The organism is Viridibacillus soli, from assembly GCF_016612995.1.
GTDB classification, from domain to species: Bacteria; Bacillota; Bacilli; order Bacillales_A; family Planococcaceae; genus Viridibacillus; species Viridibacillus soli.
Map to the genome: position 1 here is coordinate 288,358 of NZ_JAEOAH010000003.1, position 107,004 is coordinate 395,361.

Below are 107,004 nucleotides of genomic sequence, written 5' to 3' on the forward strand. Positions count from 1 at the left end.
ATTAATATTGAGTTTCTTTATCAAATTAGTTTCTGAAGAGATATAAGATTGTGACATACTTCCATACATTATCTGTCCTTTTCTATCAATTACTTGATAATCAATACCTTCTAACGGTATTAATGCATTCAATGTTTCCTTATTTGCTTTATCAATTATGTCGCCCTTTTCTTGAATCTTTTTAACTAATTTTGGAATTTTACCTTCATAGTAATTTGCAGGGTGGATTTTATTATTCAAAGAAAGTAGTAAAATGACAATGAATACCCAAGTAATTATTGTAGCGATAATACTTAGTATGAAAACCAAGTAAAAAGACGATATTATTTGCCCGCGTAATGTCTGGGTACTTAGCCGCTTTAACTTCCCCATTTATATCCTACTCCCCAAATCGTTTCAATATAGGTTGTCTGAGGGTCTTTTTCCAGCAATTTTGCCCTGATATTTTTGATGTGTTCAGTCACTGTTGAAGTATCACCTACTGCTTCCAAACCCCAAACATAATCGTAGATTTGATCTTTAGACAAAACTTGCTCGCGATGTAAGACAAAATATTTAAGTATCTCAAATTCTCGATATGTAAATCTAATTTTTTCATGTTGACAATAAACTTCATGTGCTAAAGTGTCAATGATGAGATTTTTTTGATAAATGCACTGTTTTCTTTCCGAACGTGCTCTTTTCTCACGTCTGAGATGAACAAAGATCCTTGTTTTTAATTCCTTTAAACTGAAAGGCTTTTCTATATAATCATCTCCACCCACCATCAATCCCTGAATCCTGTCTTGCTCAGTATTTTTGGCACTAACAAAGATAATTGGGCAAGAAATACTAGTCCTGATATGTTCGCATAGTTCAAAGCCATTCATACCTGGCATCATTACATCAAGTACAATCAAATCAGGTTTTTTATTTAACAAATTCAGTGCTTCACCACTATTGTAGGCACTATATACAATATACCCCTCATCTTCGAGTGAATTCTTTATAAACGTTATGATATCTTTTTCATCATCCACAATTAGAATTTTCCCATTCATGGCTACTACCCCATCCAGTCAAGTTTTTCTAAACTATTACATTTAATATAAAGCCTACCAAAATAATAACAAACACTAGTAACATTAAGCTATTGTTTGCTGCCCTAAAAATCGGAAAATCTCATCTGTCATTGTTAAGTAAAAATGAAAGGTACTCAGAAATATAAATGCTACTAACTAATACCCCGTAAATGGAAATATAATACAAACTAGCATTTGGCCTAAGGAGACTAATTAGAATACTCATTATATTTAGCGCAAGTAGAATAGCAAATGCTAACATATAAAATTTGATAACGTAAAAGAATGTATCTATGAATTGTAACGAATACGTATGAAAGATCGTTACTTCAGGAACCTCATATGCCGTTCGCCGTCGCATTCAAAAGGAATCGCATGCTTATGATCGTAAAAAATGCACACGAATACCCTATGTATTTTATACAAGAGAAAGCGCACTTAACAAGGTAAAGACTTGGTATTTAGAACGATATACGAGTATGTCCCCCGCTCAAAAGAGCTCATAAATTGAAAGAAGCGTTATATTTAATCAACAATCTCCCAAGAAATTACTTGGGTTGGAAACTTGCACACGAAGCGTTCATGGAGCAAGTGTTGCACTTAATTTGGCTGAGCAACATACAAAACAACCAATTTATAACATTTACCCAAATATTATATTTTTTTAAAAATTTTTGTATAAATAAAAGAGAATTATTGGAAAAAATGTAGAATAAGTAAGTTATCAAAGAAAAGGAGTGATTTAATGAAAAAATTATCAACTTTATTTGGAATTGGCGCTTTAAGTGTGGTGTTATTTACCGGGGTTCCTAATCATTCATTTGCGACATCAAGTACTCCAGATTCAGTAACTGACGCAACATACAGTAAATTTGTAAGTGTTAATAAATATTATGATGGTAAAGTTACTCCAAGACAAACTATTACCTACAACAGTCATGGTTATAGTGGCACTCTTACTTTAGACGATTATGCATATGATGGAACTATGACTTTAGCGAGTTATAGTGGATATGTTAATTGTTCCGGTCTTTGTCCTATAGAATAATAATTTACTAGAAAAATGACTAAATGTAGGATATATAAGTCACTACTTATATATCCTACAACCTAATAAACTAATATTTCCTTAATTTGAAAGAAGAACTCTTCTACGAAGAGTTCTTCTTTTTATTATTCCATCAAGTGATTCCAATATATTTGTCTTTTTTAACAATCAAAATATGAAGCTTTTATCAAATACTTTCGGCTTTTTCTTTGTGGTGCCTTGCCATTTTACTCATCATTTTTTATTAGAAGTCAAGAATTAAAGTGAAAAATTTGATATATTAACATTATAAGGATTTTTATTTCATTTATAAGATAATCAGTGCATAAAAAAATGCTGCTTATTTGTTATTCAACTATCAGACAAAATAGTGCAATATGAGAGCAGTAAAAAGCTACTACTATTTATTATGTAACTACCAATTGTGATAACATTGGCGACGAGAACCACTGGTGGAAATGGTTTCCCAACGAAAAAAAGTTTATAGTTTCATCTCAATCTAATTTGTTTCCTACTGGATGGGAACCAGTTCATCTTTTTAAAGTTCCATTAGATGCCTATCTTGATTCGAAAAAAAATAAAGCCTTTTTACATCATTCAAATAAATACAACCGACTTATTTGCTATTGATACCAAACATTTTAAATGGAGTGCTGATGGTAAATGGGTTAGTTTTTTTGCAACTCCCACTGCATCTTGGTCCAATGATAGCAATACACTATGTGTACTTTCATCAGCAGCAGACCACTTTCAAGTTATAGGTAAGATGCTCTGGTATGAAAAATGGAAAAAATGGGCTCCTACAAAAAATCAACTAGCTTTCATATCTGGTGAAGGAAGATTTTTCGTTGAAAATACTATTACAACCGTTATAGATATTACTACCTTTTACGAGAGAAAGGAATACACACCTAAAGGATATGTTGACCTTGACTTGGAATGGCTCTCTCCAGATGAAGTAGTTGTTGCTCGTGCAAAAGAAAACAAGGAGTGGAAAGAGGGTCCAATTCCAACTATGTTTACAAGTCTATATGCAATTAATATAAAATCTGGAGAACAGAAGCAGTTTACTTTTCCAAAGAAAAATGAACTAGATAGTGCATCTCTAGTTGTTGGGTCAAATATCACTTGGTATAGCAGTATAGAACAGGAACATCAAGGAGATGTATGGGCTAAAGATAGCATAAATGGTTTGGAATATAGTTGGTTAAAAAATGTAGCCTCTACACCGACTTTTTTCAATAAAAAGTAATTGAAATATCCACAACTCCTATATTTTCTTATTCAGCTATCAAGGTATTAGTTGAATAAAAAATGTAAGATAGACTTATTAAAAGTCTATCTTTGATTCTGAATAACATCTTATTTAAATTTTTCAAAATGACTTGCAACCGGTAGATTACATTGCAATAAATGGGGTTTGATGAATATACTGTTTGTTTTCAATCTGACTAATGATAAAACTTGCTATATCTTTATTAGTAATCTTCGTACCAGGCATATCGTAAAGGCTTTCCTTAATATTCCCCATTTCCGAACCCTCAACTACAAATGGTAAGCGGATTAGTGTCCATTCAATTCCTCTATTTTCTTGAAGAATGGTCAACTCTTCCTTCTTATCCTTCAACATCTTAGAAAAGAAAATTTCAAATAGCTTTGCACCAATCTTATTAAAAACTGTTTTTCTATCTCCTTTAATATTGAGCGATCCTCCTGTAACACCTATATATCGACTAATTTCAAATTCTTTCATTACTTCAAATATATTTTTCGTTAGGCTGCTATAGATTGGTTCATCTTTAGGAGGTTGGCCAAAGGTATTTATGACAATATGACACCCATTCAGAAGGAGTTTTATGTTATCTATATTTTCAACTGTACCTTCTATAATCTCAATTCTTTCATCTTTATCCGTAATCTTTTCTAGATTTCGAACAAGCATACGAACTTGATAACCATTTTGTAACGCTTTAGAAGCGATGTAACGTCCAACTTTTCCCGTGCCTCCAATTATAGCGATTTTATAAGCATGATCCATAAATATCCCCCCCAAGTATAGTCGTTTACTTTAGCTAGTAAATCATTAACATATTTAACTTTGTTACAGCTCTATCATATCTTCGGAATCCACTTTTCACTTCATAATAAATATATACACAGTTTTTTATAGAGAGATTGATAAGAAGGGACCTCCCTGTCAATAGGAGTTCCCTTTCTAATTCTACAGTATGATTCTTTTATAAAAATTTCCGATTATTTTATGTACTTCTTGCTAAGCTAACGCCTGGTTAGTTCTATAATTAAAATGGTAATTCATTGATTTTAATAGGTGTTAACACTTTATTTTCCCAATCTGATCTAATAGTTGCATAACACAATGAATCTGAAACACTGCCATCATCATTTTCCCAGGCATTTCGTAAATAGCCTTCTTTGACAAAACCGCATTTGCTTAGTGTTTTTCTCATTGCTAAATTATCACTTCTAGTATATGCCTCAATTCTAATTTTTTTATCAGGGAGAGTAAATATGTAATCTTTGAGCCAGTTAAGGGCTCCTGTTCCAAGTCCCTTCCCTCTAAAATTATTACCTAATCGAATATCAAATAATGGAATAGTATCAGTAATATCATGAATAATAATCAAACCAACTTTTTCTCCATCATTCTCTATCCAAATAGTTTGCTTATCATCTTTATACCAGCCTTCATGATAGTTTTTAGTAATTTGTTCTGAAGTAGGTTTAGGGTTTCCGTGAAATTCCCAATAATTTTTTGTCATAAATGATATTAGTTCATCAAGTTCATTCTTTAATGGTTTAAAATTTAAATCATTCATATTTCCTTCCCCCAATCTTCCTTATGGACACCTTTTAACAATACCATATAAATACAATTATTCAATATTAAGAGTTTTAGGTAGTGTAAATTGAGCTTATTTTTTCTATACCAACTTCAGTAATCATCTCAAGTACATGGGCCAATCATAAATGTTATAACTAATGTACCTTCGTTAAGAATAATAATTATTCGATACATATTATAATTCAGCAAAAAAATTAAGTAGTATATTCGTATATAGTTGCTCAATCTTCATATACATTTTTAACTTTGTTAAAACTCTACCATATCTTCGGAAAACTGTTCTTCCGACATTACTTGTAAACCGTTTCGTTTAAGTAAAGCTGTTGTAACACCGTTTCCGACAATCTTTTCACCTTTAAATTGCCCATTATAAATCATTGCACTACCACATGAAGGGCTATACTCTTTAAGAACAATGATTGTCGCCTCAAGCTCCTGTACCGTTTTAAGCGTAGCAAAAGCACCTTTGATGTATAAATCCGTAACATCTCTACCTGATTTTTCAATTACTCTAGCATTCCCGTCCAGTACATCCTCCCCCTTACCGCCTATTATTTCAGCTGGTTCTCTCGGGGTTGAAAAACCACCTAACAGTTCAGGACATACCGTAACAGCTTTATTTACTTCGATTAGTTTATGAATTTTCCGATCTAAACTATGTGTACCGTTATATCTTACTTGTAAACCTGCCAAACATGAGCTCACTATTATCAATGCTATCACCTCTACCTTAAAGTATTTTGATATTAAGCTAGCTTGATACAATTTCCACAATGATTTGTGTTTTGAATATTTTATGGACCTTACTCCAACAAATTTTACATTCCTATGCATTATATAGAGCAAAAGGAGTTGGCCTAAGTACATTTTGATGATTCATATCTATTTTCCTATGATCTTTTGCTAATGTTTATCCATAACAATACTTAATTGGCATACAAAAAATCCAAGAAGAACCTGCAACAAATTAGTGTTACGATCTAACAGAAGAACTCCTACAAATCAGTAAGCCAACAATATTTAGTGAAGCTCAATCCCTCTTCAACTCTTAATTGGTACGCCTGTGCTTTATGAGCAAAAAGAATAGACCTATAAATAGGAATCCATATAGAAAAATCCAACCGAATTGCCAATAAAATAATCCAGGTATGAATTTTATGCTATCTTTCGAACTCAACATTTCTAAAGAAAGATGGACAGGAGGTAATAACCAAATAAGCCCTTTTACTTGTAGAATTGTGCTTTTGAAGGAGGCAATCGCTACAGAAATAATAAGTATACTTAGCACTCCCCACCACGTATTCCCCTTGTTTTTGACTAGTTCTCTTGTAAAGATAGCGGACAATGCAATGGCTACAATGGATAAACTAAAATGAGACAGGAGGCCCATAATTATATGTAATAAACGAGTTTCTACTCCGAACGCACCAATAACAATGGGATACGCTACATATATGCAACTTAGACAAAAGCCAATGAGAGCACAAATAATAAATAGTGCAAGATAATACTCCCTTAAGCTTTTGCAATGCAATAACGTTATTTGCTTTTGACCCTCATCTTCTGCATGAAAAATCGTTATCGTAAACCACCCCATGATAAAAAAGAGAACCAAGGATGTAAATGAGTAACTGTCTAAAGTTGGATTAGGAATATAAGTATAGTTCACTATAAGAGCCATGATATAGACTGAAAAAGGTGGAATATATCTGTACGACCTTACATAATTGATTAATTGATAGTTTAATAAACCTGTCATTTTCTTTTCATCTCTCTTTCAACTAGAAGTGGTTATAAAAGCCTTCTTCAACCCGATGTATAGGAATTAATTGCTTAATTGAGGCACCCCTTTTAAGGAGTTCCAGCAAGATTTTGTCTGTATCTTCCTGGTTAACGGTTGCCTCTATCTCGTTAACTCCAGAATTCAAATGCCTTTCTTGTTGAATTTCAATAAAGGGAAGCAATTCTTCTAACGATGTTTCTGTAGCAATTGCAAAAATAAATCTATTTCCCTTGTTTACACTCCCTTGTAATGAACTAGTTTGAATAACTTGATGATCCTTAATTAATAGGACCCTATCTACTATGTTTTCTAACAATTTAGTCTCATGGCAAGTCAAAACAACACTTAGCCCTCTTTCTTTCAAAATTAATAGAATACCTTCTAAATCACTTTGGGATATGGGGTCAAGTCCAGATAAAGGCTCATCCAATATTAAAAGATCTGTCTCCTCAAGCATCGCCTGCATAATCGCAACCTTCTGTTTCATTCCTTTTGAAAAGTGTTCAATTCTTGTTTTACGAGCATCTTGCAAATTAAAGGTTTCTATTAAATTATCTATACGCTGTTGTATTTGACCCTTTGCCATTCCCCGAATATTGCCCATATGAGTTAGATACTCTTCCGGCGTGAACAGAATATGAGAAGGCGTAACTTCAGGTACATAACCGATTTTCAGCGGCTGTATATATTTGTGGACCACACCACTGTCTGGCTTGACTAAACCTCCAATGATTTTTAATAGCGTACTTTTCCCAGAACCATTCTTTCCAACAAGTGCTACAACCTGATTAGCATATATTGAGAAAGACGTATTTTCTAAAACTATTTTCTCTCTATACTGTTTGGTGATATCCTGCAATTCCATTATAATTTTCATCTTTACACACCTTTACTTATTATTAATTAAATGTAATGGGTACCTTCTTGTTAATAAAAAGAATTCTTCATTAAAGAATATAAAAACTCCTATGATCAGCAGCTGTTTAATCTCTATAAAGGTTCAAGAACAAGGAAGTTATTGTATAAGGTACAGATATTAACTTTAAAGGTGCTGGAGATATAAAAATCATTAAACTTCCAAGCATCTTTTCCCCGACATTCAATAAATATCATATATACAATACCATTATATATATATTTTACCATATGTTGAACAACTGTTGATTCCGAGTCAAGAGCACTAGAAGGGTTCTTTGTGCATACAGATTTGGGCACGTAATATACAAGTGTTACCTTTCATAAGCGATTTAATGAGTATGGGATGATTGGTCATTTAGTGGAAAAGATTGTTCCTATGACTATGCCTTTATCGCATCGTTTCAAGCTAAATAAAAAAAGAAGAAGTGTATCGAAACCGTTACTTTAACTTTAAAGGCAAAATTTGCACTATTTCAATACATTGAGAGTTAGTACAATCACAAACGAATCCACGGAACGATCAACTATTTAACTCCAGATGAAATTTGAAGGATTAAATCGAGAAACAGTTTAACTTAACTTTTTTAATGTGAGAAAAATGAAATCAAAAGAACTGAAAAACCCTATCTACTATATAGACAAAGAACTCAATTCTTCTGACAAAAGCATCATGATAATCCGCCTCTATGATTCAAAGTATTTTCAAAATGAATTTAACCAAAACTACCATTGTGATTTATTTTCGTTCGTAAACTTATCGATAATAGGAGAAAGACACACAATATGAAATAGAATCATTAAAAAAACAGAAATACTAAGTAGTACATACGACAATCCTATACGCTCAGCTAAATTCCATGGAAAATATACTGCTGGAAGTACAAAATAAAATGAATTCGAAGTTGAAGTTGAGCTTACTTTTCCCGTTTTTATATACACTTGTTTAGCACATTCGGGACAATTAAATTTATAAGGATCAAAAGACTTTTTAATAACAAATTTACGATTATAGCGACAATTGCAATGAGGACATTTTGCATAATTTTTTGCTTTTTCATGCCACAGTAAAAGACTACAAAGAAATGTCGTTTGTGAAATAACAATGACCACTTTAATCACTTCATACGATGTCTCATAGGTTACAAATAACAGTACGTTCCCCAATATTATCGTACTAATAGCCCAGCTCATTAGTTGGAATAATAAAAAGGTACGTTTACGCTTTTCCTTACGAATTTGCATAGCAGCTTTTCGATTAATATAAAGTGTATAAGACGTGACGATTACCGTTGCAAATATAAAAATGAATACATGTGCTATGATTCCTCCGATGAACTTGAAGTTACTTACTACAATTATCGGTGACACCATCCATATAATAATAGTTAACAGTGATAAGACAACTGCCACAATATGAAACATTTTATAATGTACATGTGTCTTGATGAAAGTTCGTAATATTTGTACTTTCTCATTACTATCCCAACGCTTTGTTTTCATAATAGCAAGTGCACTAAATAGAAGTGTTAAGCTTTGGAAAATAATCATCATTATCAAACAAATTAGCAGCTGCAATGAATCTACTTCAATCTTCTCACCTTTATTCATAACAGCTCCTGGTGAAATATTACCTTGTGGTATTCCTCCTTGAATATTCATCATTAGGAACAATAAAGATAACGCAATAAATGATGTAAGGACCACTGGGTAACCCCAATTTCTTTTCGACTTTTGTACTTTACGAGGTGCATTCTTTATTTCCCTTAAAATTTCTAGCTTTCGATTTGAACTTAGCTTAACTTCGCGATTTAATTCCCTTTGCCATTCCTCTTTAAATTGATTCATGTGACAACACCTCCCAATCATATGCCGTTAATTGCTTTTGCAATTCCTTACGAGCCCTTTGTAGCCTAGACTTAATGGTGGAATGTGAGATTTCTAGCAGCTGGGCTATATCAGATGTCGTATAATCCTCGTAATAATAAAGTAAAATAACCTCCCGATATATTACTGGCAGTTTTAATACTACATTCGTTAACTCCATTCGTTCTTGCTTTTCTATGTATATCTTCTCAACTGTATGCGATTTACCTATTAGTTGCACTTTTTCAAGAAGAATGAAGCGCTTATTTTTCCAGCTGCGTAAGTAATCATGACAACGATTAATCGTCATCTTCACTAAATATGTTTTTAATGAAGCATCTTCTCTATATTGGTGCTGCGTTTGGTAAAATTTCAAGAAAACATCTTGGATTATTTCTTCTGCAAGCTGCTCGTCTTTCACATAAACGTATGAAACGCGAAGTAAGTAATCGCTGTATGTATGTATAATGTGTTCAATCTCATGCTGCACGCGACTGACCTCCTTTTTCTTTTCAAACTATAGACGTAAAAAAATGGATGTTGGACGCAAAATTATGAAGATATTTCTTATTTCATTTGAAGTGCCATTAAAATTGTTAATTTTTCTGCTAAAATACGTATAATCCCGTTTTTATTTCAAAACGGGGTTAAAATGGATTTACTTAAATTTAGGCTCTGTTATAAAGAACTATATGTATCTCTTTTATTTCATGAAATATAAAAACACCTCCAAAAAAGTAACATGATTACTTTAGAGGTGTAACACAGTAATTCACAAGTAGAATCACATCTATTATTCAAGAATTTCAGCAATAAAATCACAGTATAATTAACATAAGATGAATTGTATAGATTTTCTCTGTTTAATAAAAATTAAAATTTTTAAAACAAATCCAACTAACAGGTAAATAACACCATTTATGACGTTGATTAATCTCATATATGCGGTGGAATGCTCCTTCTACTCCAGTATCTCCTTGACTATGATTATACTTCACAAATATTGCTTCAAATATGGCAAGAATAGGACCGGGGATGCCAATAATTGTCTTGATCATATAAGATGTAGCTAATTAATTACAGTAAACCTATTCCCTATTTTCAGTACCTTTGTTTCTATACAAATTGAAATTCACTGAAAAACTTCTTTTTAGTATCCAACCATTCATCTGTAATAATACTAAAATAAACATCATCTCTTTTATTTCCAAATTGATCTATATAATTGCTTCGAAAAATCCCTTCTTGTTTTGCACCCAACTTTAAAATAGCTTTCTGAGATCTATAATTATCAATATCTGCACTAAATTGAACTCGATTAAATTGCATTTGTTCGAATACATAATTTAACAATTCATATTTACAAGCTTTGTTGAGTCCTGTTCCTTGAAACTTTGTACCATACCAAGTCCAGCCAATTTCCAAACGCTTATTATGAAAATTTATATTTCCAAATCTTGTACTGCCTATAACACTTTCGCTTTCTTTATCGATCATAATAAATGGATATGCCTTTCCTTCTATCTTTTCTTGTAAAGTTGAGTTTATATATTCATCTAATTCATCTTCTGTTCGGATAGATAAACCCATATATCTCCATATAGCCTCATCAAAAACAATTTTCTTTAGAGATTCTTTATATTCTAAAGAAAAAGGAACAAGTAGCACTCTCTCATTTTCTAACTTAATATCATTTTGAAAAAAATGATTCATCATTTTAACACATCCTATTAGTTATTTAATAGCTTAGTATCTCTTCTTTGATAATGAACTATTTCGCAGTTTTTCTAGTATATAATTTACATTATATACTAATATATGATTTTTCAATAATAAATGCCTATTCATATAAACGACCTGCTCTATGCCTACATTTAGAATATAAAAATTATTTTTCGTTCTAAATGAACCTTTTCACTCGCTCATTTGTATAGTTAGTAAAGAACAAAGATGGAGGTTATTTGAAATGGGTGTTGGATGGATTGTTTCACTAATTGTTGCAGGTATATTACTCGTGCTGATTTTAGCGCTTGTTATTCCAATGGACCGTAAATACGTGGTGCGGGAAAATAGGAAAATTAATTATAAGAAATCAAAAATATTTTTAAAATGGAATGTCTTTGATACAGTAACGCTCAGCCTTGCAATCTATACGATTATTTGTGTACAAACACTTAATATTTTAATCTCTAGCGGTCAAACAGTTGAGAATGTTTATGTGCAGTTTTTCACAAACCAAGCACAAGTATGGACAACTGTATCGATTATTTACTTAGTATCTCGGGTGTCTATAACATTAAAAGCGATTAAGGAGCGGTGGGGAGATGAACTTGATTGAACAAATAGATGAGTATATGATTGCTTATCAAAATGGCAACGACGAAGCTTTAGAAACAATCTACTCGCTTTTAAGGCAACCCTTGTATTCATTCATCTTTCGCTATACGCGCGATGAGCAGCTAAGTATTGACATCGTTCAAGATACATTTGTCAAACTACAACGTTACAGGCATCATTACGATCCAAAGAAAGGTAAATTAAAAGCTTATCTGTTTCAAATTGCATACAGAATTATGATAGTAAAATTAAATAGGCGTAAAAAATTACAATCCTTTTTGCCCTTCCTAACCCCTATCACAAAAGAAGAATTCCATCACGCAGATCGTATGACGATTCAGCATGCGATTGTTAAGCTCCCGGAAAAACAACGTGGCGTTATTTTGCTTTTTTACTATCATGACATGTCGCACGAAGATATTGCTGAAATTCTTGAAATACCTAAAGGAACCGTTAAATCGCGACTGCATAACGCGATCCAAAATTTAAAACTAGAATTGGAGGACGACTTTCATGAAGCCCAATCCTTTGAAAGAGGAACATCATCTCCGTACGAAATTAGATGAATACGAAGTAGATGTTCCGAATTTTCCCAAGAAATTAAAATACAGTAAATGGGAACGACTGATCCACGTGCTCGCCTCCCCTACAAAAGACCCTTTTGAACCGCTATTATCAGCGACTAATGGATTCATGTTTATGAAAATTGCACCTATAGCTGGGACTGTTGTGCTAACACTACTACAAATTTTCCTGCTCACATAGGCATTTTCAATAAAAACATTTATGAGTTTCCACCGAAAGATGATTACACTATTGAGATTATGGAGGGTGATTTTTATGCAACTAGAATTAAAGAATGTTAAAAAGCAGTATCATGGAAATGAAATATTGAAAGGAATTACAGTAAGCTTTAATTCAGGTAAATGCTATTTGCTACTTGGGAAAAATGGAGTTGGTAAATCCACACTAGCTAAATGTATTGCTGGTGATGAATACATTGATGCAGGAGAAATGAAAGTAGATACAGATGTACAAAATATGCATACGCTTGTATCTATACAATACCAGTATTTTGAAAGTTATAAATATCTAAAAATTCGTGAAATTATTGCGCTATTTCAGAAAATAACGCAACAAGCACAATTTTCTAAAGAGCTCTTTGAGTTGTTAGGTCTCAATGAATGCGGACACATTTTATTAAAAAATGCTTCTGGAGGACAAAAAAAATCTCTAGCGTTATTTTTGGCTGTTCTATTAAATCGGCCAATTTTAGTATTAGATGAGCCATTTGCTGATTTAGATTTGTTAAAAAAACAACGATTAATGCACTTTCTAGAGACATACACTCGTGAAAATGAAAAAATCTTAATTATTATCAGTCACGAAGTAGCAGAATTCCAACGATTATTCGACTATACATTGATATTGCATGAGGGGAAAATCGCTGAGATTGGTAGTACCATTGCTTTGCAAGAAAAATATAATCACGCAGCCTTACCTGGAATCGAAGGTGTTTACTATGCAGTAACTGGACAAATATTAGGAGGTAAAATTTCATGATTATGCAAATTTCACGTTTTTATATGCTTGAAAATGTGCGGAATATGGGTGTGTTCTTTGGTAATATCATAACCCCTTTCATTTTTGTTGCTTTTTCTTTCTTTATTAACAACGCACTTGCTGATAATGGAGATGTTGCAACTTTAATTATTAAAGGTCAGTTTATACCTCTTTCCATCTTATTACTTATCTTTTCATTCGCGTTCTCTAGCGCTACGATTTATTTAGCTGATTTAAAAGCAGATCGCACATTTTATTGGATTAAAAGAACGGGTATTACTTATCCAAAATATTATCTAGGTATCGCGCTCGGTGTATTTTCTATGATGAATATCATCTTGTTTTTTGTACTATTGGCTTATAAAACAATCGTCACTATGTCTTTTGAGGATATCTTTTTCATTATGATCATTAGTAATTTTGTTTTAATTGGCCTGTATCCACTGAGTTTTATACTAGCAGGGCTTTTAAAGAATGGAAAAGTAGCGAATAGCATGCTTGTTCCCCTGATGTTAGTACTTATGTTTTCTGTGACAATGACGAATTTATTTGTCTCAGTATCAGGGAAGAATCCGCAAGATTATTACCTGTATTTAATTTGGAATCCCATGCTTTATTTGAATGATATTATACAGTACCAAATGGGTTTAACAATTGGGACTTGGCTTCCACAGTATCAATATTTAATCCTTCTCAGCATTTTTAGTGTTATTTTATTATTAATAGCAAGAAGGTTCTTCAAAATAAATGAAGGTTGAACACTTAGCTATATTCAAAAAAAGCTTAGTCTACTAATGCTTTGAAACGACATGAATCACACTATTTAAATATGGTACAGTCGCCACCTCATCCATGGGGCAATGATGAAATTCTCCCAAATTAGCCCCATCTTTTTGTTTTCGTCAAATCAACTTCATTCCAAAGTAAATCCGAAAAGGAGATGTTTGTTTTGAAGAATACCAAATTACCGGGATAGCTTTACTCTTAAATGCAAGGGGAAAAGATACCCGAGAAGTTTCAAAAATAGGTACCCTAATACATAATAAATTTAAAGGAAAACGAAGATGGTACACTTGCTATTAATGTTGAAGAAACTATAGGCACTTTGGAACTAGACGAGAAAGGTCGGCTTTACATCCTGAAATTGAAAATGTCCAATTAACTACGACCTTCTTCTATCAAGTAAATTCACCTAAAATTAGATACTCGAAAACAATAACATTGTATATTGTTAAATTTGGAGAATATCTTATATAGTCGAAGATGAGATTGTTAATGATGACTTGAAAGAATGGTTTACTAATGAATTGAACCATCTTTTAATAGAAGACCTACAGAAACTACGTGGTCTTTGGGAACTAATGAAAAAGTAGACACATTAAAAAAGCACAAAATTCGTGGTCCCCCTGAAAAATTATTATATTCTTTATATTGGGAGGCTGCAGTAATTCCAAGTATATACACATAACCAGAACGAGCTGGATATTCTTTTGTGCCATTTGCATTATAACAAGTTATATCTTGGTTATTATGTGTAGCAGCACTAGTTTTTGTAGGTAAGTTGGTAAAAGTAGCAATTACTAATACTGTTATAAAAGCAAATTTCGTAATAAATTTAATCATCTAATTCCTCCCTTAAAGTCCAATTAAATGTTGGAACAATCGAAATGAAAATATCATTTTTGCTTGCGAAAACATCTGACACTATAAATTTAGATGGCATATCTATCTTTTTAAACCTATACTTATCACCTTTTAAATCAAAGTTAAAATTAATTAAAGTGCCTTCACTCATTATGAATGTGTTATGTGGTTTATTAGCATTAACAAAAATTGTTTCTATTGGAATATTTAAATCGAATCGATGCCATTTTTGAACTTTATCTAAATACCAAACAGAATTTTGAGTATAAACAACAAGGATATTATCTGCGCATTCAAATCCAATTATGTTTTCTATCTCCTGGGGCAAATTAATAAGTGCAAGGTGATTCAAGTCTTTTTTGTATATTTGTCCGTTGAGTAATGCAAATATATCTCCATTTTGATTCACTTTTATTTGGTTAATTCCTTCTTTGCCCTTAAATTCTTCCCACGATAACCCATTGTTTTCTGAATAATATATATCACCTTTATCAGTTAATACTGCCATTACTTTTTTTGAGTAAACAAATTTTATTAAATTTTCACCTTTAAATATTATTTTTCTTACATTTTTTGTTATATCAAAACTTTTTATAGCAGTGTCTGTTGAGTAATATATTTTATTGTCTTTCGAAAAATTATTAGATAACCAAACATTCGATATAAACTTCTCCTTGATACTCAAAGCTTCCCATTTCTTAGATTGTTCTTTATATACTTTAATGTAAGCTGTAGAAAATTTGGAACCAGGATTTTGATAACCCCATATTAGGGTGGTTTGTCCTGCTGATTTAGATCCAATTACTGCATTATTTTCATCAGTTATTAAAGAAATGTTTGTTTTATTTATTCGATAAAAACCACCTCCATTAGGTACTTTTTTTTCAACTGCCAGAAGATTACCATCTATTGCGTTAAAATGCACTTTACTTATATATCCATCTTGTTTGTCGGTTCCAAAAACAGATAAAACAGGTTTGTTCTTTTCATTTTTTGAAACAACAAAATGATATCCTATTGCAAAACCTTCTCCAGGTAATAAACCTAATTTTTCTTTTGCAACTTCAACGGCGTCAAAACTATCAAAATTTAAATTTTCAATATCTATAAGTAAGTCTTTTGGAAGTTTTATTGCTTCATCAAAGTCCGATTTTTTAACTTTTCCATTTTCTATAGTAATGTAATATGCATGACCGTTTTTCGAATTAACCAAAGTAATATTCCACTTGTGCCTTTTACCATCTTTACCTTCTTCTCTTCTTGAATTTTGATCATCCACACTAGTAGCGTCAAATAAATTAAAAACTGAGTTTTTCATCTCTTTTTTTTTAACATGACTTAATCCAATTGATATTGCTTCATTTAATGTCAATTCATAATTAATTTCTAGTGAATCATTTACTTTTTTTGAGGAAAATACTTTATCGTATAATGGTTCTTTATATAAAAAGACAACTACTATAATTAGTAGAAAAACTAATAAAAATAATATTTTTTTCAATTTATCATCCCTTTTAAATCAATATAGTTTTATATAATTATAAAGATTCTACATATTTTACAAAATTCCTCTTTTTAATATGATTTTCCCTTTTTTATTTATAAACAGGGAAAGCATATGAGAAATTGAAACCAATACTTTTAATCGCAGTAACGGAAATTCCAATAGGAGAAGATTGGTTATATGAATGCAAATATGATGGTTTTCGCGGCGAACAAATTAGTTGAGAATAATAAAACAGTTAAGCAACCAAGTCTTAACTTTTCTACATCTGACATATTCGATAAATCACGTGATTCTGCACCATCACATAAGGAAAGCCCAATCGACCTGTTCTATAAAGTAATAAAAAGCTATGACCTATCAAAACCTAATTTGAAGGTAATACATAAAGATAAAGTAGAAAAATAATAACAGTACAAAATACACGAATTTTAAAGGATGATAAATAAAATGCCAACCTACGCAGAAATAGAAGAACATCGAAAAGCTGATTATACAAATGAAGACTTTATATTTGGTAGCGAATTTTTCTTATTGTTTGCTTCTTTCTGTTGTTTTGGAATAAGGATTGAATAAAACACAGCTACAAATGCTTATTCTAGTAGAAAATTATAGCCTCTATTTTGAACAAAGATTGTTCAAAATGGGGCTATTTTCAAACCTGTATAGGGCTTTTTGTAATAAAGATTGATTATTTCGGAAATCAAATATTTAACTAAAGCGCACCGTTAGTTCAACAACTTTTTCAAATCAATTCTTGGATTGTTGCTATTGCTTAATTTTATCTAATATGTAAAAACAGCCACCTCCGGATAGGAAGTAGCTGTACTTTTTATTGAACTAACGACCCGTTTGTTTAAGTGTATTTATTAACAAGCTTTATCTGATTTAGTTAAAAAACAAGCCTTAGAGAATTTAATCAATCTTTTTTATAAACAACTTTATTTCAAACCGACAACTGGTTAAATGTTTGGATAAAAGAAGATTATGCGCCAAGTGACTAACAGAGGATGGTTTACAGCGTTGTTTCTTTTTAAGGGTATGTTTTAAATATACCTATGCGTATTTGATAGCAAGTTTCCACACTTTATCTTTTAATAGGGTATCCCCTTTTATTGGGCAAATATAATTAAACAATTTTCTGAATTATAGTTAATAGTACGAATATTAAGCATTTTAAGCACTTATGGAATTTTTCTTATGAGTGCTTAAGCTACCTGCAGATTAGACAATTTAGTTGTTTTATGGACTCATGGAGACGTGTGAAGATATGGCGTTTTATTTTATCCACGAGGACTTTTCTCACGCCGCATCCCCTTACTTTGAAAACTTCGGTATACTACTCTAAACTCTCTTAATTTATAAATAAATACCTCAAATACTAAAAATCAAAAAAAGTGAGAATATATATCCATCCTAAACGATGTATTAAATGTAAGGGCCTTTACAATCTAGAAGGAGCGTACATATGAAAATTACGAGTAAGAATTTTATTAACCGTTTTAAAAAAGGAAAAGAAGATGCTTTTGAATATGTAATTGATGAATATATCGGAATTGTAAAAGCTGTTATATACAATTCACTTAAATCTTATAATGACCCCCAGCTTGTAGAGGAATGTATCAATGATGCTTTTTTAGGAGCCTGGGAAAATGCTATACAATTTAAAGGTGATTCGGAAGATTTCCGAAAATGGATCTGTACAATTGCTAAATTTAAAGCTGTAGATAAGCAAAGAAAGCTATCAAAATCACAGATTGTTACAGATATCGAGGATACACAGATGCAAACAGTGCAATCTGCAGAAGACGGGATTATTAAAAGAGAATCGACACAAGAGTTATTACAAATATTGAGCCAGTTAGAAGAAATAGACCGGGATATTTTCACGATGAAATACTTTTTGGATATGAAGAATGAGGATATAGCCAATCACCTTGGTTTGTCAAAAGCCGCAATCGATAACCGGCTGTATCGTGGTAAGAAAAAATTGCGACAACTTCAACTGAAAGGAAGTCTTTTATGAAAAAATTATATAAACAATTCAATGATTTGAAGATTGATGAAGATATTCAAGCAATGCCGGTGAGTGAATTAGAAAAGGCACGCGTCAAAAAAAACGTGATGAAACGCAAAAACAAAAAACATCTTTCAAGAAATATAGCAGTTGCAGCTGTTATTTTCGCTGCATCAACAATCTCACTTAGTGCAGCATATCCTTCATTTGCTTTTCAATTACCTTTAATAGGAAATGTTTTTTCGTACTTTACTGAGCAGAACAAAGCGTTTGAAAAATATAATGCTTACTCAACTGATATCGGTAAAACAAAAGAAAGTAATGGCATTAGCGTAACTATAACAAAGGCTGTATATGATAGAGAAAGCATCGCAATTGCTTATTTGATAGAAAGTGAGAAAAATTTAGGAGGATTTCCCACATTTTCTGGGCAGCCTACTGTAGCAGAATACAAAAATCTTCATCACTCCTCCTCGGTTGGGGTTAAAAAAATAAGCAAAAATCAATATGCAGGCTTATACGTTATCAATCTAAAGGATAGTATGCCTATTGATAAAATTAATGTTAATTGGGATGTAGATGCCATTCAAAACTTGCATAATAACGAAATTTCAACTTTAGGAATACCAAATCTTAAAGTTCCGGGAGATTGGTCATTTGACTTCTCATTACATGCACTTGAAACAGATTCAATTCTATTTTCTGATATAAGCACTCAAAAAAAAGGGGTTGAAGTTAAATTAAACAAGATCACTACAACACCCATTTCTAGCGTTCTCTATTTATCACATTATGCAGATCAAGCAATCAGAAAGAATTCGGAGCATGTGGGTCTAACCTACTTAATAACTGATAACTTAGGTAATAAATACAAAGAAATACCCGCTGGAATTACCGATTTTGACGCGTATTCAAGGGATTCGCGTATAGCAACTGAAGCTTTTGATAAAGAAGCAACATCCATTACAATTACTCCAGAAGTAAGGTTAAGTATTTCACCTGATAAAATAAAAACTTTTAAAATGAAACCGATTAAAGTTCAATTGCCTTAATTGAAAAAAGCTCCTTGCTACGACACAATACTTTACCTCAGCTGAATACTTTCTTAGCTTAGCTGCAACTTTTTCAATTGGTTTGAACTTAAACTTTAAAACGGCTTCTATCAACAATAATAGAAGCCGTTTGCTATATCACGAATCTTTTTGGATATTTATAAATTATATAAAGTCTGTGAACATAGTGAAAATGAAACTCTTTTGAATAAAATTTATCATACTAGTTCATGAAACTCGTGTTTTTTATGAATATGCTTAACAGTGTATATAAAAAATTCAATTCATTAGAATGTTCTTCGAAAGGACATAAAAAAACTTAAGTTTGTTTGGATTCTCTTTTTGGGAGATTTAGCTTTTCATAGAGTTTCTTTTTTAATTGATACTAAATTTAACACCAGTTGTACAGCCATAGCATCGTCTAAATAACCAATCGGAAATGTGTAATCCGGAATAACATCTACTGGCAATATGAAATATATGAGTGCACTTCCAATTAAGGTAAGTTCAGCTGGAGTACCCTTCTTTAGAAGGAATTTCTCATACATTTCCTTCAAATTATTAATAAATGGACCTATACTACCTACTTTCTGAACCTTCTCCACAAAGCTATTAAGTATCGTCTCTTTTCCAGCCTCTGTTTGTGTAAATTGTTCATAATTAGCTAATTGCTTTTCAACACTTGTGATAGAAAAATTTTTATCATATAAATTAGCAGATTCGAGGAAGGTTTGAATGCTGTCAACTGAAGTATGAATATCTGAATCTAGCTTATCCTGCTTCTGTTCAATATCATAGCCAGCCGCAGCAAATAACTCTGAAAAAGGAACTCCAAGGTGCTTAGAAAATTTTTTTATATGATCAAGCTTTGCTTTCCGTTTACCGTTGATAATCCGTGAGATTGTAGCTGTATCAATATCAGTGAGCTCACTAAGTTTGCGCATTGATAATGACCGTTCCTTTAATAAGTCTTTTAACACCAAACCAAAATTACTATTTTTTCTTCCTTCAGACATATTCTATTTTCCTTTCTATATAATTCATGTTCAAAAAGAAGCATAAAAAAAGTCGTGAAGACGAGGTTTTCGAATGCAGAAGCAATTTTTAACAGACTTTTTGAATATTCTCAATAAGTAATCAATGCGATTTGTTACAATTGTATCATATAAAAATGAACCAACTACATCGCAAAGTTTCTCAAGATAACGGGATGATCGAACCTGAATTTATTTTATAACTACTTTGACCGTGCTCGTACTAAAAGTTTCAAAGTGTAGCAGGATTGTTTAATTCAACATTATGAAAAAATGATACAGCACCTACTTCGTATGGTAAAAACATTTCCATTGACATTATGACAAAATATGAAATGTTGACGAAATCCCCTCATCCATCTTCAAGTTTGGATTTTGGCGTTGACCATTCTTTCACTTGATTTTTATTAAACAACCGAGAAAAAACTCTTCTCATTTCCTCTAATCATACTGCACTTCTATTTCTCCTTCAATATAGAAACTTAATTCATGTAAAAGAGCGTATGTGAGTTTGTTTATCACTATGTAGTTCTGTCACCAAGACAAAGTTTTTTGAAACTTCACATCCCTCTTTGACCCCCTTTTTAATCACACTCTCACCCTAAAAAAGCTGTAATAATGCTCTCTAAAATAATTACTCCACTAAACCGTTAATATGGCTTTTTTATGTTCAATACTAACGTATGTTATTACATTTTTTATTGATTCTAGCGGAGGGTGCTCGACTTCTGTGGGAAATACAAGCGAACCGAGACCCTGCACAGAGCGTAGCTAAGGAAGCGGCTCGGTGCTTGCCCGCGGAAAGCGAGCACCCCGTAGAGGAAACCAACCTACCACTTTAATTATAATGGTTTAAATTGGTTAATCAACACGCCTGCTCTACTTAATATCTTTTCAAAGTGGCCTAAAGTAAACGAACAAATCCAAACATCCGTTTCGTTCAATATATCAAATTTGACGAAATGTCAAAACAATAACCAGACTGATTCCTTCCCCATTAACAATACGCGATGGGAACAGTGAATAACCTTCACCTTTCGAACAAACCTAAACATCCGCTTCATTCAATATATGTCGATTTTGACGAAATGTCAACATAATAACCAGACTGGTTCCTCCCCCATTAACAATACGCGATAGGAATAGTGAATAACCTTCATCTTGCACATAACACCCTGCGCTCAAGTCGGTCTCTTTTTCTTTTTTACAAATATAGGACATTTCATTTCCAATCAAAGTTGGTGATGTGTAGCCGATGTCTTTCCAAAGATATATCTCACAAAACTTCACTTTTAAACATATATTTTTTTGTACGTAAATTTACACTGAATACTAATCCAAGGGCAATCATATTGGTTATAAGCGCACTTCCCCCATAACTTAACAGCGGCAAGGCAATTCCAGTAACCGGCATTAACCCGATTGTCATAGAAATATTTTGAAAAACTTGGAATGCTATTAACCCAATCACCCCAGCACAAATATAGTAGCCTAACCTATTATTAGCACTTAATCCAATGATCGTTATTCGATAAAGCAAGATAAAATACAAGGTTATTAATATAGATGCACCTATAAAACCAAATTCTTCACCAATGACTGAAAAGATAAAATCAGTGTGTGCTTCGGGAATATTTCCACTTTGCACTTGCCTTCCCTGATTGAATCCACTCCCATACATTTGACCTGATCCAATCCCCAGAACGGCTTGTTTTAGTTGATAACCATAGCTTAAGGCATACTCATCAGGGCTAAGCCAACCATATATTCTCTCCAATTGATGAGGTTTAATGATTTTAATAAAAATGTCATAAAAATTATTGTGTAAATAGACAAGAAAGCCGATTAATGCTATAAAACTGGAAACTAGGATTCCAACTACTTTGAAAGCTATTCCAGAAACAAGTATTAAACTAAGTGCTATTGCTGCAATGACAAGTGCGGAACCTAAATCAGGCTGTACCAAAATTAAATAGAAAGGAACGATTGTTATCAAAAGTACCTTTATGGTAATTGAAATACTATATTTAAATGAAAGCGCTTGATTTGCAAAACGTTTTAATACAACTGATAAATATATTATTAGAAATACTTTCATAAACTCAGATGGCTGCAAATCAAAAAAACCTAAATTTATCCATCTTGTAGCTCCGTTTTTAAACGTTCCGAAAAAGTGTACAAGTATTAACAACCCAATTCCTATAGAATAAAGAGGCAGTGTCCATCTTTCAAGCAACTCAAAATCAAATAATGCCACTCCCACCAAAACAGCTGTGCCAATGATGTACCAAATTACTTGTCTTTTCACAAAATAATAAGGGTCATGCGTCTCATATTGCCCTGATCCACTGTAAACAGCAATCAAGCTGAATATGAATAAACAGAATAAAGTAATCAACAATACATAATCCACCTGAATTTCACTTCTCTTCAACTAATACCTACCTCCCCCGTCTCTATCTTCTATTAAATTCAGCGTACTCAGTTCATTAACTTTTCTCCATTTCTCTAATCTTATGAGATTTTACTTTTTTAATAGAAACATAGGTTGAACCGCATGTTTAAGTGAACGATGATCCCAGATTGTAAGGAACTGAAACGTAAAAAACTCCTTATTTAAGAAACGTCTCTGGACATTTTTGAGCAGTAACGTATTTCCATCATAGAAGCCTCACCTAACAAGAATCATATTCAATAACCTCCACATCATATATATTTGAGTATAGTGGTGTCAATGTGAATTACTGTAAATACTCAATTGCATGCCTACAGAATACTGGTATGTTAACATTCCACTGGACAACTTTTATGAGGACAGCTACTTAAATTCAACTGGCGTTAAATAGACCAGTCTTCCATGAATTCAAATGTTGTTAGACCAATGAACGTAATAATTAAAATTGACTACATGTATACAATTGTATACATGGGAAGGGGATTTATAATGAGAGATGAAAAATTCAAGGATTTTAAGAAAGAGGGACATCATCGTGGTGAGCGCTACTACAGAGGAAAAGAAGGTTCACACCAACGTGGACCAAAAACCTTTCGCCGAGGTAGAGCAATTGCTTTTTTAGAGAGGATGAATCTTAAGCGTTCAACTATTAAGCAACAGTTAGATAAGCCAGAGTTTCAATCTATTCATCCAATTTTAGTCGGTGAATTAAAAGCTATTGATATGGTAATCAACGAATTTATTCAATTATTTGAAATACAAGAGAATGAGGCAATGGATGTACCCAACGATAATGGAGAAACAGAAAATTTAGTTTTGGAAAGTAATACGCCTTTAGATAATAGTGAGGAAGGAATTGAATCTAATGAAGCAAATTAACAATTATATCGATTCAGTGTTTCAAAATAAAAATGAGCTTTTGGAGGAAGTCAATTCGTCTATTGAAGAAAATGGAATGCCCTCTATATCGGTATCTCCTTCCTCTGGAAAACTTCTAACCATGCTTATATCAATTTCAGAGGCTAAAAATGTTCTTGAAATAGGTGCACTTGGAGGCTATAGCGGAATTTGCCTTGCTAGTGGATTCGGTAGAGAAGGAAAATTAACTTCCCTTGAATTAGAAGAGAGATACGCAAAGTTAGCATACCGAAATCTATCTAAAGCCGGCTTTGGCGATCAAGTATCCTATATTACCGGGGCAGCTTTACAAAACCTTGAAAAACTAGTTGAGGATAATAAGCGATTTGATTTTTTCTTTATTGATGCTGATAAAGAAAATTATGAAAATTACCTGGAATATTGCATTAGACTTGCGGATCCGGGTGCTTTAATAGTTACTGATAATGTCCTTGCTGGGGGTAGTGTAGCAGACCAGGAAGCTAAACCTAAACGTTATACTGAAATAATGAAAAAATTCAATGAAACTGTGGCCAATCATCCTCAGTTAGAATCACTTATTATTCCAATCGGTGATGGGATGACTATTTCAAAAGTAAAGAAATAAGAGTTCATCGAGTGACATTAATCCTGAATAGGCCTTTCTACTTATTATAGAGACACATAAACAATAGAAATCCAGCTGGTAATTTTGACATTTCGCAAATAAGATTGTGAATTATGTACTTAAAGTAGCAGTGTTTCTTCTTTAAAATAACTCATATGAAATGATCGGATTTTTTCATAAAAATCTTATAGTAAAGCAAATCATAAAATAGTAATTTAATAATAAACCGTTGATAGCCTAAAGGCTTTCAACGGTTTTATTGTAATTAATTATTTGATCAAACCAAAATTAATTTCCCTACCTTTTCTAATAAACTTAGAATTCCAAATAGAATAAGGGTATTAATTGCGAATGTGGATAAAGTGAAAAATAAGTTGTTAATTCCATAATTGAAAATTTTAAAAACACTTATACCTGTCTCACCCTTGTAAATGATCTATTTAAAAGGAACCCCTAGTATTAAGGCTATCCCGAAACTAAGCCAAATTCCCCTTTTCCGTCCCATGTAGATGGTCCTCTCCTTTGTTGAACAGTCTTTTCCACTAATATACGTAACGATTATCTTAACAGTTCAAAATCCTGTGTTTTCACAAATTGAGTAACAAACTAAAATCAAACTAATCTACTATCCTTCCATTCTGTGTGTTCAATATTAAGTAGCTAGCAGATTCACCATGAGCCCCAAGAGACTTCCTGTAATTAATACTTTAATTGAGCATGCGGTGAAAATCATAAGACCCTGAAACAATAGTCCAATAATACTTATAACTAAACCAGCAATAGCAATCCATGAAGACTTACCTTTATCAGCAGCATTTTCTTTTTTTACTTTTCTATATGAGACAATTCCAAAGATCGCTAGTATAAACCCAAAATAAGGTATTATTATTGAAACAATTCCGTACAGCAAGTGCTTTAAAGAATAGATTAAATGTTTAAATCCCTAAATTTTCAACAAAACCAAAAGTGTGGTTGAAGTATAGAAAACCGCTGTGAACAAGTAAATGATTTCCACAATACGTAAATTATTCAGATTATATTCCTATTGCATCTCAATATTTTTTTTATTGCTTCTAAAAACTTTTTGAAAAGATATGTATAAAAAACAACCTAAAAAATAACTAATATTGTAAAGTAGAATGTCAGAAACATCGAAGATACCAACTTTTAGTACATATTGTAATACTTCCATAAGGATTGCAAATGCTTCAAAAAATAGAAACTTATCTAAAAAGCCTTTGATAATATTAGCGTGCGTTAATAGGAAGTACATAGGTAAGAATATACATATATTAGCAACAAGCACTTGTATGGACATTGAATTAACAGCAATGTCAGATATAAATCCGAATGGGTTCAGCTCAATTGTACTGTTAACATGAAATTCTAAGTCGATACGAACAAGCCCTACAAAAAGAACAAACAAATACATACCAAGTATTAAATAGCGATCAAATTTCACATCAATCCTAAAGGCAATTTTGATTAATACGTGAAAAGTGAAAATAACAATAAGTAATGCTAAAGCATTCTTTTGCATACCATCTAAATTCGAGAAAAATCTAGGGAGTTTGTAATATAAAAAGTTTATATAAAGTAATGTACCAACTATTAAACTAAACAAAAATATTATCACATTATAAAGTTTCATCTCTTTCGACAAATTATTCATAGTTTTTATTCACACCCCCTCGTCTAAAAACATCATTATAACATCATTTCTATAGTACGCTACACTAAATCACGTACTTTCGTTATACTTTTTATTGGTTATCTATTGCTTACATAGATTAATAGCAATCATTACTTTTGACAAAACAACACTTATTATTTAAAATGAATGACAGTCAGTCATGAAATGAGGAATGTAACATGTCTAAAGAAGAAAAGATTATTCTTGCTGCGATCGATGTTTTTCGTGACAAAGGTGTGGAAAAAACAAAAGTATCTGATATTGTAAAATCTGCTGGAATTGCGCAAGGTACATTTTATTTATATTTTCCATCTAAATTATCAGTGATGCCAGCAATTGCAGCGGTCATGGTTGAGAAAATCATGTTGGAAGTGAAAAACCGTTTCCAAGATTCTGCGTCGCTTGAATACCAAATAGAACAAATAGTAGATGCTGTTTTCTATTTAACAAAGGAATATCGCGATGTCTTTGCACTTATTTATGCTGGGATTGCTCAAACAGAACATTTGAAAGAATGGGAAACGATCTATGCACCTTTTTATGAATGGATGAACAACTTCTTAAAACAGGCTCAAAATGTCGGAAACATTCGCGATTCACTCAACACAGAAAGATCCACAAAGTTGATTATTGGCCTTATTGAATCTGCAGCTGAACAAATTTATTTATATGATGATTTTGATGAAGAAAATGCAGCACTTCAAAAACAAGAATTACTTGACTTTTTACATCATGCATTAGGGCTTCGTAAATAGATATGAAGCTTTTGCGCTCTGAAAATGACTGATAGTCAGTCATTGTGTACTGGCAAAGAATAAGTAAGCTAATATTAGGAAGAATAGGTTACGAAAGGAACGGTATATATGAGTAAAGATTGGATGTATGTTGCTCTAACATGTTTGTTTGAATTAATTTGGGTTTTCGGCTTTAATACTGCTAGTACTTGGTGGCATTGGGCGATTATTTTAGTCATTATTGCGATAGATTTCCACTTCTTATCTAAAGCTTGCGAAAACTTACCAACAGGTACTGTCTATGCTATTTTCGCAGGAATTGGTACAGTTGGAACGACATTAATGGATGTATTTATTTTTGGCGGAGAGTTTAGCTTAGCAAAAGGAATATTCATGGTGATTCTCGTTGCTGGCGTTATTGGATTAAAACTAGCTGATAATCAACATAAGGAAGAAACAGATTTGAAAGGAGTGCAATAACAATGGGTTGGATATTTGTATTTTTTGCCGCTATGTCGGAAATTGTTGGTGTTATTGGCTTAAAGTTATACAGCCAAAACAAAACAATCCGAAATATGCTCTTATACGTTGGAGGTTTTGGCTTATCATTTGCCCTCCTCTACACTTCATTTAACTATTTACAATTAAGTATTGCTTATGCTGTATGGATCGGTATTGGTACGGTCGGTGCTGTATTGATCAATATGATCCTTTTTGGGGAATCCAAAAGCGTAGCACGTGTAATTAGTATTATTGCGATTGTTATTGGAGTAGCCGGATTGAAGGCTATTTCTTAAGTTTTTAAAATAGCCCTCATATAAAGACCACGTCATTTCCTCAGTAATGAACTGATGACGGGGTTCATTTATGAAGGATACTGGCTCTTTAATTAAAGCCTCAATCAAAGTTATTTTATACACTAATTTAGGGTAGTATCCATTGCTTCTAGCATACTACGCCAAGCCTGCTCAGTTTGTGATGCAAAGTCTGACCAATCAGGGTGTAATTCATGTGTTAAAGTAAGTTCACAGCCTGTCCTAGTTGATATTATATCAATAATTACACGTGCTTCGTCTGAGGATTCTTTCGGGATACCCCAAGTAAATACAAGACGATTTGGTCGGTCAATTACTAAATACTCTCCTCGGTGGTCAATTTCCTTCCCTTCTCTTAAATCAACAAATGAGAAAGAACCTCCTACCCGTGCATCGATTTCAACACGTACGATATCCCCCTTCGGAAACATCCATTTCATCACTTTATCAGGGTCAATACAAGCGTCAAAAACTTTATCTGATGTTATGTTAAAGTTATAAACTACAACTGCATTCGTATTCGATTGTGTATTCAAAAAATCATCTCCTATTAAGGTAATTAAAAGACATGGCCAGGTATTTACATTATCTTTTCTTACTTTAAGAACAACTATAGTTCAATTTTTTAGATTCTAAACCTCCTTAATCACAGTTAAAAATTTAATTGCTTATAAAGAATCGCTTTTTAAAGAATTTATTGTAAAATAACAATAAAGGGATTTACATACGAATAATGCCATCTGGAATATTATTATTCAATTGGTCTTTTGGAGCACTATAACAGTAAATCCTATTAAGGAGGTTAAGCAATGTACAAATATTCCTATGAAATTCCTATCCAAATGTCGATGCAGGATAGATTACCACTTACTGACGAACATGGAAACGTTCATTGTTACGTAAAAAAACGAAAACCAAGAATATCAACTCGCATTGCAAATAACTTATTTAGTTTTACTCTCAATTATTGCTATGAAGTAGTGGATCAAAATGACAAAAACATGTATAGTATAAATGCTTTAAAATACCATCTAAAATTAGACTATATGTTAACAACTCCCCTTCAGAAAATAGTTTTGAAAAGAATGCGTGAGCAATTAATAGAAAGTAAGTATACATGGCAAGATAATTCAGATACATACTTGTTTTTTCAACACTATACTGCGGAAGCACGATTAATTAAAAACGATGAGGAAATTGCTACGGTGAAGCTTGCAGACCCTAGAAATTCAGATGGGTCAGATACTGTAATCATCACTCTTTTAAAAGAGGATGATGTAAATTTAGCAGCATTAGCAGCAGTACTCTATCACAGTTTATATCACTATAATCGATATGATAGTTCCCTTTTAGGTAAATCTACTTCCCTTTTAAATTTCTGATAGAAGAGTAATACATACGATAAACTGTTTTCAAACATTCATATTTATAAAAAAACCGTTCAAAATACATGAACGGTTTTTTTGTTCTTTCTAATACTATAAATCATTTATTGGAGTGTTCACTTTTTTTATCTCTAGACTATAAAGATGAATAGACTGAATTTTCTGTCGTTTTTTATGCAACACTAGTGATATTATACAAAATAAATTTCTTTTTATAACCACTTTTCCCTTTTAAATGGTTATAATTAAAATTCATCATTGGCGACAAATACCTCTATAATTAGACACCCTTCTCGCTCAGGTAATTTTCGACATATTTTTCTAGCACTTGCAATTTCATCTTTTATATTTATGTTATTCTATTATAGCGTTTAATATATATTAATATAATTTTCTAGTACTGAGACGTACAAATGCTAGTATTCTATACGATGTGAATAGTATGAGAAAAGGATCTATACGTTTTTTAACAGAGGTTTGGAAATAAAGAATGGTTTGTACTATTACGAAGTAACTATCATTAATAGGTCTGATTTCGAAGTTCCTTACAAAATTTCCGATAAAAAAAGGCCGTCTTTTATTTCAAGAAGATAATAAATGAAATAATGACAGCCTTTATTAAAAATCAAGAATTAAGGTAATGCATTTGATGTATCAACACACTTTTTAGAATGTGTACCGTTTTAATCAAAGACTTAAGGCTGGATTAAGTAATTCATATTAGTTCAGCTTTTATTTATGATAAAAAGGCACTAGCGTTGCCATTAAAATAACTTTAGTTTTAAAAATAATCAAAATCTTCAATAATCTTGTTTTGTGCATAAAAAAAGTCCTTTATAATGGATAAAGTCAGGTGGTAACCCGTCCAAATCCACTAATAAAGGAACTACATATGAACAAGATTACACGAAAAACATCATTTGGACAATGGTTTTTACCCATAAATCTTCAACTTTTTGAAGAAAACGTGAAAACGATGAAATTAGATGCTTATACGAAAAAACTTACGACGGATTCATTCTTAAAATTACTGCTTTTTACGCAGCTACAGGAAACAGAAAGTCTGCACGCGCTGAGTGATTGTCTTTTCGACGAACATCTTCAAAAAAGCACGAACTTAGAATCCATCAGTATTCCCCAGCTGTCACGCAGATTGAACGGCATGAATCCAGACATCTTCCAACAGCTTTTCCTTGATTTAGTCGTTCAAATTTACCAAAAAACGAATGTCTCGAAAAGCGTCATACCTTTAAAAATCATTGATTCGAGTACATTACCTCTTAATTTAACGAATCACAAAGGGGCTGAATTTCGTAAAACAAAAGCGGGCGTTAAGCTTCACTTACGCCTGGTGTTCATGGAAAAAGGAACGTTTTATCCCGAAAAAACGGTACTCACCATAGCGAAACAACATGATCGCAATCTACTCGAAGTCATGGTAGATGACCGAGAATGCATGTACGTTTTCGACCGTGGCTACCTGGATTATGAACGTTTCGATCGCATGACAGATGAGGGTTTCTTTTTCCTTACGAGATTGAAAAAGAATACGGTTATCCGGGAAATTTATGATTTTAAAATTCCTGCAGATTCTGCTGTTTTGTCGGATCAGATGGTGTTGATTGGCACCGTGCAAAATCGAGAAGAGAACTATTTTCGCTTACTCAAAGTGAAGGATTCAAAGGGGCATATCCTTTGTTTAATTACGAATCGCTTCGACTTAGAGCCTTATGAAATCTCAGACATGTACAAATCACGCTGGGCAATTGAGCTGTTTTTCAAATGGATCAAGCAGCATCTCAACATTAAAAAGTTCTATGGTCAAAGTGCGAATGCGATTTACAACCAAGTGTTCATTGCCCTCATTGTATTTAGCTTGAATGTTTTAGCTCAAATTGAAACCAAGTGTAAACGAAAAATCCTGCATCGCAGGGTACGTGGATTTAAACATCCGTTAAGGTGCGTTCATTCGCAGCTTTCTTATGTCGTACCCTAACAAGCCTCTGATGGTTTGTCTTTTTTTGTTCCTCAACATCCTCACTTTTTAACATCTCTAACATCAAATTTGCGATTTTAAGCGATTGCTCACGTTTTTTCCCCACTTTTCTACAAAACTAACCCAATATGGTGTATCAATAAATTGCGCAGTATCGATGCGCCATTTACCTTTTCCACCGAGGTGTTGATGAGTGTCAAACGTGCCTTCTTTGCAGAACATGCATACTGTTCTGGGGTGTATATTAAGCGTTTTGGAGACCTCTAGTACAGTAAGATACTCCGGACCTTTAAATTGTTTATGCACGTAATCCATTTAATCACCTCTAGTTATTGTATACGAAAAAAGATGACTCCTGTTAGAAACAGAAATCATCTTTTTAAAATACCTAGCTTACGATTTATTTAATATTAGTACACTAAATCGTAAGCTTGTTCAAACGAACTGTCAAATGAACGTAGGTTATCGTTAATACCGATATCTGCGTAATCTGTATGACTAGCAGCTACTTTCGTTAGTGCCATTGTAACTTTACTAGCAAGCGTTGAACCAAGTATTACTCGAACAATTTTATTGTTAAATACTTCATCTAACACTTCTGGTACTGCGTGTAAATAGATTTCCCATGCCATAGCTTTAGCAGAAACAGGGAATGAAGTGCAGAAGTGATTTAAATAAATCGTACGAGCTTTTACAGCAATGTCGTGACACTCTTTAAGTGAGCCTGCACATTTAGTAGCTGTATTGCCGTGAATTAAAGAAACTGCAATCGCCCTATCGTACTTACTGTTAATTCGAGCACCTGTAATGTTACCTACATTAATTTTTGAATCGATTAAATACTCGTTTTTTTCGTAATCAAATGAACCGCTGTCTTCTGGAAATAATCCCATGAAAATCTCTCCTTTGTCAATTCAACTTAGAGAAAACAATTGCAAGATTGCTCTAGAAACAATTTATTTTGCTACTCATGAATATAAAAGGACAATAATGGGTTATTTTAACAACCTATTATTAAAGTTTTTTTAATTTGACGTCTTTGTTTTTCGGCTGTATATAGGCAATATTTCGTAAAATATATAAGTTACGGCGTTTAAAAAGAGCAAAATAATGACCTGCACCGTCGCTGTGATGCAAACAAATAAAACATCTGCAAACAGTACAATTTCTCTCGGAGGTAGTTCCTGATGCTCTAAGACTATTAATATAAGAAAAGAAGAAACGATAAAAGAAATAAAGAAAGCTAAGTAGGCAAATAGAGCATGTTTGTAAAATGCAAGTCTGTATCTGCTGAACCAAAGGCAAATATTAACGAGTATAAAAATCAAAGGAAAAATTAAAAATTGGAAGACTTTCATGTTTATTAGTTCTTCTAATTGTGTCCAGTAAAGAATTTGAGCTATGCAGACAATAACGATATTTGTAAAAGCCACTATAATAGATGAATGTTTCTTTGTTGAATGCATTGTTTTCCCCCCTTTGTTTTGAGTTGACTTGATTTTACCATTATTGTTTGTTTAACACTTATTTTTTTGAAAAGGGGTTGTTAAAATGACCTCTTATCGCTCTTTATATAGTACCCTCCTTAATGGATTCACGTAAAACAAGAACATACATTTCCATTTTTGGTGAAAGGGTGAATAAAAAAAAGAATAACCCTGTATTAAAATCTTTTTTAGAATTATATGAAATGAAAAAAATTTATATTTTTCCGAAATTAGATTATTGTCGTATTTTTCAAAATCTATATATTTTGCATCCCAAAGATACGATAAAAAAAGTTGGCAGTTTTTAAGCATCTCAGGGTTGGGACAGGATTTAGGTAAATTATACGGTGTTGCGATGAGCCAAGAAAATATTAAAAGTGAACAAGGCGAGTACTATCAAGACTTATTATTCATTAACTATATTGAAGGACTTATGGATGCTGGGTGGAATGGGGATATTACATTGCCTAGATACGGATTTTACGCCTCTTTCGCTTTACGAAGTGTATGGGAAGTACCGAAATTATTCATGTTAGCCGCAAACCCCCAAATGGATTTAGGCACCAAGCAGATCAGTGCATTTGAAAATCTTAAACGCATTGTATGTCTCCAAATGGATTTAGGTAAAGAGGCGGATAGTTTAATGCGAGAAGCTAATCTTTAGGAGTAAGCATATTTTACACAATTCACTAGACATCTAGGTTCAAGGTATTTGTTTGCGAACAGTTTCACAATAAATATTTACCCGATTTTCCATTTCTATCTAACCAATAATTTATTAATATTCATTGTCGATAAACTTATTTATTCATGGGCTAAGGATTCAAAGATAGAGGCGAAACTAATCAATGCCCGTTCAAAGAACGTAGATGAAAAACTATTTTCGTGATTCTTTTCAACGTAAAGGTAATTTTGAAGATATTTCGTTGCTATTCCATTAAATTTACGTACGCATCCTTTTAAACGACTACGATGTATTTTCCGATTCGTACTGCTTCTTTGGATGAAAAGTGAAGACAGGTTTAACCATCTATCGTTGTTAGAAAAAAGAAATTGTATAAAGTTACTTCTACCTTTGAGATGCTCGAAGATGTTATTTATTAATTGAATTTGCTATTTTAGACAATGCCTCTTTTGTAAATTTATCAAGATGTATCTTATCCACCATTAAAGTATACTGGAGGCCATATTTTTCAAAAACCAGTAAATCGAAATTTTCAGTGATTACATAAACTGCTTCACTTCCGTCATTTAATTTCATTCTTTGGACATTTTGATCAGCCGTAAATTCTTGTTTATATTTTAAGGAGGTAACTAAAATTTTATAATGTACTTCTCCTGAGTTCTCATTTAGATAGGTAATTTCCAGTTGAGGATTTCCCAAGGTAGTAAACCTACCAAAATTATGGGTGAAAGCAATGGAAGGAATTCGTGTGGGCAATGATATATCAAGCTTAAAAAAGTCTTCAGCTTCTTTAAGGGCTTCATACGTTTGTTTATAACCACCTTCAAGATAAATTTTTTCTAGTTCTTCACCGTTTGCTTCCTTATGTTCCATTCCAAAGCAAAAAAGAAGTAGTAATACTAAGCAAAGTTTTTTCACTTAATCATCCTCCTAATACATTTAAAAAACCCAATAATATTATTCCCTAAAAGAAAATGTTTACAGCCTTTATTTACAATAAAATATTTCCAGTTATTAACACACCTCACTGCTTTAACTACAAAAAAAATAAAGCGGGCTGCATAAATACACAAATTTGAGTTTCAAAGAGCAGGACTAATTAGTACTCACCTTAAAGTTTACATTTAGGTATATATACCAAATTAACTTGAAGGTGTTTTTTTGTTTAAAAGATTTCGATTTCTCGTATCAAAATTACATGAACGAAAGTGTAATTATCATGAGTTTACATTGTAAGAGAAAAACTGTATCAACTATATGTAACCGTATTCACTAATCCCGCTTCAACATAAAAAATGCCTCACAAGTCTAGAAACGACCTCTGAGGCATTCTCTTGCTCTATTTATTTTGTCTTATTATATTCCTTCACTGTTCCATCTGCGAATTTCACTTGAAGTTCAAACGAAATATAATTTTCGTCTATACCAAAAACAGAAATCACTTGATCGATTACTTCATCATTTGCTGTTGTTGCATCAAATTTGAGTTTCTTAAATAATGGCTCTAACTTAGTTAAAGCCTCGTCACCTTTAAGCTTCACATTATTTCGATCATCGTCCAGTTCTGCCTCCACACCTGTTTTTTCATTTTCATAGTCAACTTCATACGATTCTGTCGCTGAATAATCAACGCCTAAAGAAAACTCCGCAAAATTATAAGGCAAATTTTCCTTCGTTTGATTTGTACTTTCTTGTACATTGTTATTCGTGTTCGTATCCGTTTTCTCTTGTTCAACCGGCGCTTTCACTGGAACATCCGATGCCTTATTATTATTACATCCGTACAACGTACCAATTAGGAGTGGCACTCCGATAACCATTTTCAAATGTTTCATTTAAAATCACCCCTTTTGAATTTACTTATGCATTTTTATTATTCCCCATTATTAAAAGACTAAACTTTTCAAGTTATTTACCTTGAATTAATCTAAGGTTAAATGGAGATGTACATTATTAAGTCCTATATTATTTACAGTCGTTGTCTGCACAATCCTATTTTCTATTCTTATTTTAAGCACATTTTCTAATCAATTTTAAATTTTTATATAGTTATAGCTTGGTCGATTATATCTGTCATTATTGCTGCACAAGTTATTTTCTAAAGTGCTATTATTACTGGCGAACTTAATTTAGGTGGTGATGCTTTCTCCACTTATCTGTTTTAATCATTTTCGCATTCAATATAGTGAATCCAGTGATTCATTAGATGCGACGGAGCAAGTAAAATTCACTATACTTTGAAGTGCTTGCAAAATAGGAATCATATGTATTTCTAAACAAAACAAAAAGGGCTGAAGTAATGCAGTTTATTTGGAAATCTGTGTACTTTAGATTCGAATCAAAATAGGAAATTATTTTCTTTTACATACGAAAGATATGTATAGAGTAAACTATTAATTTAAAAAAGCTAGGATGACTAAGATAAGTCATTCCCAGCTTTTGATTTTTATTCAATAATGTCACAGACACGACCAATTTGACCGTCTGTGAGGCGAACTTTAATACCATGAGGATGGAAAGATGAGTTCGTCAATAAATCTTTTACGACACCTCTCGTTTTATTACCTGTTCGTTGATCTTTCTTTAAGATAATATCTACGACAATCCCTGCTTTTACATCATTTCTATTTTGTCCGTTCATTTGAAAATTCCCTTCTAAGCTGCTTCTATGATTAGTCTAGTATATCATAATATTTTTATCTCAATGATTGACAAGAAGAAATATACTATGTAGATCTTTAGAGACTACAAATGGAGCAATTTATGTTACAGTTCATTTTCCATTCAATTGATGAACTCCCGAATCTGTGTTTGTCATAATAATTGTACCTGTCCCTAATTACGGATATGCGACCATCATACGTTGAAATCCGGCACCCCAACCAAGTGAAGATATTTCAATTTCTTGGTTTGACCTATCTAGAAAAACGCCAAGTCCAGTCTATTCTTTACAACCTTGAGAAGTATGCAATTCATTACCATACTACTTGGAATTCCCATCTTACTTTTACTTTTTAGGGAGTTCATTAGTTCAATAACAAAAAAGGCTAAATCTAATAGTGTTGTTAAAAGGCCAGCAGCAGCTGGATAAGGATATATTGGATGTTTTCCCTCAACTATTTCTCCATTTTTATTCTTGTGGAATAACTGGAACAATTTCAGTCATACAAGATTGCTCTTGAGTTACTATAATTCTCCTCTAAGTCGCAATAGTTCATCTCTAAGTTACAAAAGCGCTCCCTCAAGTTATATCAATTCATCCCGCAACCAATAAGTCTTCCCGGTGAAGAGATCGATATTGAAAATCATTCTGATATTTGCGAGTGAAGTGATTACTGTCCCATAATTACTAGAACCAATCATTAACTCTAAAATAGGATATAAATTTTTCTATTTGTCTCCGTTTCTTTCAAATAAAAAAAGACTTAAAGCTATTACAAGCTTTAAGTCTTTTTTTCAACTGTATTTTATAATCCGCTTAAATAATCTCTTCAATATCCGCTAAATCTTTCGCTATATGAATAATTTCGATTGGCTTGCACAGCTCACTGGATGGTTATGTACATTGGTCCTATAACGTATGCATTCATGATACACTCGATTATTTAACACCGGTGGAATTTAAGCAACAGTTCTTATAAAAGTTGTCTTATTTAGCGCTGACACACCATAATTATTACTTCACATTTATAGTTCCTTTTTTACTTAACAGCTCCATTTTATTTGATGCATCACCAATAGTTCCTTCTTTTGATTTTTCAGTATTCGTTTTTTTCTCAAACCCATCTAAATCAACTGTTATATCAGATGAATCACTGTTAGCAGTAAGAGATAATGAAGTGGGAACTTCTTTATAAGACACAGTAATATCTCCTGACTTTGTTTCTACAAATAATGACTCGCCTTCTTTTGTATCTTTGATTGATACTTCACCATCTTCTGAAGTAATTTTCACCTTAGGGCTAATCACACTTGCAAAATAGTTATCACCAGTAGTAGAAGTTACAGTTAACTCATTTAATGAACTTTCTTTCAAGCTTAATTCTCCATCTTTTGATGTAAACTGGCCTTTTTCAGCTGACAATCCTTTAATTTTTTCAGTACCAGAGTTGTTTAAAATTACAATGTTTTTAATCGTTAAATCATTCATTTTTATCTCACCAGAGCTATTATTTAATGTAATAGTATCTAATGCATTCTTTGGTATAGAAATATAGATAGTACCCTTTTTCCCGAAACTGAATCCTCCAGTAAAGCTTCTCTTTTGATCTTGCTGATTAACTAAAATTTTCTTGCCATTATTGTTAATTGTTACAGGATCGTTCTTTTTGTCTTCTTGCTTTCCTTCAACTTCAATTGTTATTTTTTTTGATTCAGTATTTTTGAACTCAATATCCCAAGATTCATTGTTTATTTCTACTTCTTCAATACGATCTATTTCAAAGGAATTTTCTTTTTCAAAACTCTTTCCACCTGCTCCTTTGATGATAAAAGCTAATCCGCCAATTGCGATTAATGCAACAGATGCTAGTATTATTTTTTTCAATCTTCATTCCTCATTTCCTTTTAAGCTAAATCTAGTTTTTCAACTTTATGGTAAGAAAGATAGCCGATTAGAAGACCAAGTAAACATAATGTTATCGGTACTCCAATGAATTGAAACAAACTAACCTGACTCCCACCACTAGATACATTTCCGTTAATCAAGAAGCTAATTAATACTGCCGAGGTAATAGTTGTAGCCGTTGATTTTTTTCTCATACCAAAATAAAGAGGAATTAGACTTACTCCAGCAATCATAAAAGCACTAATAAAAGTTGTTGGCACTGTAGCAATCATGACATTCAAACTAACTGGCGTTTCAAAGAACCCAATAATTGGATTTAAGAAATAGACTAACATACTAATGATAAAAGTAGAAATGATTATGCTAAAAAAACAGAATGCAAAGATAATAGATAACTTAGCTTGCATTAATTTTTTTCGTTTTAGTGGATAGCTAAATAATAATTGAATCGTTTTGTTCCTGTATTCATCAATTACTAAACGAGATAAAATAACACTCGAAAAAATTATAAATACGATTCTTATAAAAATATTTGCTAAAGACATGAATTCCACATAATCTGTAAACATCAGATCATCTTCAACTTTAGAACCCCACGCCATAAGAGAAACTGCAGCGAAGATTCCCACGATACAGATTATTAATCCTTTAAAATAACTAGATAACTGATTTTTTTTCCATTCTAATTTCATTAATTTAACCATGTTAAACATCTCCATATAATGTTTTTTATTTTATTCTCAAGCAAGCAATAGTGACTAGGTTATTACCAATTCTTTGCTTGATTGTTCTACTTATTAAATAACATCCACTATTTCTAATTTAATTAATTTAAGCATGAATCCCTTCTCCGTTCATTAATTTCATGAAGTATTCTTCTAATGAGCTATGCTTTTTATTTATACTTTCAATCTCAATATCATTCAGAATAAGTGCCTTTGAAATTTCTTGCTGCGTTACAGTCATTTCATAAATGCGGATATTCTTCTCATTCATAATTTTATAATTATTTAAGCCTAGATGATGATCTAAAATGTAAGCTGCTTTTTTAATATCTTGAACCGTCACCTCAATATAATCTGTCTGTTCCCCATTGATATTTTCCATCGAAACTTCTTTTATCAATTTCCCATTTTGTATGACTCCGATTGTGTCCGCCATTTGTTCCATTTCAGCTAATATATGGCTCGAAACTAATAGAGTAATGCCATATTCTTTACAAAGCATCTTAAAAAGATCTCGTAATTCTTTTATACCAATAGGATCTAAACCATTAATAGGTTCATCTAAAATTAACAGTTCTGGTTTTGTCGTAATCGCTCTAGCAATTCCTAATCTCTGTTTCATTCCAAGAGAAAAGTCTTTTACTTTTTTATCATCGACATTGTGTAACTTCACAAGATCTAAAGCATGATCAATAGACTTCTTATCATAATAGCCCATGTACTCACAATGTAAGTAAAGATTCTCTCGAGCTGTTAGTTTGTCATAAAAAATAGGATATTCAATAATTGTTCCCATTCGTTTTAACACTTCATATGAAGTATTCGTTAACTTCTCACCAAAAATTTCTATATCACCACTTGTTGGTTTAATTAAATTTGTAATCATTTTCATAATCGTTGTTTTACCAGCCCCGTTTGGACCTAAAAACCCGTAAATTTCACCTTTTTTAACATTCATATTTACTGCGGAAACAACCTCTTTTCCTTGAAATACTTTTGTTAGTTGATTTGTTCTTAATATATATGTCATCTTGTTTTCCCCTTTCGCTGTCTATATTAATTGTATGGAACGATTTTCTCTTTTTTCTTACTCAATTCTTACAAATTCCTTAAGCTTAGAGAAAAGCACAAAAGAGACACTTAGTAAACGTAAAACCCCGCCACTCGGAATACGATATGAATCGTTGTCAATTCCCTTAAACATAGGTAGGTGGTTTACTTAACTTTGAGGGCTAGAACATGACAAAAAGCTTGTAGAATGCTTCTTCCTACAAGCTAATAGTTCATTCTTTTTAACAAAATTGTAAATACTGTTTTGTCATAAGGCTTGCTGGAAAGATGAATTTCCCCACCCAAAGCTTCCACAAGACGCTTCGTGATCGTCAACCCAAGCCCACTACCTTGATAAATACGATTTCTTGAATCTTCTAATGTGTACATACGCTCAAATACCTTATCAATATGTGACTCAGAAATCCCTTTTCCTTTATCCCAAATATCAATGTACACAGTCTTTTCATCACTTCTTAAGGTCATACCAAGTGTTTTTCCATCTTCGCCATACGTAATTGCATTTGAAATTAAATTATTTAATACTCTACTTAACACTGCTGTATTTCCATGTCCATATAGTTGTTCATTTGGTATATCAATATCAACAGAGAAACCCTTTGCAATAAGTAAATCGTAGAACGATAAAATATTATCCTGACACACTTCATTCAAATTAATTCTAGTTAACTCGATTTCTTTATCTCCCGACTCTAATTTCGCTAAGTCAAAGAACTTATGAATGAGCTCCATTACTTCAATAGTTTTCATATGTACCTTTTTCAATATAACTTGTCGTTCATCCTCGGTCATTGTAGGATCTGTGTGTAACATCTCGACATAGCCAAGAACAACCGTCAGCGGTGTTTTTAAGTCATGTGATATATTAGAGAGCATTTTGCGCATAGATATTTCTACCTTCGCTTGATCGGCTTTTGTTGTTTGCATTGCTACTAATAAATGATTGATGGCGACTAATAACTTTTGCAGTTCTTTATTATCTGTCACAACTAATAACTTTACAGCTGTTTGCTTTTCTAAAATATTCTGTAGCTTCTCATATATGTATCGTAAATCCTCATCTTTATTTTTCTGCGTACTATATTGAAAAAAGATAAAACCTATTAATATGACAATGATCATTATCAAAAAAAACACCATTTTACATCACTTCCAACTTATACCCGATTCCCCATAGCGTTTTTATATATTCAGGGCTTGATGGATCATCCTCTATCTTCTCTCGCAGCCTTCTCATATGAACATTAATAACATTCTCATCGCCAAAATATTCTTCATTCCAAATGAGATTATAAATTTGAGCTTTAGTAAACACACGTTTGCGATTCTTCGCAAATAGCTTTAATAGTTCGAACTCTTTGGAAGTGAGTTTAAGAAGCTCCCCTTTCTTCCATACAGTAAAATTGATAGTATCTATTTTCAAATCACCAATCTGAATAATTTCATCTTGTATCTTTGGAAGAACTGAATATTTTGTCGAACGACGAATACCCGCCTTTACCCGCGCAGACAGCTCAATCATTGAAAAAGGCTTACCAATATAATCATCTGCTCCTAGCCCTAACCCAACCGCCTTATCAACATCTGTATCCTTAGCAGACATCATTAAAATAGGGACAGCACTTCTTTCACGAATCAATTTCACTATTTCTAACCCATCTATCTTCGGTAACATAACATCAAGAATGAGTAAATCAAAAGAACCTTGCATAAATTTTTCCAGTCCTTCTTCTCCATCAGAAGCTGTCACTACAATAAAATCCTCTTTTATTAAATAGCTTTCTACCATTTCTTGAATCGATAGATCATCTTCCACTAGCAAAATATTAGATTGCATTTTCTTTTCGCTCCTACCTTTTACATATTCTAACACAAATAAATTATACCTTAAGATCAATGACATGTGGAAAAAAGGTGGAATTTCCATTTATAATTGCAAGTGCCAAACAGTATAGGAACCCATATACCAAATGCTCTTTTTCATGAGTGGTGTAATTGATGATATTCCATATTGTAAAGGCAACCGCGAAAATAAAAAGACACTTTTTAATATGTCTCAATAAGGTAGTCACTCCATTCCTAAGTGCTACTGTCTTATATGAAGTAAAGTTAGTTGACCGCTTTCAGGGTGTTTCTTCTATTTAATGCACCATCATTAGTTAATTGCTTATAATGCCCAGAAAAAGACAGTTAAAGCGCTAACTAATAACAAAATTCTTAGTAATGCTATACTTTTTGATGTAGCTTTCAACCAAATCCGAATAATACTAACTATTATTCCAATAGAAAAGAGCACGCCGCTAATCGTTTTTAGCAATGATATTTTAAAGAATGGTTCGATCAATAAAAATACTAAACTGAGTTGTATCAATCCAATTGAAGTGAGAAAACGCACACTCGTAAAATCACCCTTCACCTCATTTCGCTCTTCTTTTGACATTTTTTTATATGCTCGCCCCATCATAAAGGCTGGAATTACTAGAAATATAAGTAGTCGTACAATTGCATCTGTATTCATCAAATTCTCCTAATTCATAGCTTTTCATCCTAGCTTTAGGATTATCTCTAATTGAAATTTACTACCTCATTATTTGTCGAAAAGCCATTATAATTTAAAATATGTTTACGCCTTACTAATTTAACGTAATTTAACAAAAATAAATATCTATACATTATATACAATTTTGATATATTATTGTATTAAAAATTTGATATATGAGTAACTGACATCATCTAAATGATACAAGAGGAAGTTCACTAAAATAATATGCAAAAAGCTGGGATGACAAAAAAATAGTCATTCCCAGCTTTTTATTATTATTCGATAATATTACATACAAAAGCAGTTAGTCCCACTACATAGCGGCTTTAATGAAATAGTTGGTACTCTTAAATAATCTCTTCAATCTCAGCTAAATCTTTTGCTGTGAGTGTAACTTCACTTGCTTTAAAATTTTCTAATATTTGATTTGTATTTTTCCCACCAGGTATGACTGCTGTTATACCTTTTTGCGCTAATAGCCAAGCAATTGCTAAATTTCCAACAGTCGTATCTTTCTTAGCAGCGATTTCTTTTAATTTTTCAACTTTTGATAAGTTGGCTTCGAGATTCCCTTCTTTAAAAAGGTCTACACTATTTCGCCAGTCTCCTGCGTCTAATTTCAATTCTTTTGTATACTTTCCTCCAAGGATACCAAAAGCAAGAGGCCCATAAGCAACAACAGCTATTTGATGATCAATACAATATGGCAAAATTTCTGTTTCGATATTACGGTTAAGCATATTGTATTCAAGCTGTACCACATCAATATCCCCAGTGCTATTTGCTTCTTTTAACTGTTCAAGCGTCACGTTGGAAATACCAATTGCTCTGATTTTACCTTCTTGTTTCAATTTCACTAATTCCGCAACGGCGAACTCAAGTGAAGCGCCTAGTTCAGGAAAATGAATATAATAAATATCAATATAGTCTAAGCCTAAACGTCGTAAACTTGCTTCACAGGCACTACGCAAATAAGCAGGCGAATTGTTTATGCTTAATTCGCCTTGATCATTTAGCGTTCTTGCGCCTTTTGTAGCTAGTATGTACTGATCACGAGGGAAACTTTGCAGCACTTCACCAACTAATTCTTCTGAACGACCCGGCCCGTACGCATCGGCCGTATCTATAAGTGTAACCCCATTATTTAACGCTACTCTCACTAACTCTTTTCCCTCTTCTTCATTCAAGTTTTCGTATAAATTATGTCCACCTACTGCGTTCGTACCAAAGCCAATTGTAGAAATTGAAATACCCTGTTTTTCGATTGTTGTATAGTTCATCAAATATTCCTCCATTCACTTTTTGCGTGATAAGTTAATGAGTTCTTCAGCAATTAAGCGACTATAACTGATAATTTTTTTGGATAGCTGATTAAATTTTCGCCGTTAATCGCAAAAGCTGCTATTCATGATTGATTGAATATATTTAAAATGGGGATTTTTTACGTTCTAGGGTGGTCAAATTTCAAGCTTTTTGAATTTTTCTACTGTAACTTACCATCTTTTAAAAATACTGTTCTGTTTCCGTAAGTAGCAGCCTCTTTTGAGTGGGTTACTTGAATGATTGTATGGCCTTTTTCTTTATTGATTTTCCTGAATAGCTCCATAATATCATCACCCGCTTTACTATCTAAGTTTCCTATAGGCTCATCCGCAAGAATTATTTCAGGATCGTTAATCAATGCACGGGCAATTGCAACACGCTGTTGCTGTCCTCCTGAAAGTTCTCGTGGAGTATGCTTTCTTCTGTCAGAAAGACCGACAATCTCGATAACCTCATCGAGCTTTTTCCGATAGTTTTTTTGCTTCTTTCCATCAAGTAATATGGGCAGCATAATATTATCTTCAACATTCAAATTAGGAATAAGATTGTAAAACTGAAATACAAAGCCGATATCTTTCCTTCTAATTGAGCTCTCTTCTTTATCCTTCATTACTGAAATTTCTTTTCCTTTTATTTTTATATTTCCAGAACTTGGTTTATCAAGCCCTCCCATCAAATATAAAAGGGTGCTTTTTCCAGAACCTGATGGTCCCATTATAGAGACAAACTCTCCTCTTTCAATATTAAGGTTAATTTCTGCTAATACAACTACTTGTTCTGATCCCATTTTATATGATTTATTCATTTCTTCAACTTGAATGACGTAATTCATTATCATAGCCCCTTTTTTATTAGATTAATTTGTTATCAAAAGGCCCAAAAGAAAGACTGTCAAGATTAGAATGGTAAAGAGTCCATGACATCAGACAGTAATTTTCTTGAGAACGTTTAATAGCCACTATGAAACAAAATTTTTATTCATATTTGATAGCAGTAATGATATTAACCCTTAATGATTGAATAATCGGACTAATCGACGCACTTATAGTGATAACAACTGTTGCCAGTATAAACAAGATGACTTGACTAAGAGGGTACTCTACTGAAATAGGGGGAATGTAAATAGCTTTGAAAATATATGGGATTATCCAAACAAAGATATATCCTCCTATAGATCCGATTATTCCGCCAATTAAACCACATGTTAAAGATTCAATAAAAATCATTTTGACTATTTGCATCTTACTCATACCGATAGAACGAAACATTGCAATAGATTTTCTTCTTTCTATTATCCCGACAATTAAATTATTGAAAACTCCAATAATACCGATAAGCATCGAGAAAAGAGCAAATCCTTTTATAATCGTAAAAATTTGATCGTTACTTTTAACATTATTTTCTTCAAGTTGTTTTGTTGTCATGATGTCTGGGCGACTCGTTTTTAACTTTGTTTCAAGCGTCTCAACAACTTGATTAGGATCTTTATTTGTTTTTACATAAATATTAGAATAATATGGGGTTCCTATATCCTTTTTTAAATTCTTTTCGGATATTAGCGCATAGTTTCCAGTAAACTGAAGTGTAGGAAAGTCTCCTAAAACTTTATATGTTCTTTCACCCTCTGGAAATTCAAGGGAAATTTCGTCACCCTCAGCTACACCTAATCTTTCTTTCGTCTGTGTTGCGAGCAAAATATTTTTTCCAGAATCAAGCTTTTCTAAAACCTTTTTACCGTCTGTTCGGAACTCAAAATCCCAAAAATCATTAAGTTTGTTTTTATCGACACTATCGATAGCTACAATGCTACCTTTTCCGACCACATCAATATTCATAGCCCTAAACGTTCCGTATATATCCTCCACGCCATCAATATCTTCCATGCGTTTTACAAACTTTTTATCTGCTTTCGCAACAGACATCTCGATATCAAAAGAGGCCGTTTCAGTATATAAATTGGTAGTTGCACGTAACACACTGTTACTTGCAGAGATAATAAAGATAAGACTAGCAACTCCAATGGCTAATAATGAAATCGTATTTAACATATTTTTATTTTGTCTAAGATTTTTAACTGCTAACATCCCGACATTACCGAAGATCAATTTGTAAATAGGATAGAAAATTAAGACGAAAAATTCTGAACCACTAGGGATTAATAGTGTAAGAGCAATACCTGTTAATAAAATACTAATAACAACTGCTACCACCGCCAGCTGCCCCGTAACAAACTGTGGCAAGACAAAGACCGGAATAAGCAAAATTATTCCGACTACAAATCGAATCGTTCTCTTTACAGGTTTGCTAGCAATCGTATTTAAGACAATATCTTTAATCGGAATTTTTGACAATTTAATAATTGAAGGGATTGAGCTAACTAAACTTAACAGTGAAGCAAATACAAAAGATGCGATAACATCTAAATAAGATATTTGAATGTCATTATCTATATCCTTTAAATATTCAGGTGTTGTAATGACCGACATCCCGTATAAGATTCCAATACCTAATAAGGTACCAATTAGACCTCCGATTATACCGTATAAAAAGATTTCGCTTATAAGCATGAAATTAGCCTTATTCTTCGTAGCTCCTATACTTCTAAAAGTACCAATTAATGGTAACCTCTCTAATATTACAACTTTAAAACTAGAATAGATAATAAAGATACTCATAATCGATACGACAAACATTACAACTAAAAAGGCCGTTGACATGACACTAATTTGGTTGTTAATGTCATCTTGTTGTATTGGCTCACGCACAGAATATTCGCTGTAAGCTTGTGACAACTTATTAAGCATGAATTCTTTATCATCAGGGTTTTTCAGCTTTACATGAATAACATTTACAGCATCATTTGCATGATAAATAGTACCTAACTTTTCTTTAGGTATTATAGCAGAAAAATACCGTGCTTCATCAGCAAAGATGCCTATAGGGTAGGATGTATTTGATAAAACAAAATTATGTTTCACTCCGCCTACTTCTAGCTTAAACTTATCACCGATGTTCAGATTATATTTTTCTGCTGTATTCGAACTTAAAATAATTTCATTATCATCAAGACTTGCTGATTCTTTTCCTTGATCAATTTTAAAAGGATTGATTCTATTCATATCAGATGGGTCTATTCCATGTAAGTTAACCCATACACTCTTTTGATCTTGTGTCGTATATACTGCCTCTCCTTGAAGTTCACCAATGATATAACTCGTACGACCTTCATACGCTTCAGCTTTATCAGTATGAAAAAAAGGAGTTGCCGCTTTATTACCATTTGCAATGATGATATCCCCATTGCCTACAGAACTTTTTAGCTTTTCTTCGTAAATTTTTCCAAGGGTATCAGATATCGCCATTGAGGCAAAAAACAGTGATGTAGAGACTGTGATGGAAAGGACAATTAAAAAGAAGCGAAATTTCTTCTCAAACATATTTTTAAAAACGCTTTTAACAATAAACTCCATATTTCCCCCTCTTCCCACATTAAATAATCATTTATAAATTTCTCTCCGCGTTGTAAAAAACCAACCTGCCATGAATAACAAACCGATCAATGCAAAAGTTAAAATCGTACTAGGCAATATCGTCGGATTAAAGAAAAGGATAGCAACCCCTTTAAAGACAGCCTCCCTTAAGGAAGAAATAGACATACTAACCGAAATGGCTGCCGCAAGCAAGATGTATATCCCTAACGCCAATCTATCCCTGAAGCAAGAGAAGACGAGGTTGAAAAATGCTACGATGAATAAATAAGTAGAAAACTGATAGATAAACATACCTATAACACCATATCTGTCCCAGCCGAATATTTCGATAATATTAAAATAGCTTTTATATTCAATAAATACATTTTGTTCAAGTAAAAACCAGATTATATTGAATACTGAAAAGGCTGCAACCCAAAAAATATAAGCAATTATCGTCCCAAAATAATACTCTTTACGTGATGCCCCTAAATTGATTATCCGTTTAAAAAAGTATAATGGTAAAACTCCTGAGATAATTAATAAAAAAATGGTTACTATATTGCCAGATGAAACTTCAGAATTACGATTTATATTGCCAATGCCTAATAATAAATTAATAAAAAATGCTATCGCTACCAATCCGACAAGAATCATTAGATAAACCCTTAAAACTCCATAACTTCCTTTAACAACACTTAATAGCCTACTCAATGTGATTCCTCCCATCTACAAAATAAGTGAAGAACTTTTGCAATGGCATGCCGTCAATGGATAAGTCCAACCTTCTTGCATTATGCATTTCTTTATCATTAATCGTGTCGAACAAAGCGGCAATCATGATATTACCTTGCGTTTCACACTGAATAACATTCTTTCCTTCTATAAAATTTTCAACCCCTTTTCTATTACCAGTTACATAATAGGATTTATTTCTAAAGGAATCCATATCTTCATGTAGTAAAATCTTTCCTGAATCAATAATGTAAATTTTTTCAACAATTTTAGTTATTTCATTAACTAAATGAGTTGACATAAGGATCGTTCGAGGGTAATTAGAATAATCCTCCAACATAATTGAATAAAACTTTTCCCTCATGATTACGTCTAGGCCGAGTACAGGTTCATCAAAAATTGTTAGAGGAGCTCTGCTTGCCAGACCGATAATAATCCCTACATGAGATTCCATTCCTCTAGATAGTTGTCTGAATTTTTTTTCAGGATTTAACTCAAACATTTTTAACAAATCTTTGGCAAAGTCCCAATCCCAATTCTTATGAAATGCAGACGCAATCTCTAACAATTCCATCACCTTTACGTGATTAAATAATAAAATCTTCTCCTTTACATAACAAAGATCTTCAATGTCCTCACTTCGATTTATTTTTTTCCCAGCAATCTCTACTTCACCATAATCCTGAAAAATACTGCCGGTTATTATATTTAACAGAGAAGTTTTTCCTGCTCCGTTTCGTCCTATAAGACCATAAATTGTATTTTCCTCCAAAGTCATATCAATATTCTTCACAGCTTCAGTTGTTCCATAACTTTTCGCTAAGTTTGTACACTTCAAAATTGTTCCCAAATTCAATAACCCTCACTTTCGTGTTTAATCATATTAATAATATCTTCAGCGGACAATTGTATTTTTTTAGCCTCTTCCAGCAATTTCACTACATATTCTTGATAAAACATCTTTCTTCTTTTGGTTAATATCTTCTCTTTAGCACCAGGAGCAACAAACATCCCTAGGCCTCTCTTCTTGTAAAGAATGCCCTCATTGACAAGCAAGTTAATTCCTTTTACAGCAGTTGCTGGATTAATCTGAAAAGTTTTAGCTATCTGTGTTGTCGACATGACCTGTTCATCTTCACCATATGTATCGTTTAATATATGATCTTCAGTCATATCAGCAATCTGTTGAAATATTGGCTGAATATCATCAAAGCTAGCCTTCAATACTATCATCTCCCCTAAACATCCCTACTCATTTATAACCTCCTCATCGGTTAGTTAGTTATGTAATTAACTATATAATGAATAAAATTCCAAGTCAAGTTAAAATAGGGAATATTTTTCATAAAAAACTTTTACTTCCCTTTAAATATAACTTTTCAAAAAAAAATCCCGCACCACTAAAAAAGTTGAGATACGGGAATGGCTCATTATATACTTGCGTTAGTTCGGATTACTAAAAAACTGTCTTAGTGGTTTATTACTATGTGCGAAAGCACCTATAATAATAAGGCAAACACCTGGAACAACGATTACATACATCCAGTCGATATGTTCTAAAGCAAGCCCATAGATCCAAAACCCGAAAGGTATTGCAATTTGAATCGCAGTGTTCACAACTCCGAATACACTTGCTCTTACTTTTTCAGGAATCTTTACTTGTAAATAACTTAACATTGGTACATTAGTCATTGCATTAAAGACCCCTCCAACTGTTAAAATAAAACAATAAACTCCTGTTATGATAAATAACGAAATATTACTGGACAATAGGAATTTTGGGAAAATCCACAAAATCATGAACACAGCCTGTATTTGCAGTAAAATAAACAATTTATCAATAACAATTTTATTTACTTTTTCCATTGAAACAATGACAGCTCCAACAATAATCCCTAAAAACCACATGGCTTGCATAAGAGAAAGTTGCCCTCCGGAAACATTAATCCCCTTATATGCTATATACGGCAAAGCAATAGAAAGTAGCGGTACCAATAAGAAGTTGATTACAACAACAAGACTAATTAATTGAACAATAGACTTTTGCATTTTTAAATATTTAAATACATCCTTTAAACTTTCCTTATAGCTTTTTAGCTCTTTTTCTCCTTCACTTACTCTGTACTTAAGGTACACTTGAATTACTCCAGCAAAAAGGAAAGAAATTGCCTCGATAACCAGTACATATTTAAGTCCTAAGTAATTGTAGGCAATCGCACCTAAAATAGGACCTATAACATTGATTATTGCCCCTAATGCCTGATAGCTAGAATTAAGTTGGGTAACATTTTCTCTCTCGACTAAGTCAGGAATAGATGATTGAAGTGCAATTGAGAAAAATGCTTGAATGACACTTAAAATAATTGCCAATGCAATAAACATGGCAATGTTAGGAGCAAAATTTATAAACACCAAGAAAAAGGTTAACATGGTAATAGCGCTTAAGATATCGCATATGATAATGATCTTCTTTTTGTCGTGCCTATCAATAAAAATACCTGCAAAAATATTAATAAACACTCCTGGAAGAATAGTAAAACCTAAAACTACTGAAAATAAGGCAGCAGAGCCTGTTAAGTCCAGAATATAAAGACTTAATGCAAATTTAAACACAGAAGTGCCCAGTTCCGAAATTAACCGCGACATAGAAAAAATCGTAAAGTTTAATTTAAATTGATTATTCTTTCGTTTATGTGGCCTTTTATTTAAGATCATACCTTCTTTCATGGTCACCTCTCCTCGTATAGTAAGTTAATAACCCTCTTTTAAGGTAATTTCCCGTTCATTTAATACTTTTATTAACTTTATTGAAAGTTGCTCCGAATTGTGAGGGTAGCCCCTATTACCTGATAAATTTACATCTTAGGGATGAATGTTTCGTGAAGTCCCTAGATAATGGCCTTTAGAATTACTTAACTTTCCTGTAGCTTTGACTACTAATAAAGTCTATTTCCTCACCTCTTATTTGAACTCCTGATCCATAGGCTATTCCCTTTAAATTGCAGGTTCCAAGCAGCTCATGAGTCAAAGTGAGTTCTAATATGCGAAAGGAGGTATTGAACAACAAATGACTGGGCGTATCCCAAAAAGTCCTTCTCTGAAAGGAAAATGAATAAGTAAGGAGATGGATCACCCTAATTCCTTCTAAAAATCCCAATAATTTAAATTGATATTTACTGAGCTCCTCAAGTATTGCTTTTTTAAGTTGACAGGTTTAGAATTTCCAAAGCATTAAATTGGTGCTTGACTTATTCCTTCTCGTCTAACCATACTTTTAAGGGTGTTTTATCGACTTCAAAAGGTAAAAATAGCTTGAAGTAAATTTTATTTTTGCTGTATCGAGCTTCAATAATAATCTTGTTATCTGGTTTAATATAGTTATTTTTTACAATCAATTGTTCTAGAGGTTCATCCACTTCATCATTCATTCCCAAGACATTCAAAATTATTTGATTTTCAGTTAAGCAAGTTTTAATGTATTCACTTGACATGACATACTTTTCTTTCACTTTGTGATTATAAAGCAATCCGCTAAAGTTAATATTGTGCTTCTGTGCAATCTGAATTTTCTTTTTTATTGATTTGGCAATTGGAACTGTACGATTATCAAGGTCAATGATCGTAGGAATAAAATCAATAAATGCCCCTACTAAATCAAAATAAAATTGGTTTTGGTAAACTCTCCCTAGGTTGATAAAACTTATTGGTAATTTTGAAATTTCACGATTTAATAGAGTCCTACACACATCTGCACTGTAGTAAAAAATATCACTCAATAATGTATCTGGATTTGTATCTTTTACTAAATAATTCATATCAAATTCTATTATACTTACTTTTTTTCCGCTCTCAGGTTGCTGATTAATAGCTAGAGATGTAGCTTTAGTAAGTTTATTGAGTTCTACTAACTCATAAACATCACATAATTCCTGATCACTCAATTGTTGAGGCCCCTGTAATATTTGCTGTACGTAATTCCAATAATTTTTCTGTATTTTTGGCACAACACTCTGCCCTTGATTAAAAGAATGGTAAAGATTCATCAAGTCACTTTTAAGAACCTCACTACTAATAAAATCAAAAATAATATGTGCAAAGGGCATGATTAATAAATAATCATTTATACTCTTTTTTATCAGCATAATTCTGTAAAATATTGAGTTAAACTTGTTATACTCCCTAAAATAAATATTTTTAATAATCTTATCGAGGACTCTCCCCCGCATATCGGGGGAAAGTAATGAAATATCTATAATAGGAATATTGATTTCTTGAAGCGTTTCATGGACTCTCCATTTTACTTGTCCATTTTCTGAGTACAATACACTTCGCAGTAATTCTTGACGGTTGATTAATTGCAAAATTGATTTGTCCAAATGATCCTTATTCAACTCTCTCTGAAAAGGTATGAATACACCTGAATAATCCATATTTTCTAAATAAACACATTGAATTGGTGCAAGGGGGTGCTCATTTTCAATTCTTCCTGCAGTTAATTGCTTTGAAATCCCTGTTTGAAATTCCATTGCAATTCTGATTTTTTCTTCTAGAGTTGCTTCCTTACCATCAAAGCAAATCGGATTTGATGAGAAGGATTTTACGTCCCCCCTCATCACCGTGATTCTCCTTTAACTAAAGCAGCTTTTTGAATGAGCTGATGATCCACCAATTTTTTAATTGTCGGATATTGGAACAAATCATTTACTCTTAATGTAAGCCCTAATTTTTTCGCCTTTGATACCATCTCAATAGCATTTAAAGAATGACCTCCTATGTTAAAGAAGTTGTCACTTATACCAATAATATTGAGATTCAAGACGTCTTTCCAAATTTCAATCAATTCTTGTTCGATCTCATTCCGTGGCAGCTCATTATTTGTTTTCATATTCATATTAGGAGCAAGTTCCTTTAGCACTTTCCTATCAATCTTCCCATTCTTTGTTAATGGAATTTTATCTATTTGAATGAAAAAGGACGGTATCATATAATTAGCGAGCTCTGTCATTAAATGTGTCTTTAGATTTAGTTCATCAAACTTACCGTTTGATACTACAAAAGCAGATAAGCTCTTTTCTCCGTTTTCATTTTCAATATCAATTACAACTGCCTCTTTCACCGCCTCATGTCTAGTTAACTGATATTCGATTTCTTCAGTTTCTATACGAAACCCTCTTAATTTAATTTGTTGATCCGCTCTTCCAATAAATTCAATACTTCCATCAGGCATCCATCTGGCTAAGTCACCAGTTCGATACATTTTCTCCCCCGGGATAAAGGGATTCGGTATAAACTTCTCTAATGTTAAATCTTGTTTATTTAAATAACCAGCGGCAATTCCAACTCCACCTATACATAATTCACCTTGTATACCAACTGGTACTGGTTGCATAGCTGAATTTACAATATAAATATTGGTATTATTAATAGGTTTACCAATTGTGATTGTACTTTTCGGCGTCAGACAATCTGTTAAAGTTGCACAAACAGTTGTTTCTGATGGACCATATGCATTAAAGAATCGTCTTCCTATTGACCATTTATTGATGATATCTTTAGTACAGCTTTCCCCTGCAGAAACAATAACACTTAAATTTGGCAAATTGGCACTTCGGATACTTTTAAGAACGGATGGTGGTAATGTCACGACATTTATAGCATTTTCTCTTAAAATGTCTGATAAATTGTTAGTAAACTCATGATTTCTTTGAGGTAAATACAATGTCGCCCCATTTAGTAACGTTGTGAATATTTCCCATACAGATGCATCAAAGCTGCACGAAGCAAACTGAAGTACTTTGCTATTTATACTAATTCCAAGGGATTTGCTTACAGAAGACGATAAATTAACAACCCCACTATGTTTTATTAGTACACCTTTAGGTTGTCCTGTTGTACCTGATGTATAAATCACATACGCTAAATCATCTGATTGATTCATATTTTTCAAATTATGTGAGGAATTATTTTGTGATTTATTGACAATTTCATCATAGAATAGTATTTCAAATTGATATTGATAGTTTGCTTTGGTGAAAAGGCTATGCTCGAACGTGTCTTCTGCCAAAAGTAAACTTATTTGACTGTCATTAATAATTGACAGTATACGATTTTCTGGGTAATACATTGGGTCAATCGGTAAGTATGCTCCGCCGGCTTTCAATATCCCCAAAATCGAAATGATCATTTCAGTTGATTTTTTTGTCATTATACCAACTACTTTTCCAGGCCCAATCCCCTTTTCCTTTAAAAAACAAGCCAAGCGATTGGCCCTACAATTCAATTCATCATAATGTATTTGAACTAGTGACTCTCCATCTCTGTATTCAATGGCAACAGCTTTAGGACTTTCCTCAGCAATTTGCTCAAACTGTTCATGGATTGTTATATTTTTTGCCAAATTCGTTACAGGATTGAAATCAATTAGTAGCTGTTTGTTCTCGTCTTGTGACAACATTTGTATTTCTGCTATTTTTTTTGTAGGGGTATTCAAAACTTCTTTAATAATATTTAAATAATGCTGCAAGAGTCTTTCTATCGTTTCTCTTTTAAAAAGTTTTGTACAGTATTCAATATCAAACTGTAATTCCCCATTAATTTCTAAGCTGTGTATACATAAATCAAATTTTGATACCTTCTCCTCATAAGAATGAGGCTTAAATTTTAAATTTAATATTTCTATTTGATGGTTATCTTCATTTTGTAAATCAAAAGCTACATCAAAAAGAGGATTGCGACTTGTATCCCTTTCAATTTCAAGCTTCTCAATTAACTCTTCAAATGGATAGTCTTGATTTTCATATGCGTTTATAGCATTTGATTTTACTTCATTTAGTAATTGATCAAAGGACTTTTCCTTATAAGGGTAATTTCTCATTGGTAATGTATTAATAAAAAGCCCAATGTTATCCTTCATTTCTTCATGACGCCTTGTACCTGATACAGTCCCGACTATAATGTCTTCTTGCCCAGTATACTTATGAAGTAGTACATAGTATGCGGTCATTAGCACCATATGGACAGTAGAGTTGCAATTTAATGCTAGTTTCCTAATATCTGTTGTTAAATCCGAAGCCAAGTTATATTTAACAATGTCACCCTCAAAGCTTTTTATTTCAGGTCTTACAAAATCTAGCGGCAGTTGCAAAGTTGGTATTTCTCCCTTTGTCAAATCCAACCAGTAGCTCTCTTGGCTTTTATACTCGTTTGTTTCCTTAAACTTGCTTTGCCAAACGCAATAATCTTTATATTGTATAGTTAAGTCCTCCAAAGATTTCCCTTCGTATAATTGAACCAATTCACGAATAATAATACTCATAGATTCCGCATCAGCTACAACATGATGCATATCAAAAATGAAGAGATGTTTAAGTTCGGAAACTCGAATTAAAGCAACCCTAAATAGTGGAACTTTCTCAAGATCAAACGGCTGAATAAATGATGAAATTATGCCCTCAGCTTGTTCTAACGAAGCATCAAAATAGTCCATTTTAAAGGTTCCTTTTTCATGCACTTGCTGTACATACTCGCTGTCAACTAATTCGAAGGAAGTTCTAAGTACTTCATGTCTTGCAAAAATTACCGAAAAAGCATTTTCAAAACGGTCTCTATCTAAATTCCCTTCAATCCACATTGCACAAGGCATATTATAAGCTGTTGATTGAGGCGCAAACTGCGAAAGAGCAAGCATTCTTTTTTGTGAAGAGGAAACAGGATAATATCTTCTTCTAGTAACAGGTGTAATCGGCACATATTCAGTTTTATTAGACTTACGAATATAATCAGCAATGCCCTCAATCGTAGCATCTTTAAAAACTTCAGAAAGTGGTAGTTCTACGTCAAATTGTTTATTTATTTTTGATATAAGAGACATGATATTCAAAGAGTGGCCGCCAATATGAAGAAAACTTTGTTTAATTCCTACTTCTGAAACACCTAAAATTTCACACCAAATTTCAGCGAGTTTCTTCTCTATGTCATTTCGTGGAGCAGTACATATTTGATTAGTTATAGTATCTGGATGAGGTAATTCGTCATAGTTTAGCTTCCCGTTAGGTGTCAACGGCATTGTTTCGAGCTTTATAAAATGAGCTGGCATCATGTAATTATGAATTGAATCTTCTAAGAAATTTCTCAATTCAATTTCATCTATTTCTTGATTTGATATATAGTAAGCTGCTAAAATTTCATCAACAGAGCCTGAAATCGTATGAACTACGCATTCCTTAATTGGGGGATATTTCAAAATCTCATTTTCAATCTCCTCTAGTTCAACACGAATCCCCCTAATTTTTACCTGCCTGTCAATTCTTCCACAAAACTCCAAATTCCCATCAGGTAAAATCCTCCCCAAATCACCAGTCTTATAAATAAAATCGTTTGGATTATCGTTAAAAGGATTTTGGATAAACTTACTGTTATTTAGTTCTGGATTGTTATAATAACCAAGGCTCCTATAAGGTGTACGGATAATAATTTCTCCTAAAGCCCCCGAAGGGCAAACCTGCATATTGTTATCTAAAATTATCACCTTTGCCCTTTTCATTGGTACTCCTACTGGAATAGTTCTTCTGTTAACATCTTCTGGTTTAATCAAATAAAATGTCTTAATCATAGTAGTTTCGGTCGAACCATATAAATTTACTAATTGAATTTTATCATTAAAACAATCAAACCAATTTTTCAGTTCCCATGGGATGACCCGTTCCCCCGCCAGTAGTATATATTTCAAATGTGAAAAGTGTTTTTCGTTCAAATTTGTTGAGTTAATAATCCGAAAAAGACTAGGAGTACAATGAATTAAGTTAATACCATACTGATCAATCCAATTAATTATCTGCTCTGAATCTAAAATGATTTCTTTTGTTTTCGGTATACACACTTTCCCCCCAGAAAATAGGGCAACAAATACATCCCTAAGCAATGGGTCATGAGAAGGAGTCGTAAATTGACTTACATGGAATGTTTCATCAACTCCAAATGTTTCAAGTTCCCATTCTATGAAATGTAATAAGCTATTATTTTTCCCGACAATCGCTTTTGGAACTCCCGTTGAACCAGATGTAAAATAAATATAAATTGGATCATCAACCGAATAAAATACGTTAGGCTTATACAAGCTCATTGATTCATTATCTTTATAAAATTGATCAGAAATAACGACTACTTGTGTATTCTCACATAAATTATAGTTCTTAAGTCTGTGAACATTATCGGGATCCGTAATGATCATGGTTGGCTCAACAGTTTCAACCATTTTTTTAATTTTCTTGTCTGGATAGGCAGGGTCAAGAGGAACGAACACACTGCCTGCTTTAAAGATGCCAATCATTGCTGTAATAAGAGTAGTCCTTCTATCAAGCAAAATACATATATTTGATAATTTTTCGACATCATTCGAAGACATCATCATATTCGCTATACAATTTGAATTTCTATCTAGTTCTTCATATGATATTTGCTCTTCACCACATTCCAACGCAGTTTTTTCTCTATATTGTTGCAAGCATTTAAAAATTCTAGTTTGCAACGTTTTTTCTATATTTTTCACTTTTGATCACCCTGCCTTTCAAATCATTTAATATTATGATATTACTAGTTACAATCCTTTCATATTGTATTCTTCCATCAAAATACCTACAGTTATTACTAAAATTAGAAAATCGTTATCATAGGGAACGTTTAACCTAAAGTCAGGCTTAGAATAACTACTTTTTAATTGTTCAATCTTTTCAGGCTGAAACAATCCTTGCTTTTTAATACGATCATAAGAAAGCAAATCATTTATCCATTCAATATTTTGATTTAGTAGTTGTGGACTCCCCGGAGCAGTAAATGCAAATTTCGGCCGGTTTGAAATTTCTGTTGGTATTAGTCCTTCTGAAATCTTTTTTAAAATATACTTTTCTTCAAATTCCTTAAGCTTTAAGCCTGGGGGAATTTTAATTGCGAATTCGATAAAATCTTTATCTAAGAATGGGTATCTTGCCTCGACTGAATTAGCGAATGACATCCTATCTCCATGATCAGAGAGTAGATGATCACACATCCTAAGTTTAAAGTCTACGTACGACCTTTTATGTAATATATCAATGTTCGCTAGTCGCTCTTTATTAACTATAAAATGATTAAGGCAATTAATATCTTCATACATATTGTTGATTTCATCTGAATAAAGACCTTTTTTTATTTGTTGAAATGCAAAATAATCTTTTTCGTATAAAAACGTCTTATCTCCCCAAATATCCCCCCTAAAACGATCTTCAATTGAGTCATTGGAAGTCACTTGCCTCCCCTGCATTTGTTTGAGTTTATCGAATCTGTATCCAATATAACCTCCGAATAGTTCGTCTGCCCCTTCACCAGTTAACACGACTTTTAGACCAAATTCTCTCACAAGATTCGATAATTTTATTGAAGCAGTATTATAAGTTTCTTTTAGCGCACATTCAGAATGGTAAACAACTTTGCGCAGCTCTTTCTCTATATCAGAAAATTTAAATAAATGCTCATGATGCATAGAATTTACATGTTGTGCCATTAGTCTCTGATATTTAGATTCAGATATTTCTTTATCAGTAAAATCGATAGAAAAAGAGTGCCGCCGCTTTGAATCTATTTGGTTAATCTTTGCTGCAATAATGGAGGAATCTAATCCACCACTTAAATAAAAGCTAACCGGGACATCAGCCTGAAGCCTATATTTGACGGATCTAGTTAGTAAGTCATCCAATTGTTCGATATAATATGATTCGTCCTTGACATACTCTATCTCACCAATTTTAGGATAGACTAAGTCCCAATACTCATTGACTTTAATGTTGCCCGAATTGTTTATAATCATGTAATGACCGGCTTTTAAGCTATTAATATCCTTAAACATCGTTCGCGGGCTAATCAAACCTGGAAAAGTCATTACTTGATCAAGACCTACTAAATCTATTTCCCTTTTTACAGCTGGATACTCTAATATAGCTTTTATTTCTGATGCAAATATGAACATATTATCAACAACCGTATAAAAAAAAGGAGCAATACCAACATAATCTCTTGCACAAATTAGTGTTTCCTTTTTAAAATCGTAAATTGCAAAGGCAAACTGTCCGTTCAGTTTGTTGATAAAGTCAACGCCATATTCTTCATAGAGATGTACGATACACTCAACATCACAATTTGTCTTTAATTTATGTCCTCTTAATCTTAAGTCTTTGCAAAGTTCTTTATAGTTGTAAATCTCTCCATTACAAATTAATGCTATCGAGCGGTCTTCATTAAAAATTGGCTGCGTACCACCTTCTAAATCTATAACACTCAATCTAGTAAAACCAAAACCTATATTTTTTGTCACAAAACAGTCAAATTCATCTGTTCCTCTATGTCTTATCTTTTGTGCCATATTATAGATAGTATTTTTATTGATTCTACCTTTATTATTCATATCTAACATTCCAACTATTCCGCACATATGAACACCTCTAACTATTACATCAATTTTGATAGTACAACTCTATGATTATATTTTAGCTTGTCTGAAGCAGCTACCTTAATTAAAGGTTTGGCAAGTACTGAAGTCGAATCTACTAAGATAATATCCACTACTTCGCTTTCCTCTAAAGTAAGAGGACCCTCTCTACACCTTTTAATAAGTTTATTTTTGACTGCTCAGTAACAAGATTTGACTGCGCTTTAATTATTCCGTACTAAGGGTTATAAATGGAGTCATGGATAAAGTCATATTGCACGTGAACGCCAGGCATCACGACGCAAAAACCTTTAGCTTCAAAATTCTTGTTATACTTGTCTGTCCTTTACATCCCATTGTAATCATAACTCCAATCGTTTTATCTTCTGGATAATTCTCCTCGATAAAATTTACAACCTCTTCAATCATATCCACTAATGTAATTCCATTTTTGTGATTGGCTAAATCTTTTCTTTAATCACATTAAAAATTTGCGGGGCGTGTACTGTATTACATGAAATACCGACAATATCCGCCCCTACAATTTCTAATTAACTAATAATCTCAATAAAGGTAAAAGCGAGATTTTAACTAAATCGCCATAACAAAACTAGTTCTATCTCCTATTTCAGGCTGTAATAATACGAAGATATCATTCAAATAAATACTATTTTTATAAATTTTAGTATTATTAAAGATTTGTTGACTGAATCCATCCCTGAATAAGTGCCAGCTCCCTAATAACGCTTATGATTTTATCTTTATATACTCTTCTCTCTCTGCCTTTAATAAAGCCTCAAAATTTAATTACAATTCCTCGTTGAAATCTTGAAGCACTTGGTTCAGCGAATATTGTGGTAAAATTGAGATTTCTGAGATATTGATATCAGGATTGTTTATAACTTGTTGAACGATTTCATTCATATAGTCTTCTATACTATTAATGAAATCTTGGTTGCAGACGTTTGCGTTATATATTAGCTTCGCTTTCATTCCTTCTTCCTCAGGCTCAAGAACAATTGTCAAATCTAGGTTTGTCTGTTCAAGCTCCTCAATATCACTAATTGTAAAACCCCGTTCATCTTTTTGACTAATGATCCTCTGGAATTCATCTCGATATACATAGTTTTCAAAGCTAATAACGCTGTTAAATAATGCTTCTCCACCATTTACATTAGCTTGTATTTCCGCTAATGAAACATAACTATATTTATTTCCGTGAATCATATCTTCATGCACTTTTTTTAATATGTCACTAAAACGCTCTTTTTGATTGCATTGTATTCGCAGAGGTATTGTATTAATGAAAAGTCCAACAATATTTTCTATATCTTGAAGATCATATGGCCTTCCAGAAACAACTACTCCAAAGACGACATCATCAAGGTGATGATATTTTTGCAAGAGTATACCCCAAATTGTTTGAAAAACAGTACTTACTGTGACTTTTTCCTTCTTCGAAATGTCTTTCAGCGCCTTATAATCATTTCTAGAGATAACAAAATTTACTTCTCGTCTATCATTCAATATTTTACTTAAACCATTTTGATAATCTGGTAAATAACAATTAGACATGTAGTCGCTCATATATTTCTTCCAATATGCTAATGATCCTGATTTATCTTGTCTTTCCAACCAGTTAATATAATTGTGATACGGTATTGCTTCTTCTAGATGAACCTGTTCCTTTTCCATTGAAGAACGATAAAATAAATAAAGCTCCCTTATTAAGATACCTATACACCATCCATCCATTAGGATGTGATGAAAACTCCATAAAAACTTAGAAGTGTTAGCTGATGTTTTAAACAGGGTCATTCTCATCAATAAATCCTTTGAAAGGTCAAATGTATGGCTTAAGTCCTCTTGTTTAAATTTATCAATATACTGCTTTTGTTTCTCTCCATTGAGATGAGTTAGATCCTTAATACGTATCTCGATTGGACGCTTTCTCATCACAACTTGATGAGGCTGCTTTAAATTGTGATATTCGAAAACTGTTCGAAGTATATCATGCCGCTCGATCAATTTATTAAAGCTATTTTCTAACAATTTAATATCAATTAATCCAGACATCTTAAATAATACTTGCTGGAAGTATGCACTCGATGTACTGTCTCTCAACCAATTTAACAACATTGCATTTTGCATTGGTGAAAGCGTATAAACTTTACTAATTTCTCCACCATACTTCTCCATAAAGATATCCAATTCTTCTATTGATAATGTTTGTATACCGAAATCATCTGGGGTTAATTCCGGATATTTTTTTGTTATACAATGTTTAATTACTAAAACTAAGTTATTTTTATAAGCTTCGGTTAGTTTAGTTATAGTAGAATGATCGTATTCATGCTTGTTGTAATTTATATTCACTTGAAGTTTTCCATTAATAATGATGGCATCTATATCTAATGTGTATTGCCGATGCTGTTTTAAGCTTACTGGCTGTCCAAAATTAACGTTCGTAACTGCAAATAAATCATGCTCTGATTCTTCAGGAAACTGACCTAAGTAATTAAAATTTACTTCAGGATTTAATTTAAATTTAAGATTGCGCTTGTTTTCCTTTGTGGTTAAATATTTTAAAATACCGTAACCTATCCCTTTATTAGGCACTTGTCTTATGCTTTCTTTTGTATATTTAATTGCATATGAAAGCTCTCCCATTTGCGAAGTATCTAGTAATATTGGATATTGGGAGGTAAACCAGCCAACGGTCCTTAACACATTAATACCTTCTACAACTTTTTCTCGACCATGGCCTTCAATATTGATTGGGATATTTCCTTCGCCTACCCATTGTTTTAAAGTAAGCCCTAAAGCAGTTAATAATAGTTCATTTACATTAGTGTTAAATGTATGATGTGCATCTTTTAAAAGCTGTTCAGTTTCTTCTTTTGAGAGTGTGGTAGTAACGACCGCACCATCTATAATATGGTTTTCCTCTGTCTTACCATCTTTAGGAAGAGTAACCGTCTGCACAGTCTCCATATCTCGCCAATGCTTTATTTCACTTAAAAGCTGTGGTGAATTTGCATAACGATGAAGTGCATTCGACCAAATCTTATATGAATGAGTTTTATCTTGCAGAGATACTTTTGAACGATTTTTCACTTGCACATAAGCAGCTGTAAAATCCTCTAGAATTACTCTCCATGAAACTCCATCAACAACTAAATGATGAATGACAATGGCTAAATAATCACCTTGTTCAGCTTTAAACACTATGGCATTAAGTAACGGTCCATGTTCTAACGATATGCTTGAATGGAGTTCATTTACCCTTTGTATCATCTGTTCCATAAAGTCTTCTGTCGGCTTTAAGTCACACACTTTAAATCCAAATAGAGTATCAGCTTGATTTTGCTGAATCACTTCTTCACCTTTAATCGAGTAGATCATTCTTAGCGCATCATGGTGTGCAACAATGTTCTTTAATGACTCATATACATTGTCATGATCGAACCCATCCTTTTTAAACAGTAAAACTGATTGATTAAAATGATTCGATTCTGCAAACTTTTGAGTAAAAAACCAACTTTGAATAGGCGTTATTGGGATTTCACCTACCACTTCATCTTGACTGATTCTTGTTATAGTTGTTGTAACATATTTACTGACTTCTAATATCGTTTGATGTTTCAGTAAATCCTTTACGTCAAGGTTCAGGTCGTATTCTACTGCACGAGCAGCCACTTGAATGGCTTTTATCGAATCGCCCCCAAAGTGGAAGAAATTATCCATGATTCCAACCCTTTTAACATCTAATACTTCACACCATAATTCAGCAAGCTTTTCCTCTACATCATTTCGCGGTGCAATATACTCTATTTCACTATTTACATTAGGTTTAGGCAATGCTCTTTTATCAATCTTGCCATTAGGTGTAAGAGGCATATGCTTAAGTAAGACAAAATAAGCGGGAATCATATAAGTCGGTAATTGCTTTAATAAGTGTTCTCGTAGATCATGCACCATCACATCACTATTAGAAACAACATAAGCACAAAGGGAGTTATTAGATGCTTCAAGAACAACCATTGCTTGCTTTATATTTTTGTGTTTTAATAGGGCTGCTTCAATTTCTCCGAGTTCAATTCTATACCCTCTTAGCTTTACCTGATCGTCAATCCTCCCAATGTAAGTGATATTTCCGTCCTCTGTCCATTTTCCCATATCACCAGTTTTGTACATTCTCTCCCCAGGAGTAAACGAATTGTGAACAAATTTCTCACTTGTTAAATCAGGCTGGCCTATATACCCTCTTGCTAATCTTTCACCAGCTAAGTACATTTCACCAGGGACACCGATTGGCTGAGGGTTACCGTACGAGTCAAGAATATAAATCTTCGTTCCTACTACAGGCTTACCAATAAGAACATCTTTATTTGGTTGCATATCCCGGTAAATAGTGGAGATAACAGTATTTTCTGTAGGTCCATATTCATTGATGAGCTCTACACCGCCAAGTTTCTTTTTACTCTCATTAACTAAATCGACACTTGTCTTTTCTCCAACAAGGGTGACTATGTTTAAACTACTTAAATCGCTCGGTTCTGAAACTTGCAACAGTGTGGAATAGAATGTAGGAATTGAAATAAAATGTGTAACTTTTTTATCTCTAATGTAATCTACTATACGCACTGCATCTTTTGTCTCTTCTGAACTTAGCAAAATAACTTCAGACCCTGAGATGATCGGCGTAAAAAAGCTAGTCAGGAAACCATCGAAAGCATGAGAAAACATCTGGAGTACAGTATTCGCACTATCAAGCTTGTATTCATTCTTTCTCCACTGAATTGAACGAGAAATACTTTCATGTTCAACCATTACACCTTTTGGATTTCCAGTTGTACCAGATGTATAAATGACATAAGCTAAGTCTTTCGGATCATTAAAATGTTCTAAGTTTGAGCCATCAATTGATTCATCAATTTTATCTATCATCATAACTGAGCAGTCTATGCCAATTTTCGTAAGTTGATCTAATACTTGTATTGCCAAATCCCCATTTTCCACCAACAAAAGAGATATGTTACAATCTTCAATCATAAATGCAAGTCTTTCAGCGGGTTGCTCTGGGTGCAATGGAAGATAAGCTCCGCCTGATTTCAAAACACCAAGGATCCCAATTATTAGATCAAATGAGCTTTCTGCAAGGATACCAACAATTTTTTCTTTTTGGATTCCCTTGTTTTTTAGCGTTCTACCTAGCTTATTTGCCGCAACATTTAATTCATCATATGTTAAGGTGTTAGAAATAAATAAATGACAATCTGGAACATCCTTTTCATAAGAATGAATCGTAATAGCTGGTAAATTCGGAGTCTTTGCTACTTGTTCCTCAAATAATGTATGAAGAATAGTCGGTTTATTATCATCATAGGTGTCTTTGTTAAACTCGAATATTTTTTTCCTCCCAGATTTACTACACATATCTATTTCATAAATCTTTGACATTGGTTTTTCAGTAATATGCCTTAAAATATTGACATAATGTTCTGCTAAACGAATCAAAGTGCTTCTTTTAAAAAGAGTTGTAGAATAATCCAGACTAAAATGAATTTCACCATTTTTCTCTATTGTATTTAATGCTATGTCAAAACTAGAAACTCCAGTACTATATTCATAGATTTTCATCGCCAGCTTTTTCGACTGTAACACTTCATCATCGTTGTTTTGCATTGTAAATAGATGGTTAAATATTGGATTTTTACTTGGATCTCTATCAACACTAAGTTGGCTGACAAGTTCTTCCAACGGATAATCTTGGTAATCAAAAACTTGAAATATCTTATCTTTTATTTCCGTAAGATAATCCATAAAAATCTTGTTACCTGAAGGTAAACTGCGTACTGCTAAAGTATTGACAAACATCCCGATAACACTCTCGGTTTCGAGATGGTTTCTCCCAGAAACTGGCGTACCAATTACAATATCCTCTTGTCCGCTATATTTAGCGAGCAATATGTTGTAGGCTGCCAGCAAAACCATATACAATGTCGCCCCTGATTGTAAGGCTAAGTTATTTAAATGGTCGGCAAGGTCTAAATCTATACTGAAATATATTGTATCTCCTTCAAAGTCCTTGATTGGCGGTCTTGTATAATCTGAAGGGAAATTTAAAGAAGGAATTCCATCTTTAAATTCATTTAACCAATAAGCTTCTTGTTTTTTCGCTTCTTCAGTTTGGAGGAACTGAAGAAGCCAAACAGAATAATCCTTATATTGTATTTTCTGTTTAGGTAAAACACGTCCGTCATATAATTCAACAAACTCTTTTAGGAATAAACTACCCGATAAACCATCAGCTATAATATGATGGAATTCGCAAAGAAGTATATATTTTTCAGAGTCTATTTTCATAAGAACTACTCTCAATAATGGCGGTTTCGTTAAATCAAATGGCTTAAGAATATTTTTAATTGTCTGCCCTATTTCTTCTTCATCTACTTCTAAATAAGAAATAGCTAGCTCAACTCTGTCACAAACCTTTTGTACTGGGACGTCGTCTACCATCTCAAACACGGTACGGAAAGATTCATGCCTTTGAATTAAAGAATGCAGCGCATATTCTAGCTTTTCTTGGTCAAGCTTTCCCTCAATAACGAGTGCACCTGACATGTTATTTCCAGTTGTTTCACCATATGTCTTTTGTAAGATAAAAAGCCTTTTTTGCGCTGGTGCTAACGGATAATACTCTAACTTCTCAACTGGATTAATCTTATCAATATTCTCTTGCTTATTTGTATGAAGACTTTTTGCTAAGTTTCTAATTGTTCTATTCTCAAACACCAATTTCAGAGGAACTTTTACTTGAAAAATTTTATTTACTCTTGAAGCGAGTGCTGCTATTTTTAAAGAATTTCCTCCTAATTTTAAAAAGTCATCATTAACGCTAATCCTATCAATCCCTAATATTTCACGCCAAATGTGAAGTAACCGTTCTTCTGTTTCGTTTTCCGGCAAGCTACTATTGTCAAATCTATCTGATATTTGTTCTGGATTTCTATAATAATCAAATGAATTCACTTCGCTCGCTTCCCCTAAATATTTCACCTTTCCACCCGGAAGATATTTAGCCATTTTCCCTGTATGAACTAACTCAGCATTTTCTATTTTTCTATTTTTACTAATACAAATTTCGCCTATAGAGCTGATAGGAACAGGTTTACTTTCTTCATCCAAAATTAATACACATACTTCGCTGCTGTTAGACAGCTCAAAATTATTCAATAGATCAGGAGCCTCACTTTTTAAGCTCTGCTTAATTTTCTCCTGTTCTGAGCTTAACATTCTAGTAAGATCGTCTTTAGAATATATAGGAAGATTACAAACAGCTGAGTTTGCATTTTCAACAACTGCATGTAGTAAGCTTTCAAAATGCATCATCCATGCTTGTACTGTTTCATCAGTAAATTTATCGGTATTATAATCGCAATGAATATGCAATCTTGCATCTATTTCGACCACGTTTAAAAAGATGTCGTAGTTTACATAGCCAATTGGATAAGCAACATAACACGCCTTCCTCCCCGCAAAATCTGGCAGTTGAATAGAGGGATCCATGTTAAATATAATATCCAAATTCGGAATATGGTCTTGGTCTAGTTCGTCAACTAACATTGGAAGTGTAACTTTCTGGTGCTCATTCAGCATCATAATTTGTTCTCTCACTGAAGTTAAATAATCAGCAAAAGACATATTAGCAAACACTTTACTGTATAATGGAAGTAAATTTGTACACTGCCCTACTAAATTGTGATCCTCCATTGAGAGCTGACCTGCGAACGGTATTCCCACTACAATTTTTTTTTGTGATGTAAGTCGAAATATTAATGTTTTGAATGTTGTTAATAAAGTGATAAACAATGTATTGTTATGTTGTAAGCTGACGCTTTTTAGTTTGTTGCATAATTCAGTGTCTAATACAACATTTGTTCTCGCTCCACGGAAAGTCTTTAAATAATTTTCGGGAAAATCGCTCGGCAACTGCGCTATTGTCTTTAAACCAGTAAATTGCTTCGCCCAAAAAGAGAGAGCTTTCTTAATTTCAGAACCATTTCGAATACTTTGATTCCAATTTACGTATTCCCTAAATAATACAGGTTCCACTAATTCGTATGGAAGTTTACGAACCTTTGCTGTATATATCTTTGCTAGCTCATTTATTAATACTCCAATAGACCATCCGTCACAGATAATATGATGAGCAGTGAAAACTAACAACTGTTTGTTATCATTTAGACTCAATACACTTAGTCTGATTAAAGGACCGTTTACTAAATCAAATACCCTACTCTTATCTTGTTCAAACCATTCCTTTAGACTTTCTGTTTGTGAATTAAAGGGTAAATTTGAGAAATCGTATAATTCCGTTTTTACTGAAAATTCAGAAACAACTTCTTGAAAATCACCATCTGCATGAATGCGAGTTCGCAACGCTTCATAATGTGAAACGACTTTTTGAAAAGCCTTGTCTAATATATTTATATCCAATTGACCATTTATTTCAAAAAGGACAGACTCATTACATGCAGCAGAACCTTCTTCCCCCATTTGTGAGGCAATCCAAATTTGTCTTTGTTCTTCTGTTAAAGGAAGAGCAGATGCGGTATTAGCTTGATCTCCCCCATATATTTTATTAACCGATATTTGCTGTAATGCGTTAAGCAAATTTGTGTTAGATGAATTGCGTTTAGTTGTTGAAGGAGGCGGATCAGGAAGAAAACCTCCATCTTGCATTTCATGAATTGTTTCTGTTACAGCATTGACAATTTTGATTATGTCTTCATTTGAATGAGCAGTCGATAAGAAGCAGTTTCTACCTTCCCAAATATAGATTCCTTTGTTAATTAAATGATAGTAAAACAATTCTAAATCACCGTTTAATACAAAACGGAATAGTGAACCAAAATAAACCACTTTTATCGGCACACCCGAGTCTTCTAATACACTGTTAAGTTCGTTAGCAAGTAATTCTGTTTTTTTGTTCAAATGTTCTAATACATGAGAACCCTCTTGTTTTAAATAATTTAGTACAGCCTTAGTAGTTGACATAGCAAGAGGATGATGAGAAAACGTTCCAGCCACAAATGTTCGTCTATTTTCATGAGGAGGATAAGAGTCATCACCAAAGCTCCACATCCCCCCATCAATTCCGTCCATATACTTTGCTGTTCCAGCTACAATACCAATCGGCATTCCTCCACCGACTACTTTTCCATAAGTGACGAGATCAGCGTCAATTCCGAACCAAGCTTGTGCGCCTCCAGTCTGGATGCGAAAACCTGTAATTATTTCATCAAAAATAAGTGCTGTTCCAAGCTGTGTCGTCAGCTCTCTCAATTTTTTCAAATATGCTTTCGGTTTAAAATCAGGTCTTCGGCTTTGAACAGGTTCCACGATAACCGCAGCAATATCTTTTCCGAAGCTTTTAATCACCTCTAAAGATTCCTCTGTTCCATAATTAAGAACAATTACATCATCAACCATGCTCTGGGTAATACCTGGTGCTAATGGTGTAGACTTAATATTGTCATTTCCAACTCCCCCCAACGCAAGGACACCATCATAAGTTCCATGATATGATCCTGCAAAAATGACAATCTTCGAACGTCCAGTTGCAGCACGGGCAAGACGTAAAGCTACCATAACAGCTTCCGTACCGGAGTTATAAAATGCTACTCGCTCTACACCAGTCATTTCACAAATGGCATTGGCTACTTCTCCAGCCAGCTTTGACATTGGACCGATTGGCATTCCTAATGCAAGTTCTTTGTTTAATGCTTCTCTTATAAATTCTGGATTATGTCCGAATAAATTGACACCGAATCCCATTGTTAAATCAATATATTCATTTCCATCAACATCCCAAATTTTTGAACCGTTCGCTTTATCGGCAATAATTTGATAAACTAATTCCTTTAGAATCGGTCTAAATCCAGCGATATTTCGATTGTTTGCATAAACGGAACGATAAAATTGAGTCAATGACTTCGTACCTTTTGTCCGTTCAGTGTACTGTTCAATTAAATTTTCTAAATGCTTTCTCTGCCTCGGAGTTAAATAATCTGTCTGATTCAATTGTATTTGTCGATAAGGAATAAAACTTTTACCTGTAGAAGAATGTTCATTTGGAATTACTTCAACAGTTGCTGCCGCCTCGGCACTATTTTTTTTTATAGTATTATAAATATCGTTATGCATATGTTGATTCGATTCGGTCACGGACATTTCTTGAGGAGAATGTCCAAATTGAACTAGATCAAGCTGTCGTTGTAAAATTGATAATTGCTGCTCAATCATACGTTCCATGAACGTGTTTTGTTTTACATTTACACGGTTCTCATCAGGAATCTCTGCCTGATGATTTAAATCCGATATTTCCTTAGTCTCTTGTATTTGTTCCTTAGCCGTTCTTAATGGAGTATCAACGAGATTACAAAGATGCTCAACCAATGTATGAGGTGTTGAAAGGTTACTGAACAATTCATTCAAAGGTATGGCGACATGAAACGTTTCGTTAATTAGGTTTTTCATTTGAGTCAACGAGATAGAATCAAGCCCCATTGCTAAAAATTGTGTATTCACATCAATCTTGTTAACGGGAATACTAGTTATTTTAAATATCATTTCTTTCAATGTATTTAGTATTTGCTCATTGTGCTCATTCATTTGAACTATAGGCTCCCTATTAATATTACTATTGTGTATAACATTATCCTGTTTAGATGCAATCTCAGGAATGTTAATCCAACATCTATTTTGTTCAAACGGATATAAGGGGATGCTTACTCTAGATGGTTTATTGAACTGATACAGTTGATCCCAGTTTATTTGTGCTCCTTTTACATACGAATCACCTATATCATGTAAGATTCCCTCATTTTCTCCATGCCTTGTGATAAATTCAAGTAATCTTATATTTGCTGTTTCAGTTAATTTCCATAACTCAGCTTCGGTTGTTTCCCCATTTTTTGAATTTTGAAAAGAATCAGGTACTATTCGGAAGAAACCAGTATATACTCCTTTAACTGAAGTGTAATCGTTCCGATTTGTAATAGCCTGTAACTTTTCTTTTAAGTCATTAACACTATTAACGACTAAAGCAATTCTATAATTAAAATGTGTTCTCCCTATATTAGAGGTATAACAAATGTCCGGTAAATCACTATTTGTTTTTCCATCTAAGAAAGTGATATATTCACGAATAATACGTTCTAATGTCAATTCACTTTTGGCAGACAGTGTTAAAATATTCGATTTAGCATGTTGTAATTCAATTACATGTTTTTCTTTTATATACTCTTCTAACACAACATGACAGTTTGTTCCGCTAAAGCCAAATGAACTAACCCCACACGTGCGCGGTACATTATCAGTTTCCCAATTCGCTAACTGCTTGTTAACGTATAATGGGGATTGTTCAAATTTAATGTTGCGATTTGGTTTCTCAAAATGAACGATAGGTGCTATTTTTTTGTTCTTTATAGACAGAATTGCTTTGATTAGACTAGCAATTCCTGCTGCTTCATACAAATGACCGATGTTTGTTTTCACTGATCCAATTGCACAAAATTGCTTTTTTGTTGTATATTTTTCGAAAGCCTTTTGCAAACCATCAATTTCAATTGGATCTCCAAGTTTCGTCCCTGTTCCATGAGTTTCGATATAAGTAATTGTTTCTGGTTCAACCCCTGCCTCATTCCACGCTTTCGTAATGACATCTGCTTGAGCTAATGAATTTGGTGCAGTAATTCCTACTGTTGTTCCATCTTGATTAATAGCGGTTCCCTTAATAACTGCGTATATTTGATCGCCATCACGAATCGCTTTATCTAAAGGTTTTAGTAAAATAGATGCTACACCTTCTCCACAACCTGTCCCATCTGCGTCATCGTCAAATGTCCTAGCTTTGGAATTAGATGATTCCATCCCAAGGTCTGTTTTGAATGGCAATAATATCGTTTTAACCCCACCTGCGATAGCCATATCACAGTCCCCGTTAATAATTCCTTTGCATGCTAAGTGCACAGCTACTAACGAGGAAGAACAAGCCGTATCGACTGTTACTGCAGGTCCTTTTAAGTCAAGAAAGTATGAAATTCTGCTCGATAAAATTGAAGGTAAATTCCCGACTGCATGGTCTGACAATGTATCTGGTCGAACCTCAGTTACCAATCTTTCGTAATCAAAGCTTGTTTTGGAAAAACCGACATAAACTCCAACATTCTCACTAGAAATTCCGTCTCCAGCATAGCCAGCGTCTTCAAGTGTATGCCATGCTGTTTGTAAAAATAATTTTTGATTAGGATCCATTAATGCAGCTTCTTTTGGAGTTATTTTGAAAAATTCATAATCAAATTTGTCAATTTCCTCAAGATAACCACCTTCAACAAGCTTCGCTTGATCTTTGTTTATCTTGAGATGAGATACATACCTTTCCGTATCTTTTTGTCTTGCTTTAGGATACTCCCTTACGCAGTCACTTCCTTTAATAAGGTGATTCCAATAATCCTCAATGTTACGAGCCATAGGAAATTTTCCAGAAATACCGATAACCGCTATGTCGTTTTCCCTTTGCTCTTTTATGCTACTTATTTTGTCACTTAATTGATCTTTTCGCTCCGCTGTTAAAAACAACGCTAATTTGGATAGTGTCGGATATGCAAAAAGGTCCGTCACAGACATTGAAATATTAAACTTACTTTCAATTTGGTCTGTAATTTGCACGAGCTGGATTGAAGTTGCCCCAATATCAAAATAACTATCATGAACTCCAATAAAATCCGTTTTCAAAATTTCTTTGCAAATTTTTATCAACTTTTCCTCTGCTTCATTTTTTGAAACGATTCTCATTTTTTGTGGTAACATCTTTAAGCGTTCTTGAATTTGTTTAGAAATCAATGAATATTCACCGTTTCGGTAATTTTCACTCAATTTATAACGTTCGACTTTACCGCTTGTGGTTTTTGGAATTTTTCTTATGGGTATAATATCTGTCGCATTCCAACCACCTTTCATATTTATGTGCTTCCTTAATTCTTTTGCAAGAGGGATGAAATCTTCTATACCTTTCTTATACCAAATAAATATAACAATTTTATCTTCCTGTGAATTTAAGTCTGGTACACCACATACAACCACATTGCCAAGCTCAATACCATTAACTTCCTCTGCCACTCGTTCTAGATCATGAGGGAAATAATTTTGTCCGTTTATTAAAATAATATCTTTGGAACGTCCAATGATTACTAAATGATTATTTCTTAAAAATCCTATATCCCCCGTTTTCAACCATCCATCATCGGTCATTACTTTTTCCGTTGCTTCTTTGTTGTTGTAATAACCTCTAGTAACGCTCTTCCCTTTTATTTGAATATGACCGACCGTGTTCTCATTTAATTTTTTATTTTGTTCATCACATATTCTTATATAACAATCATTAATCGCAGGCCCTACATCTAAAAAAGCGACGCATCTCGAATCACTTTTATTGACCTCCTGTACGACATCACCGATATTTAAATGCTCCCTGTTGAGATGAATGGCATTAAATTGTTCATTTTCTTTATATAGTGGTGGAATAGAAATTCCTACAGAACCTTCCGCCATACCATATGTAGTGTACATAGTTGATTTTTTCAAACCATATGTAGATAGTTCATGTAAAAATTGATTACAAACATCTACCGAAATCGGTTCTGCACCATTGTAAATGACTCGAATATGAGACAAGTCCCATTGAGTTGCAATTTTATGTTTAAAAGACGATAAGAAGTATTTGTATCCAAAATTAGGTGAACCAATTACTGTTATTTTATGTTCATTTACTTTTTTCAGCCATAAAGTCGGTCGACGAACAAAGAGTGCAGTCGGTAAAAGGTATTGGCTTACATTAGAAATAATCGGCACTAAATGAAATGCAATTATACCCATATCATGAGTAAGTGGCATCCAACTTAGGAAAGAATCATTTGATCCATACTCAGATCTGTTGATAATTGCATATACATTTGTCATTAAGTTTTCATGGGTAAGTATTACTCCTTTAGGATCACCAGTTGAACCAGAAGAAAACTGAATAAATGCAATTTCATTTGGTTTTGGCTTGTAAACCTTTCCATGTCGAGAAGCTTTAGCAATTTCATCAATCATGATTACTTTTTCATTCATTTCATTTAAAACATGACCATAATTATATTTTTCTGAAAATTCCTCTATTTTTTCCAGTACCTTATCTGTTGTGATTAAATGAGGATTAGTCATAACCTCCCATACATTAAATAACTTTTGTTTATGTTCATCATTATTTCCGACTGTAATAGGAACAGGGATGATACCGCCTAATAAACAAGCCCAAAATACATAAAGAAAATGCTCGTTATCATCAATTTGAAAAACTAATTCTTCTCCGCGTTTAACTCCTTTTAATTGCAGATGGTATAAAACTTCAAGTGCCTTATTATATAAATTTTTGTATGAAAGATATTTTTCATTTTTATCACCAGAGATAAAAGTAATCCCTTTGTCATCGATCATTTTTCTAGATTCTATAGCTTCTACTAAGGTTTCGTATTTTATCATATTTGTTACCTCCCTCAATAAAGTTCATTTACCTCTCGCATACTCTCGTTTTCTTATTATTTCATTATTACTCCATAGTTATTGGGTTCATATTGAATATAAGTTTTTTTACATGCTTGGAGCCGTCCAAACTACCCAACTGATTAAATTTAGAAAATATAGATTTTAGGATTGAGATCCATATATTCCCTCGAACTACGTATCCATTAGGGGTCTTTAGGTTAACACCAAAAATAATATGTTCTTTTATATACCTTACGATGAAGTTCTATCTAATTTAGGAGGGTTTGAAAACCATGAATTCGATTTTCAAAGATCCGAAGCTTTCCAAACTCAATGCCACGATCGGCCTAGACACGAGCTACATGTATGTCTTTGGCAACATCAATTTCAATAATTAATGTTGCTATTGTGATTTGTAAGATTTTTTGATTTTGAGTATAATGCTTGTTTTTTGTTCGAACCTCAAATTTCCTTTCTAACAGGAATACTCCTATGTTTAAATGATATTAAATTATTCCTAGATCCTTTTCAATTTGTTCAAAAATAGAAGAAACTTCGTCAAAAGGTACCTTTTTTGTCTTAAGCACAGTCCGTAACAGCGCAGTTATTTCATTTATCTCTTCCAACATTGGTTCACGGTCCTCTTCTTCTATTTTATTTTGAATAAACTGCATTTTTTTGTACAGTTTAATAACTCCCTCTACATATTCTTCTTCATTCCAATTTCGATTCCTTGTACAGACTACAGTAGCAATGCACTTATTAATTACCTCTGTATTCTTTCCTGCCTCACACTTTTTTTCATAAAGTTCCATAAAATCAGTATGATCTTCTATCGCAAAAGCCTCGATTCCATTTCTTTTTTTCTGCCATAGATGTTTTAAGATCATGTTAGGCCCCATTTCTATAACAGCATCAACATTTTGTTTTTCTAAATAACTCATCGTATCGTTCCACTTAACAGGCATCAACATTTGCTCCGCTAATATTGTAGACATATCATCCCCTTCATAAGGTAATGCTGTAACATTTGAAAGAATAGACCACTTTGGTTTATTGAACTTATATTGTTGTAGTTCTTTTTTAAATTGATTGGCTGCTAGTTTCATGTATGGACTGTGAAATGGTGCACTTACATTCAAATAAGAAACTTTGGCGCCTTTTTCCACTGCTTTCTTAACTACGATATCAACTGCGTCTTCCATTCCAGAAATGACATTTTGCAATGTTAGGTTATTGCAGGCGATAACAACAGGATTGTCTACATGAGAATATTGGCTACACAATTCTTTTAGCGAAATTTGTTCTAAGCCATTGATTGCTACCATAACACCTCGATTTGATCCTGCCGTGCCGGCCATTAATTCCCCTCTCTTTCTAACCATCTTTAGAGCATCAGAAAAAGTAATGGCCCCACTGCAAGTCAATGCAGAGAACTCCCCTAGGCTATGGCCAGCAGCATACTTCGGAATAATTCCGATTTCCTGCATATAAACCTTATAGTAAGCTACACTCACAGCTAATAAAGTAGGCTGTGTATTATTTGTTTTCGAAAGCTCTTCTAGTGAACCTTCAAAACAAAGTTTCTTTAAGTCAAAACCTAATGTATCATTTGCCTCTTCAAAAACTGTTCTAACTGTATGGAATGAATCGTAATAATTCTTTCCCATCCCTAAGTATTGAGAGCCCTGTCCCGGAAATAGTAAGGCAATTTTTTTCAAGTTCCACCCTCCCAGTTAAACTTACTTACTTACTTACTTACTTACTTACTTACTTACTTACTTACTTACTTACTTACTTACTTATCTATAATTATATTGAGTAAAGAAAGACTAACTTAATTTCCCTATTTGTATGATAGCCTCACTTTGCTCTTTAACACCTTCATCTTCCTATTTCTAGATGTTACAAAGTACAATGTTTCAAATGCTAAGCCAATCCCAATAGTAATAAAGGGAAGAGTTTCTCAGGATTTAGATGCAAAGTATGTTCCTTTTATCATGACGTTACTCTTTCAATTATAGAAGAGTACTAGCTTCATCTAGCTGTCTTCTACCTTTGCAATTTGTAGTTACGGTGAAGTGATGTATTTCAACAAATACTGGAATCAACTCTGGATATAGACCAAATTCTAAAGCGAGTAAAGCTCTCTTCTTCAGTAGCAGCAATCAACTCACCATTCTGAATAATACAACATGAGGAATCATGATAGTCAAATGAAATATCTACGACATTAATGTCATTTTTTATTTACCATTTGAGAATTTTTAATACGCTGAATATCTTTTAAATCCACCGTCATCTCTCCTTTTTATTTATTCGCTTCAATTAAATCTTATTATTCTGAATAAAAATAAAATTAAAAATAAAGTATTATTGTAAAAAAAAAACCTTACAATGAAATTGCAGCTGGCTTCTGTTTAAGTCCAATAATAAAGGATAACTATTATGGACAAGAGCACACCTCCTCCATCATCTAGTAAATCGGTATTGCTATCAAAATTCAAAACACTTTGAATAAGTTGCGAAGCATAAGCAACATAACTTATCTACAAAGACTTATCACGGAATAAAAAATGAGGTTAGTATGGCTATTTCCGCTATTTCATGCTCCGATGTTATTTGTAAAATCTAGAGCATTCATTATAAAAATAAGCAAAATATGACCAAATCAACTTGAAGTTCGATAAAAAAGCCATATTTATGTTTGATCAGCATATTGAAGCAACGTTAATGGTTTTTATTTATTTTCTTTTAAAAAGACCATAAGTATCAAATAGAGCTCGTAAAGCCATATTCAGTAGTTATTATGTTAAAATATTGAGTTTTTGCAATTTACTATCTCAAAATGCCATTTAACATTAAATGGTTTTTTACCTAATCTTTTCACAGTATATTATATAATTTCCAAATATTCAACAAAAGATTGATTTTTTTTATCTATTTTTACATAATATTTACAATTAAGTGAAAGTCATTAGCGTTGAACAAATAATCAGAGAAAAGTAAAGAGTTCGAACATGGAATAATCATTAATAATATCCCGAATTATATCTTAAAGGAGTTTAGTTTTATCCATAATTTTACAATTTAGCATAACCAAGTCGCCTTCGCCCTTGTGATGGTCGATTGAGTTGTTTAAAAAGCTACCTTATAAAGGAAATGAAATTTTCCGCCCCATATTCACCTAAAGCTCAAGCATTTCAAGGATAATTCCTTAATAACTTACTTTTTTCTTCATCAGTAAATTCAAACATAAAATATGCTTACCTTCTCTAAGGTCTTGCATTTAATCAAAATCAATTATATTTATAATCTTTTGAAAGAACAATTCTCATTTTGCTTCTTAAACATGGTGTTTTCAGAATTAGAAGTTGAAAATTGCCGTTTTTAGGCAGACAACTCCCTTGATATTAATACTGTTTTTTAGCGTCAAATGAATGGGTTATTCTGTCTGTAGGTTTTGAATTCGACTAAGCACCTTCAAATATTCTTGATAGACGAAACTTGAAGATAATTTACAATATAGGAATCGTCCTAACTTTACTAATTTATTTACCTATAATTTTGGTAATCATTGAATCTTCCATTAGCTAATCAGCAGCGTCATCTTCAAAATAGCTGGCAAATATTTGATCAGAATTTTTGAAGAAGCAAATCTCATTCTTAATTAAAATAAGCCATTGAATCTTTCAAGTTTAAGTGTTGAGTCAATGTCTTTGAGAAACCAATTTTCTCATCGATCTCTCTAGAAATATATCCAAGGACAGAGAATCTCTCTCATTAGATAATTTAATTCGACGATTGAAATTAAGCATTAATTGAGGTAAAGTGGCCATTATGAGAATTCTTTCTGGTGGTTATTTCGTCGTTGCTTTAACCTCAATAGAAATGGATTCTTTTTTCATTTATTTAATGCATTAAATATTAACGGGAAAACTGATTAGATAGGTGGTATTAGCCTATTTCAGAAAACCTGTGCATAATTAAGGTTATCTTCATTTATTGTAAATCTAAACAGAAAGGATAGAGAAAATTGAATAAAATAAAACTATTTTGTATTCCATATGCAGGAGGATCTGCAGTAGTCTATTCAAAGTGGAAAAAGCTACTTAATTCTTTAATTGAGCTAAAGGAAGTTGAATTGCCTGGGAGAGGTTATAGAATAGAAGAATCTCTTTTAGATAATATGAATGAGATGGTTGAGAATATTTTCAGGGAAATTAAGGATGAAATTAAACCACCTTATGTTTTATTTGGCCATAGTATGGGTGCTCTTATTGCGTATGAACTTTTTAAAAAAATAAAGAAGGAAGGATATCCAGCTCCTGTTCATATGTTTATTTCAGGTAAAAAAGGTCCCCAGGTCGAACTTGAAAATTCAAAATGTTACAACTTGCCTGAACATGAATTTATAGAACACATTTTAAAATACAATGTGGCAAATGAAGAAATATTCAGAAATAGAGAATTAGCCTCCTTGTTTATTCCTATTTTAAAAGCAGATTTTAAAATTGTAGAAACGTATAAATTTAACAATACGGATTATCAACTAACATGCGATATTTCAGTATTTGGAGGATCTGAGGATAGTACAGTTGAATGGGAGGATTTATTACGATGGCAAGAAATCACAAGAAATAAATGTAGTTTCTATCCATTCAAAGGTGGGCATTTTTTTATAAATGAACATAAAGAGGAAGTTGTTAATCAAATTAATAAGGTGGTTAAAAATATTTCAAAAAATATAGAACGATTTGGTATGAATGTATAAATAACTGGGTAAATCCCGAGTAGAGTTAGTATACACATATTGCCTCTCGTCATACAAATAAAAGGTTTGGTGTAAGATGATAGAAATATTCGCTGTTAACATCTTTAATACATTTAATTTTTCAACATATGAACAATTATTGAAAATCTTACCGTTAAAAAAGCGGAATAAGCTAAAAAAATTCAATATATTCGAAGATTCTATGAGAGGCCTTGTTGCGGGGATATTAATACGCAATATTATTAAACAAAAAAAAATCAGGAATAATAACCAATTTGAATTTACAACTAATACTTATGGAAAAACTTTTTTATCTGATGTACAAAATTTTAAATTTAATTTAAGCCATTCTGAAGATTGGGTCGTATGTGCAATCGATGGAAATCAAATTGGTATTGACGTTGAAATGGAAAAGTTAATTGATCCACAAATTGCACACCAATTCTTCACTAAAAAGGAATGCGATTACATTTTCTCATTAGTTGATTATCAAGTGCCAAGATTTTTTGAAATATGGACTTTAAAAGAAAGCTATATCAAAGCTGTAGGACTTGGTCTATCGCTACCTCTAAATTCTTTTTCGATTATCTTGGATACTAATGAGAATACCCATATGATTGAATCAGAATCTCATGACACGTCCTTTTACTTTAAAACTAATTGATAGATCCCCGCTATAAGTTAGCAGTTTGTGCACGGCATGATAATTTTCCTACTGATATAAAACACATTAATTTAAAGGATTTGGTGAAGGAGGCTATAAATGTTGATAGCTCACTTATTGTTGAATAAATCAGTGGTATTACACATAATCACAAAAAGCAATCGTTATTCTTTATAGAATACTGAATATATATAATGATAGAACACAATTATATCAAGGTTTTATAAAATTTAAAAATGCCTTTGAATAATAAACCAAAAGTTCTTTCCAAAATTCTGACCAATGAAAAAACGTACATAATTTCAATTACGAGTACCTTGAAGATTTTAGAGACATTCATAAAAATTGCTTGATAGATGTCTCTAAAACTCTTTGAAACAAAGTACTCTACTTGTCTTTTCTATCGCTCCATCAATCAACTCACCCAGACTGAATAACAAGCCCAATCATCTTCCTCAACAACCTCAATGTCACATCCGTAAATTTCTCCACGCTATCCGCCGCAACGGATTGCGGTCCATAAATCATTCGGAATAACTGCAGCTGCTCCTCTGTAGGCATATCTGTATTCAAGAATAAATGCATGACATGAATACCCTTCTTCTCTGCTTCCATCACCGCTTCCGCTGTATCGACAATGCCGTTTTGAGCATAACCAAAGGCAGAGGGTTCCCCGTCTGAAAATACAAGTAAAAAACGATGCTTTTCATCGCGTGCTGCTAGACGTTTTATCAGCCAGCGAATCGCAAAGCCATCGCGATTATCTTCATGCGCTTCTAACGCCATGATAGCAGATCCACTATCCTTTGCCCCGTCTTCTAATTTATGCACCCATTCAAATGTGTTGGGTTGTTTTTCTTCTGACGCTTCGTAAGCATCTTCATAAAACGAAACGATTTCATGTGTGATGCCCATTTTGCGTAACACATCATGAAAAAGTAAAACAGCTTGCTTTGTTTCGTCCATTTTATCAATCATCGAGGCAGAGCCATCTACTAATAAACCAAACACGGCATCTAAAGGTTTTGCGGGCGCATTTTTCTTATAAAAAGGCTTCGGTCTTTCATCGATTAAAAAGGTCGTTAGCTTGGAGGAAAGTCGACCTTTTGTTAAATGGTCTCGTCTTGCAATTTCTTTTTGAGCCATACGTTTTCTGAATTCAGCCATTAATGCCTTCACATAGGGCTCTTGGGCAGTCCGCCAAAAGACTAATTCATCCATTGATTCCCGTTCTCGAACCGTTTCAATGCGCCTCTCTTCATAGACGACATTGCGATGTTCTTCACCAAAGTATTTCCCTGCTCGCTTTTTCTCAGGCGGCAATTTTTTTACTTCGTCAGAATCATCTTGTTGTACAGAATCCTTTTGATCTTGTGCGCCGCCAATACCAACTTCGGAAATTTCGGCACCTTCGCGTCCTTCTTCTGCTTCAGTTGACATTGCTTTGCCTTCGTTACCATGCTCTAATTCATAGCGCATATGGACGCCCTCATCAGACTGCGATTCCCTATGCCATGTACGGAACAGCTCTTCAATCGTTTCTTTTGCCTCGTCTTTGTCACCTTGTTCTTGCTCCGTAACACCTTTATGTTCATTAAACTTCGCTGCTTCTACCAAAGAATCCATGACAGCGTAGTAAGTATGCATTAAATCCTTATCTAAATGCTCCACAATCATAGTCATCATACGGTAAACTAACGTAATACTATCTTCAGTAGAACGGACATCATAAAGCGACTGCCAAGGATATAGTAATTGATCAAAAAAGGCTGGCATACTTGATGTATCTAATTGCATAGAGCCTTCATGTGCCATGACAAATAAATAATTTAAAGTAGCATCTGCTAAAAAGCCCTTCTGTAAATTCACTTGAAGTTGTTGCTTATGATAATCCACATATACTTGACGTCTTATTTGAAACGCCTCAGCCGTACCTGGACGCCCCTTCTCAACTGCATCCATTAATCGGAACTCCTCCGCCATCAACACAAGTTGCTCAAACAAATGTGCATAAGCCTCCCCTTGCAATTCCTCAAGTAATTCTAAAAATGGCTGCACTGAAAAATAACGCCAAAATCCTGCCGCTAGTAAATAAATATCTGAAAGCCGACCAGCATGCATAATCTCTTTTTCACGATGTCGCCAGAAGACGCTCATAGATAGTGCCTGCTCCTTGGGTCGTAATTCCAACACTTGTCTTTCTGTTAAAGATAAATAGGGGGCATGAGATAATGCTCGCGTTAATTGCTCATAATGAAGCATTTGACGTGCATTAATCTGTTCATTATTAAATTGAATAAAGCGATTCATTTGTGACATGCAATCAACCTCACTTCACCCACGTTTTAGCTAACTCCATTACAAGCTCACGTTCACCAACATCGTCTAACTTTTCCGCAATAGCATAGCGAATCGCACGAATTGGTTCAATATATTGTGCAAGTTCAGTCGCATCTAATAAACTTCGAATCGAAGCAGCTTCTTCACTGAGCAAACCATGCTGCACTTGTAATTTTAAATCTTCTGCTAAGTTATACATTAATTCCTTTAAGGCATGTGGTGCATCTGGGAAAGCCTGCTCCCATAAACCCCGTAGCTGTTCTCCGGCTAGATAAGGAATACTATACGAAATAAATCGGTTTTTCAACGCCTCATTCATGGGTGCTGTACCAATATAGCCTTCATTAATTGCAGATAGGACATTAAAATGCGGATGCGCTTGAATGACTTCTCCTGTAAAAGGATTTGTTAACATACGTCGATAGTCCAGCACACTATGTAAAATCGGCAATGTCTCTGCTTTTGCCATATTAATCTCATCAATATATAGTAAGTGTCCCTCTTTCATCGCCTTCACAACTGGACCTTCCACAAACTCAATGACCGTTTCACCGTCTTTTTGTACAATTGTCTTAAAGCCAAGTAAACTCTCTGCATCTAGATCAACCGAGCAATTGATACTGTGCATCGGTTGTCGGAAATAAGCAGACACCGATTCCGCAAGTTTTGTTTTCCCAGAACCCGCTGGCCCCTTCAATAGCACAGGTTTTTGCAAAGAAATGCTTAGTAACACATCTTCCCAAAGCGTTGGATCGGGCGAAATATAACCACCCTTCCCTACTAGTAAAGAATCTTCCTCGCTATATATTCGAGCAAATCGCTCAACTTTTAACTTTTCAATAAATGTATGCATGAAATAATCTCCCTTGTTGAACTTACATATTATAAAAAAACGGCTTTCGCTTTATTGAGCGGAAGCCGTTTACTTTTTGAAGCTACTTATTCGAAGTATTCTTTGTAAAAGCCACCAATATGACCTGAATTATCGATTACAAAAATGAATTCTTCCGTTTCATTTTTCACTTCATATTCTTTCCCAACTGTTAGCACATTTGATACAAGATATTTTTTTGCATCTGTTTGTTTACAAGTAACTGTTTTAATTGTTGGTGCGTCTTTCCATTTTAAATGTAACATATAAAAACAACCTCTCTTATAAGAAAATTCTTGATGAAAACGTAAATAGATTACATTCTCCTATTTTAAACGATTTTCAATGGATTGTGCGAGAAAAGAGCATAATTTTTTATGAAAATTAGTTCGAATAACTGATTTGGAGCGATTTTCAATGGATTTATGGTATGCTGATGCTATAAATAATTGGTTTTTTAACACTTGGAGGTGCCCACATGTCCTTTGGTAGCTTACCAGGGTGGTTTTTCGTCATCGTATTTGCCTTCTTTATTATTTTCTTTATCTATTCGGAATGGACTACAAGAAAATAATAACAGGAGCCATATGAAAACAATTTCCATATGGCTTTTTTCTTATTGAGCCGATTTTGATCTTTTTATATAGACTATCGAGCTTTATAAAATAACAACGAAATCACACAATACTGCTGTAACAGTTGAAAATCCTTAAACAATAAAAAAGAAGCGAGTTAGCCTAATTTAATAAGGCAACATAAAATAACTTCGAATAGGGTATGTATATAATCGAAGGTGTTTTTGCATGGGTATATTCATCAGTAATAAGTGGGTAGTCGTAAAGGAAAAATTAGCTGGGGAACTAACAACGAAGGAAATTATGCAGAAGTACGGTTTCCTGTTTCTTCGTAACCTTTAAAAACACACCTAATTTTTCCATGTTTTCAAATATAAAAGGTGTTGAGTTAATTTTGACAGAATCTTAGTCTACTTCATCAAAATCATACTTTTCGCTTAATTTATTAAGCTCATCATCAAAACTTGTAGAAGCAATTGCGTTTTCTGCATATGCTATTTCAAATATTAAGTGAAACATAAGTGTAAAAATACTCTTTTTTATTGTATGACAACTCCCCCTGTTTTTCGGTATACATCCATATACTTAACAGTAAATTAATAATATGTAAATCACTTTGCGTTATCTTATATCAATTCAATGATTTTATTATTAATCACTTTATAAGGAGAGAAATAAATACATGAGCCGAAACATAAAAATTGCGATTAGTTTTGGAATAGCGTTTGTATTAGGACTGCCGTTTAAATGGATTTTTTATAAGTCAGAGGTTGCGGGTATTAACATTTTTAAAATTTTTGATTATGGTATTAGTAACTTATTCTTTGCCTTTTCAACATTAGCAGTAAACACTCTTATTATATTTGGAATTATAAGATTAATCGAGAAAGTATGGAATTCAATTTCTGTTAAACCAAATTAATCATTAATATAAAACCGCTGTAAGCTGCTCTGCTTATCTGGGCTACCCCCAATTTAATAAGACAACATAGAACACCTTCGAATAGGGTATTTAAATAATCGAGGGTGTTTTTGCATGGGTAAAATACGATATTCATCAGAAGTGAAGTGGGCAGTCGTAAAGGAAAAATTAGCTGGGAAACTAACAACAAAGGAAATTATGCAGAAGTATGGTATTAAAAATAATTCACAAGTTGAGTCTTGGATGCATTGGTATAGGAACAATGAAATCTCAAGGTGGTCCAGAAATTATTCCCGCAAACATTCTCTACGTAACACCCGAACAATTCGTCGCCAAGTAGCCTAACATAGGTGTTTTATGTGTGTCTCAAATAGCTAGATCAGTTCGAGAACTCGCTTCTTTTGAAGGACTTACGCTTCAGAAATTGTATTTGACATAACAATTGAAATAAGCGTATTAATAATGATTAATGATGCAATAGAATTAATTGTAACAACCATGGTATTTCCTCCTGTTTCACTCTAATTGTTTAAAATCTATTTTCTCAAAATTAGGGTTTATAAACATATATGTCTTTCCTATTACGATGAAAATCTATCATTTTATCAAAAGTACATCTAAATTATTTTATTAAAATAATTTTCTAACTTGAATGACTTATATTATTTTCCGGGAAATATGTATTGAATTTCCTAAATATTTCAGTCGTTTTGATACTTAAAACTAGTTTAATATGCTGAGGAAATTCTATTTTTAATTAGATTCTTTTAAGCGTCGCCTTCTTTGCAGTTCTGTTCGAGGTATATCGTGTAACTGTTTAGAAGGAGAAATTATATACAAAAAATAGGCTACAATGTTTTTTATTATAAGCGAAGTGCAACTTGATAGCTTTTTTAGTGCAACTCAGCAGTTCTTAAGCGTTTCTCAACTATTGCTTGGGCCTTACTCAGTAACAACATCCTATTTTCCACACTGTACGTCTATCATATTCTGTTTTCTACTTGAATACATATACGTGCAAAATAAGACTGGTACATTTAGATTTGTTTAATCCAGCGAAAAAGGATACAATCCCAAAGCGTGCTTTATATATGTCGGTGATTACTCAGTGGACACGTCGAAAAGACTCCCTACACGGACTTCATGCCCAGTTACTGTTCCATTTTCGTAATATGGAAAATTATATGCAATTAATAGTTGATAATAATTCTCGTTGTAACTATAATAATTACAGGTAGGTTAATATAACTAGATAAATATATTCACTGAACCTAAATTACAATATGAATGGAGATGTTATTGGGTATGAAAAAAGTCATTTTAGCTGGTGCATTAGGAATCGTAGCACTCGCAGGAACAAACTTATCAGGATTAGAAGCAACAACAGCTAGTGCGGCTATACAAGAGTTGAATACAACAGTTGAAGGAAAAGTAGGTGAAGTAAATACAGCTTACTTTGTTGTTGAAAGTAAACAATTAAAAGAAAATGTAACAGTATATACTGACTTTCAATCTAATGTAAAAGTAGGAGAGTATGTAATAATAAATAGTAAAGGCCCATTGTTTCAAAATGCATTCACTACGAGTGTAACAGCTGATTCTGTCGAACATCTTGAGTTAGCACCTGGAAACTATAAAGACTTTGTAGTCGGTCATGTAAGTAAGTTATATCCTGCAGATGCAGATTTTGATGATCCAGCTGTAAAAGTTGATTATCCAACAGTTGATGGTAATGTAAATAGTGTTATTGTAACCTTGAGTGAAGGACAAAGTTTTAAAATCAATGATCTAGTAAAAGTAGAAAGAGGGTTCTGGACTAAATCCATTCCAGCTCAAGCTACTGATGGAATTGAGAAAGTAAAATCTCATATTGATAGCGCTAAAACTTCAGACAATAATGACCAATGGATTTGGTCTTAATTTAGAAATATCTTTTGTTTAAAATATAAAACAATCTCATTTTTAATAAAAAACACCAACCCGAAAAACCTTTGTAGCAAAAAATCTACAAAGGTTTTTCGTATTTAGACACATAACAAAACATAGGAAAAGCGGAACATGCAAACATATTAACAGATTGGTGTAATATAGATTTGCATTGCATTTCTCTTCTTTATACATGATTTTTTCTGAAAAAATTATCGTTAAAGCTGCTATTACAATTGGTGGAGAAGAGCTCTAAACACTTTCGATTAGGTGTAACTTTTGATTATAAACATCCTTATTTAGCTGCAAGTGGAAAGAAGCCAGTTTGATCATTTTTTGCGTGTCTTGTTCAACTCAAGAACCCGTTTAATAAATGCTTTTTTATTTTTTTTGAATAAGACCAAATCCAATCCCTGTAGAGTCAACTAAGTAAGCGAGAAAAAATTCATCAAACTCCATCTTGTCTCTAACCACCTTAGCACCATTGTCTGTTACTTTGGAAATAGCATCATTTATGGAATCAACCTCTATTTGAATTCGTGTTCCATGAGGATAATCATTAGGTCCTTTACTTATCCCACCGTTGATTGCAGTCTGCTCGTTCTCAGTACCTTTATCAATAGAAACAGCCCAATAATCCCATTGCGGTACTGATATCTTCCATCCAAAAACATTGGAATAAAATTCTGCTGCTTTCTCTGGTTCCTGACTGTTTAATTGCCAAATCCATCAAATCCAACAACTTTCCCCACTTTTAATCCCCTCTTTCACAAAGTCTAAAATGATTCACTTATATAATTCTCTATTTTCCAGTAAAACAACTCTTATTCACCCCCCCCTGTACCCTGCACCCTTCAACAAGAAAAGAAAAACCCTGTATTTTCATACAGGATTTTGATCAAACTTTTATATCGATTTCGTCAAGTTAGTTAGGCGCCTTTATACTATAGATGCTAACATGAAATTTTCTTGTATTTTAAAGTCTGCCATCTTCACAACAGTATTGTGCTGAACACAAAATCCATTATTACTTCGCTAAATTCGCTAATCAATTAACCACTCTAGTGTCCACAGAAATGGTTTCAAATTTGACAGGAATCGTTTTTGTTTCTATCGTTACTGGTTTTTTGGAATCAGTAATGTCAGAAATTTTAGCATATAGACGAGTTCCAAATTCTGTGCTGAACTGACCTATGCCTGTAGCTCTAATTCCAAATCGATCGTTGCCCACTGCGTTATCTCTGATTACCTGTTCAAATCCCTGATTATCAGAGGCAAAGATCAGCGCCGAATATAAAAGTCGAGGGGACATCGGTTGATTATTAAAATAACTAGTGGTATCCCCAAATAAATCTGCATTAATTTTGTTTTTACCAGAAACAGTTATTTTTTCGAATTTATATTCTACCTTATATTTTTTCCCAGCCGGAACAGGAACTTCTTGTGAAGGAATAGTGAACTTTCTCGTTTGTGATTTCTCTATGGTGTTTGAAGTGGACATATTATAATCAACACTAAAACTATGTGAAGCTGTAAGCATCATGACCGACAGACTTGCATTATAATTATACCCAAACGTCCAACCCGTTGTATTAGTTGTACTGGTCATTTCTTTAAACTCGTGCTCGTACCCGCTGGTAGGTAAAGTTACATCATGTCCTAAAGTATTTTCTAAAATATTTTCTCCCACCGTTAAAAGTTGAGAATTTTCAATCACAGAACTTTCTATATTGCTTCCATTTAATACAGCATCCTTTATAGTATGATACCTATATTCTGTGCCTGGAAGCGCAGCACTGATTGACATCTTTTTAACTCTTTCATCAAGATCCTGATATACACTATTCTTACTTTGTTCAGTAGCTTTAGCGTTGACAGGTACAGCCCCAAAAATCAATCCCATACTCATGGTTGATACTAACAATAAAGACGATAATTTTTTCATAGAGTATCCCCTCACTTCTAATTTATTTTACTTCAATCACAATTGAAGTATGTTAACACTAGTGTCGTATGAATAAATACAGAAATTTCAGTTTATTCATACAATTTAAAGCCCAAAAAAGTAAACACGCAACATAGGTGATTAATCTGTTTGGTTTTTATTTACAATTTAAAAGTACCATAATTTGTTTGTTAAGGTACCGCTTTTCCCTTGCTTTTTCGAAGCCGATTGTAGGCTGGTTTCCATAAAGAAGCCCATAAATATCGGCTAATTTGCAGGATTTTTCGTTTACTCTTGGTTTCTATTTGCACTAAAACTTTCAAGCAAAATACAATGAGGACAATGAACATTTGATTATTAATCGCATTCTCACTTTGACCGTAGAACTTTTTAATGTTGAGATGTTGCTTGATCTATTTGAAAAACAACTCAAAAGCCCAATGATTTGTACATTTCTGAAATTCATCGGATGCTAAATCAAACCGATATATGATTAAGTGGAGTTCATTGCCTTTTGAATCGACGGCTCTTAGTAAACGAAAAATTCTGCACGATTTTGCGTGGTACCGATTAACACCATTTGATCCGATAAAATCGAGAAATCGAATGGGATTTTGAAGCTTACCATTAGCAACCAATCATCCAATCAATTAATGATTTTATTAAGTTCATAAAAACACCCCCCTTTTATAGTGGAATTTACTAGTATAATAGAATTATATACATATAAAATATAATTTAAGTTGAAATAAGCGTATAAGATTAAACTTCATTAAAGGTGGTTATTATTATTGAATCATTAGATTACGGAAAAACATTTAAGATGATTAGGTTATCAAAAACCTATCATCAGTCCAAAGTTTCTGTAGGGGTCCTACACCAAACCAGTTATTCGAAATTTGAATTAGGTAAGATTGAGATTACAACTAAAAAATTTGTTGAATTATTGCATAATATTGAAATGAGTTTCGAGGAATTTGAATTTATACATCATTCTTATGACTTTTCCTTACGTGATGATATCATCTATAAATTTAGTAATCTAAAATTTATAGATGAAACCCTATTACTTGAAATCATTTCGACATCTGAAACTTACTTAGAAAAAAAAGAAGATTGTTACATTAGAGATATTCTAAACTCTTCGAAGGGATTGTATGTGCTAAAAAAAGAGAAGGATTTTAAAAAGGCTAGTTTTTATGCAGAACGAGTATGGAAAAGGCTCCAACAATCGGATACATGGTATTTGTCAGATATACGTTTGGTTAATAGTATTCTCTTCTTATTTCCTATAGACACTGCAATATTTATTGCTCAATTTGCAATAAATCAGTTAGACAAATATAAAAAATACGATAATTATAAAAAGCTAATACTCCCTTTTAAATATAACCTTGTACATCTATTGTTAAAGGAAACTTATTTAGAAGAAGCGTACAAATTAAATGAAGAATTAATCGAAGATTTTAAGGAACAAAAAACCTATGTGCAAATCGCTTTATGCTATTTAAGAAAAGGATTAATTCAAGATAAATTAGCAATTCAGAATAAAGAAAACTATATAGAAATTGCTGAAAGTATTGCTATACTTTTCGATGATAGAAACTTGCGGGAACAACTAAAAAATGAAAAACTATATTTAAAAGAGTTAATGAAGCTATAGAAGCAAAAATCCAACTCTTTTATTCGTAATTTCCAATTTACTCTAAATACCCTGTTTAATACTACCGATATATTACATATAATTTCTATTTTAACCGGTTAGTTGAATAGCCCACGAGCAGGATTTGATTTTTATTATTCCATACATTTTTTGAAAATCCTCTTTATGGAAAATAAAAGCGGGACTAAAAAAATCTTTAGTTCCGCTTTTACTTTAGTCACTATAATGTTGCACATTTAATCAACTTTGTTGGTATAGCTAAGTTTTCACTTTAACTCTTTACTTTGAATAAAATGTTTTAAGATATTTCTTTCTCGAAACTATTATACATTTACTTCGAAATCGACAATTACTTGTATGAAAGCTGCACCGTATTTCTCTAATTTATTCGCTCCTACACCGTTCACATCTAAAAATTCATCTGCCGTTTTCGGACGTTTTGCACACATATCTTGCAACGATTTATCCGAGAAAATAACAAATGGAGGTACATTCGCTTCATCTGCCAATTGTTTTCTGATTTTACGTAGTTCTTCAAATAATGGATCGGTTTCAGCAATTTGTCGTGTGACAATAACACCTTTTCTTTGCACTTTAACTTTACCAAGTAAAACGTCTTTTCCTTTTTCAGAAACAAAAATCGTTGGCATATTGCCTTGTTTCACTGACAATAAATCTTCCGCAATCATAAACTCGATGAAATTGGATACTTCTTTGACGGTCATATTTTTCATAATGCCATACGTGGAAAGCCTGTTCAAACCAAAGCTGATGACTTTTTGATTTTGGGATCCGATTAACACTTGAGCTGTCATTGTTTTACCGAATTTTTGCCCCATGCGGATGACACAGCTTAGTACTTTTTGAACATCCTCCGTCACATCGAAAATTTCTCGATCGTCTTTGCAGTTTGCACATTCCCCACATACTTCTGCATCTTCTTCACCAAAGTATTTGACGATATACTGTTGTAAACAATGCTCTGTATGGCAATAGTCGGCCATCCCTTGTAATTTAGCGAGTTCACCTGGAATCCGTTCGCGGTCCTGCGCCTGGTCGATTAAAAAACGCTGTGTTTGCACGTCTTGTGAGGCATAAAGAACGACACACTCACTCGGCAACCCGTCACGCCCAGCTCTCCCTGCTTCCTGATAATAACTCTCCATATTCTTAGGTAGTTGGTAATGGATTACATATCTTACGTTACTTTTATCTATACCCATTCCGAATGCATTTGTTGCGACCATTACTTCTGCCTCGTCTTTTAGAAAGCGCGTCTGCTCCTGCTGACGGAACGCTTCTGGTAAACCGGCATGGTATTTAGCAACGGTAATTCCTGCTTTCATTAAAACATCATACACATGATCAACAGCTTTTCTTGTTGCAGCGTAAATGATCCCGACTTCCTTGACATTTTTCTTCACAAAATCTTTAACATAACGGTCCTTGTCTTGTCCTAGTACAACTGAAAAAGATAAATTATTACGGGCAAAACCTGTAATAACCGTGTTAGCATCTGGAATTTGAAGAATACGGCAAATATCTTCCCTTACTTCAGGAGTCGCAGTCGCTGTCAGCGCTAGCACAACCGGCTTCTCTTCAAAAATAGACATCAATCGATTAATAGCACGGTAACTTGGGCGGAAATCATGACCCCATTGCGAAATACAATGCGCTTCATCGACAGCGATTAGTGGCACTTGTAATGTTTGTAATTCCGCTAAAAATTGAGGTGATTCCAGACGCTCTGGTGCAATATATAATAGCTGATATCGTCCCTCTTGTAAGTTCTCCATCGTTTCGCGTAACTCACTTGCGGACAATGTACTATTAATAAACGCCGCTGAAATACCTGCTTCAAGTAGCGTGTCTACTTGATCTTGCATAAGTGAAATAAGAGGCGAAATGACAATTGTCGTTCCTTCTAATAGTAGGGCTGGAATTTGATAACAAATCGACTTCCCTCCACCTGTCGGCATTACACAAAGGCTCGATTTCCTCTCTAAAACGTTCGAAACAATTTGACCTTGCCCAACGCGAAATTCATCATAACCAAAATACTTTTCTAGCAAATGCTGTGCTTCTTCGAACATTCACATACCCCTTTCAATACGTATATAAGTTCTTCTATTGTACCATTTATTAAATTGAAAGGCTTTTAGTTGTCCCTAGCGAGAGAAAAGAGAATAATAGCTTATTAATTTTACAGATAAATGATATAATGCATGAAAAAAGATATATCCACTTCAATATAAAGGAGTTTTGTTTCTATGAAAAAATACTTATTGGCTTTTATTAGTTTTATTTTACTTTTTAGTTTAATACCGTCCCTAACAAAAACAGCAACCGCAGTTACTATAGACAAAAATAAAACTTGTACGGTTGTGACAAAGAAAACAAAATACTTCGTAAACGTTCCTGTCACGACTTTATGGACATCCCCAAATCAAGTACGTTCTATAGACAAGCTCATTTATGAGAAAAATCCGGATGTCAGCTTATGGAATCGCAGTTTAACGGTTAGCCAAAAGCTTGATACATTGGGTCGTATTGATACACAAGCTCTTTATGGTCAAGAAGTAAAAGTAATAAAAAGACAGAAAAAATGGCTGAAAATTGCTGTAATGGATCAATATTCTCCTAAAAGTAAACAAGGGTATATCGGTTGGGTCCCTGCTTCACATATTATTGCAACGAAAAAGAATGCATCCAAATGCACTATTGTGATCGTAAAAGAAAAAGTGGCCAATCTTTATGCCTCAACAAAAAGCAAGAAAAAATCTATGCAAATTAGCTTCAATACAATTCTACCTGTCATAGGAGAAACAAATAAGTGGTATGTAGTTCAAACACCAGCAGGTACGAAACGTTATATCAAAAAAGCAACCGTACATAAATATCGTAATTATGCTAGCATACCAAAACCAACTGCTAAGGATCTCATCACGACTGGTAAAGAATTTCTCGGTCTTCCTTACTTATGGGGTGGCATTTCAGCATATGGGTTCGATTGCTCTGGATTTGTATACAGTATTTATAAACAGCACGGTATTTTAATTCCTCGTGATTCAACTGTACAAGCAGTAAATGGTAAGCAAATACCTTTAAAGAAAATAAGACCGGGTGATTTATTATTTTTCGCCAATAACAATGGCAAAGGGAAAATCCATCATGTTGCAATGTATATTGGAGACGGGAAAATAATCCACTCACCTAACTATAATCGGAGTTTAGAAATTCGATCATTACTAACACAACCTTATCAACAAGAACTAGTGTCAGCACGCCGATATTTAAAATAAAGTCTTTCTCTTCCTGTTATACTGGAATAGTGAAAAACGCACTATTTAGGAGAGGTACAATGCGAAAAAAAAAGGTTCGAGGATTAAAGAAAAAAACAAATAGTATGGTAAAACGAATTGAAGAAGAAACAATGGCATTTCCAACAGATTATTATCATAGTTATTGGCATATGCACTTACCAGTTGCAGATGCATTCATTGACTCAAATAAAACACCTTTTGCTATAAAACGACTTTGCATACAAACTTTGATAAATCAAGTTGAGCATTTAACTAGTATTAAACCTGAGTCTGATGAAAAGTTGCGGGTTGTTGCTGCAATCGATTGGCCGCGATTATCTGATTCTCAAATAATTGTTTTCAAAGACGAAGAATATTACAGTAGATTCTTCAATAGGAATGATGAAGACCAAAAATGGACACTTCTATCCAATGAACGTGATTTACAAAGAGAAATGGGAATATCCATTTCTACTAAATTGCATATTATCGGATATAACGAGCTGATTTCAGATGAGGATTATCACCAAGAGGGGGAAATTTGGTTTATAGGTGAAGTGAGATAGAAAAAACACATTTCTCAAAATATTCTTTTGAGTTATGACAAAGCAAGGCTGAATTAAAGTTGAAAGGTTTTTTGTAGATACAAGCGTAAGATGAGTCTCTCCTATTGAATAAACTGGAAAAGGGTTGGGGACTCTGCTTGAATTGGAGTAAAGATTATTTTGATGATGACCGATATTGAATCTACCCATTAGTAGCAGGTAAAAAATGAGTAAATGATTTTATACTAAATCACTGGAAAAGATCTAAACAAATAAAAGAGCATGTTCTGAACGTTGATCGTTCTAAACATGCTCTTATTAAATTCCCTATACTTAAGTTGAATAACCCCCTTTTTAATTCCTACTCTTGCTGGCTCATATATATTCTGTATAATGCCATGGCCTTTTTAATTATTCGACGATTAATATTCGAGGCGATGTTTTTGAAATAACTCTTGTAGATATCCAACAGCCAAGACAAGCAGCAATTATGCTAAAACATGCTACCCCTATACTGATCCCCCAGCTCACTACAAGCGGTAGTTTAATTAATCCATACTGGGATAATATATTCTCTAAAACTAGAGGTAATATTTTTACCCCTACAAACACTCCGAATAGTGCACCAAGTGCCGAAAGAATGAGAATTTCTAATGTAATTGACCACCTAATTTTGTTAGAAGTCATTCCAATCGATTTATAAATGCCATATGTGCTACTTTCTTTTCTAACAGTAATGCGACAGACACTGAAAATAATGATAAATGTAACAGTTAGGAACAATATTCCCATAACACTTAGAGGCATTATTAAAACTGCAACTGCTTCTTTATACACAGAATCTAAAAACGTCTGTTGTGTAACGGCTGAAATTGATTTCTTATATTTCTTGTTCAAATCACTCACAACTTGATCTGACTGCTCAATATCTATTAGATTAATAAGAGCCATATCTGAGATTTTATAATTAGGATTATAAATCTTTGGAACATCCTCTGTAATCCTTGCCGAATAAGACATGTTCGCTATTGCCTGATAAATACCTGTAATAATTAGGCTATGCTTTTTCCCTTCCATATAAATATCCATGACATCGCCTACACTCTTTATTTACGTAAATGTGCATTTATTCATGCTACGAGTTCACTTAAGGAAAATGGTTTTGTCATATAATCGCCCGCACCAAATCCTAACCCAATTACTTTATCCGTATCGCTTCCTCTTGCACTTAATATAAGGATAGGGATATCGCTCTTCTCACGAATTTGACGGCATAGTTCTATTCCATCGTAATCTGGAAGTGTTAGATCGAGGATAATAAAACTGGGATTAGTTGTTTCGGCTATATGTATACCTTCCTTACCAGTTTCCGCAATTATCGCTTCAAAATTGTTCACACTAAGATAATCTCTTACTATATGGGCAATATCTTTTTCATCCTCAATAATTAACACCTTTATTTGCTTAAACAATTGCTTCCCTCCCTCACTCGTAAAAACTTAGTATCTTCACTACTAAATCTCTTCTCTCTAGAGCTGCGCTTAGCTTTCATCACCATCACCCCTATATTTTCTGTGCTTTTCAACGACTTATTTATCCATATACATTCATAAGGTCACCCGCAATCTATTATAAAAAGATTGCGGGTGATAATGGTTAACAAGATTAACATTCATATATAGTTAGTTTCTCGTTCATTTTCAATCATTATAAATCGTTATCCAGCAGCTAAGATTACCTCTGCCATCCTAATAAAAAAAACGGACTCTTAGATACATAATATTCCAAGAGGCCATTCTTATCAAACTTTATTATTAATTATTGAATTTTTTACAAATTAACAAAATTAATTTAAATCTAAAGAGCGTGTTTTGAAAAAGATTGGTCCAACCAAGCCCTTGTATTATTTTATCGATTAATTCTATTAAAAAATTCGGTCATTTCTAGCGTTTCTTTTTTAATCACTGTTGTAAAATATTTAGACTCTCAATAAAACTCTCAAGATTTTTTAAATATATTGATTTCGTATGAACACGACCATTGCTATGCCAATAATACAAAAGATAATAACACCAACTGTCATAATCGTCCCCATAGATACACCGTACAATTTGAAGGGCTCTACAGGTGCTTCATTTGTTGGGTCACTTGCTAAAAAGTTTGCGACCGTCATCATATGCAAAAAGCGTTCCTTCGAAAAATTATTATGTAATTCAATTTGCTGCTCTGCTAAATAGCTTTGATTCCATTTTGTTGGTTCTTCAATTAGCTTTTTACCATCATGAGCCATCCAAACTTCAAATTGTTTTTCATTAATGACAGTAATAACCCTTGCTAATTGCCCGTCATTGTCTTGTGGATGGTTCATTAAATAAATGCGTAATTCATGTTGAATGGTAGAAATATCTTCGGTTTCAAGTGTTATTTCAAGCTGAGTAGGCATTATGCTGTCTCCTTTTTCCATATATTAAGCGCTTACAATAATTGTAGTACAGTTAACACGTTTACGGAATAGGGTTCACTGAATAGCCTTATTCATAGATAGTAATTAATTATCACAAACAACGAGCACAACAACTGGTTATTTATAATATGGCATACTACCCACTAGTTATATCGCCTATGTATCCGCATCTGACACAAATCCAGTAGAAGTTAACATTAAACAAATTTGTTATACTGAATTTGAAGAAAATGATGTGTTGGAGGTATTTATGTCTATGACAAAAGGTTATTTAGCAAATGGATTATTTGGATTAGGCGACCGATTAGTAAATGAATTGGTCGCAAAAGCTGTACGCGAGGCCGTGCCTGGTGTGGATTTATATGTACCGCAAGAAAATATGGCAATCAATGATAAATCTTCTTATGCCAATAGTTTAGCGATTGCCGGGGCTGATATTGAGGCACTAAAAGCTAGTGATTTCTTAATCGCTGTTATTGATGGTGTTGAAATTGACTCTGGTGTTGCGGCTGAAATTGGAGCGTTTTCAATGCTAGACCTTCCTATTTTCGCGCTATACTCTGATACACGCCAGCAAGGTCGCGATAATTCGAAGAAAATCGATGCTTTAATTGCAGATGGGACGGAAAATCAGTTTGTCTACCGCAATCTGTTTGTTATTGGCTTGATCAAACAAAACGGCATGATTGCTACTTCAATTGAAGAATTGATAGAAGGAATGCGTGATAGTGGAATAGCAATAAAAGAAAAAAATACAACTAATAACTAATAAGCAACTGAATTGAACTTTATCACATATTGATAAAAGAATAATTCACCCTAATAAAGGAATATTCATCATACTACGGAATATACATAGAAAGATTTTATTACGGGAGATGATAGAGGTGAAAAATGTGATAGATGGTATAAATTATTGGATTTATTACGTTCCTAAAGAAATTAAACGGATGTCTGAAGTAGAAGTGTCTAAAAGACCATCACCATCTAAATGGTCAAAAAAAGAAATACTAGGACATCTATGTGACTCAGCTATTATTAACATTGAACGATTCATTAAAATTCAATATGAAAAACAGCCTTATGTACTTCCCACTTACAATCAAGATGAATGGGTAGCTAAGCAAAATTACCAAGATACTCCTATTGAGGAAATTTTAACTCTATTTTATGTTTTAAATAAGCAGATCATCGTGATTATCAATACTATTCCTGACGAAAAACGATCCTATTTATTTGATATAGGAAATAAGGAACTTAAAACATTAGAGTGGCTCATTCAAGATTATTATGAACATATGGAACATCATCTTAAGAAACAAATTTTCAAGTAAAACTAATACTAAGTAATACTCATTAAAAAGGTGCTTCAAAAGCTATATATCTAGCTCTTGAAGCACTTTTTATGTTAAAGATAGATTGTGATTTTCTATTTTCAATCCTTGAGTCAAAATTCATTTCAAAAACTTCCCTGTCAAGTACGGTTTAGTCATCTATTTAACACTAGTTCTAATATCATTAATCACTTCAGTTAGCCTTTTATATGTATCTGAACGATTGGGTACGCAAATTTAGACATTACAACGTCTACATACGCACACCTTTTAAAATAGCTGCACGAAAAGGATTCTAAGTAAACTACTGACATTTTTGAAGTATCATTTCTATGTATCAAGGGTTTGAAGCGTATTTTAGTTGGTTCAAATTAACCTATCTGAACCTCTCGACGTCCCAGGAGGGAGTTTAACATCATGCTAAAGCATTGATATTACTCGATTTCCATTTATGATGTGTAGAAAATGTGTAGAGAAAAAATATATGAATATTTATTCTACATTTATATATCCTGCGTAATTGAATCACTAGCTCTTTTAAATAACAATTTACTACAAGAATGTTCCAAGTGAATTTTTGTTAATTCCTCACATATAAATAAAGTTCCAATGAATCATTTACTTCTACTGCTACTTGCTGAGCAAAATCATCATAGAGTGTGCTTATCTTAAAAGCTCAACCTTAGATTTCCGAGATAGTTGAACTTTATTTGTAATGAGGGATTCGAACTCGCGTCCAGAAGCTCCAATACGCCGGCTTCTACGCTCTCAAATGTTATTATATCAACGTTTCTTCCCACTAGGGAGTACTACATATTTACAAACTTGGTTCAAAGCCCTCTTCTCAACGATTATATATGTGATTTATGCTAAAACCAAGTAAATTTTCTTCTATAATGTCATTTTCTTTTAAATGGCCAATCCCCTGCAATATTTCTTCCTCTGAAAATCTTTCTGCTTTTTCATTTGACCAATTTTTAAATTGAGTAACTAAATTTTCTGCATCTAAGGTTTTATTTTCTGTTAGTATATAAGCTAGAGTCGAAACACATTCTAAATCTTTATTTGTTTGTATACTATTCACATAATTAGCAGATTTTCTTACAGCTACCTTTAAATCATTTAATTTAGTATCTACAGATTTACTAATTAGCTTATTGTACAAAATTTCATAAGCTTCATTTGTATTTTTTACCTTATGATAATTTTGGAAATCTTTTATCTTTTCACTTATTACTTTTATAGAATGATCATAAGGTCCAAAACGATGCTTCACAAATTTAAAATAATCTTCTTCTATAAATATATTCATAAAAAATGCTGTTTTTTGTAATCTTGTTGAATCAAATTTTTTCAGCTCATTCTTCATATCCATCAAGACCAAAGCTGATAAAGATAACTTTGGCTCTTCTTTTACTTGAGCAACGTAATTCTGAGTAGGTTCATAAATGTAAAAAAAGCGATCCTCCATCTCAGCTAAGTGACTTTCGATTTTTTCTTTTACTTCTGCCCATGCCAAACCACCATTGCCCGCCCCTAAAGGTGGTAATGCAATAGACTTTATGTTTAACTTCTTAATAATGTTCTTTAAATCTACTAATCCCTTCTCTATATACTCTATCTTTGACTTAGCTCTCCATTTGTCCTTTGTCGGAAAATTGATTATCAACTTATTATTCTCTTTAAAATAAAATAATTTCCCAATATCAATCTCCTTATTTTTACAAGCCTCAACATAATGTAAATTATTCTCTGGATATTTACTTTTAAATTGATAAGCTATTCCCTTACCCATATATCCTTCACAATTCACCGTATTGACTAACGCCTCTGCTTCAGATTCAAACAAATTCCCAGAAGTATAAATAATCATAAGTTTCCTTTCTTCGACATAATTATTTTGCCCATGGCATTATATCTACGTACATTTTACCTTTTAATTTATTCGCTTCTAGCAATTTTAACACACGCTTCTGTAAATCTTTATCTCCAACACAAATAGATCGGAAACCCTTTGCCTCAATGCCATATTCACTCAAACATTCCGCCATCTTCACCTGTTTAACATATGTCTCATCATTACCTTTTTGCGACATAGTATCCCAATCAATTGACTCAATCCCTTCATCATAATCATAAATCTCACAATCATCAGAAGTAGTTAAAGGATGGATTGGAAGCACTTTAAAATCATTATTCTTAGCAAAATTTCTCGTTATACAAATATAAACAAACTCATCATCATGTGCATTTTTCACTGCGTGATCAAATGCTGAATGTGGATGAAAGTGAAATGGCACAAATTCATCTAATTTCATCTCAGTTCTCTTGGTAATAATTTTATTATCCGCAACATCTTTGAAGTTAATTCCCTCTTTTATAAGTAGGCTTCTTGGCAACAGACCTTTCTTTAAAATAGATTCTAAATTTTTAAATTTTGTTAAATGATACAATAATTTCCCCGACTTAGTTGTTACTAGCGACATAATGCAACATCCCCTGACATAAATGTATTTTCTCTACTTATGACGTTATACGAACAAAAAAAACATAAGTTTCAAAAAAATGAAAATTTCACAAATATTTATCCACCGTCGTATCATGCACCTCTAAATAATGCTTCGTAATCGTTTCTAAGCTCTTATGTCCACTTTGTTTCGCAATTGTTGCTACGTCTGCACCTGCTTCGTGCATCGCTGTGACTTGTGTTTTTCGCAACGTGTATGGTGCGAATCCTAACCATTTATGAATCGCTTTTCTATAAGCTGTATTGCTAATGCAAGAGCTTTTATAGTTTCCATACATGTCTACCTGACCAACAATATAATTATCTTCTGCTAGTCCATATTCTTTAATATATGCCCTTACTGCATTGGCACACTCTAAAGTTAATCGCTTCATCTCCCATTCATTTTGGTTTTGCATATACACACTAATTGATCGTCCTGTTAAATCAATGTGCTTCACTTTAATGGTAATCATCTCACTCGGTCTACAAGCTGTTATCAAATTCAAAAGAGATATGGCTTTTGCTCTTGTATCAAGCTGATTGATAAGGTTCATCACTTCATCTTTTGGTTAAGCTGATTGCCTTTTCATCCTTTTTTGTTCGCTATGCTCTCGATTGTTATAAATGCTTCTTAGCTGTGCGATACGATTTCGCTGCTCGTCCGTTTGGAGCTGGTTACACCTATTTTCTAAATGATATTTTACAGCCGCACTTCTTCTATTAAATGTAGAAAGCATCAATCCACTTTGGATCGTTTCATATAAATAAACTTCAAATGATTCATAATTATTTCCTCTACCTTTACCTAAACAAAAACCCTCAAAGCGTTTATAGTCCCCAGCATATGTTTTTAATTTTTTATCAATTTGCTTTTGAATAGCCGCTTCTCATTTTTATCTGTTTGTATTAACTCAAGATTTAACAGCTCATCCATTGTTTCAAAGCCCCTCTTTTGGATTTTTAAGGTAATTCAATCTTATTACTCTCAAGTTATGAAAAGCAGTCTTTTCGTAATTTGAAACCATCAAAAAATCCACCCGATAATTTACCGAGTGGACAATTTTGGTGTCTGACTATATTAATAAAAACAACAATTATAACTTTTCTTGAAGAATTGATTTTTACAATTCAATTGCTGATTCATCTTCTGGATCATTTGTACCTAATTCACCTTTGAAGGTTTTTGAAAGGATAGATTGTTTCAATACATCAATGTCAATTTGAGTATTTAAATTTTCATATACCAGTCTTTCCTCTTAAAGCAGCTTTTGTATAGATATTACTACCTCTCTTCTTTTCGAAATATCTTCAATCCATGGAATTTTTATAATTGAAACCGACTTTGACCCTACATTCCCCTGATTTACACCACCTGTTTCAAAACTAAAAAAGTCGTTCCTAAACTCAGACGTTTCGAGAAAATAAAATAAATAATCATCTTCTGTATTTGGTGTTAGTGACATAATTTAAAAAGCACAAAAACAGGAAGTAAATTACCAACTTTATATCCTTGGGGTTTTATACACCAAAAAACCCACAAAATCCACAAAAAAAATAATTTTTTTGTGGATTTTGTGGGTTTTGTGTTATAGTTAATATTAGGAGGAGTGAGTGAATAATGAACAATAATATCATTGAAGAAATAAACAAATGGCTAACTGAGAATGATTTTACTCAAAAACAATTTGCAGAAAAACTAGGTGTAAGTGATTCACTAATTGGTGCTATTTTAAAAGGACAACGTCGTATTACAACTCAAAGAATAACTCAAATTGCTAATATCATGGGGAAAACAGTATCCGAGTTGAAAGGTAAACGTACGATTGAAGAACAGGGATATATGTTACAACTTAGAGGTCACGCTACTTCACGCAAAAGTAAAATAGACGTCCAAAATATTGTACTAGCAATTCAAGATTGCGAAAGATTAAAAATTAAAGATTGAATATATAAGATAAATATATTATTTAGTTTTACATTATTAAAGGAGGAAAGGAGGATATCACATGGAATATTCAACTGCAAAATTTGAAATTGAATTATTTACTGAACGTGTCGCTAAAGACTTTCGTGAAACCTATATTAACGATACAACTTTTATTGGTGCAGGCATTGAGACTATATTAAATTTAAAAAACATTTCAATCGTCTATAAAGTAATAAACGATGGCATTGAAGAATCAGATCGAGTATATGGCGGACTAGTTACATTACCCAATTCAAAACAGTACGTTATTGTTAATACGAAATATAACACACGAATTCAGTATTTCACACTAGCTCATGAGCTATGGCATGTTATAGAAAATCAAAGCTATGAAATTTATGACTATCGACCAGGAGAGGCTGTAGAAGAACTATCTGAAAGAGCTGGCGACCATTTTGCTGCAACACTCATGTTAAATGAACACGTTGTAAAAAGTATATACAGTCAATCAATAAAAAATAATATGACTCTATTAGATACGATTTATTATATAGCTGATATGAGTATAATGCCCTATGTATCGGTGCGCCGTCGTATTGACGAACTTATAAAAATAGAAGATGAATCACCACAAATAAAAAAAGAATTCAAATTTTTATCTACTTGGATAGAAGAAGATTTTATTTATAAACGCACTGAAATTTTAGGATATGCACACACCTATGATGCACCTAAAATGTTCAATTATTTCCAAGAATATAGAAATATCCTTAACGAACTCGTAAAATCCGGAGAAATCACCGAAGAGAATGCATCAATTAAAATTTCTCCATTCGAGAATAACGTGTCTTAAATATATTTTACAATCCTTGGCTTTAAGGAGGTGGATCAAATTGACCAAGGAAAACGTATTTTTAGACACGAATATTATTGTAGCAGCCATTCGCTATAATAAAGTAGACATTTTTAAAATGATAGACGCGATATATGCTACTAAATTTGTACATATAGAAGTTTTAAAAGAAATTAGAATCTCTAGTGAGAAATCCTTTGTACAAGGTAAGATTGATAGTGGCGATTGGCTACTTTTTAATCCAGAAGATTCATCATGTCTAAGTGATGATGATTTTGATGATTATGAATTTGAAGTAGCTAGAATTTCAAAGGAATTCTCCGCTGTAGACGCTGATAAAAACTGTTTAAACATCGGTGAAATACATTCATTAGCTGCTGCATATATAAACCATTCTGAACTTATCTGTAGCCATGATTTTTCGATAACTAAGGTTATACAATCTCTAAACTTAGAAATTTACAAAAACGGAGACGACACTCAACAACCGCAATTAATTGGGCAACATACTTTATTCGAGTTATGTCGAATTTTTATGGACGAGTATGGATTAAAGCGGAGCGAAGCTCGTCAATTCTACAGTGCTTTTTTCGTAGAAAATCGAACTAGTAAAAATCCTGCGAAAAAGAAAAAATATCAAAAAGCTATGGAGTTTTTTGATAACACCTTTGCTGCAAAGGCCATTTAAAATTTGGACATAGTTCATTTAAATTATGAACTATGTCCATTACTTTCAACAAAATACTTGCTAAAGCATTATGGCTACCCCATTTTAATCCAAGCACCAATAAAATAAATGTACGAGTATATAACATACTATTTTTCAGTACGTATACACACCTCCATGTATTCCTTTTCGCTTCTCCTTTCTCCTTGTATTAATTCTTCAAATATCACTTTTTCTTATCTCTTAAATCTCACTGTAAATTTAAGTGTAAATACGATTCTTCCCCAGTTTTATCATTAGCAACTGAATAATTTTTACTCTCTTCGAAATCCTTGTCCATTCAATTAAGTAAATGTTTAATTTTCATTATATATTAAAAGAACCTTTCCATTCTTATAGCATTCTCAACCTAGAAAAACCCGTATTTTATAGGTTACGTGCGATATATAAACACAACTAAACTAAAAACTCAAATGGGTAGAATGCAATTTCTAGGATAAATATTAATTAATGTGATATCATTCCAATTTAGAATAATCTCATAATAATTACGCCCCAAGCCATGAAGCGCATTGATAAATAAGATGCCCACTACGAATAACACTTTTCAACACTTGGTACTGCGGACAATTGATATTCTTTCCATTAGCTCGGGCAATTATGGACTTGAGGATAACTAATAAACATCCACTGCGAATCCAAATGGAGGATAAACAATGAAAAGAGAACTAGCAGATTTAAGAAGAAAGCTAGCTAAAATTAATTACCAAGCATATTAAAAGTTCAAGGTTTTCTTCTTTTTCCTGTTCACTATAAATGCAGTTTATAAAATGTTTAAATGATACAGAAATAATACAAGATGAAGAAAAGAAATTTAAAATGTAGGAGCTGACCCCACAAGTATAGACCAATAAAAAAATTATCTTCGATTGAATTCGGGTTTAGATACTAAACTTCAATTAGGAGGTGTTTTTTCAATGAAAACAAGAGTGAATTATCCATACGAAGTAAAAATGTAGGCGTTTAAAATGCGATTAGCTGGTATATCAATGAAACAGGTATTAATTGAATTAAATATACCATATACAACACAAGTGGAAACATGGATGCGTTGGTAATCTATCGTTTAGAACAACCTGTAGGTAAACAATGTACATTTAATAAGGTCCCTGAATATAAGAATGAACAAATAAAATAGGAAGTAGAAAACCGTTATTTAATGGTAAGCGTTAAATAGCGCCCACCTGTTAGTCAGTGAATGCTATTTGACACTTACCTTTCTATTTCCCTATACGTTTTATACACTTACGACAATAGACGAGTTTATATATAAGTACAATAAAAAAAGAGAGCACAAACGTTAATTTATGCTCCGTCATTATATTGTCTATTTAACGATGGTTTTATAAACTGAATCTATGTCAAAATTTTAGACACACACAAGTTAATTTTTTTGTGTAGCGTAACGTCCATTTTTGGAGTGTTACACGTCCTGAGTCCGTCAAAGTGAAAAGAGCCTTGGACCGCTACTAGAGATGTAGAGCGAAAAATGTGGGTGGATTTCTTTGTATCCCGTTTTTTCAAGTTGCTACTCGGCACATTTTTTTGTACGCATCAGGTGTGAAATAGGCAATGCTACCTTGAATCCTCTTGCGATTGTTCAAGCCCCCGATGTACTTAAATATAGCTATGCGTGAAGTTTTAAATCTGTTGTAGCCTGTTCGGTCACTTCTTCTTTTTTAGTGTTGCGTGAAACGATTCGATCCTCTCATTAGCATATGGGCATCCTTTTCGGCTAAATAATGGCATCATTTCGTATTTCTTAAAGCGTTCGCCAAAAAATTCGCTTGTATATTGTGATCCAAAATCTGTATGTAAAGTGAGTCCTAGCGCTTTATTTTTCGCTACTACTGAGGATCTAGAGGCTTCCCTAGAATTGGGGAATCTTATATTTTTTTGCCTATTGTAGCAAAAAGCACATTATTATTACGATATATCATTTTCTTATTATTTTTGACACATATTTAACATGAATTCTAGTATTATATTTCTTGGAGTACAGATGTGCTTTACTTTTATATTGGAGGTATTTTTTTGATGAAAAAACTATTAACAAGCATGGTATTATCTACACTAATTTTAGCTGGATGTGGTGATGCAGCGGAGCTTGAAACTAAGATAAATAAATTAGAAGAAGAGAATGCTGTGTTGGTTGAAAAGGTTAGTGAGTATGAAGAGGCACTGGCTGAAGTAGAAACGACAAAGGTTAAAACAGAGGAAGATATTTTAGCTAAATGGCAAATTATATTAGCCACAGAAACAAGCTTGAAATTTTTAGGAGTTTTAAAGACCGGTAATCCTAAAGAAATTGAACCTTGGTTAACTGAAGAAATTTCTTATAAAGATGGTACTCTTATTTTTGCTGATTCTATTCAAGGGTCAGATAATAAATTCAAAATTGATGGTTATGGAGACTTTTCAGTAAAAACAATAGACATGGATGAAAAAGGAAATAGTATATACACCGGTTTAGAATCACCAAATCATTTTTACGATTCGAACACATTGTTTAATTTTTCTTTTGAATCGCAAACCGATGGAAGCTATAAACTTACAAGTATTGGAACTGATATTTGATGGTATTTCTTAACTTAGATAGAAGGAAAGTTTTTTGTCATTCACGAAAACCCTAATAAATAATCGTTTCTCATACTTAATTAACTCGGTTAAACCAAATTAATTTGCCCTAAATATTTCAACAAGATAAAGGTCCCTGGTTTAAAATAAAGGCTGTTTTCTCAAAGATTGTGGCTGTTAAAACAAAAAGGCAGATTTAATCTACAAAACGTGTAGATTAAATTCTGTCTTTTTGGTTTGATATTTCGTGAATCGAAATTTAACTAAGCCTCGAAGTGGTCTTTCATTAATTAGATAACTTCAATTGATTTTTTATAAGTACATTTTTTATAAAAGCTGCTCCTGCCGCCACCATTATTGTAACGATAAGTATACCAAATCCCATTACCGCAATTACTGATGGTAACGCATTTGCATAATCAAGTACAAAGATTCCTAAGACATACAAAACAATAATGACAAATGCACAATATTTTATATGATTTAATCCTTGAACAATGCGACTTGAAAAGATAGATTTACGCTCAATGACTTGAATCATTTTCACTGTTTCATAAATCGCATAAAAAAATGGTAGCGCTGTCACATACATTCCTAATAAAATCGGATATCTTAGATATGCAACTTCTGGGTGTATTAGTACGGTTTCCTGTGCTACCCTCGGTAAAACAAACACACACAATAACAAAATGATAGTACCAATTAAAACAAAGACTGAACTTAAAATGGTGGAATTGATTTTTTGCATAGTATTCCCCCTTAATTTTTATAGTTATCAATATAACGTCAGAAAATTCGAAATGTTTCTGAAAAACATTTCTGTTGGTTAAAAAATATCCAATAACACAGGTTTTTATTGAACTATCCTGTTTCGTTAGTTGAATAACATTAAACCACTGAATCCGCTTAAAAAGCATCTGATAAATGGTGCTCTTTACCTTTCCTTAATGCTTCAACTGTGAAATAGTTAGATTTTTGACAAGCTGAAATAAGCATTTGCTCTACCCGATTTTCAAATACCAAGTTTTTATGCAACTCAAGCCAACGATACCAGTAGAGGTAACTATCCAAATAATACGTACCAACGCCTTGAAATCGTTCCATCCATCCTTTCAAACGGCGATGGAAGTTATTAACGTGTTGTATGTGGAATATCCCT

At 33.0% G+C, this 107,004-nt stretch carries 83 protein-coding genes and 5 pseudogenes (1 of these 88 only partly in view); 33 read left to right on the forward strand and 55 right to left on the reverse strand.

Translation table 11 applies throughout. The annotated features are described in order from the left end of the window. A protein-coding gene (locus JFL43_RS03300; RefSeq protein ID WP_200747906.1) for a sensor histidine kinase crosses the window boundary here: on the reverse strand, positions 1-372 show its start. The gene continues 1,092 nt to the left of window position 1, outside the view; the window shows 372 of its 1,464 coding nt (coding positions 1-372); its start codon is at positions 370-372; its stop codon lies off the left edge, out of view. Further along, positions 360-1,040 carry a response regulator transcription factor gene (locus JFL43_RS03305; RefSeq protein ID WP_200747907.1) on the reverse strand — a complete coding sequence of 227 codons (681 nt, stop codon included), beginning with the start codon at positions 1,038-1,040 and terminating at the stop codon, positions 360-362. Before JFL43_RS03305 ends, JFL43_RS03300 begins: the two co-directional genes overlap by 13 nt. A 525-nt stretch (positions 1,041-1,565) precedes the next feature. On the opposite strand from JFL43_RS03305, the pseudogene JFL43_RS23630 reads away from it, so the two are divergent. The 3 genes and pseudogenes from JFL43_RS23630 to JFL43_RS03315 all read left to right on the forward strand — a co-directional run. Next, positions 1,566-1,667 (forward strand): annotated as a pseudogene (locus tag JFL43_RS23630) (IS30 family transposase); the annotation flags it as partial. Between the two features lie 139 nt (positions 1,668-1,806). Continuing rightward, positions 1,807-2,109 (forward strand): hypothetical protein, encoded by a 303-nt coding sequence (locus JFL43_RS03310; RefSeq protein WP_200747908.1) that lies wholly within the window; start codon positions 1,807-1,809, stop codon positions 2,107-2,109. A gap of 562 nt (positions 2,110-2,671) precedes the next feature. Beyond that, on the forward strand, positions 2,672-3,361 hold the full coding sequence (locus JFL43_RS03315) for a hypothetical protein (RefSeq protein WP_200747909.1): 690 nt from the start codon (positions 2,672-2,674) through the stop codon (positions 3,359-3,361). Between the two features lie 147 nt (positions 3,362-3,508). Here the strand turns inward: JFL43_RS03315 and JFL43_RS03320 are convergent, their stop codons facing one another. From JFL43_RS03320 to JFL43_RS03350, 7 genes are all read right to left on the reverse strand, one after another. Next, positions 3,509-4,147, reverse strand: a complete 639-nt coding sequence (locus tag JFL43_RS03320; protein ID WP_200747910.1) for an NAD(P)-dependent oxidoreductase — start codon at positions 4,145-4,147, stop codon at positions 3,509-3,511. Positions 4,148-4,409: 262 nt separating this feature from the next. Next, positions 4,410-4,946 (reverse strand): GNAT family N-acetyltransferase, encoded by a 537-nt coding sequence (locus JFL43_RS03325; protein WP_200747911.1) that lies wholly within the window; start codon positions 4,944-4,946, stop codon positions 4,410-4,412. A 275-nt stretch (positions 4,947-5,221) separates the two neighbouring features. Beyond that, positions 5,222-5,686, reverse strand: a complete 465-nt coding sequence (locus tag JFL43_RS03330) for a DUF523 domain-containing protein (protein WP_200747912.1) — start codon at positions 5,684-5,686, stop codon at positions 5,222-5,224. 1,067 nt (positions 5,687-6,753) lie between these two features. Continuing rightward, complete coding sequence (locus JFL43_RS03335) at positions 6,754-7,632, reverse strand: ABC transporter ATP-binding protein (protein WP_200747913.1); 879 nt, start codon at positions 7,630-7,632, stop codon at positions 6,754-6,756. A 764-nt stretch (positions 7,633-8,396) separates the two neighbouring features. Continuing rightward, positions 8,397-9,518, reverse strand: a complete 1,122-nt coding sequence (locus JFL43_RS03340) for a hypothetical protein (RefSeq protein WP_200747914.1) — start codon at positions 9,516-9,518, stop codon at positions 8,397-8,399. Further along, the gene (locus JFL43_RS03345; RefSeq protein ID WP_200747915.1) at positions 9,505-10,026 is read right to left on the reverse strand and encodes a sigma-70 family RNA polymerase sigma factor; all 522 of its coding nucleotides are present in this window, start codon (positions 10,024-10,026) and stop codon (positions 9,505-9,507) included. The genes JFL43_RS03340 and JFL43_RS03345 overlap by 14 nt, the downstream gene beginning before the upstream one ends. Before the next feature lie 626 nt (positions 10,027-10,652). Further along, positions 10,653-11,252, reverse strand: a complete 600-nt coding sequence (locus JFL43_RS03350) for a GNAT family N-acetyltransferase (protein ID WP_234447571.1) — start codon at positions 11,250-11,252, stop codon at positions 10,653-10,655. Between the two features lie 250 nt (positions 11,253-11,502). On the opposite strand from JFL43_RS03350, the gene JFL43_RS03355 reads away from it, so the two are divergent. From JFL43_RS03355 to JFL43_RS03370, 4 genes are all read left to right on the forward strand, one after another. Then, complete coding sequence (locus tag JFL43_RS03355) at positions 11,503-11,874, forward strand: group-specific protein (protein WP_200747916.1); 372 nt, start codon at positions 11,503-11,505, stop codon at positions 11,872-11,874. A gap of 16 nt (positions 11,875-11,890) precedes the next feature. Further along, positions 11,891-12,439, forward strand: a complete 549-nt coding sequence (locus JFL43_RS03360) for an RNA polymerase sigma factor (RefSeq protein ID WP_200747999.1) — start codon at positions 11,891-11,893, stop codon at positions 12,437-12,439. Positions 12,440-12,713: 274 nt separating this feature from the next. After that, the gene (locus JFL43_RS03365; protein WP_200747917.1) at positions 12,714-13,436 is read left to right on the forward strand and encodes an ATP-binding cassette domain-containing protein; all 723 of its coding nucleotides are present in this window, start codon (positions 12,714-12,716) and stop codon (positions 13,434-13,436) included. Further along, positions 13,433-14,194 carry an ABC transporter permease gene (locus JFL43_RS03370; protein ID WP_200747918.1) on the forward strand — a complete coding sequence of 254 codons (762 nt, stop codon included), beginning with the start codon at positions 13,433-13,435 and terminating at the stop codon, positions 14,192-14,194. Before JFL43_RS03365 ends, JFL43_RS03370 begins: the two co-directional genes overlap by 4 nt. A gap of 541 nt (positions 14,195-14,735) precedes the next feature. On the opposite strand, the gene JFL43_RS03375 is transcribed toward JFL43_RS03370, so the two are convergent. Both JFL43_RS03375 and JFL43_RS03380 read right to left on the reverse strand, forming a co-directional pair. Further along, on the reverse strand, positions 14,736-15,059 hold the full coding sequence (locus tag JFL43_RS03375) for a hypothetical protein (RefSeq protein WP_200747919.1): 324 nt from the start codon (positions 15,057-15,059) through the stop codon (positions 14,736-14,738). After that, positions 15,052-16,581, reverse strand: coding sequence for a beta propeller repeat protein (locus tag JFL43_RS03380; protein ID WP_200747920.1), 1,530 nt, complete (start codon positions 16,579-16,581; stop codon positions 15,052-15,054). The genes JFL43_RS03375 and JFL43_RS03380 overlap by 8 nt, the downstream gene beginning before the upstream one ends. 183 nt (positions 16,582-16,764) lie before the next feature. Between JFL43_RS03380 and JFL43_RS03385 the strand changes: the two genes are divergently transcribed. The 3 genes from JFL43_RS03385 to JFL43_RS03395 all read left to right on the forward strand — a co-directional run bounded on the left by JFL43_RS03385 (position 16,765) and on the right by JFL43_RS03395 (position 19,653). After that, positions 16,765-16,992, forward strand: a complete 228-nt coding sequence (locus tag JFL43_RS03385; protein WP_200747921.1) for a hypothetical protein — start codon at positions 16,765-16,767, stop codon at positions 16,990-16,992. 1,060 nt (positions 16,993-18,052) lie between these two features. Beyond that, positions 18,053-18,610, forward strand: a complete 558-nt coding sequence (locus tag JFL43_RS03390; RefSeq protein WP_200747922.1) for a sigma-70 family RNA polymerase sigma factor — start codon at positions 18,053-18,055, stop codon at positions 18,608-18,610. Continuing rightward, on the forward strand, positions 18,607-19,653 hold the full coding sequence (locus tag JFL43_RS03395; protein ID WP_200747923.1) for a DUF4179 domain-containing protein: 1,047 nt from the start codon (positions 18,607-18,609) through the stop codon (positions 19,651-19,653). Before JFL43_RS03390 ends, JFL43_RS03395 begins: the two co-directional genes overlap by 4 nt. Before the next feature lie 359 nt (positions 19,654-20,012). Here JFL43_RS03395 and JFL43_RS03400 read toward each other — a convergent pair whose 3' ends face one another. After that, entirely contained in the window at positions 20,013-20,669 is a 657-nt protein-coding gene (locus tag JFL43_RS03400; RefSeq protein WP_100797498.1) for a helix-turn-helix domain-containing protein, read from the reverse strand. Positions 20,670-21,963: 1,294 nt separating this feature from the next. Continuing rightward, on the reverse strand, positions 21,964-23,121 hold the full coding sequence (rodA, locus tag JFL43_RS03405) for a rod shape-determining protein RodA (protein WP_200747924.1): 1,158 nt from the start codon (positions 23,119-23,121) through the stop codon (positions 21,964-21,966). 510 nt (positions 23,122-23,631) lie between these two features. Between rodA and JFL43_RS03410 the strand changes: the two genes are divergently transcribed. After that, on the forward strand, positions 23,632-24,021 hold the full coding sequence (locus JFL43_RS03410; protein WP_200747925.1) for a hypothetical protein: 390 nt from the start codon (positions 23,632-23,634) through the stop codon (positions 24,019-24,021). Next, on the forward strand, positions 24,008-24,646 hold the full coding sequence (locus tag JFL43_RS03415; RefSeq protein ID WP_200747926.1) for an O-methyltransferase: 639 nt from the start codon (positions 24,008-24,010) through the stop codon (positions 24,644-24,646). Before JFL43_RS03410 ends, JFL43_RS03415 begins: the two co-directional genes overlap by 14 nt. A 1,042-nt stretch (positions 24,647-25,688) precedes the next feature. Here the strand turns inward: JFL43_RS03415 and JFL43_RS03420 are convergent. Then, the gene (locus JFL43_RS03420) at positions 25,689-26,318 is read right to left on the reverse strand and encodes a VanZ family protein (protein ID WP_200747927.1); all 630 of its coding nucleotides are present in this window, start codon (positions 26,316-26,318) and stop codon (positions 25,689-25,691) included. 200 nt (positions 26,319-26,518) lie between these two features. On the opposite strand from JFL43_RS03420, the gene JFL43_RS03425 reads away from it, so the two are divergent. From JFL43_RS03425 to JFL43_RS03435, 3 genes are all read left to right on the forward strand, one after another. Further along, positions 26,519-27,094 (forward strand): TetR family transcriptional regulator, encoded by a 576-nt coding sequence (locus tag JFL43_RS03425; protein ID WP_100797505.1) that lies wholly within the window; start codon positions 26,519-26,521, stop codon positions 27,092-27,094. A gap of 108 nt (positions 27,095-27,202) precedes the next feature. Beyond that, entirely contained in the window at positions 27,203-27,553 is a 351-nt protein-coding gene (locus JFL43_RS03430) for a DMT family transporter (protein WP_200747928.1), read from the forward strand. A gap of 2 nt (positions 27,554-27,555) precedes the next feature. After that, positions 27,556-27,870 (forward strand): DMT family transporter, encoded by a 315-nt coding sequence (locus tag JFL43_RS03435; RefSeq protein WP_200747929.1) that lies wholly within the window; start codon positions 27,556-27,558, stop codon positions 27,868-27,870. Positions 27,871-27,992: 122 nt separating this feature from the next. Here JFL43_RS03435 and JFL43_RS03440 read toward each other — a convergent pair whose 3' ends face one another. Then, positions 27,993-28,424, reverse strand: coding sequence for an SRPBCC family protein (locus tag JFL43_RS03440; protein WP_200747930.1), 432 nt, complete (start codon positions 28,422-28,424; stop codon positions 27,993-27,995). A gap of 273 nt (positions 28,425-28,697) precedes the next feature. Between JFL43_RS03440 and JFL43_RS03445 the strand changes: the two genes are divergently transcribed. Both JFL43_RS03445 and JFL43_RS03450 read left to right on the forward strand, forming a co-directional pair. After that, positions 28,698-29,270 carry a tubby C-terminal domain-like protein gene (locus JFL43_RS03445; RefSeq protein ID WP_200747931.1) on the forward strand — a complete coding sequence of 191 codons (573 nt, stop codon included), beginning with the start codon at positions 28,698-28,700 and terminating at the stop codon, positions 29,268-29,270. Between the two features lie 895 nt (positions 29,271-30,165). Further along, positions 30,166-31,269, forward strand: coding sequence for an IS4 family transposase (locus tag JFL43_RS03450; RefSeq protein WP_407701931.1), 1,104 nt, complete (start codon positions 30,166-30,168; stop codon positions 31,267-31,269). A gap of 63 nt (positions 31,270-31,332) precedes the next feature. Here JFL43_RS03450 and JFL43_RS03455 read toward each other — a convergent pair whose 3' ends face one another. The 3 genes from JFL43_RS03455 to JFL43_RS03465 form a co-directional block, all read right to left on the reverse strand. Continuing rightward, positions 31,333-31,584: a hypothetical protein gene (locus JFL43_RS03455; protein ID WP_200747932.1), complete on the reverse strand. Its 252-nt coding sequence runs from the start codon at positions 31,582-31,584 to the stop codon at positions 31,333-31,335. A gap of 95 nt (positions 31,585-31,679) precedes the next feature. After that, complete coding sequence (locus JFL43_RS03460) at positions 31,680-32,162, reverse strand: hypothetical protein (protein ID WP_200747933.1); 483 nt, start codon at positions 32,160-32,162, stop codon at positions 31,680-31,682. A 132-nt stretch (positions 32,163-32,294) separates the two neighbouring features. Then, positions 32,295-32,735, reverse strand: coding sequence for a hypothetical protein (locus JFL43_RS03465; RefSeq protein ID WP_200747934.1), 441 nt, complete (start codon positions 32,733-32,735; stop codon positions 32,295-32,297). Positions 32,736-33,075: 340 nt separating this feature from the next. Here JFL43_RS03465 and JFL43_RS03470 point away from each other — a divergent pair, with 340 nt between their 5' ends. Then, positions 33,076-33,420, forward strand: coding sequence for a hypothetical protein (locus tag JFL43_RS03470; protein WP_200747935.1), 345 nt, complete (start codon positions 33,076-33,078; stop codon positions 33,418-33,420). 429 nt (positions 33,421-33,849) lie between these two features. Here JFL43_RS03470 and JFL43_RS03475 read toward each other — a convergent pair whose 3' ends face one another. The 3 genes from JFL43_RS03475 to JFL43_RS03485 all read right to left on the reverse strand — a co-directional run bounded on the left by JFL43_RS03475 (position 33,850) and on the right by JFL43_RS03485 (position 36,082). Then, the gene (locus JFL43_RS03475) at positions 33,850-34,359 is read right to left on the reverse strand and encodes a DUF4367 domain-containing protein (RefSeq protein ID WP_200747936.1); all 510 of its coding nucleotides are present in this window, start codon (positions 34,357-34,359) and stop codon (positions 33,850-33,852) included. Positions 34,360-34,784: 425 nt separating this feature from the next. Next, complete coding sequence (locus JFL43_RS03480; RefSeq protein WP_200747937.1) at positions 34,785-35,276, reverse strand: YusW family protein; 492 nt, start codon at positions 35,274-35,276, stop codon at positions 34,785-34,787. 611 nt (positions 35,277-35,887) lie between these two features. Next, positions 35,888-36,082, reverse strand: a complete 195-nt coding sequence (locus JFL43_RS03485) for a YwbE family protein (RefSeq protein WP_100797509.1) — start codon at positions 36,080-36,082, stop codon at positions 35,888-35,890. 895 nt (positions 36,083-36,977) lie between these two features. Between JFL43_RS03485 and JFL43_RS23370 the strand changes: the two genes are divergently transcribed. After that, positions 36,978-37,082, forward strand: coding sequence for an IS3 family transposase (locus JFL43_RS23370; RefSeq protein WP_407701932.1), 105 nt, complete (start codon positions 36,978-36,980; stop codon positions 37,080-37,082). A 35-nt stretch (positions 37,083-37,117) separates the two neighbouring features. Here the strand turns inward: JFL43_RS23370 and JFL43_RS03490 are convergent, their stop codons facing one another. From JFL43_RS03490 to fabD, 19 genes and pseudogenes are all read right to left on the reverse strand, one after another. Continuing rightward, entirely contained in the window at positions 37,118-37,987 is an 870-nt protein-coding gene (locus JFL43_RS03490; RefSeq protein ID WP_200747938.1) for a DUF4097 family beta strand repeat-containing protein, read from the reverse strand. A gap of 20 nt (positions 37,988-38,007) precedes the next feature. Then, entirely contained in the window at positions 38,008-38,712 is a 705-nt protein-coding gene (locus JFL43_RS03495) for an ABC transporter permease (RefSeq protein ID WP_200747939.1), read from the reverse strand. Between the two features lie 127 nt (positions 38,713-38,839). After that, a complete protein-coding gene (locus JFL43_RS03500) occupies positions 38,840-39,763 on the reverse strand; it encodes an ABC transporter ATP-binding protein (RefSeq protein WP_200747940.1) in 924 nt (307 codons plus the stop codon). Between the two features lie 245 nt (positions 39,764-40,008). Continuing rightward, complete coding sequence (locus JFL43_RS03505) at positions 40,009-40,944, reverse strand: sensor histidine kinase (protein ID WP_200747941.1); 936 nt, start codon at positions 40,942-40,944, stop codon at positions 40,009-40,011. Between the two features lies 1 nt (position 40,945). Then, positions 40,946-41,641, reverse strand: a complete 696-nt coding sequence (locus tag JFL43_RS03510) for a response regulator transcription factor (RefSeq protein ID WP_200747942.1) — start codon at positions 41,639-41,641, stop codon at positions 40,946-40,948. A 330-nt stretch (positions 41,642-41,971) separates the two neighbouring features. After that, entirely contained in the window at positions 41,972-42,322 is a 351-nt protein-coding gene (locus tag JFL43_RS03515) for a hypothetical protein (protein ID WP_200747943.1), read from the reverse strand. A 371-nt stretch (positions 42,323-42,693) separates the two neighbouring features. Next, complete coding sequence (locus JFL43_RS03520) at positions 42,694-43,626, reverse strand: aldo/keto reductase (RefSeq protein WP_200747944.1); 933 nt, start codon at positions 43,624-43,626, stop codon at positions 42,694-42,696. A 203-nt stretch (positions 43,627-43,829) separates the two neighbouring features. Beyond that, positions 43,830-44,501 carry an ABC transporter ATP-binding protein gene (locus JFL43_RS03525; protein WP_200747945.1) on the reverse strand — a complete coding sequence of 224 codons (672 nt, stop codon included), beginning with the start codon at positions 44,499-44,501 and terminating at the stop codon, positions 43,830-43,832. A gap of 142 nt (positions 44,502-44,643) precedes the next feature. Continuing rightward, positions 44,644-47,139, reverse strand: coding sequence for an ABC transporter permease (locus JFL43_RS03530; RefSeq protein ID WP_200747946.1), 2,496 nt, complete (start codon positions 47,137-47,139; stop codon positions 44,644-44,646). A gap of 27 nt (positions 47,140-47,166) precedes the next feature. After that, entirely contained in the window at positions 47,167-47,853 is a 687-nt protein-coding gene (locus JFL43_RS03535; RefSeq protein ID WP_200747947.1) for a hypothetical protein, read from the reverse strand. After that, positions 47,846-48,724, reverse strand: coding sequence for an ATP-binding cassette domain-containing protein (locus JFL43_RS03540; protein ID WP_200747948.1), 879 nt, complete (start codon positions 48,722-48,724; stop codon positions 47,846-47,848). The genes JFL43_RS03535 and JFL43_RS03540 overlap by 8 nt, the downstream gene beginning before the upstream one ends. A gap of 2 nt (positions 48,725-48,726) precedes the next feature. After that, the gene (locus JFL43_RS03545; RefSeq protein ID WP_200747949.1) at positions 48,727-49,107 is read right to left on the reverse strand and encodes a GntR family transcriptional regulator; all 381 of its coding nucleotides are present in this window, start codon (positions 49,105-49,107) and stop codon (positions 48,727-48,729) included. A 210-nt stretch (positions 49,108-49,317) separates the two neighbouring features. After that, complete coding sequence (locus JFL43_RS03550; RefSeq protein WP_200747950.1) at positions 49,318-50,601, reverse strand: MFS transporter; 1,284 nt, start codon at positions 50,599-50,601, stop codon at positions 49,318-49,320. A 521-nt stretch (positions 50,602-51,122) separates the two neighbouring features. Further along, positions 51,123-52,487: a condensation domain-containing protein gene (locus JFL43_RS03555; RefSeq protein ID WP_200747951.1), complete on the reverse strand. Its 1,365-nt coding sequence runs from the start codon at positions 52,485-52,487 to the stop codon at positions 51,123-51,125. Further along, positions 52,487-57,421, reverse strand: coding sequence for a non-ribosomal peptide synthetase (locus tag JFL43_RS03560; RefSeq protein ID WP_200747952.1), 4,935 nt, complete (start codon positions 57,419-57,421; stop codon positions 52,487-52,489). Before JFL43_RS03560 ends, JFL43_RS03555 begins: the two co-directional genes overlap by 1 nt. A 48-nt stretch (positions 57,422-57,469) precedes the next feature. After that, positions 57,470-59,335 carry an asparagine synthase (glutamine-hydrolyzing) gene (gene asnB / locus JFL43_RS03565; RefSeq protein WP_200747953.1) on the reverse strand — a complete coding sequence of 622 codons (1,866 nt, stop codon included), beginning with the start codon at positions 59,333-59,335 and terminating at the stop codon, positions 57,470-57,472. An 804-nt stretch (positions 59,336-60,139) separates the two neighbouring features. Beyond that, entirely contained in the window at positions 60,140-73,924 is a 13,785-nt protein-coding gene (locus JFL43_RS03570; protein ID WP_200747954.1) for a non-ribosomal peptide synthetase, read from the reverse strand. Between the two features lie 278 nt (positions 73,925-74,202). Next, a pseudogene (locus JFL43_RS03575) lies at positions 74,203-74,409 on the reverse strand (hypothetical protein); the annotation flags it as partial. Positions 74,410-74,433: 24 nt separating this feature from the next. Beyond that, the gene (fabD, locus tag JFL43_RS03580; RefSeq protein ID WP_200747955.1) at positions 74,434-75,648 is read right to left on the reverse strand and encodes an ACP S-malonyltransferase; all 1,215 of its coding nucleotides are present in this window, start codon (positions 75,646-75,648) and stop codon (positions 74,434-74,436) included. Positions 75,649-77,963: 2,315 nt separating this feature from the next. Between fabD and JFL43_RS03585 the strand changes: the two genes are divergently transcribed. Continuing rightward, positions 77,964-78,701 (forward strand): thioesterase II family protein, encoded by a 738-nt coding sequence (locus JFL43_RS03585; RefSeq protein ID WP_200747956.1) that lies wholly within the window; start codon positions 77,964-77,966, stop codon positions 78,699-78,701. A gap of 76 nt (positions 78,702-78,777) precedes the next feature. After that, positions 78,778-79,365, forward strand: a complete 588-nt coding sequence (locus tag JFL43_RS03590; RefSeq protein WP_200747957.1) for a 4'-phosphopantetheinyl transferase family protein — start codon at positions 78,778-78,780, stop codon at positions 79,363-79,365. Positions 79,366-79,785: 420 nt separating this feature from the next. Here JFL43_RS03590 and JFL43_RS03595 read toward each other — a convergent pair whose 3' ends face one another. From JFL43_RS03595 to JFL43_RS03605, 3 genes are all read right to left on the reverse strand, one after another. Continuing rightward, the gene (locus tag JFL43_RS03595; RefSeq protein WP_200747958.1) at positions 79,786-81,684 is read right to left on the reverse strand and encodes a vWA domain-containing protein; all 1,899 of its coding nucleotides are present in this window, start codon (positions 81,682-81,684) and stop codon (positions 79,786-79,788) included. Positions 81,685-81,694: 10 nt separating this feature from the next. Then, complete coding sequence (locus JFL43_RS03600) at positions 81,695-82,558, reverse strand: AAA family ATPase (protein ID WP_200747959.1); 864 nt, start codon at positions 82,556-82,558, stop codon at positions 81,695-81,697. A gap of 86 nt (positions 82,559-82,644) precedes the next feature. Next, positions 82,645-82,842 carry a DUF6501 family protein gene (locus JFL43_RS03605; RefSeq protein WP_100797522.1) on the reverse strand — a complete coding sequence of 66 codons (198 nt, stop codon included), beginning with the start codon at positions 82,840-82,842 and terminating at the stop codon, positions 82,645-82,647. Positions 82,843-83,833: 991 nt separating this feature from the next. Between JFL43_RS03605 and JFL43_RS03610 the strand changes: the two genes are divergently transcribed. The 3 genes from JFL43_RS03610 to JFL43_RS03620 all read left to right on the forward strand — a co-directional run bounded on the left by JFL43_RS03610 (position 83,834) and on the right by JFL43_RS03620 (position 85,993). Continuing rightward, positions 83,834-84,073: a hypothetical protein gene (locus tag JFL43_RS03610; RefSeq protein WP_200747960.1), complete on the forward strand. Its 240-nt coding sequence runs from the start codon at positions 83,834-83,836 to the stop codon at positions 84,071-84,073. 114 nt (positions 84,074-84,187) lie between these two features. Continuing rightward, positions 84,188-84,418 carry a helix-turn-helix domain-containing protein gene (locus JFL43_RS03615; RefSeq protein WP_200747961.1) on the forward strand — a complete coding sequence of 77 codons (231 nt, stop codon included), beginning with the start codon at positions 84,188-84,190 and terminating at the stop codon, positions 84,416-84,418. A 960-nt stretch (positions 84,419-85,378) separates the two neighbouring features. Next, the gene (locus JFL43_RS03620) at positions 85,379-85,993 is read left to right on the forward strand and encodes a hypothetical protein (RefSeq protein ID WP_234447572.1); all 615 of its coding nucleotides are present in this window, start codon (positions 85,379-85,381) and stop codon (positions 85,991-85,993) included. Between the two features lie 387 nt (positions 85,994-86,380). On the opposite strand, the gene JFL43_RS03625 is transcribed toward JFL43_RS03620, so the two are convergent. The 3 genes and pseudogenes from JFL43_RS03625 to JFL43_RS23375 all read right to left on the reverse strand — a co-directional run. Continuing rightward, a complete protein-coding gene (locus JFL43_RS03625; RefSeq protein ID WP_200748000.1) occupies positions 86,381-86,725 on the reverse strand; it encodes a VOC family protein in 345 nt (114 codons plus the stop codon). 322 nt (positions 86,726-87,047) lie between these two features. Next, entirely contained in the window at positions 87,048-87,944 is an 897-nt protein-coding gene (locus tag JFL43_RS03630) for an ETX/MTX2 family pore-forming toxin (protein WP_200747963.1), read from the reverse strand. A gap of 191 nt (positions 87,945-88,135) precedes the next feature. Beyond that, positions 88,136-88,384 (reverse strand): annotated as a pseudogene (locus JFL43_RS23375) (IS4 family transposase); the annotation flags it as partial. A 383-nt stretch (positions 88,385-88,767) separates the two neighbouring features. On the opposite strand from JFL43_RS23375, the gene JFL43_RS03635 reads away from it, so the two are divergent. Continuing rightward, a complete protein-coding gene (locus JFL43_RS03635) occupies positions 88,768-89,607 on the forward strand; it encodes an Rgg family transcriptional regulator (protein ID WP_200747964.1) in 840 nt (279 codons plus the stop codon). 323 nt (positions 89,608-89,930) lie between these two features. Here the strand turns inward: JFL43_RS03635 and recQ are convergent, their stop codons facing one another. After that, complete coding sequence (gene recQ, locus JFL43_RS03640) at positions 89,931-91,700, reverse strand: DNA helicase RecQ (protein ID WP_200747965.1); 1,770 nt, start codon at positions 91,698-91,700, stop codon at positions 89,931-89,933. 177 nt (positions 91,701-91,877) lie between these two features. On the opposite strand from recQ, the gene JFL43_RS03645 reads away from it, so the two are divergent. Continuing rightward, positions 91,878-92,909 (forward strand): C40 family peptidase, encoded by a 1,032-nt coding sequence (locus JFL43_RS03645; RefSeq protein WP_200747966.1) that lies wholly within the window; start codon positions 91,878-91,880, stop codon positions 92,907-92,909. Positions 92,910-92,968: 59 nt separating this feature from the next. Next, positions 92,969-93,475 (forward strand): DUF3916 domain-containing protein, encoded by a 507-nt coding sequence (locus JFL43_RS03650; protein ID WP_200747967.1) that lies wholly within the window; start codon positions 92,969-92,971, stop codon positions 93,473-93,475. A gap of 390 nt (positions 93,476-93,865) precedes the next feature. Here the strand turns inward: JFL43_RS03650 and JFL43_RS03655 are convergent, their stop codons facing one another. The 3 genes and pseudogenes from JFL43_RS03655 to JFL43_RS03665 all read right to left on the reverse strand — a co-directional run bounded on the left by JFL43_RS03655 (position 93,866) and on the right by JFL43_RS03665 (position 95,897). Beyond that, entirely contained in the window at positions 93,866-94,543 is a 678-nt protein-coding gene (locus JFL43_RS03655; protein WP_200747968.1) for an ABC transporter permease, read from the reverse strand. A 44-nt stretch (positions 94,544-94,587) separates the two neighbouring features. After that, positions 94,588-94,926 (reverse strand): annotated as a pseudogene (locus tag JFL43_RS03660) (response regulator transcription factor); the annotation flags it as partial. A gap of 536 nt (positions 94,927-95,462) precedes the next feature. Continuing rightward, a complete protein-coding gene (locus JFL43_RS03665; RefSeq protein WP_200747970.1) occupies positions 95,463-95,897 on the reverse strand; it encodes a hypothetical protein in 435 nt (144 codons plus the stop codon). Between the two features lie 271 nt (positions 95,898-96,168). Here JFL43_RS03665 and JFL43_RS03670 point away from each other — a divergent pair, with 271 nt between their 5' ends. Continuing rightward, positions 96,169-96,687, forward strand: coding sequence for a nucleoside 2-deoxyribosyltransferase (locus JFL43_RS03670; protein WP_234447573.1), 519 nt, complete (start codon positions 96,169-96,171; stop codon positions 96,685-96,687). A 118-nt stretch (positions 96,688-96,805) separates the two neighbouring features. Further along, complete coding sequence (locus JFL43_RS03675; RefSeq protein ID WP_200747971.1) at positions 96,806-97,252, forward strand: DinB family protein; 447 nt, start codon at positions 96,806-96,808, stop codon at positions 97,250-97,252. Positions 97,253-98,096: 844 nt separating this feature from the next. Here the strand turns inward: JFL43_RS03675 and darG are convergent. The 3 genes from darG to JFL43_RS03690 form a co-directional block, all read right to left on the reverse strand. Further along, positions 98,097-99,125 carry a type II toxin-antitoxin system antitoxin DNA ADP-ribosyl glycohydrolase DarG gene (darG, locus tag JFL43_RS03680; protein WP_200747972.1) on the reverse strand — a complete coding sequence of 343 codons (1,029 nt, stop codon included), beginning with the start codon at positions 99,123-99,125 and terminating at the stop codon, positions 98,097-98,099. A 22-nt stretch (positions 99,126-99,147) separates the two neighbouring features. Next, the gene (locus JFL43_RS03685) at positions 99,148-99,738 is read right to left on the reverse strand and encodes a DarT ssDNA thymidine ADP-ribosyltransferase family protein (RefSeq protein ID WP_200747973.1); all 591 of its coding nucleotides are present in this window, start codon (positions 99,736-99,738) and stop codon (positions 99,148-99,150) included. An 88-nt stretch (positions 99,739-99,826) separates the two neighbouring features. Continuing rightward, on the reverse strand, positions 99,827-100,315 hold the full coding sequence (locus JFL43_RS03690) for a site-specific integrase (protein WP_200747974.1): 489 nt from the start codon (positions 100,313-100,315) through the stop codon (positions 99,827-99,829). A 1,064-nt stretch (positions 100,316-101,379) separates the two neighbouring features. On the opposite strand from JFL43_RS03690, the gene JFL43_RS03695 reads away from it, so the two are divergent. The 4 genes from JFL43_RS03695 to JFL43_RS03715 all read left to right on the forward strand — a co-directional run bounded on the left by JFL43_RS03695 (position 101,380) and on the right by JFL43_RS03715 (position 105,845). Next, complete coding sequence (locus tag JFL43_RS03695) at positions 101,380-101,706, forward strand: helix-turn-helix transcriptional regulator (RefSeq protein ID WP_200747975.1); 327 nt, start codon at positions 101,380-101,382, stop codon at positions 101,704-101,706. 61 nt (positions 101,707-101,767) lie between these two features. Further along, entirely contained in the window at positions 101,768-102,541 is a 774-nt protein-coding gene (locus JFL43_RS03700) for an ImmA/IrrE family metallo-endopeptidase (protein WP_200747976.1), read from the forward strand. 40 nt (positions 102,542-102,581) lie between these two features. Continuing rightward, on the forward strand, positions 102,582-103,229 hold the full coding sequence (locus tag JFL43_RS03705; RefSeq protein ID WP_200747977.1) for a hypothetical protein: 648 nt from the start codon (positions 102,582-102,584) through the stop codon (positions 103,227-103,229). Between the two features lie 2,076 nt (positions 103,230-105,305). Next, positions 105,306-105,845 carry a hypothetical protein gene (locus tag JFL43_RS03715; protein WP_200747978.1) on the forward strand — a complete coding sequence of 180 codons (540 nt, stop codon included), beginning with the start codon at positions 105,306-105,308 and terminating at the stop codon, positions 105,843-105,845. Positions 105,846-106,131: 286 nt separating this feature from the next. Here JFL43_RS03715 and JFL43_RS03720 read toward each other — a convergent pair whose 3' ends face one another. Together JFL43_RS03720 and JFL43_RS03725 are read right to left on the reverse strand one after the other, a co-directional pair. Next, positions 106,132-106,593: a DUF2975 domain-containing protein gene (locus JFL43_RS03720; RefSeq protein WP_200747979.1), complete on the reverse strand. Its 462-nt coding sequence runs from the start codon at positions 106,591-106,593 to the stop codon at positions 106,132-106,134. A 158-nt stretch (positions 106,594-106,751) separates the two neighbouring features. Continuing rightward, positions 106,752-107,004: pseudogene (locus JFL43_RS03725) on the reverse strand (hypothetical protein); the annotation flags it as partial.

Coding starts and splice junctions, on each gene's coding strand:
- JFL43_RS03375 (WP_200747919.1), bottom strand. CDS start 15,059: ATGATTAAATTTATTACGAAATTTGCTTTTATAACAGTATTAGTAATT.
- JFL43_RS03505 (WP_200747941.1), bottom strand. CDS start 40,944: ATGGTGTTTTTTTTGATAATGATCATTGTCATATTAATAGGTTTTATC.
- JFL43_RS03495 (WP_200747939.1), bottom strand. CDS start 38,712: ATGGTTAAATTAATGAAATTAGAATGGAAAAAAAATCAGTTATCTAGT.
- recQ (WP_200747965.1), bottom strand. CDS start 91,700: ATGTTCGAAGAAGCACAGCATTTGCTAGAAAAGTATTTTGGTTATGAT.
- JFL43_RS03355 (WP_200747916.1), top strand. CDS start 11,503: ATGGGTGTTGGATGGATTGTTTCACTAATTGTTGCAGGTATATTACTC.
- JFL43_RS03335 (WP_200747913.1), bottom strand. CDS start 7,632: ATGAAAATTATAATGGAATTGCAGGATATCACCAAACAGTATAGAGAG.
- JFL43_RS03645 (WP_200747966.1), top strand. CDS start 91,878: ATGAAAAAATACTTATTGGCTTTTATTAGTTTTATTTTACTTTTTAGT.
- JFL43_RS03370 (WP_200747918.1), top strand. CDS start 13,433: ATGATTATGCAAATTTCACGTTTTTATATGCTTGAAAATGTGCGGAAT.
- JFL43_RS03310 (WP_200747908.1), top strand. CDS start 1,807: ATGAAAAAATTATCAACTTTATTTGGAATTGGCGCTTTAAGTGTGGTG.
- JFL43_RS03325 (WP_200747911.1), bottom strand. CDS start 4,946: ATGAATGATTTAAATTTTAAACCATTAAAGAATGAACTTGATGAACTA.
- JFL43_RS03500 (WP_200747940.1), bottom strand. CDS start 39,763: ATGACATATATATTAAGAACAAATCAACTAACAAAAGTATTTCAAGGA.
- JFL43_RS03435 (WP_200747929.1), top strand. CDS start 27,556: ATGGGTTGGATATTTGTATTTTTTGCCGCTATGTCGGAAATTGTTGGT.
- JFL43_RS03430 (WP_200747928.1), top strand. CDS start 27,203: ATGAGTAAAGATTGGATGTATGTTGCTCTAACATGTTTGTTTGAATTA.
- JFL43_RS03360 (WP_200747999.1), top strand. CDS start 11,891: ATGATTGCTTATCAAAATGGCAACGACGAAGCTTTAGAAACAATCTAC.
- JFL43_RS03320 (WP_200747910.1), bottom strand. CDS start 4,147: ATGGATCATGCTTATAAAATCGCTATAATTGGAGGCACGGGAAAAGTT.
- JFL43_RS03515 (WP_200747943.1), bottom strand. CDS start 42,322: ATGAATACAGATGCAATTGTACGACTACTTATATTTCTAGTAATTCCA.
- JFL43_RS03595 (WP_200747958.1), bottom strand. CDS start 81,684: ATGTCACAAATGAATCGCTTTATTCAATTTAATAATGAACAGATTAAT.
- JFL43_RS03350 (WP_234447571.1), bottom strand. CDS start 11,252: ATGATGAATCATTTTTTTCAAAATGATATTAAGTTAGAAAATGAGAGA.
- JFL43_RS03720 (WP_200747979.1), bottom strand. CDS start 106,593: ATGCAAAAAATCAATTCCACCATTTTAAGTTCAGTCTTTGTTTTAATT.
- JFL43_RS03525 (WP_200747945.1), bottom strand. CDS start 44,501: ATGAATTACGTCATTCAAGTTGAAGAAATGAATAAATCATATAAAATG.
- JFL43_RS03620 (WP_234447572.1), top strand. CDS start 85,379: ATGAAAAAAGTCATTTTAGCTGGTGCATTAGGAATCGTAGCACTCGCA.
- JFL43_RS03385 (WP_200747921.1), top strand. CDS start 16,765: ATGAATGCAAATATGATGGTTTTCGCGGCGAACAAATTAGTTGAGAAT.
- JFL43_RS03655 (WP_200747968.1), bottom strand. CDS start 94,543: ATGGATATTTATATGGAAGGGAAAAAGCATAGCCTAATTATTACAGGT.
- JFL43_RS03305 (WP_200747907.1), bottom strand. CDS start 1,040: ATGAATGGGAAAATTCTAATTGTGGATGATGAAAAAGATATCATAACG.
- JFL43_RS03510 (WP_200747942.1), bottom strand. CDS start 41,641: ATGCAATCTAATATTTTGCTAGTGGAAGATGATCTATCGATTCAAGAA.
- darG (WP_200747972.1), bottom strand. CDS start 99,125: ATGATTATTTATACTTCTGGGAATTTGTTTGAATCTGAAGCAGAGGCG.
- JFL43_RS03590 (WP_200747957.1), top strand. CDS start 78,778: ATGATAGAAATATTCGCTGTTAACATCTTTAATACATTTAATTTTTCA.
- JFL43_RS03635 (WP_200747964.1), top strand. CDS start 88,768: ATGATTAGGTTATCAAAAACCTATCATCAGTCCAAAGTTTCTGTAGGG.
- JFL43_RS03530 (WP_200747946.1), bottom strand. CDS start 47,139: ATGGAGTTTATTGTTAAAAGCGTTTTTAAAAATATGTTTGAGAAGAAA.
- JFL43_RS03520 (WP_200747944.1), bottom strand. CDS start 43,626: ATGAACTATACAACAATCGAAAAACAGGGTATTTCAATTTCTACAATT.
- JFL43_RS03690 (WP_200747974.1), bottom strand. CDS start 100,315: ATGAACCTTATCAATCAGCTTGATACAAGAGCAAAAGCCATATCTCTT.
- JFL43_RS03400 (WP_100797498.1), bottom strand. CDS start 20,669: ATGTCTGAAGGAAGAAAAAATAGTAATTTTGGTTTGGTGTTAAAAGAC.
- JFL43_RS03715 (WP_200747978.1), top strand. CDS start 105,306: ATGAAAAAACTATTAACAAGCATGGTATTATCTACACTAATTTTAGCT.
- JFL43_RS03415 (WP_200747926.1), top strand. CDS start 24,008: ATGAAGCAAATTAACAATTATATCGATTCAGTGTTTCAAAATAAAAAT.
- JFL43_RS03605 (WP_100797522.1), bottom strand. CDS start 82,842: ATGTTACATTTAAAATGGAAAGACGCACCAACAATTAAAACAGTTACT.
- JFL43_RS03545 (WP_200747949.1), bottom strand. CDS start 49,107: ATGATAGTATTGAAGGCTAGCTTTGATGATATTCAGCCAATATTTCAA.
- JFL43_RS03630 (WP_200747963.1), bottom strand. CDS start 87,944: ATGAAAAAATTATCGTCTTTATTGTTAGTATCAACCATGAGTATGGGA.
- JFL43_RS03695 (WP_200747975.1), top strand. CDS start 101,380: ATGAACAATAATATCATTGAAGAAATAAACAAATGGCTAACTGAGAAT.
- JFL43_RS03445 (WP_200747931.1), top strand. CDS start 28,698: ATGTACAAATATTCCTATGAAATTCCTATCCAAATGTCGATGCAGGAT.
- JFL43_RS03665 (WP_200747970.1), bottom strand. CDS start 95,897: ATGCCTACTCAGCTTGAAATAACACTTGAAACCGAAGATATTTCTACC.
- JFL43_RS03455 (WP_200747932.1), bottom strand. CDS start 31,584: ATGGATTACGTGCATAAACAATTTAAAGGTCCGGAGTATCTTACTGTA.
- JFL43_RS03555 (WP_200747951.1), bottom strand. CDS start 52,487: ATGAGGGGGGACGTAAAATCCTTCTCATCAAATCCGATTTGCTTTGAT.
- JFL43_RS03410 (WP_200747925.1), top strand. CDS start 23,632: ATGAGAGATGAAAAATTCAAGGATTTTAAGAAAGAGGGACATCATCGT.
- JFL43_RS03395 (WP_200747923.1), top strand. CDS start 18,607: ATGAAAAAATTATATAAACAATTCAATGATTTGAAGATTGATGAAGAT.
- JFL43_RS03485 (WP_100797509.1), bottom strand. CDS start 36,082: ATGAACGGACAAAATAGAAATGATGTAAAAGCAGGGATTGTCGTAGAT.
- JFL43_RS03670 (WP_234447573.1), top strand. CDS start 96,169: ATGTCTATGACAAAAGGTTATTTAGCAAATGGATTATTTGGATTAGGC.
- JFL43_RS03610 (WP_200747960.1), top strand. CDS start 83,834: ATGAGCCGAAACATAAAAATTGCGATTAGTTTTGGAATAGCGTTTGTA.
- JFL43_RS03425 (WP_100797505.1), top strand. CDS start 26,519: ATGTCTAAAGAAGAAAAGATTATTCTTGCTGCGATCGATGTTTTTCGT.
- JFL43_RS03340 (WP_200747914.1), bottom strand. CDS start 9,518: ATGAATCAATTTAAAGAGGAATGGCAAAGGGAATTAAATCGCGAAGTT.
- JFL43_RS03615 (WP_200747961.1), top strand. CDS start 84,188: ATGGGTAAAATACGATATTCATCAGAAGTGAAGTGGGCAGTCGTAAAG.
- JFL43_RS03465 (WP_200747934.1), bottom strand. CDS start 32,735: ATGCATTCAACAAAGAAACATTCATCTATTATAGTGGCTTTTACAAAT.
- JFL43_RS03600 (WP_200747959.1), bottom strand. CDS start 82,558: ATGCATACATTTATTGAAAAGTTAAAAGTTGAGCGATTTGCTCGAATA.
- JFL43_RS03650 (WP_200747967.1), top strand. CDS start 92,969: ATGCGAAAAAAAAAGGTTCGAGGATTAAAGAAAAAAACAAATAGTATG.
- JFL43_RS03420 (WP_200747927.1), bottom strand. CDS start 26,318: ATGAATAATTTGTCGAAAGAGATGAAACTTTATAATGTGATAATATTT.
- JFL43_RS03480 (WP_200747937.1), bottom strand. CDS start 35,276: ATGAAACATTTGAAAATGGTTATCGGAGTGCCACTCCTAATTGGTACG.
- JFL43_RS03685 (WP_200747973.1), bottom strand. CDS start 99,738: ATGTCGCTAGTAACAACTAAGTCGGGGAAATTATTGTATCATTTAACA.
- JFL43_RS03365 (WP_200747917.1), top strand. CDS start 12,714: ATGCAACTAGAATTAAAGAATGTTAAAAAGCAGTATCATGGAAATGAA.
- JFL43_RS03570 (WP_200747954.1), bottom strand. CDS start 73,924: ATGATAAAATACGAAACCTTAGTAGAAGCTATAGAATCTAGAAAAATG.
- JFL43_RS03550 (WP_200747950.1), bottom strand. CDS start 50,601: ATGAAAGAAGGTATGATCTTAAATAAAAGGCCACATAAACGAAAGAAT.
- JFL43_RS03390 (WP_200747922.1), top strand. CDS start 18,053: ATGAAAATTACGAGTAAGAATTTTATTAACCGTTTTAAAAAAGGAAAA.
- JFL43_RS03460 (WP_200747933.1), bottom strand. CDS start 32,162: ATGGGATTATTTCCAGAAGACAGCGGTTCATTTGATTACGAAAAAAAC.
- JFL43_RS03700 (WP_200747976.1), top strand. CDS start 101,768: ATGGAATATTCAACTGCAAAATTTGAAATTGAATTATTTACTGAACGT.
- JFL43_RS03450 (WP_407701931.1), top strand. CDS start 30,166: ATGAACAAGATTACACGAAAAACATCATTTGGACAATGGTTTTTACCC.
- asnB (WP_200747953.1), bottom strand. CDS start 59,335: ATGTGCGGAATAGTTGGAATGTTAGATATGAATAATAAAGGTAGAATC.